The following is an 82,248-nucleotide window of genomic DNA, read 5'->3' as shown; positions in this document are numbered from 1 at the left end:
CGCCCGGTCCCATTCCGAACCCGGAAGCTAAGCCTGACAGCGCCGATGGTACTGCAACCGAAGGGTTGTGGGAGAGTAGGACACCGCCGAACTTACTTGAGGGAAGGGCCTGGGCCCGGTTGAGACGAAAGTCTCCCGGTCCAGGCCCTTTTCTCATGCCTCAAACCGGTCGAGCCGGCGGCCGGCGCCGCAACGGCGACGACAACACCAGCGACGTCGTCGTCTCCCCGTACCGCTGCACCTTCTCGACCAGCGCTTCCAGCTCCGCGGTATCCCGGCACAGCACCCGCAGCACCCAGCACTCGTCCCCCGTCACGTGGTCCGCCGCGACGACCTGGGGCAACGGCAGCACCGCCGTCCGGAACCGGGGCGTGTCCAGACTCCGCACCCGCGCCCGCACCAGTGCCTCGATCGGCAGCCCGAGCTTCGTCGTGTCCACACTCGCCGCGTAGCCGGTGATCACCCCGCGCTCCTCGAGGCGGCGCACTCGTTCCGTCACCGCCGATCCGGACAGCGACACCCGGCGCCCCAGCTCCGAAAAGCTCAGCCGGCCGTCGGCCTGCAGGAGCTCCAGCAGCTGCCAGTCGACGTCGTCGAGGGGATCCACCGGCACTCTCCCGGGTTCGCAGGGCCAGAACAGGGAAATCCCCGGCCGATCCGGGCTTCCACGCCGATTCTGCCCTGTCCGGAACCCGCTCGTCCCAGCAGGATTTACCCCATGACACGCACGCTCGCCTTCCCCGCCGCGGCCCCGGCGGCCGCCGTCGAGTACTTCGGTGCCGAACTCGGCTTCGAAGTCGACCCCGACGATCTCGTCCAGGACCTCGAAGCCGGGCGCACCGACGGCTACGTCGTCGTCGAGACCCGCGCGCCCGAAGCCTTCGCCCACGCCCGCATCCCCGGCGCGATCAACCTGCCGTACCGGGACATGACGGCCGAGAGCACGAAGAGCCTCGACCGCGACCTCGTGTACGTCTGCTACTGCGAAAGCGCCCAGTGCAACGCCGCCACGAAGGGTGCGCTCAAGCTCGCCCAGCTCGGCTTCCGGGTGAAACGGCTGTCCGGCGGCATCGCCAGCTGGATCGCCGCCGGCTACCCCGTCGAAGGCACCACGACCCCGGGGATCCGCTGCGCCTGCTGACCTACCCTGGACCACGTGACACGACTGCTGATCATCCAGCCGGACGAGTCGGACCCGGTCGGCCCCCTCGGCGACTGGCTCACCGGCGCCGGCGCCGAGCTCGACGTCCGGCTGCTGCCGGGGCAAGAACTGCCGGACCTCGACGGCTACCAGGGCGTCGTCTGCCTGGGCGGCAGCATGGCCGCGGAAGACGACGCCACCCACCCGTGGCTCGCCGACGTCCGGCGGCTGCTGGCCAAGGCGGCCTCGAAGAGCCTGCCCACGCTCGGGATCTGCCTCGGCGCGCAGCTGCTGGCCGTCGCGACCGGTGGCCGCGTCGAGGCCGGTCCCGACGGGCCCGAGGTCGGTCCGTACCTCGTCAGCAAGAAGGACGCGGCGTGGACCGACCCGCTCTTCGCCGACCTGCCGCTCGTGCAGGACGTCCTCCAGTTCCACACCGACGCGATCACCCGGCTCCCGCCCGGCGCCGAGCTGCTCGCGTCGTCCCCGCGCTACGCGCACCAGGCCTACCGGCTCGGCCGGTGCGTCTACGGCGTCCAGTTCCACATCGAGACGACCGCGGAAGTCGTCGAGAACTGGGCCGTCGAATGCCCTGACGAGGCGGAGTTCGCGCGGCCCGGCGCCCTCGACCACGACAAGCTGGTCACCGTGCACGCCGACATCGAGGAGACCTGGCGGCCCTTCGCGCAGCGGTTCGTCAGGCTGGCCGCCGGCGAGCTCGAACCGGCCGCGGCAAGTCAACGCACGTTACCGCTGGCTTAACGACAGAAGTCACAACCAGCAACACGCTGTTAACGCCGGGCGCACCCGTCAGGTACCTTGCGGAAAGAGTCCCCACAAGGGTGCGGAGGTCGGGTGCAACCCTCGTTGCTGGTCGTGGTCGTCGTCGTCACGGCCCTGGTTTTCGATTTCACGAACGGGTTCCACGACACCGCGAACTCGATGGCCACGTCGATCGCCACCGGGGCCCTCAGACCCCGCGTGGCCGTCGCGATCTCCGCGGTGCTGAACCTGGTCGGCGCGTTCCTGTCGGTCGAGGTCGCCAAGACGATCTCCAGCGGCCTGGTGGACGACACGAAGATCGGCCCGTCGATCGTCTTCGGCGGGCTGGTCGGCGCAATCGTCTGGAACCTCGTGACGTGGTTCGTCGGCCTGCCGTCGAGCTCGTCGCACGCGCTGTTCGGCGGCCTGATCGGCGCCACCTGGATCTCCGCCGGCACCGATTCGGTCCACTTCGGGAAGATCGTCGAGAAGGTCCTGGTCCCGGCGGCGGCCAGCCCGGTCATCGCCGGCCTGGTCGCGATGGCCGCCACCTACCTCGTCTACCGCTTCCTGGTGCGGGGGCGCCCGGCCACGCGCGGGTTCAAGGTCGGCCAGATCGTCTCGGCGTCGCTGGTCTCCCTCGCCCACGGCACCAACGACGCGCAGAAGACCATGGGCGTCATCACGCTCACCCTCGTCACCGCCGGCAGCCTCCCGCCGGGCGCCGCCCCGCCCGTCTGGGTGATCATCAGCGCCGCGTGCGCCCTCGCGGCCGGCACCTACCTCGGCGGCTGGCGCATCACCCACACCCTCGGCAAGGGCCTGACCGACATCGAGGGTCCGCAGGGCTTCGCCGCCCAGACGAGCTCGGCGCTGGTCATCCTCGTTTCGTCGCGGCTGGGGTTCCCGCTGTCGACGACGCACGTGTGCTCCGGCGGGATCATCGGCTCCGGCGTCGGCCGCCGCGAGGCGCCGGTCCGCTGGCGGATGGCCGGCCGGATGGTCGTCGCGTGGCTGTTCACGCTGCCCGCCGCCGCGATCGTCGGTGCGATCTCCGGCAAGGTCGCGTCCCTCGGCGCCGCCGGCACGATCGCCGTCGGCGTCGCCGGGATCAGCGTGGGCGCCGGCATCTACCTGCTTTCGCGCCGCCACCCCGTCACCGCGCACAGCTTCCACGTGCCCGAGCCGACGCCCGCCGGGACCGAGCCGGGCCGGCTCGCCGCCTGAGCCGTGTTCCCCGGCTACGGTGGTCGGTGATGGCAGATCGCGCGCGAACGACCGCTTCGGCGGCGAGGTACGGCTTCACCGACGCCCGTGCCGAGGGCCAGCTGCGCGCGGCCGGCTGGTGGGCCGACGCCGGCCCGGCCGCCGCGGCCGCCGACGTGCTCGCGGCGTTGTCGCGCGCCGCCGACCCCGACCTCGCACTGCGCGGCCTGGACCGGATCCGCGAGGCCGACGCCGGAGAATGGACTGCCCTCGAAGAACAGCTGCGCGCCCACCGGACGTTCCGCGGCCGGCTCCTCGGCGTCCTGGGCACGTCGAGCGCGCTCGCCGACTTCCTCGCCGCCAACCCCGGCCAGTGGCACGCGCTCACCGCCGACAAGTGCACCGATTCGGCCTGCTACCGCGAAGCCCTGCGCGCGGCGCTCGTGCGCGACGACGGCTCGGTGCTCACCGGCACCGAAGCCGAGCAGGCGCTGAAGGTCGCCTACCGCGGCCAGCTGCTCGGCATCGCCGCCGCCGACCTGGGTCACCTCGTGGAGGCCGGCCTCGAGCACCCGAGCTACGCCGAGGTCGCGGCGCAGCTGACCGAGCTCGCCGAAGCCGCGCTGGCCGCCGGGCTGGTCGTCGCCGAGGCCGAAGCGGGCGCGTCCGCCGAAGGCACGCTCGCGATCATCGCGATGGGCAAGTGCGGCGGCCGGGAGCTCAACTACGTCAGCGACGTCGACGTCATCTTCGTCGGCGAGGACGACCTCGGCCTCGCCACGCGCCTGGCGAGCACGATGATGCGCGTCGTCGGGAAGGCGTGCTTCGAGGTCGACGCGGCGCTGCGGCCCGAAGGCAAGGCCGGTGCACTCGTCCGGACACTCGACGGGCACCACAGCTACTACCAGAAGTGGGCGAAGACCTGGGAGTTCCAGGCCCTGCTCAAGGCCCGTCCGGTGGCGGGCGACGCCGAACTCGGCCGCCAGTACGCCGAGATGGTGGCGCCGCTGGTGTGGTCGGCCGCCGACCGCGAGAACTTCGTCGCCGAGGTGCAGCAGATGCGCCGCCGCGTCGAGGGGCACGTGCCGTCGGAGCACGCCGAACGCGAGCTGAAGCTGGGCCGCGGCGGTCTTCGGGACGTCGAATTCGCCGTGCAGCTGCTGCAGCTCGTGCACGGCCGGGTCGACGCGGACCTGCGCTCACCGTCCACAATGGACGCTCTGGCGGCGCTCGGTGAAGGCGGGTACGTCGGCCGTCAGGACGCTGCGGAGCTGGGGGCGTCGTACGAGTTCCTGCGGATGCTCGAACACCGGCTGCAGCTGCGGCGGCTGCGCCGGACGCACCTCTTCCCCGCGGCATCGGACACCGACGAGCTGCGGATCCTCGCCCGGGCCAGCGGGATCAAGGCGAGCGGCGGCAAGAGCCAGGGCGAGGCGCTGCTCGCGGAGTTCCGCAAGCACGGCAAGGGCATCCGGCGCCTGCACGAAAAGATCTTCTACCGGCCGCTGCTGCAGTCGGTCGCGAACGTGCCCACGGAGGCGCTGCGCCTGACGACCAAGCAGGCGGCCAGCCGCCTGGCCGCGCTCGGCTACACCGCACCCGACGGCGCGCTCCAGCACATCAAGGCCCTCACCTCGGGAGTTTCGCGGCGCGCGGCGATCCAGCAGGCGCTGCTGCCGGTGCTGCTCGACCTCTTCGCCGACACGCCCGACCCCGACGGCGGGCTCTTGTCGTACCGGAAGGTGTCCGAGGCGCTCGAAGACACCCCGTGGTACCTGCGGGTGCTGCGCGACGAGGGCACCGTCGTGGAGAACCTGGCGCTCCTGCTGGGGACGTCGAGGCTGGTGCCCGACCTGCTGGTCCGCGCACCGGAGGTGCTGCAGCTGCTCGGCGACCCGGCCCGCCTGGTGGGCCGCACGCCGGCCGAGGTGGCGACGTCGCTGCGGGCCGCCGTCCGCCGTCAGCCCGGGTTGAACGCGGCGGTCGCGGCGGCGCGATCCCTGCGGCGGCACGAACTCCTGCGTGTCGCGTGCGCGGACCTGCTGGGGTTGCTCGAAGTGCCCGCGGTTTGCGAAGCGCTGTCTTCGGTGTGGGTCGCGGTGCTGCAGGGCGCGCTGGCGGCGGCGTTCCGCCAGCGCCAAGCAGAGCTGGGGCGCACGCCGGCGCGCATCGCCGTCATCGGAATGGGCCGGCTCGGCGGCGCGGAACTCGGCTACGGCTCCGACGCCGACGTGCTCTTCGTGTGCGAGCCGTCCGAAGGGGTTTCGGACGCCGACGCGGTGAAGTTCGCTTCGTCGGTCGCGGAGACGGTCCGGAAGATGCTCGGCGCGCCGAGCCCGGATCCGGCCCTGGTGGTCGACGCCGACCTGCGGCCGGAGGGCCGAAGCGGGCCGCTGGTCCGCACCCTGGAGTCCTACCGCGCGTACTACGCCCGGTGGGGCGAGGTGTGGGAGGCTCAGGCCCTGCTGCGCGCACGGTTCATCGCCGGCGACGACGACCTCGGCGAGCGGTTCATCGCGATGATCGACCCGATCCGCTACCCCGAAGGCGGCCTGGACGCGACGAAGGCGCGAGAGATCCGCCGCATCAAGGCCCGCGTGGAGACCGAGCGCATGCCACGCGGCGCCGACCCGACCCGCCACACGAAGCTGGGCCGCGGCGGCCTCGCCGACGTCGAATGGACGGTGCAGCTCCTGCAGCTGCAGCACGCGTGTTCGGTCCCGGGCCTGCGGACGACGTCAACGCTGGACGCGCTGGAGTGCCTGCCGGACGCGGGGCTGGCTACGCAGTCCGAAGCGGATTCGTTGCGCGAAGCGTGGCTGCTGGCAACCCGGGTACGCAACGCGGGAATGCTGGTCCGCGGCAAGGCGGTCGACGAGGTCCCGGGGTCGGGCCGCGACCTGGCGGCGGTGGCCCGCGTGTTCGGCCGCAGCGCGGAGGACGACCCGGGCGAGTTCCTGGACACGTACCGCCGCATCACCCGCCGGGCGCACACGGTGGTGGAGCACCTGTTCTACGAAGCCTGACCTACAGTGGGCCGGTGACCGATCGCGAACCGTTCCGCACCCGGATCAAGGTCCGGCACTACGAGCTGGACACCCTGGGCCACCTCAACCACGCCGTGTACCACTCGTACGGCGAGGTCTCCCGCCTGGAGCTCCTCGAAGCAGCGGGCGCGCTGAAGGGCCTCCCGGGAGTGGCATCGGTGCTGCTGGAGACCCACGTGAAGTTCCGCCGCGAGCTCCGAGCAGGCGACGAGGTCGACGTGACGTGCGACGTCAAGTTCGGCACGGGCAAGACGTTCCGGATGGACTCGACGATCATCAAGCTGGACGGCACGGTGGCGGCGGAGATCACGTGCACGCTGGGGCTGATGGATTTGGAGCGCCGGAAGCTGGTGGAGGACCCGCGGGGCCGCTTCGAGGCGGCCGGTGCGGATTTGAAGGTCCTGTCGACGGCGGAATAAGAAACGCCGGTGGCGAGGGCTCTTCGCTCCTCGCCACCGGCGTGTCCAGGGCCGTACTACCGGATCACACGTCGTAGTACAGGGCGAACTCGTACGGGTGCGGGCGCAGGCGCAGCGGGTCGATCTCGTTCTCGCGCTTGTACGAGATCCACGTCTCGATCACGTCCGGGGTGAACACGCCGCCCTCGAGGAGGTACTCGTGGTCGGCTTCCAGCGTGTCGAGGACCGTGCCCAGGTCGCCCGGGACGAGCTTGACGTCCTTGGCCTCCTCCGGCGGGAGCTCGTACAGGTCCTTGTCGATCGGGTCCGGCGGCTCGATCTTGTTCCGGATGCCGTCGAGGCCGGCCATCATCATCGCCGAGAACGCCAGGTACGGGTTGCCCGACGAGTCCGGGCAGCGGAACTCGGCGCGCTTCGCCTTCGGGTTGTTGCCCGTGATCGGGATGCGCACGCAGGCCGAGCGGTTGCGCTGCGAGTACACCAGCGAAACCGGCGCCTCGAAGCCCGGGACCAGGCGGTGGTAGGAGTTCACCGTCGGGTTCGTGAAGGCCAGCAGGCTCGGGGCGTGCTTGAGCAGGCCGCCGATGTAGTGGCGCGCGGTGTCCGACAGGCCGGCGTAGCCCGACTCGTCGTGGAACAGCGGCTGGCCGTCCTTCCACAGCGACTGGTGGCAGTGCATGCCCGAGCCGTTGTCGCCGGCGAGGGGCTTCGGCATGAACGTCGCCGTCTTGCCCGCCGCGAACACCGTGTTCTTCACGATGTACTTGAACAGCTGCAGGTCGTCGGCCGCGTGCAGCAGCGTGTTGAACTTGTAGTTGATCTCTGTCTGGCCGGCGGTGCCCACCTCGTGGTGCGCGCGCTCGATCTCGAAACCGGTGTTCGTCAGGTTGCGGACGATGTCGTCGCGCAGGTCGGCGAAGTGGTCGACCGGCGGGACCGGGAAGTAGCCGCCCTTGAACTTCGTCTTGTAGCCCTGGTTGCCGCCGACCTCGTCGGCGCCGGTGTTCCACCAGCCCTCGATCGAGTCGATCTCGTGGAAGGAGGCGTGCTCGGCGGAGTCGAAGCGGACCGAGTCGAAGATGTAGAACTCGGCTTCGGGGCCGAAGTAGACGTTGTCGGCGACGCCGTACTCGGAGATGTACTGCTCGGCCTTGCGCGCGATGTTGCGCGGGTCGCGGCTGTACGCCTCACGGGTGAACGGGTCGTGCACGAAGAAGTTGAGGGCGAGCGTCTTCGCCTTGCGGAACGGGTCGATCCGCGCCGTCGCCGCGTCCGGCAGGAGCAGCATGTCGGACTCGTGGATGGACTGGAAGCCGCGCACCGAGGAGCCGTCGAACGCGAGACCCTCTTCGAAAGCCTCTTCGGTGAAGGCCTTCGCGGGGACCGTGAAGTGCTGCATCACGCCGGGCAGGTCGCAGAACTGGACGTCGATGACCTCGACGTCCTCGTCGGCGATGAGGCGCTGGATGTCGTCTGGAGTAGTGGGCACCCTCGGTGACTCCTTCTCGTTCGAGCTCGTACGGCAGTGCTCTCTTCGGCTCACGCTAAAAGTGCGGTGTTGCCCGACCGTCACCCGTATGTTTCGCCGGTGTTAACGGGTGGTCGATATCGGGTATCCGACCAGGTCGGATGTGCTCCACGCCACCGGCATACCCTAGACGGGTGGCGAGATGGACCGGTGAATGGCTACCCGGCACCGGCGACGGCGGCCAGGGCACTGATCAACACGGCGCGCGTTGGCCGGGCGAGAAGTTCGGTTTGCCCGAGTCCGGCGTCGGCGCGGCGGCGAGCGGGGGCGCGCGGCTGCTCGGGCTGATCGTCGACCTGGTGGTCGCGGCCCTGGTCACGGCGATCTTCCTGCACCCCAGCCTGCAGGACCCGGCGGCGATGCAGCGGTTCAACCTGTGGTCCGGCGGCGTGTGGGCGATCATCTCGGTCATCTCGGCCGGCTTCTTCGGCTTCACGCCCGGGATGGCCGCCGTCGGTATCCGCGTCGCCCGCCTCGACGGCGCCGCGATCGTCGGCCCGCTGCGCGCGCTGGTCCGGGCGGTCCTGACGTTCGTGATCATCCCGGCGGCGGTCCGCAACGCCGACGGCCGCAGCTGGCTCGACCGGCTGACCGGCACCGTCGTGATCCGGATGCGCTGACCCGGTCGACAGAAAAAGGCCCCCGTCCGAACCCGGACGGGGGCCTTTTCGCACGCGGGGTCAGCGGCGGCGGATCGTCCGCTGGACGTTGCGCATCTTCGCGCCAGCGGGCATCGGGCCCTTGGGGAGCGCCGCGCCGCGGTTGCCGAGGGCGGCCAGCTTCGCCTCGAGGGCGTCGACCTGGGCCGGCTTCAGGTTGCGGGGCAGCTTCATCAGGTAGCCCTGGAGCTTCTTCAGCGGGAGCTGGCCGTCTTCGTTGCCGATCGTCACGTCGTAGATCGGCGTGTCGCCGATCAGGCGGGAGACGCGCTTCTTCTCCTGGGCGAGCAGCGTCTTCACGCGGTGCGGCGCGCCTTCGGCGACGAGCACCACGCCGGGGCCGCCGAGGACCCGGTGCACCGCGTCGAGCTGGGTGGTCGCCGCGACCGTCGGCGTCACCTTCCAGCGGCCGCGCAGGTTCTCCAGCGCCCACGCCGCGGCGCCGGGCTGGCCGTCGGCCTTCGAGTAGACCGTGCGCTGGACGCGCCGGCCGAAGATGATCATGGCGAGGAGGCCGCCGAGGATCAGGCCCAGTGGCAGCAGCACCCACTGCGCGTTGAAGAAGAACCCGACCCCGAACAGGACGCCGGCGACGACCACGATCGCCCCGACCATCCACGGGATGAGCCACGGGTCTTCCTTGCGCTGCATCTTGAAGGCTTCGAAGAGCTGGCCACGGCGTGCCTTGCTCGCCGCGCGCTTCTCCTTCTTGGCCTGCTTGGCCGCTTCCTTGTCCTGCTGTCCCGCCATATGACCAGGATACGGCCGCGTGCCCCTGCCCCGATTCCCCGTCCCCCTCTGCGAGGATGCCGGACGTGACCGGCGTACTTTCCCCCAAGAGCCTGAACCGTTTGCTCGATGGTCTCGACCCCGAGCAGCGTGCTGCCGCCAGTGCCCCGCGGGGGCCGGTCTGCGTGCTCGCCGGCGCCGGCACGGGCAAGACCCGGACGATCACCCACCGCATCGCCCACCTCGTCCGATCGGGGCACGTTTCCGCCGGTCAGGTGCTTGCGGTCACGTTCACGACGCGGGCCGCGGGCGAGATGCGGACGCGGCTGCGCGGCCTCGGCGTCGAAGCGGCGCAGGCGCTGACCTTCCACGCCGCCGCCCGCCGCCAGCTGCGCTACTTCTGGCCGCGGGTGGTCGGCGACCGGCCGTGGGACCTGATGGAGAACAAGCTGCGGTTCGTCGGCCAGGCCGCGAACCGGGCCCGGATGGGCACCGAGGTCGAGGTCCTGCGCGACCTCGCGAGCGAGATCGAGTGGGCGAAGGCGTCGCTGATCAGCCCGGACGACTACCCGGCCGTCACCGCCCGCGCCCAGCGGGACATCCCGGCGCCGGCGGCGCAGGTCGCCGAGGTCTACCGCACGTACGAAGAACTGAAGACCGCCGCGCAGGTCCTCGACTTCGACGACCTGCTGCTGCACACGACGGCCGTGCTCGAGGAACACGGCGTCGTCGCCGAGGAGTTCCGCGACCGCTACCGCTGCTTCGTCGTCGACGAGTACCAGGACGTGACGCCGCTGCAGCAGCGCCTGCTCGACGCGTGGCTCGGCGGCCGCGACGACCTCACCGTCGTCGGCGACGCCAACCAGACCATCTACTCGTTCGGCGGTGCGTCGCCGCGGCCGTTGCTCGAGTTCACGCGCCGCTTCCCGGACGCCACGGTCGTCCGGCTCGAGCGCGACTACCGGTCGACGCCCGAGGTCGTCGCGCTGGCGAACCGGGTGATCGGCGCCGCGCGGGGCCGGCCGGCGGGCTCGCGGTTGAAGCTGATCGGGCAGCGGCCGCCGGGGCCGGAGCCGCGCTTCGCCGAGTTCGACGACGAGGCGGTCGAGGCCGAGGCCGCCGCCCGGCGGGTGCGCGAGCTGCTGGACGGCGGGGTCGCGGCGAGCGAGATCGCGATCCTCTACCGGGTCAACGCGCAGTCTGAGGCCTACGAGTCGGCGCTGGCCGACGCCGGCGTCCCGTACCTGGTCCGCGGCGGCGAACGGTTCTTCAACCGGACTGAGGTCCGCCAGGCGATGTCCGCGCTGCGGGCGGCGAGCGGCGACGGCAGCTCCGACCTGGTCACGACGGTGCGTTCGGTGCTCGCGCGGGTCGGCCTGACCGAGTCGCCGCCCGCGGGTGGCGCGGCGAAGGAGCGCTGGGACGCGCTCCTGGCGATCGTCGAACTGGCCGAGGAGCTCGCTTCGACGGTCGCGGACGCGGACCTGCCGCGCTTCTGCGCCGAGCTCGACCAGCGCGCCGCGGCCCAGCACCCGCCGACGGTCGAGGGCGTGACGCTCGCGTCGCTGCACGCGGCGAAGGGCCTGGAGTGGGACGCGGTGTTCCTGGTCGGTCTCGCCGAGGGCACGATGCCGATCCTGCACGCCGGCGACGACGAAGCGGCGATCGAGGAGGAGCGGCGGCTGTTCTACGTCGGCGTCACCCGGGCCCGCGAGCACCTGTGGCTGTCCTGGGCGCTGGCCCGGACGCCGGGCGGCCGCCGCAACCGGCGGCGCAGCCGGTTCTTGTACGGCCTGATCCCGGAGGACCACCCGGCCGCCCGGGTGGCGCGGTCGGCCCAGCAGAAGACGGCGGCGCCGGCGAAGACGACGCGCTGCCGCGTCTGCGGCGGGCCGCTGCTGGAGACCATCGACGTCAAGCTGGGCCGGTGCGGGCGGTGCCCGTCCACAGTGGATGAGGACCTGCTGGAGCGGCTGAAGACGTGGCGCGGCGACCGCGCGCGCGAGCTGAAGGTGCCGGCGTTCGTGGTGTTCACGGACGCGACGCTGATGGCGATCGCCGAGCAGCGCCCGGCCGACGAGGCGGCGCTGGTGTCGATCTCCGGCATCGGCGCGACGAAGCTCGAACGCTTCGGCGCGGAGATCCTCGGCGTCGTGCGGGCGTCGACGGGGTCTTGACCGCGTCCGGACCATGATCGACGCGGCGAACCCGCTGCTCAGGGGCGATCTTCGTAACTTCGAGGATTTTCCCGTTAATTGAGTTGCAGCGGTGTGGTGCGGGGCAATAACCTGCCAGTACCGAGCCCGAAGGGCTCGACTGGGGATCTACGGACAGCGCCGCTCGGCGGCCGTGTGTGCAGAGTACAGAAGGAGGTGCCGGTGAAATGACCATCAACATGACGCTCACGAACCCGGGCACCCGTCTGTCCTGTGCCGCGGAAGCCGCGGTCGCTTCGCGCCCGGGCACCGGTGTGTCCGTGAGCGCGCACGAGGTCCGTGGCATGCGGCGCGTCGAGCGTCGTTGGGCCACCGGTGTCGTCGTCTTCGGGACGCAGGGCGTTCTCGCCGCGTACCCGCAGGCCGATCTGCCGACCATCAAGAAGTTCCGTGTTCCGTTGTCGATACGGGAGCGAAGTTCCTGACCTAAGTCAGGACAGAGGCTCACGAAGGCCGCGGAACCGGAAAACCCGGATCCGCGGCCTTCGTGTTTTTGGCTGCACAACCCAAGAGGAACAGCGTTGCCCAGCTCCGTCACTCAACCGAAAACCCGTACGGCACAAGGAGGAACCACCATGTCTTCGGCCATCGCCTACACCTCTGGTGAGGCAATATTCGCCGACCTGCTCGACCCGATCGCGGTGCCCGACGTGGCACTGCCCTGCCGTTCCGGCGACGCGGACCTGTGGTTCGCCGAGTCCCCGGCCGAGCTCGAGCGGGCCAAGGCGCAGTGCGCCGACTGCCCGGTCCGCGAGGCCTGCCTCGCGGGTGCCCTGGCCCGGCGCGAGCCGTGGGGCGTCTGGGGCGGCGAGATCTTCGAGCGCGGCGTCGTGATCGCGCGCAAGCGGCCCCGCGGCCGCCCGCGCAAGAACGCAGCGGTCGAGCCCGCCGCGGCCAAGGCCGCCGGCGATCACCGGAGCGCCGCCGCATGAGCGTCGAACTGGTTACCGCGAAGGACTACGAAGCGCGGATGTGCCGTCCGCAGCTGCAGTTGACGAAGACCGAGATCGAGGAGATCAGCGAGATGTTGCTCTATGAAGAACTGTCCAGGGCCCGAATACGGGACCTGGAGGAGGGGGTCCGCGCCCAGCGGGCCCGAGGTCGCGCACGCGCGGTGCGTCGCTGGACGCGAGTAGCCCGATGGGCGTCTCGCCGAGCGGAGCGCCACGAGGACCAGAGCTGAGCAAGGGCCCCGCCGCCTTCGGGCGGCGGGGCCCTGCCTGGTGTTCAATGGGTCGATGCCGGGACACACCCACGACGACATCGACTGGGCGGACCGCCTGACCCAGCTGCGCATGGCGGACAAGCTGGATGAGCCGGCATTGACTCCCGTCGCGCAGCGGCTGGTATCCGGCCTGCCGGAGCACCCGACGATCGCCGACGTCGGTTGCGGCGCGGGCGGGATGAGCGTGCTGTTCGCACGCGAGCTGGCCCGCCGGGGCGGGGGCCGGGTGGTACTGGTCGACGCCACGCCGGAGCTGCTCGCCGAGGCAGAGCGAGCCGTGGCGGCGGCTGGTTCCGCTGGGGGCGCGGGGTCTGCTGTGGCGGAAGTGGCCACCGGCTCCGCTGAGGCTGGGCGGGTTCGTGGTGACGGGTCGGCTGCCGGCTCGGTTGAGGTCGTCGGGCTGCTTGGGGACCTTGCCGATCCCGGGCTGGCCGTGCCTGCCGCTGATCTCGTGTGGGCTTCCGGTGTTGTCCACCATGTCGGTGACCAGCAGGCCGCGCTGCGTACGCTCGCCGGGCTGTTGCGGCCGGGTGGGGTGCTGGCCATTGCCGAGGGTGGGCTTGAGCTGCGTTGCCTCCCGTGGGAGCTCGGGGTCGGACGGCCTGGGCTGGAGCAGCGGTTGCACGCCGCGCGGGCCGAGTGGTTCGCCCGGATGCGCGCCGGGCTGCCGGGCAGCGTCGCGATGCCCTACGGCTGGACGCGCGCCCTTCGCGAAGCCGGTCTCTCGGACGTCGAGTCCTTCGGTGCGCTCATCGACCACCCGATGCCGGGCTCGGACCTCCTGCGCGAGTACGTGGTGCACCGCATCGGCTGGCTCGCCGACTGGGCCGCGGAGTGGCTCGACGCCGACGACCGCGCCGCGGCCGCGGCCCTGACCGATCCGCATGGCCCGCATTTCCTGGGCCGCCGGGACGATCTGTACCTCTTCGGCGCCAAGGCAATCCACTGTGGACGGTCCCGGTGAGCGCGCCGGAGCCGCAGGTGTGCACCCGCTGCGGCCACACCCGCACAGCCGACGACGACCCGGTCACGGCCCTCGCCTGGGTCTCCACCCGCGAGCGTGGCGTGGTCCGGTGGCTGTGCCCGGACTGCGCACGGCAGCACGTGCGGGACATCGAGGGCAAGCTCCCGGACGAGTACTGGTGACCAAATCGCCCTCCTGAGTGGTTGAGGCGGCGGGTTTCGCCGCGGACGGGTGGAACGGCGGCCCGAGCCGGCCCCCTTCGAGCAGATGGCCAACCCCCTCGATTCGAGCAGCCGACCGCCTGGACCGCGAGCGGGCTGGCAGCCAGCCCGATTGCTCGGGCTGCGTGCCGACCCGCCCCGGCAGGCGCGCCGGACGCCCGGCTGCGCGCCAGTCCGCCTTCCAGGCGAACCGACCGCCCAGATCGCAAACCAACCCTCACGCGCGAACCTGCGTGGTCGGAACCTGCAACTCGCGTGGTCGGGCCCGGAACTCGCGTGGTCAGGGCCGTCACTCGCGTGATTGAAGGCGGAACTCGCGTGATTGGAGGGGCATCTCGTGTGATTGGGGAGGCATCACGCGTGACTGGAGGGGCATCTCGCGTACCCAGGTGGTCGGTTCGCGTACCTGGGGGGTCGGTTGGCGTACCTGGGGGTCGGTTGGTGTGGGTGGAGGGTGGGGTGGGTCAGGCTGCGTCTCCTTCTGGGGTTAGGGGGATTGCTCGGACTTTGGGGCGGGGGGTTCGGGATGCCTCGCCGAACGCGCGGGCCAGCTCCTGGGCCACCTCGTTCGGGACCTGGCGGAGCTGGCGGATCGTGCAGCGGACCAGGACTATGCCCGTCGCCGCCAGGGCGAGGTGGCTGAAGCCGCCTCCTGGGCCTGGGGTGCAGCGGTACTGCCAGGCCAGGCCGATCTCGTCCCACCAGGCGTCCGCCTCGCCGAGGCGGCGGCCGCGGCGGTCGCAGATCGTCTGGTCCCAGCTCGGTGGGGGCAGCGGGGCCAGTTCCAGGATGCGGGTGGCCAGGCCGTGGGCCTGGATCGGGGCCTCGTCGAGGTCGCGCAGCACCCTGCGGACCGCCGCGCTGCCGCGTTGGGGGCCTTCGTCCAGCTCCAGCAGCAGCTCCTGGCGGCTGCACAGGCCCCAGTACAGCGGCAACGTCACCAGGTGCCGGATGCGGGCCGGGTCCGGTTCGGTGCGGGCCAGGTCCAGCGTGGCGCGGGCAGGCGGGGCGAACGGGAGGCCGTCGACCACGACCGGGTCCGGCAAGCGGGCCGTCCGGGCCACCCGCACCCCTTCGCATGCCGCCACCCGGCAGTGGTCGGGTACCAGCAGGCGGATGTCGCCCGCCTCGCACTTGACGCCGTGGGCCTGCAGCGCGTCGGCGCCGGTGATCACCACCTTCGACCCGTACCGCACCAGCAGCGCGTGCAGCAGCTGCTGCCGCGTCGGCGCGGTGTTGCGCAGCAGGACGACACCGGGGTGCAGGCGGCGCCACGGCCCGCCGGGGCCGCAGAGCCGCCGGGTTCTTCGATCCGATACCCCGGCCCTTCGCAACTGTTCGAGGTTCATCACCTCGCCCGGGCCGGGATCACCGAGGGACAGCGGGTCGGTGCACTGAGTAGCAGTCATGCTCCGAGCATGGCGGCTCGGCCAACCGGGTGGAACCCCGTCCCGGCCGACTGTGGACAACTCGGCGGAATCCGTCCGTTCGCGGCCCCGCCTGTGGACAACTCAGGCGGCGAAGCCGGGCTGCCAGCGCTCCACGATGCCGCGGGCCGGGATCTCCGCGTCGAGCTGGCAGAGGATGCCCGTCGACCCCGCCGTCACCCGGTGGATCATCAGGTACTCGGGCGGCAGGTTGAGCATCCGGCCGACCCGGAAGTCGTTGCCGCGGCTGTCGCCGACCCGGCCGGCCTGCTTCTGCATCCACCGGCGGGTGAAGTGGAACGTCGGCGCGGCCAGCGGCTCGGTGAACGGCGCCAGGTACGCCAGCACCTCCTCCGCCGTCAGGTCGCTGTCCGGCCGGATGAACCGGTTCTCCCGCAGCAGCCGCATCAGCCCGGCGGACTCGCCGTCGAGGGCCAGCCGCGTCATCTCGCCCAGGTGGCGGGGGATGCCCTCGGGCAGCCGGGCGACGCCGCCGAAGTCGATGACGCACAGCCGGTCGTCGTCGGTGATCATGAAGTTGCCCGGGTGCGGGTCCGAGTGCAGCAGGTGGACGCGCTCGGGTGAGGAGTAGTGGAACTCCGTCAGCAGCCGGCCCGCCAGGTTGCGGGTCTCGCGGTCGCCGTCCGCGATCACCTTGGACAACGGGGTGCCGGTCACCCACTCGGTCACGACGACCTTCGGCGCGCTGGCCACCACCCGCGGCACCAGGATGCCGGGATCGCCGTCGAACGCCTTCGCGAAGGCCCGCTGGTGCTGGGCCTCGGACTGGTAGTCGAGCTCCTCGTTCATCCGCTCGGCGAGCTCGGCCAGCAGCGGCTTGACCTCGGTGCCGGGCACGAACGCCTGGAACAGCCTGCTGAACCGCTGCAGCTGCCGCAGGTCGCTGCGCAACGCCTCGTCGGCGCCCGGGTACTGCACCTTGACCGCGACCGTGCGGCCGTCGTGCCAGACCGCGCGGTGCACCTGGCCGATGCTCGCGGCCGCCGCGGGCTCGTCGTCGAACGACGCGAACCGGCTGGTCCAGGTGCGGCCCAGCTGCTCGGCGAGCACCCGGTGGGTCTGCCGGGCCGACATCGGCGGCGCCGCGGCCTGCAGCTTCGTCAGGGCTTCGCGATACGGCTTCGCCATGTCGTCCGGCACCGCCGCCTCGAACACACTCAGCGCCTGGCCGAACTTCATCGCCCCGCCCTTGAGCGTGCCGAGCACCTCGAACAGCTGCTCGGCGGCCTTGGCCGACAGCGTCGCGCTCACCTGCTCCGCGCTCTGGCCCGCGAGCCTCTTGCCCCAGCCGCCCACCGCCCGGCCGGCGATGCCGAGCGGAAGACTGGCGAGCTTGGCGGTGCGGGCGGCACCCTTGCGCGGCATCGCGGTGTCACGATCATCGCCCGGGTCGCGGAAGTCGGTCACACCGGCGATTCTGCCTTGCCGCCACGACGGCGCGCAGCCTGCGCGCGACGACTTAGTGGTCTACGTCTCCCGCGGTACCCCCTGGGCGCCACAGCCGCACCGCGGGTGCGGGGGCCAGCCGCGGTGGCGGATGCGGCCGTCGAAGGCGTCGATCTCGAGGGTCGCGTTCCACGCCGGTGGCGCCGGCGCAGCGGGGGAGAGCAGCCGCATGGCCTGCGCGACCGCCAGCGACGCGCAGGCGTGGACCGCGCCGAGGTCGGGCCGCTGGTGCCGGCCGGCGAGCTGCCCGGCGACGCGGGGCCAGCACGGGTCGCGGTCCGTGCGGTGCAGGTCGGCGCAGCGCAAGCAGGAGCTGCGGCCAGGCACCACCAGCGGCCCGACGATGCCCGTGCCGTCGCGGACGCGCGCCGCCAGGTGCGGGACGCCGTCCTCCATCAGCTCGGCGACGTGCTCGGGAGCGGGCACGACGGCGTCGGTGAGCAGGACCACGTCGGGGTACCGGTCGTGCAGCCGGGTGACCCGGACGCCGGGGTCGACGCGGCGCAGCAGGTCGGCGAGCGCCTGCCGCCGGGGCCGCCCCAGATCCGCGTCGGTGAGGCCCGAGCCGAGGTCGTGCTCGGTGACCGCGCCGGACGCGCGCAGCTCGACGTGCCCGACGCCGGCGTTGGCCAGCAGCACGGCCACGGCGACTGCCACCCGGCCGTCGCCGTGGACGGTGACCGCGGCAGCGCGCCTGCGGTCCGCCAGGGCGGCCTGGTGGTGGCGCGCCCGCAGCGACCAGAGCCCGCACTCGCCGCGAAGCCCCGGGCCGTCGGGCCGGCCGGCGTCGGTGACCAGGCCGAGCGCCGTCAGCTGCCGCAGCAGGGTCCGCAGCTGGTCGCGGTGTTCGCTCTCGGCGAGCAAGAGCCGCTCGACGGGCTTGCTGCCGTCGAGCGCGCGCACCCTCGCGATGAGGTCCGGGGTGAGGTTTTCGACGATCACGCCGTGGCGCGGGTCGAGGCCGATCTGGATCTCGCGCGGGCCGCGTTCCAGCACGGTGAGGCCCGGGAGCAGGGCGGGATGGGCCGGCAGGAGGACCGGGGGCATGTCCGCGGTGGAGAGGAGCATGTCCGCAGGATGGCACCCGGCGGCGACGGGGGAGCCCGGGAAGGCGCCGGATCGGCCGAGTTGTCCACAAGGGGAACCGGCTGTGGACAACTCGGGTCTGTGACCTCAAGGCGCTCGGAGTTGTCGGTGCCTGGCCTTACCGTTGTCGGGTGGTCGAAGCACGGACGCCCTCGCTGAGAGGCAGGGGGGAGACGAACCCCCCGTCGGACACACCAGGACACAAGGTCGAAGTGCGGCGCAGCCAGCGCCGGCACCGGACGGTCACCGCGTATTGGAAGGACGACACGCTCGTCGTGCTCATCCCCGCGCGGATGACCAGGGCGGAGGAGAAACACTGGGTCGCCGAGATGGAGCGCAAGCTGCAGCGCGCGGAACCCCGTCGGCCGGCGTCCCCGAAGACGTCGGACGAGGCCCTGCTGGCGCGTTGCGCCGTGCTGTCGTCCAAGTACCTGGACGGCAATGCGATGCCGGCGAGCGTGCGGTGGGTGCAGCCGATGCGCACGCGGTGGGCATCGTGCACGCCGGTCGACGCGACCATCCGGGTCAGCGACCGGCTGCGGAAGGTGCCTCCCTGGGTGCTCGACTACGTGCTGGTGCACGAGCTGGCGCACCTGCGGGAGCCGGGGCACGACGCGGCGTTCTGGGCCCTGGTGCAGCGGTACCCGAAGACGGAACGCGCGATGGGGTACCTGGAGGGGCTGGCGGCCGCTGCCGGGTGGGGGATCGATACGGAGTGTTGAGCGGGTGAGGTGACCGGGGCGGCTTGCGGGCCGCCCCGGTCGCGGAACTTGCGCAGGTCAGGCCCTGTCCGCGTCGAGCACCCGACAGAAAGGCCGGTGACCCGCGTCGCGGACCACCGGCCTCTCGAAGCACCCTCCCGGGCTACGCCGGGGTCTCGCCCTCCTCGGGCGGGGTCTCCTTGCTCTTCTCTTCGCGGCTCTTCTCGTCGCGCTCCGCCTGCTCCGTGCGCTCCAGCTCGGCGATCGGGTCGAGGCCGTCGAGCAGGTCGGACGAGCCCACGCGGTCCGCGAAGTCGATCGGCTCGTCCAGGTCCTCCGCCGTCGGCATCAGGTCCGGGTGGGACCAGAGGCCGTCGCGCTTCTCCGTGCCGTGGCGGTCGCCCACCAGCGACCACAGGTTCGAGGCGTCCCGCATGCGGCGGGGGCGCAGCTCCAGGCCGACCAGGGTGGCGAACGTCTGCTCGGCCGGACCGCCCGTCGCGCGGCGGCGGCGCAGCGTCTCGCGCAGGGCGTCCGCTCCCGGCAGGCGGTCTCCCACCGCTTCGGCCACCACCACGTCGACCCAGCCTTCGACCAGGGCCAGCAGGGTCTCCAAGCGCCTCAGCGCCGCCTTCTGCTCGTCCGTCGTCTGGGGTTCCAGCAGGCCCGAGGACATCGCTTCCTCGATGCTCGCCGGGTTCGCCGGGTCGATCTGGCCGGCCAGGGACTCCAGCGCTGACGTGTCCACCGAAATGCCGTGCGCGAACTCCTCGACCGTCGCCAGCAGGCGCTGCCGCAGCCACGGCACGTGCGTGAACAGGCGCTGGTGGGCCGCCTCGCGCGCCGCCAGGAACACCAGGATCTCGCTGTTCGGCAGCTCCAGGCCTTCGGCGAACTTTTCGATGTTCGCCGGCAGCAGGGCCGACGTGCCCGCCGGGGCCAGCGGCAGGCCGATCTCCGACGACGTCAGCATCTCCGAGGCGAGCTGGGCCAGCGCGTTGCCGAGCTGGGAGCCGAACGCCATCCCGCCCATCTGGCCCATCATCTGCAGCAGCGGGCCCGCGGCCTGCTTGGCCTCCTCGGGCAGCGCCTCCATCCAGGCGCCCGAGACCTGCCGCGCCACCGGGTCGCACAGCCGCTGCCACGTCGGGAGCGTCTTCTCCACCCAGGACCGCGGGGACCAGGCCACCGTCGACGTCGCGCCGGCCGGGAACACCGTCGCCGCGTCGAGCCACAGCTCGGCCAGGTGGGCCGCGTCACGCACCGCCGCGTTCGCGTCGTCACCACCCCGGAAGCCGAGCTTGCTCTCGCCGGTGTTGCCGGCACTGCCCAGGGTCTGCAGGGCGATCTGCTTGGCGAGGTCGTAGTTCACCGGCCCGCTGGAACTGCCCGCCTGGCTGAGCATCTGGCCGAGCTGGCTCAGCATCTGCCCGAGCTGGTTGAAGGCCTCGGCGCCGGACTGCTGCCCGCCTTCCGAGGGGTCGTTCTCACCTCGTTTGTCGGGATCGGAAGGTCCGAAGCCGAACGGGGGTTTGCTCATGTGTCCACCGTACGCGGGTCGAGGGCCGCCGAGCGCGTCAACCGGACCCATGTGCGTGGCCTTCACCGAGAAGCGAACGCGGTCACCGTACGCTGTCGGGCGTGACCAAGTCTTCCGAGGAGACCGCCCCCGCGAAGAGCGCTCCGGACCCGGCGGCGGAGCCGCCCGGCGAGGCCCGGCGGATGACCCGGCGCGGCTGGACTCTGGTGGTCAGCGGCGCGCTGTTCCTGATCTTCGTGGTGCTCGGCTCGGTCGTGCCGGTGCCGTTCGTGGCGATCAGCCCGGGCCCGACCTACGACACGCTCGGTCGCGACGCCGCGGGCAACCCGGTCATCCAGGTCACCGGTCACGAGACGCACCCGACCACCGGCGAGCTGCGGATGACGACCGTCTCCCTGCACGACGGCGTCACCCTCTTCCAGGGCCTGGGCTTCTGGGCCAGCGGCCGCTACGCGCTCGCGCCGCGCGAGGAGTACTTCAAGCCGGGCGAGACGAACGAGCAGGTCAAGCAGGAGAACATCCAGCAGCTGCAGGACTCGCAGACGAACGCCCAGGTCGCCGCCCTGCGCAAGCTCGGCTACCCGATCAAGGTGCTGGCGAAGCAGATCGTCTCCGGCAGCCCCGCCGACCACGTGCTCTCGCCCGGCGACAAGCTGATCACCGTCAACGGCAAGAAGATCGTCGAGGCCGCCGACGTGCGGGCCGCGCTCACCGGCACCCTGCCCGGCCAGACCGTGCAGATCACCTTCCAGTCCGACGGCCAGCCCGAGCGGACCGTGCCGCTCACCCTCGCCGCGCGCCCCGACCGCAAGGAAGGCTTCATCGGCCTCACCGCGGTCGACCGGGCCGACGCGCCGTTCACCGTCAACATCTCCCTGCAGGACGTCGGCGGCCCGTCGGCCGGCCTGATGTTCACCCTCGCGATCATCGACCGGCTGCAGCCCGGCGACCTCGCGGGCGGGCGGCACATCGCCGGCACCGGCGAGATCACCGAGACCGGCGAGGTCGACCCGATCGGGGGGATCTCGTTCAAGGTCGTCGGCGCCCGTGAGGCGGGCGCCACCGACTTCCTGGTGCCCGAGCACAACTGCGCCGAGGCCAAGTCCAACGTGCCCGCCGGGCTCAACCTCATCAAGGTGTCCACACTGGACGACGCGCTCACGCAGCTGGGCAACCTGAAGGCGGGCCGTCCGACGGCCTCCTGCTAGGGCAGCAGCGTGGCCTTCAACGCCTCGACCAGATTCGGGGCCAGGTCGGGGCTTTCCACGATCTCGTCGACCGATTCGTCCGTGCCGATCCCGCGCAGCCGCATCACGCAGGCGCCTTCGCCGTCGCGCAGGACCGCGGCCACCAGGCGGGCCTCCGTCCGCTGCGGGTGGTCGGCGGCCGCGCGGCGGAGGCTCTCCGCGTCCGCTTCGGCGACGTCCGGCAGCTCCGACTCCGAGCCCGGCGGCAGCACGATGATCTCCTGGGCCAGCGCGCAGCCGATGACCAGGTCCGGCCAGGCGATCCGGCCCAGCGCCTCGGCCAGGTCACCTTCGGGCAGCGCCTCCTGGGCCACCGGGGTCAGCGGGTTCGCCCGGTCCAGCTGGCCGGCCAGCTCCGGCTGCTCGTCCAGCAGCGCCGCCGTCGGCACCAGCGCGAACAGCTGCGGCGGCTGGTCCCAGCCACCCGCGGCCATGAAGTCCTCGATTTCACGGGCGAGCGCGGCCACGCCGGCCTGTCGCGCTTCGTTCGCTGCCATGCGCACATCGTGTCAGGTCGGCCGGTGCCGCGACGCCGCGAGTCCGGTTTGGGCGGGTCCCGGGAACTTCACCGGGCATCCGTAGAGTTAGGGAATCAGGGGGCGCACGCGCCCCTGCTCAAGTGTTGACGAAGACAGGAGCGTGTGCCGTGGCGACTCGGCCCCCGGTGAGCCTGCCGAAGCTGTCCCGGCGGAGCCGGATCCTCCTCATCATCGCCGCGGTGATCGTGCTGGCGCTGCTGCTCGGGGCCCGCCTCCTCGACACGTACGTCGACTGGCTGTGGTTCGGCGAGGTCGGGGCGCGGGAGGTGTTCACCACCCAGGTGATCACCCGGATCATCCTCTTCTTCGCCGTCGGGCTGCTCGTCGGCGGCGCGCTGGCGATCAGCCTGATGATCGCCTACCGGACGCGTCCGGTGTTCGTGCCGATCTCCGGCGCCGACGACCCGCTGGCGCGCTACCGCTCGGCGATCGTCGCCCGCATCCGCCTCTTCGGCGTCGGCATCCCGGTGCTCACCGGCCTGATCGCGGGCCTGTCCGCCCAGGGCGACTGGCAGGTCGTGCAGCTGTTCCTCAACGGCACCTCGTTCGGCCAGACCGACCCCGAGTTCGGCAACGACGTCGGCTTCTACGCCTTCGACCTCCCGTTCTTCAACTGGCTGCTCGGCTGGCTGTTCATCACCGTCGTCATCTCCTTCTTCGGCGCGCTGATCTCCCACTACGTCTTCGGCGGCATCCGGCTGGCCGGCAAGGGCGGCCAGCTCGCCGGCCCGACCCGCGCGCAGCTCGCCATCACCGTCGGGCTCTTCGTGCTGCTGAAGGCGGTCGAGTACTTCTTCGACCGCTACAACCTGCTGCTGTCCGACCGCGACATGCCGCTGTTCGTCGGTGCGACCTACACCGACCTCAACGCGGTGCTGCCGGCCAAGCTGATCCTGTTGTGCATCTCGGTGATCTGCGCGATCGCGTTCTTCGCCGGCGCGTTCCTGCGCAACCTGCAGCTCCCGGCCATCGCCCTGGTGCTGCTGATCCTGTCGAGCATCCTCGTCGGCGTCGCGTGGCCCGCCATCCTCGACCAGTTCTCGGTCAAGCCGAACGCGAACGAGAAGGAAGCGACGTCCATCCAGCGCAACATGGACGCCACCCGCCGCGCGTACGGCCTCACCGACGTCCAGTACCAGCCGTACTCCGGCAGCTCCTCCGCCACCCCGGAGCAGATCAAGTCCGACAACGGGACGATGTCGAACATCCGGCTGCTCGACCCGAACATCCTCTCCGACACGTTCACCCAGCGCGTCGGCCGCGAGAACTTCTACGGCTTCCCGGCCAAGCTCGACATCGACCGCTACACCGTCGGCGGCGTGACGCAGGACTACATCGTCGCCGCCAAGGAGATCAAGACCGAGGGCCTGACCGGCAACCAGACCAGCTGGATCAACAAGCACCTCGTCTACACCCACGGCAACGGCTTCGTCGTCGCGCCCGCCAACACCATCGACCGCGCGGTCAAGGACGCCAACTCCGACGGCGGCTACCCGATCGCCACCACCAGCGACACGCAGAACCCGGCCGGCGCCGGCTCCACCGGAGCGAACCAGCCCGGCATCGAGGTCAAGGAACCCCGCATCTACTACGGCGAGCTGTCCGCCGCGGAATCCGACTACGCCATCGTCGGCGGCACCTCCGGCAACGCGCCCGGCGAATACGACACCGCCACCGACCGCTACAAGTACACGGGCTCCGGCGGCGTCTCCGTCGACAACTGGTTCAACCGCCTCGCCTTCGCCGCCGAGTACGGCGAACGGAACATCCTGTTCTCCGACGCCATCGGCGACAACTCCAAGATCATGTACAACCGCGACCCGCGCGACCGCGTCAGCAAGGTCGCGCCGTGGCTGACCCTCGACGGCGACCCGTACCCGGCCGTCGTCGACGGCAAGATCCAGTGGATCATCGACGGCTACACCACGCTCAACAACTTCCCGTACGCCCAGCAGACCCAGCTCGGCGCGGCCACCAACGACTCCCTCAACGGCGTCGCCCGTCAGGCCAACAGCTCCATCAACTACATCCGCAACTCGGTCAAGGCCACCGTCGACGCCTTCAACGGCACCGTGACGCTGTACTCGATCGACGACAAGGAACCGGTCCTCAACGCCTGGGAGAAGGTATTCCCCGGGCTCGTGAAGCCCAGCTCCGAGATCTCCCCGGACCTGCGGGCCCACTTCCGCTACCCCGAGGACCTGTTCAAGATCCAGCGTGAACTGCTGTCGCGCTACCACGTCAGCAACCCGCAGGAGTTCTACTCGCAGCAGGCGTTCTGGAGCGTCCCGCAGGACCCGACGGCCGAAGGCGGCTCCAACCCGGCCGCGGCCGGCGCGGCCAACCAGCCCGGCTACTACGTCCTCGCCGACACCCCGGGCCAGGCCAAACCGACGTTCCAGCTCACCAGCTCCCTCACCGGCCTCCAGCGGCAGTACCTCGCGTCCTGGATGTCGGTGTCGTCCGACCCCGCCGACTACGGCAAGATCCGCGTCCTCCAGCTACCCAGCGCGGCCACCGGAGCGACCCAGGTCGACGGGCCCGTCCAGGTCCAGAACCGGTTCCAGAGCGACTCCCGCGTCGCCCAGGACCGGACGCTGTTCAACAACCCCAACGTCACCCCCATCTACGGCAACCTGATCACCCTGCCGGTCGCCGACGGCTTCCTCTACGTCGAACCCGTCTACATCCGGCAGCGCAACCAGAACAGCTACCCGCAGCTGGCCCGCGTCCTCGTCTCCTACGGACCCAAGGTCGGTTACGGCGCCACCCTCCAGGAAGCCCTCGACCAGGTCTTCGGCGCGGGCACCGGCGAAGCCACCACGACGCCGCCCCAGGCCGGCCAGCCGACCACGACACCGCCGTCGTCCACCAACCCGAACCCGACCACCACCCCGCCCGCCAACAACGGCGGCGGCAACGCGGCCCTCGACAAGGCCGTCACCGACATCCAAGCGGCCATCGCCAAGCTGAAGGCCGCCCAGCAATCCGGCAACTTCGCCGACCAGGGCGCGGCCCTCGCCGCCCTCGACGCGGCCGCCCGCGCCTACGAAGCCGCGAAGACCGCAGCCCCCGGCACCAGCGCTCCGCCGTCGAGCAGCCAACCCGGAGGGTGACGTCGGTAACGTCAAGGGCACCTGCTTTGCACCCGCCGGAAAGGCAGGCGTAAAGTAGGTGCCACGACGCGGGGTGGAGCAGCTCGGTAGCTCGCTGGGCTCATAACCCAGAGGTCGCAGGTTCAAATCCTGTCCCCGCTACAGAGGTTGGGAGGGGTGTGCGGACGGAAAGCGTCCGCCGCCCCTCCTTCGCATTTGTCCTGGGGGTCGAACCCCCAGACCCCCGCCAGGGGGGCTTCGCCGCCCCTGGACCCCCCTGCGGGTGGTTGCTTTTCTAACTTGGCCAGACTCCTGTTGTGTTTGCTACGTAGCCGTCTGGGCGGACCAGGACCTTCTCTACGTCTGGCCAGGGGAGTTCTGGAACCTGTGCTACGAGTACCGCTGTGTGGGGTGGGGGTACGGGGGTTTTTGTTAGGAGGACCCAGTTTCCTTTGTGGAATAAGGTGCTTGCGTGGCCTTGTGGCAGTGGGAAGTCTGGGAGGCGGGTTCCTGCTGCCGGGTGGGGATCTTCGGTTGCGTACTTGATGTTCAGGCCTGAGACCATTCCTGACAGGTGGTGCTGGACTTCGGGGATTGCTGTGAGGTCTCGGAAGAGGGCTCGTAGCGCCAACTGGTTGGGGTTGGTGGGGATCAGGGCGTTTTGGGCTGCCACGTTGTCCAGGACCTGTTGGGCTACCGGGCGGCGCTCCGATTCGTATGTTTCCAGGAGTCCGGCCGGGGCCTGGTTGTGGATTGTGGCTGCCAGTTTCCAGCCCAGGTTCATTGCGTCCTGGATTCCCAGGTTCAGGCCCTGGCCTCCGGCGGGGAAATGGGTGTGGGCTGCGTCGCCGGCCAGCAGGACTCTGCCCACCTTGTAGTTCGCTGCCAGGCGGCTGTCGTCCGAGAAGCGGCTTGCCCAGCGGATTTCGGCGATCTCGGCCTCGGGGCCGAAGCGCTCCGCGACCGCTGTGCGGACCTCGTCGGGGGTTACCTCGGCTCGGAGGTTTGGGGGTCGGTTCAGGCGGTCTCCGAAGCTGATTCGGTAGAGGTTCGGTTCGGCCAGGGGGATTACGCCGATGAACTTGCCCGGGGCTTGGGATGTCACCATGTTGGTCATCGAGCGCCACTCCGTGGGGGCTCCCGGTGGGGTTTTCGTGAACCGGACGTCTGCTGCCACGCCGTGCCCCTGGCCTTCGATGCCCTCGAACGGCATGTTCAGGGCCTTGCGGACCGTGCTGCGACCGCCGTCGCAGCCCACCAGGTACTGCGCCCTGATGCGCAGGTCGCCTGCCGTGACCGTGACGCCGTTCGCGTCCTGGGTGAAGGTCGTCAGTTCGTAGCCTCGCCTCACCTTGACGCCCTGCTCTGCCAGGCGTTCCTCCAGCGCCGCTTCGACCTCGGCCTGGGGGATACCCAGCTGGTATGGGTGGCGGGTGTTCCAGCCCGCGTAGCTCACCGGGATCACCGCGAAGTGTCCGTCCGCGACAGTCGCGAACGAGCGGTCCTCCGCCCGGCCCAGCAACCCCCGCAGATCCAGGACTTCCGCCGTGCGCGGCTGCAGGTTCAGGGCCTTCGACAGGCCCGTTCGCTCGTGCATCCGCTCAAGCACCACGGTGTCCACTCCGGCCAGTGCCAGCTCGTTCGCCAGCATCAGGCCCGTCGGGCCCGCGCCGGCGATCACCACCTCGGCCGTCAGCTCCGTCATCTCCCCAGCTCCTTAACAACGTTAAATTGACCTGCCCCGAGGATGCCCTTAACATCGTTAAGGTGTCAACCCTGAGGTGCGAGGAGACGGCAAAACATGGCCCTGACCAGGCAGGACATTGCTCGATCCGGGCTGAAGCTGCTCAACGACGTCGGGCTCAACGGGCTCACCCTGCGGCTGATCGCCGGTGATCTCGGCGTCAAGGCGCCCGCGTTGTACTGGCACATGAAGAACAAGCAGGAACTGCTCGACGAGATGGCCACGCAGATGTACCGGGATTCCGTGGCCGACCGCGAGCCGCCGGCGTCGCTGGGGGAGTGGGAAGGCGTCGCGCACAGCGCCCGCGCGCTGCGGCGGATGATGCTCGCCTATCGCGACGGCGGAAAGGTTTTCGCTGGTACGTACCTCGCCGACACCAGCCTCATCGGCCCGCACCCGCTGCGCCGGAGCATCGAAGGCGGGCTCGACGTCGGGCGGGCGAGCCGGGCCACTTTCACCGTCTACTGCTTCGTCATCGGCTACGTGATCGAGGAGCAGGCGGTCCGGCCCATGCCCGGCGAGTTCGACGAGCGGTATCGCGAGTCCGCCGGCGAGGCCGTGCTCGGGGACGGCGACGCCCGGTTCGAGGACGGGCTGGCGATGGTCCTCAGTGGAGCTCGCCAGTGGCTGGAAGGGACGTAAGGGCAGGTCAGGCGGGTTTCGAGACCCCCGTGTTCGGCCCTTGGCGACCCCGTGTAATCTATTCAAGTACCACAACGGCGCGGGGTGGAGCAGCTCGGTAGCTCGCTGGGCTCATAACCCAGAGGTCGCAGGTTCAAATCCTGTCCCCGCTACCACCAAGAGGCACGTTCTCGGGAAATCCGGGAACGTGCCTCTTTTTTCATGCTCACCCTGCTTTCGCTGCCGACTTTTCCGTGGAACGGGCCTAAAACTGCGGATCCCACGATGTGGACGGCGGGTTGGACCGGTTGCGGTGCGTGTCCGCGGTCCGCCAAGCCGGGGAGAGCCGCCCGGCGAACTCACCTGCCTGGAGGTTGCCGAGGCGGTCAACGTGCGTCTGGTTGGATCAAAAAACCCTGGGAGCGGTTGCAGAGCGTATTCAGGTCCACAGTGGACCGCGTCGCATTGGGCCGAACGAGGGGATCTCACTAGCCACAATGGACAGATCCGCTGACCACTGTGGACACAGCGGCCGATAAGTGGGAATCTAGGGGGCGTGTCCGAATTGAATGCAACAGCCGCCGCCCTGCTCGGTCTCCTCCACGACGGTCCCGCCACCGGCGGGCAGCTCGTCGCGGGAGCCGGTGAGCGGTTCGGTGCCTTCTTCAGCGTCACCCGCAGCCAGGTGTACCGGGAGCTCCCGGCGCTGTCCAAGGAAGGCCTCGTCCGGCTCGGCAAGCAGGGCCCGCGCTCCAGCCAGCAGTACCTGATCACCGCCGCCGGGAAGAAGGCCTTCAAGGCCTGGCTGACTTCCGAGGCCGGCCCCGACCACCTGCGCAGCCCGCTCATCCTGCGGCTCGTGCACGCCGGGTCGCTGACGGCGAAGCAGCGCCAGACGCTGCTCGAGTCGGCCCGGTCGAGCTACAGCCAGCAGCTCGACGACGCGCGGGCGGCCACCAAGGCGGCCGAGGGGCCGTACGAAAAGGCCGTCGCCGAGTTCGCCCAGGCTCAGGCCAAGGCCGCGCTCAAGCTGCTCGACGCCATCCCCGCGGCCTGAGGTTCGCGCGCCCACGACCGGTGCTCGCAACCGGTCGTGGGTTTTGCCGTAACCTTGACAAACGTGAGTGATGAGTTCGACGCGGCACTGAAGGACCTGGCCGGCAAGCTGACGCAGATCGAGTCGGTGATGGACCTGGATGCGCTGCGTGCCCAGGTGGCCGACCTGGAGCAGCAGGCCTCGAGCCCCACCCTCTGGGACGACCCGGAGGCGGCCCAGAAGGTCACCAGCCAGCTGTCCCACCGGCAGGGCGAGCTGCGCCGGGTCTCCGAGCTGCGCCAGCGGCTCGACGACCTCGGCGTGCTGTACGAGCTCGCCGAGGCCGAAGGCGACTCCGGCAGCATGGGCGAGGCCGAGACCGAGCTCGCCGACCTCGGCAAGGCCATCGACGGCCTCGAGGTCCGCACCCTGCTCTCGGGCGAGTACGACGACCGCAACGCCGTCGTCACGATCCGCTCCGAGGCCGGCGGCGTCGACGCGGCCGACTTCGCCGAGATGCTGCTGCGCATGTACCTGCGCTGGGCCGAGCGCCACGGCTACCCGACCGACGTCTTCGACACCTCCTACGCCGAAGAGGCGGGCATCAAGTCGGCGACGTTCAAGGTCAGCGCCCCCTACGTCTACGGCACCCTCTCGGTCGAGCAGGGCACCCACCGGCTCGTCCGGATCTCGCCGTTCGACAACCAGGGCCGCCGCCAGACGTCGTTCGCGCACGTCGAGGTGCTGCCCGAGGTCGAAGAGGTCGACCACGTCGACATCCCGGAAAAGGACATCCGGGTCGACGTCTACCGCTCGTCGGGCCCCGGCGGCCAGAGCGTCAACACGACCGACAGTGCGGTGCGCATCACGCACATCCCGACGAACATCGTCGTCTCCTGCCAGAACGAGAAGTCGCAGCTGCAGAACAAGGCGGCCGCGATGAAGGTCCTCCAGGCCCGGCTGCTGCAGCGCAAGAAGGAAGAAGAGCGCAAGGAGATGGACGCGCTCAAGGACGGCGGCTCGAGCTGGGGCAACCAGATGCGCTCCTACGTGCTGCACCCGTACCAGATGGTCAAGGACCTGCGGACCGAGTTCGAGGTCGGCAACCCGACCGCGGTGCTCGACGGCGACATCGACGGCTTCCTCGACGCGGGCATCCGCTGGCGCAAGCAGAGCGGCTGATCGGCGCAGCGGGTGGCTGGGCGACCGCTCACCGTACGCAAACGCCCCTTGCTCCACTCGGGTGGACCGGGCAACCGGGGCTTCACGAGACCGGTGGGTAGTATGCCGAATCGTGATCCGGCTCGAAGAGGTTTCCAAGGTCTACAAGACCTCGACGCGGCCCGCGCTCGAGCGGGTGTCCGTCGACATCGAAAAGGGTGAGTTCGTCTTCCTCATCGGTCCCTCGGGATCGGGGAAGTCGACCTTCCTCCGGCTGCTGCTGCGCGAAGAGACGCCGAGCAAGGGCCGCGTGATGGTGTCCAACTTCGACGTCGCCAAGCTGGCCCGCCGCAGGGTCCCGCGCCTGCGGCAGACCATCGGCTGCGTCTTCCAGGACTTCCGGTTGCTCGCGAACAAGACCGTCGCCGAAAACGTCGCGTTCGCCCTCGAGGTCATCGGCAAGCCCGGCCCGACCATCAAGAAGGTGGTCCCGGAGGTGCTGGAGCTCGTCGGCCTCGACGGCAAGGCGGACCGGCTCCCCAACGAGCTCTCCGGTGGTGAGCAGCAGCGCGTCGCGATCGCGCGCGCGTTCGTGAACCGGCCGCTGGTGCTGCTCGCCGACGAACCGACCGGGAACCTGGACCCCGACACCAGCCAGGACATCATGCTGCTGCTGGAGCGGATCAACCGCACCGGCACGACCGTCCTGATGGCGACCCACGATCACTCCATCGTGGACTCCATGCGGCGCCGCGTGGTCGAGCTGCAGCTCGGCCGGGTGATCCGCGACGACGCCCGCGGCGTCTACGGCATCGGTCGCTGACCTCCCCGCCCCAGCCCCCGACTCTCAAGGACCTGCACCCGCCATGCGCGCCAGTTTCGTCTTCAGTGAGGTAATCACCGGCCTGCGCCGGAACGTCACGATGACCATCGCGATGATCCTGACCACGGCCGTGTCGCTCGCCATGCTCGGCGGCGGCCTCCTGGCCGTGCGCACGATCGACAAGATGAAGTCCAACTTCCTCGCCGACGTCGAGGTTTCGGTCTACCTCACCGACGACATCAGCGCGGGCGACAAGAACTGCACGCAGGCGCTGTGCCAGTCGCTGCGGACGTCGTTGCAGAGCAACAACGGTGTCGAGTCGGTCGTGTTCGAGAACCGCGACCAGGCGTTCGACCGGTTCAAGAAGATCTTCGAAAGCCAGCCGGAGCTGATCGCGCTCACCGGTCCCGAGTCGCTGCCCGCGTCGCTGCACGTGAAGCTGAAGGACCCGGACCGCAGCGACGCGATCGTGCAGGAGTACGGGAACAAGCCGGGCGTGCGGAAGGTCGACGACCAGAAGAAGTTCCTCGACCGCGTGTTCAACGCCTTCAACGGCGTCCGCAACATGGCCTTCGGCGCCGCGCTCATCATGGCCATCGCCGCGCTGCTGCTGATCGCCAACACGATCCAGGTGTCCGCCTTCACCCGCCGCACCGAGGTCGGCATCATGCGGCTGGTCGGCGCGACGCGGTGGTACACGCAGCTGCCGTTCCTCCTGGAGGCGGTGGTCGCCGGCGCGGTCGGTGCGGTCCTCGGGATCATCATGCTGATCATCACGAAGGCCGGCTTCCTCGACTCGGTGTTCACCGGGGACGTGTTCCCGAAGATCACCATGCTGGAACTGCTGTTCCCGGTCGCGCCGATCCTGCTCGCGGTGTCCGTGGTGATCTCCGCGATCACCGGGTACGTCACGCTGCGCCTGTACGTCCGGCACTAGTTTTAACCGGCTGCTTGTCGCTCCCAGAATCACGTAGAGTGGTCGTATGCCCAAGGAACGTGGCCAGAAGGTGATCGTGTCGAACCGCAAGGCTCGGCACGACTACTCCATCCTCGACACCTACGAGTGCGGTCTCGTGCTCGTCGGCACCGAGGTCAAGAGCCTGCGCGAGGGCAAGGCGTCGCTGGCGGACGCGTTCGCGACGGTCGACGACGGCGAAGTGTGGCTGCGCAACGTGCACATCCCGGAGTACACGCAGGGCACGTGGACGAACCACATGCCCCGGCGGACCCGGAAGCTGCTGCTGCACCGGCGGGAGATCGAGAAGCTCATCGGCAAGACCAAGGAGAGCGGGCTCTCGCTGGTGCCGCTGTCGATGTACTTCAAGGACGGCAAGGTCAAGGTCGAGATCGCGCTGGCGCAGGGCAAGAAGGCCTACGACAAGCGGCAGGCGCTCGCCAAGCGCGACGCGGACCGCGACATCAGGAAGGCCATGGGCCGCGCGCTGAAGGGCCGGTTCACGGAGTGACGGCCGGCCCGGCTTCCGACGCCGACGTGGCTCGGTGGACGGCGTCGCTGGGCCTGCCGGGCCTGGTCGACCTGCACGTCCACTTCCTGCCGAAGCCGGTGATGGACAAGGTCTGGGCGTACTTCGACGCGGCCTCGACGCACTACGGCACCGAGTGGCCGGTGTTCTACCGGACGTCCGAAGAGGACAGGCTGGCCACGCTGCGTTCGCTGGGCGTGACGCGGTTCGCGCCGCTGGTCTACCCGCACAAGCCGGGGATGGCGGAGTGGCTGACCGGCTGGGCGCTGGACTTCGCCGCGCGGGTGCCGGACGCGGTCCCGACCGGCACGTTCTACCCCGAGCCCGGCGCCGGGTCCGCTGTGGACGGTGCGCTGCGGGCCGGCGCCCGGGTGTTCAAGGCGCACGTGCAGGTGGGGGCGTACGACCCGCGTGACGACCTGCTGAAGCCGGTCTGGGGTGCGCTGGCCGACGCCGGTGTCCCGGTCGTCGTCCACTGTGGACACGGTCCGTTGCGGGGCGACTTCACCGGGTTGTCGGTGTTCGAGGAGGTCCTGGCGCGGCACCCGAACCTGACGGCGGTGCTCGCGCACGCGGCGATGCCGGAGTTCGGGACGGCCTTCGAACTGCTGGCGAAGTACCCGCGGGTGCACCTGGACACGACGATGGTGGGCGTCCCGTTCGCGGAGGCGATGTCGCCGCTGCCGCCGGACTGGACGGCGCGGCTGGCGGAGTTCGCCGACCGGGTCGTGCTCGGCACGGACTTCCCGAACATCCCGTACTCCTACGCGACACAGCTGCAGGCGATCGCCGGCTGGGCGGCCGACGATCGCCTTGGCGAGCCGTTCCTGCGGGCGGTCCTGCACGACACCCCGCTGCGCCTGCTCAACGCATCGTGAGTGGTAAGGCGAGTTAGAACTCGCCTTACCACTCACGACCGGTCAGCGCCTGAGGGCGGCTCGTTCGGTCACGGTGACCGCGCGGCCGAGAAGGCGGGTGCCGATGACGGTGGCCGGGATCGGCTTGCCCGTCAGCAGGAACCCGGCCGTCGCCAGGACCACCCACGGCACCGGGCCGTGCGCGATGCCGTCCGACAGCGGGGCGAACCCGTGGGCCGCCAGGCCGAGCAGACCGCCGGAAATCATCAGGCCGGCGACGACCAGCTGCGGGGTCCGCGCGGTGATCCCGCCGGTGTCGCGCTGCATCTCGAAGTGCGCGAACAGGCGCAGCAGGCCGAGCAGCACCAGGCCGCACACCGCGAACCAGGCGGGCGCCATGACCAGCCAGAACACCGTGCCCGGCGCCGGGGTTTCGTAGCCGAGGCCGTAGACCGTCACGCCCGCCACGACGATCAGCGCCGGCATGTGCCAGAGGTAGACGCTCATGAACCGCGCGCCGAGCCAGCCGAGGGCGTGGCCGACGCCCGGCCGGGCCGCGAGCGCGTTGAGCTGCGGGCGGAAGGCGAGCAGGAGCCCGATCTGGCCGACGGCGAGGAAGGCGAGCAGCACGGTCGGCGGGCTCACGTTCGACACCGGCGCACCCGGCATGCCGATCATGCTGGCCGGGTACGGCCCGAAGGCGACCAGCAACGCGGTGACGCCGAACCCGGCGGCCGACAGCGTCAGCGCGGCGCGGCGGGTCAGCGAACCGAGGCGGCCTTCGACGTAGTGGAAGCCCAGCTGGTGCACTGCGACCCAGACGAAGACCGCGTTCGCGTAGCCGATGTAGCCGAAGTCGTTGAAGCGTGCGACGTCGACGAGAACGCCCGCGACGCCCATGACCAGCGGGACCTTCAGCCCCCAGCGCCGGTGCGCGGCGACCATGAGCGGCGTGAGCAGCACGACGAGCACGTACACGGCGAGGAACCACAGCAGTTGCGCGGCGATCGCGCTCGCCACCTGCAACGGCTGCGGCGGCACGCCGAGCCCGCGCAGGAAGTCCGGCATGACGAGCCAGACGGCCATCAGCGGCAGCACCGGCACCATCAGGCGCCTGAGGCGCGCGCCGAGCCACTGCCGCGTCGAGCTCGCGCGGCGGAAGGAGATCAGGTTCGCCGCACCGCCGGCGAAGAAGACCAAGGGCATGACCTGGCTGAGCCAGGTCACCACCCACCAGCCGGGCGTGGCCAGCGCGTTGCCGGTGGCGAGGTGCCCGTCGGCGTAGGACAGCACGGGCATGGTCCAGTGCTGGGCGATGACGGCGAGGATGGCCCCCGCCCGGACGACGTCGAGAAACCGGTCCCGGCTCGCGGCCACCTGGCTTGTCTGCATGCCGTTCAGCCTGGCCGTTCCGACCTGGCGAAACAGCGGTGCTGACCGGCCTTTCCGGGGTCCTGTTCACCCCCGGTCGATACGGGGGTTCTCCCTACCTCGAGCCGTCGGGCTCGGGTTCGTGCTGCGTCGCCGCGACCCGGTACTCCCAGCCGGTCTCGGTCAGGCCCAGCTCGTAGCGGGTCTCGATCTTCGGGCCGCCGTGCAGGTGGATGTGCCGGATGACGGTGCCGGGCACCGGCTCGGCGTCCCCGAGCTCCTGCACGCGGCCGTCGAGCGGGCCGCCGAAGAAGCGGACGCAGCGGATCTCGTCGGACATCTGCGCGCTCCTCTCGCCGTGGGTTCCGCTCATGGTAGGTGAGCGCTCAGCCGGATGCCGCCCGCGGAACGGGTGACCCGTTGTCCACCCTACGGAACTTCCGGTCACTGTCCGTCGCTCAGCGGCCCAGGTACGTCAACACCGCACGGACGCGGCGGTGTTCCTCCGCGCTGGCTTCGAGCCCGAGTTTCGAGAAGATGTTGCCGATGTGCTTCTCCACCGCGCCGTGCGAAACCACCAGCGAATTCGCGATCGCGGTGTTCGACAGGCCCTGCGCCATCAGGCCGAGGACCTCGGACTCGCGGGCGGTCAGCGCGTCCAGCGGGTTGCGGCGGCCGCGGGCCATCAGCTGGGCGATCACGTCCGGGTCGATCGCCGTGCCGCCGCCGGCCACCCGGCGGACCGCGTCCAGGAAGTCCCCGACGTCGGCCACGCGCTCCTTCAGCAGGTAGCCGACCCCGCCGGCGCCGCCGGAGAGCAGCTCGACGGCGTACGACTCCTCGACGTACTGCGACAGCACCAGCACCGGCAGCCCCGGCACCTCCTTGCGGGCCGCCAGCGCGGCGCGCAAGCCTTCGTCGGTGAATGTCGGCGGCATCCGGACGTCGACGATCGCGAGGTCGGGACGGTGCTCGGTGACCGCGCCGAGCAGGTCGTCCCCGTTGTCGACGGCCGCGACCGTCTCGATCCCCTCATCGGCGAGCAGGCGCGTGACCCCCGCCCGCAGCAGGACGGCGTCCTCGGCGATGACTACCCGCATCCGGCCCCCAGGTTCGTGGATGAACGGGGTCCAGAATATTCACCACTGGCAGGGGAGGTCAGCCCGGATCACGGTCGGCCCGCCCACCGGGCTGACCACGGTGATCACGCCGTCGATCGTCGCCGCGCGGTCGGCGAGCCCGGCCAGCCCGCCGCCCGGCCGCACTTCCGCGCCGCCGTGGCCGTTGTCGGTGATCTCGACGACGACGTGGTCGTCGGTCCGCCACACCTTCACGCCCGCTTCGGACGCTCCGGAGTGCTTCGCGATGTTCGTCAGGGTCTCGCCGACGATGAAGTACGCCGTCGTCTCGACGGCCGCCGGCGGCCGCGGCTCGACGTCCACCCGCACGTCGACCGGGATCGGAGACTTCGCCGCCTGCGCCGACAGCGCCGCGTCCAGCCCGCGGTCCCCGAGGACGGCGGGGTAGATGCCACGGGCGAGGTCCCGCAGCTCCGACACGGCCAGCTTCGCGTCCGCGTGGGCCTCGTCGATCAGCTCCCGCACCGACTCCGGGTCCTGGTCGAACTTCGACTTCGCCCGCCCGAGACTCATCGCGACCGCGACGAGCCGCTGCTGGGCGCCGTCGTGCAGGTCACGCTCGATGCGCCGCCGTTCGGCTTCGGCCGCGTCGACACCGCGGGCCCGCGACGCCTGCAGCCGCTCGGCCTTCTGCTCCAGCCGCTTGGTGCGGTCCGGGCCCAGCAGCGCCAGTGCCAGCTCACCGTGCAGCCAGCCCAGCCACGGCGTCACCCAGATCGCCATCGGCAGCAGCACGATCGACGCCAGCGCGATCCCGACCTCGAGGCACGCCAGCGGGAACGCCGCCATCAGGTAGGCGAGGTCACGCCAGGTGGTCGCATCACTCAGCCGGACCATCCACCGCCGCAGCAGCGGCTGCCCCTCTTCGTACGGCCGCCGCTGCACCGGCGGCAGCGGCACCCGCAGCATCTGCCCGGCCCAGCCCCGCTCGCGGTCACCCGACCAGCGGACGAAACTCGTCGTCGCCAGCAGGATCGGGAACCCGATCCAGATCACCGCGGTCGACACCCCCACCGCGATCCCGGTCACGATCAGCACGAACTGCAGGATCCGGAAGAAGAAGCTGACGATCATGTAGAGGATCGTGCGAGCCGGGTGCGGCCGCGGGTGGTCCAGTTCTCGTGCCTCGGTCATCCCGCCACCAGGTTCTTCTCTTCCGCGTCTTCCCACCAGCGCTCCATCCGGTGACGCTGCGCCACGGTCGGCCCCAGCAGCGCGTTCGCCAGCCGGGCGTGCGTCCCCGCCAGCGCCTTGGTCAACGCAACGGACAAGGCGACGAACAACACCCCCAGTGCTGCCCACGGTAGCGCTTCGACGGTGGAGTCCACGGTCAGCCACGGCACGTCCCACGCCGGGAAGTGGTAGGCCCCGCCCGGCAGCCACCGGAAGTAGACGGGCAGCCCGGCGAGCGCGAGGCTCGTCGACCAGAACGCCGTCACGAGCACGAACTCGACGAGACCGACGGGGAAGAGCAGCGCGAAGTAGGTGAAGTCCCGCCAGGTCGAGGGGTCCTTCAGCCGCGCCTTCCACCGCGCGGCCTGCTTCCCGGCGGGCAACGGCAGGTAGGGGAGATCGATGTACCGGTCGAGCAGCGCGTAGACCCGCGCCCGCTCCAGCCGCGCGGCCCCCCGCACGGCGAGCACGACGAGCGCGAGCAGCCCCACCCCGACCCAGACCACAGCGGTCCCGGCACCGGCCGAGACGAACGCGGTGAGGAAGACGAACGCCGCCACCCCCAGCGGCAGGTTCATCAGCAGAAACACCACCGAACCACCGAACGGCGGATCCCGCCTGTCACTCACCATGACCGCTCCCTTCATCGCGTACCAGCTTCGCGGGCCGGCGCGCCGGGCAACATGGTGCGAGCGGGCATCCCGCCGGTAGGGCTGGCCCCACCCCACCCGGACTAAACCGGTGGCGCCGCGCGTTATGATGGACAGGTTGTGTCCCGACAAGGGGGTGAACGGTTTCGACTTTGGACGTTGATTCAGGAGAAGCGTGCCGGTGCAGGCGAGAGACCACCGTAAGCGTCATCGCAACCAAATAAGCGCCGACTCCAGTCAGCGCGAGTTCGCCCTCGCCGCCTGAGCGAGTGCGACTCTGTCGGCCCGGGTTCGCCTCCGGCCCGGGTACCGGCATCAGCTAGGAGGCTCAGCGACTGTCCCGGCCACGGGGAACAGTCGTGAAGCAAACAGTGGCTGGGCTCGTCACCTCAGCTTGTTCGCGTGACTGAGGGAGTCAAGTAGAGACGTAGCGGACTGCGCACGGAGAAGCCCTGTTGATACGCCAGAGGACCCGGGTTCAATTCCCGGCACCTCCACTTCGAGAAGGCCCTCGCTCCTTCGGAGCTTGGGTCTTCTCTTCGTTTCGTTCGTGTTTTCTGGGGTTCGAACCCCCAGACCCCCGCCAGGCGGGCTTCGCCCCGGCCTGGCACGCGCCGCCCCGGCTCGCCTGCCCGGCGCCTTCGCCCCGCCCACCTGCCCGGACCCGAGCCAACTCCCGACCGCAGCCTGCCCCACCCTCCTAACGCGAGGGATCACGCAAACCGGCACCGACGAGCACCCAGACCCCCGCGCACCCCGATCCGAAGCCGAAACACCGTAGTCACAATGACAGCTTCGGGGTGCCGGAAGAGACAACGCGACAAGGGCAAAGCCACTACTCACAGCAACCACCACCCTGTGACAGGGCCCACTGAAGAGTGAAATTTCTGTCAATGTCATGCTGGTCTCCCGACCATGGCCCCGCACCCGTGGGGCCGGAAGTAGGTGGCCAGATGACCTGGGCCCGGCGTAGTGGCAGCTCGATCGCCAATGACGATGACAGCCGGATGGGGGTTATCCGGGCTGAAGAGGCCGTTCGGCTTGCCGAACAGAATGATCGGGCCGTTCTCACCGTTGCCGGGCACTCCTCGGATGTGCGGGAATGCGCCGAACTGCTCGCCATGCTCGGGCTCGATGCCGGGCGGCGGCACAAGACCGCCTGAGCTACACCAGGTCCGCCACGTGGACCACCTTGTTCCGGCCCGTCGCCTTCGCGTGGTACAGCGCCGTGTCCGCTGCGTCCAGTAGGCGCTGCAACGACGTGCCCGCCGTCGGGTAGACCGCTATGCCGATCGAGGCCGACAGGCCCGTGATCGACAGCTGGCCCGCCGGGACCTTCAGTGCGCTGATCGCCCTGCGGATCCGCTCGGCCACCGGGCCGATGTCCGGCTCGGTGATGCCCGGCAGCACCACCACGAACTCTTCGCCGCCGAAGCGGCCCACCGCGTCTCCGCGGCCGCGGACCGCTGAGATGATCGACTGGGCCACCGCCTTCAGCACCGCGTCGCCCGCCAGGTGGCCGTACGTGTCGTTCACCTGCTTGAAGTGGTCCAAGTCCAGCATCAGGAGGCCGAACGTGCCCCGCTGGCGCGCTGCCGCCGCCAGTGTTCGCTCCGCCAGCGCGTGCCAGCCGCTCGTGTTGTACAGGCCCGTTTTCTCGTCGCGGTGGGCCGCCACCTCCAGCTGCTTCACCAAGACCGTCCGGTGCAACAGCAGCAACGGCGGGAACACCAGCACCACCAGGCCCGGCAACGTCGCCAGGGCCAGGGCGTTCAGCGCGCCCAGGCAGAGCGTTGCCACCTCCAGGCCGTTGTCCGACCACGTGCCGAACAACGCCTCCGGGGTGCGGCCGACTTCGCGGCGGGCCGGGAGAACCAGGAGGGCGTTCACCACGAAGAACGTCACTCCCGCCGCCGCTATCCCGAGCGTTCCCGGCCAGCCGTGCGTTGTTGCCGTGCGGATGTCGCCCATGCCCGCCAGGCGCAGCACCGCCTGGGCCGCGTAGCACGACAGCAGGATGATGGCCGCGTTGCTGACCGTGCGGGAGGCCGGTACCCGCTGGAGGCGGTACCAGCTGCGGATCGCCAGGTGCGCGTACAGGCCGCCGACCAGCACCGCCAGCAGCAGCGGGGGCAGCAGCAGGACCCCCGCGAACGTCCAGACCGACGTCATGTTGATGTGCGGTGTCCCGGACACGCGACGGCGGATGCGCTCCACTCGCCGGCCCGTCTCCGACTGCACCACGCCGAGGACCAGCAGGACCACGAGGATCAGCCACGTGCGGCGGTCCACCGCGATCGGGGACGGGCGCAGCGTCAGCACCACCGCCACCCCCTCGCTGACCAGGCAGTACACGATCACCCGGGGGCTCTGGCGCCACAGCGCCCACCGTCGCGGTGCCACGACGACGTCACGAAAACGCGGTACAAAGCGCGGGATGCCGGCGCCGCTGCGCATACTCATGGTGTCCGGCCGGTGACGGAGCCGGTTCGGCCGGCGAAGGTGAAGGGAGGCGCGCCATGTGCGGACGCGACAACTGAGGTCATCGTTCCTCCCGCCTGACCCGGCGCCACGCCCTCGCGACCGGCACGGCCACCGCGGCACCCGCCGCCCCGGCCACCGCGATGGTGTGCGCCGGGTTCCCCACGTCGGCCAGCACGCCCGCCACGGCCGCGCCGATTCCCTGCACCGTGAGCAACCCCGCCGAGTTGACGCCGGCGCACTGCGCGCGGTGCCCGTCCGGCACCCGGCGCATGAACGACACCGTCCCTTGGATGTTGTAGCCGGTCGCCAGCAGCCCGGACGTCGCCAGCAACAGCACCGACACGACCAGCCCCGGCCGGAACGCGAACAGCACCAGCGGCAACCCCGCGGCGATCCCGAGCAGGCCGAGCACCCGCACCTGGACGTGCTCCGGGACCGCCTTGCCGAACACGAACCCGCCGAGCACGCTGCCCGCCGGGTCCGCCGCCATCAGCAGCCCCACCAGCGTCGCGCCCGCGCCGATGCCCGCCGCGTACGGCGCGGCCAGCGCCTCCGGGACGATGTAGAACCCCGCCAGCCAGTTCAGCGCCACCAGCGTCCGCAGCGCCGGGTCGCGCCAGATCAGCCGGATGCCCGCGCCGGTCGCCGACAGCCACGCCGGGCGGACGACCCGGTCGACCGCTTCCCGCCGTCGCACTCCCGTGACCAGGAAAAACGCCGAGAGGACGAACGTCACGGCGTCCAGCGCCAAGGCCGCCGACGGTGTCAGCGCGGCGATCAGCGCCCCGCCGCCGGCGAACCCGGCCAGCTGCGCGCCCTGGATCGTCACGTTCCGCAAGGCCATCCCGACGAGGTACCGCTCGCCCTCGAGCACCGTCGGCAGCAACGCCTGCTGGGCTGCCTTGAACGGCCCGCCGAGCGCGGTCAGCACCGCGACCAGCACGCACAGCACCCACAGCGGGACGCCGGGGATCGCGATCGCCGCGACCAGCGCGGCCCGGGCCAGGTCGGCGGCGATCATCACGTCGCGGCGCGGCCACCGGTCGCCCGCGCCGGCCAGCAGGACGCCGCCGAGCAGGGACGGCACGTACGTCAGGGCGTAGGTCAGGCCGGTCAGCGCGGCCGACGACGTGCGCTGGAAGACCAGGACCGCGAGCGCGACCCGGGCGAGCTGGTCACCGCAGACGGACAGCAGCTCGGCGGTCCACATCGCGCGGAACTCCGGGACGGCGAGCACCGCGCCGAAACCCACCCTCGTCACGCGTGCGTCATCCATCGCCGGCGCCCCTCGAGACCGCTACCCAGCTACGGTAATCACCCAGCGGAGTGGAATCGAGCCGTTCGGTGACAGTTGCCCCGATCGCAGCAGCGCGTCAGCCCGGGTGGCCGCCGATCCGGCTGGTCAGCTCGGCCGCCGTCGCCGCCACCTCCGCGGCCAGCGCGGGCCACGTCTCCGGGCACGGCTCGGCCGTGCAGTGGTGGCGGAGGGTCACGCTGATCGCCGCCATCGGCCGGGCGCCGTGGTCGAAGACCGGGCAGGCCACCGACGCGAAGCCGGCCGTGACGTGGCCGTCCTCGACCGACCAGCCGAGCCGGCGTTCCGCGGTGAGCGTGCGGCGCAGCTCGGCCAGCGTGCGCGGGCCGCGGCCGGTGCGCAGGACGAACGCCGTCGCCGACGGGAACAGCGCGCGGACGTGCGGAGCGGGCAGGTGCCGCAGGATCGCCCGGCCGGACGCGGTCAGCTGGCCCGGCAGCCGGACGCCGACCTCCGTCACCAGCGTTTCCGGCCGCACCGGGCGCTCCTTGATCAGGTACAGCGACTCGTTGCCGTGCAGGACGCCCAGGTGGGCGGTGTGCCCGACGCGGTCGACGAGCTTGCGCAGCAACGGCCCGGCCAGCCGCTCCAGCGGATCGTGGCGCAGGTAGGCCGAGCCCAGCTCGAACGCGGCGATGCCGAGGCCGTAGCGGCGTTCGGCGGGCAGGTGGACGACGAACCCGGCGGCTTCGAGCTCGCTGAGCAGGTGGTACGTGGTCGAGCGGGGCAGGCCGGCTTCCCGGGCGATCGCCGCCGCGGTGACCGGGCCCGGGCGCGTGGCCAGCAGACGCAGCACCGCCAGCCCGCGGCGCAGCGCCGGCACCTCGCTGCTCTCGCCCACGTGCCGAGCCTACGTCTGGGATACCAGACAGAACCACTCGGTGGGGCATCCCACCAGCGGTTCCGAAGGGGTGCAATGAGCCCATGCCGGAAAAAGTGCTCCTGGGGCCGGAACCGCTGACCGCCGCCCAGGTCGTCGACGTCGTCCGCGGCCACGCGCCGGTCGGGCTCACGGACGCCGCCGAGAAGAACCTCGCCGCGACCCGCCAGCACATCGAGAACCTCGCGCACGCCGTCACGCCCACCTACGGCGTCTCGACCGGCTTCGGCGCGCTCGCCACCCGTCACATCCCGGTCGAAAGCCGGACCGCGCTGCAGCGGAGCCTGATCCGCTCGCACGCCGCCGGGGCCGGGCCCGCCGTGGAGGCCGAGGTCGTCCGGGCGCTGATGCTGCTGCGGCTGCGGACCCTCGCCAGCGGGTACACCGGGGTCCGGCCGGGCACCGCGCAAACGCTTGCGGCCCTGCTCAACGCCGACATCACCCCGGTCGTCCACGAGTACGGCTCACTCGGCTGCTCCGGCGACCTCGCGCCCCTCGCCGCCGTCGCGCTCGCGCTCATGGGCGAAGGCGAAGTGGCGTATCGCGGCGAAGTCGTCGAAGCAGGCGAAGCGCTGAAGCACGCCGGCATCGAGCCGGTCGTCCTCGCCGAGAAGGAGGGCCTCGCGCTCACCAACGGCACCGACGGCATGCTCGGCATGCTCCTGCTCGCCGCCGCCGACCTGCACCGGCTCTTCGACATCGCCGACCTCACCGCCGCGATGAGCGTCGAGGCCCTGCTCGGCACCGATCGCGCCTTTGCCGCCGACCTCCAGGCCCTGCGCCCGCACCCCGGCCAGGCGACGTCCGCGGCGCGGATGTGGCAGGCGCTGCAGGGCTCGAAGATCGTCGAAAGCCACCGCGGTCCCGACTGCAACCGCGTCCAGGACGCCTACTCGCTGCGCTGCGCCCCGCAGGTCCACGGCGCCGCCCGCGACAGCCTCGCCCACGCCGAACTCGTCGGCGAGCGCGAGCTCATGTCCGCCGTGGACAATCCGGTCGTCCTCGCCGACGGCCGCGTCGAGTCCAACGGCAACTTCCACGGCGCGCCCGTCGCCTACGTCCTCGACTTCCTGGCCATCCCGATCGCCGACGTCGCCAGCATCGCCGAGCGCCGCACCGACCGGATGCTCGACAAGGCGCGTTCGCACGGCCTGCCGCCGTTCCTGGCCGACGACCCCGGCGTCGACTCCGGGCACATGATCGCCCAGTACACCCAGGCCGCCGTGGTCAGCGAGCTCAAGCGGCTCGCCGTGCCCGCGTCGGTCGACTCGATCCCGAGCAGCGCCATGCAGGAGGACCACGTCTCGATGGGCTGGTCGGCCGCGCGGAAGCTGCGCAAGGCCGTCGACGGCCTGACCACCGTGCTGGCCATCGAGCTTCTGACCGCAGCCCGCGCGCTGGACTTCCGCGCGCCGCTGGAGCCGTCGCCGGTCACCGGCCGGGTCCGGGATCTCCTGCGCACCAAGGTGAACGGCCCCGGTCCGGACCGCCACCTGGCGCCCGAGATCGCGGCCGCCGAAGAACTCGTCCGCTCCGGCGCCGTCCTCGACGCCGCCCGCCTGTCGTGAGTGCGTAACAGTGTTAGAACACCGTTACGCACTCACGACCGCCTACCTGGAGGTCTGATGTCCCGCGTCGTCCGTGCCGCCCGCGGCACCCAGCTCACCGCCAAGTCGTGGCAGACCGAAGCCGCGCTGCGGATGTTCCACAACAACCTCGACCCCGACGTGGCCGAGCGTCCCGAGGACCTGGTCGTCTACGGCGGCACCGGCAAGGCCGCCCGCAACTGGGCCAGCTTCGACGCGATCACCCGCGAACTGACCACTTTGGACGCCGACGAGACGCTGCTGGTGCAGTCGGGCAAGCCGGTCGGCGTGTTCCGCACGCACGAATGGGCGCCGCGGGTGCTGATCGCGAACTCGAACCTGGTCGGCGACTGGGCGACCTGGCCGGAGTTCCGCCGCCTGGAACAGCAGGGCCTGACCATGTACGGCCAGATGACCGCGGGTTCCTGGATCTACATCGGAACGCAGGGCATCCTGCAGGGCACGTACGAGACGTTCGCCGCCGTCGCGAAGAAGAAGTTCGGCGGCTCGCTGCGCGGGACTTTGACGGTGACGGCCGGTCTCGGCGGCATGGGCGGCGCGCAGCCCCTCGCCGTGACCATGAACGACGGTGTCGCGCTGGTGATCGAGTGCGACCCGCAGCGCGCGCACCGCCGCGTCGAAACCCGGTACCTCGACGAGGTTGCCGACGATCTCGACGACGCCATCGCCCGCGCCACCTTGGCCAAGCAGGAGAAGCGCGCGCTGTCGGTCGGCGTGGTCGGCAATGCCGCCGAGGTGCTGCCGGAGCTGTTGCGCCGCAACGTCGAGGTCGACATCGTCACCGACCAGACGTCGGCGCACGACCCGCTTTCGTACCTGCCCAAGGGTGTCAGCGTCGACGACTGGCACGACTACGCGAGCAAGAAACCGGACGAGTTCACCGACCGTTCGCGCGAGTCGATGGCCGACCACGTCGACGCCATGCTGGGTTTCCTGGACCGCGGGGCCGAGGTCTTCGACTACGGCAACTCCCTGCGCGGCGAGGCCAAGCTCGGCGGCTGCGAGCGGGCGTTCGACTTCCCCGGGTTCGTGCCCGCCTACATCCGCCCGCTGTTCTGCGAGGGCAACGGCCCGTTCCGCTGGGCCGCGCTTTCCGGTGATCCCGAGGACATCGCCGCGACCGACCGCGCGATGCTGGAACTGTTCCCGGAGAACGAATCCCTCGCCCGGTGGATCAAGCTGGCCGGCGAGCGCGTGGCGTTCCAGGGGCTGCCCGCGCGGATCTGCTGGCTCGGCTACGGTGAACGCCACCTGGCCGGCCTGCGGTTCAACGAGATGGTGGCCAGCGGCGAGCTGAAGGCGCCGGTCGTCATCGGCCGTGACCACCTCGACTCCGGCAGCGTCGCTTCGCCGTACCGCGAGACCGAAGGCATGGCCGACGGCTCCGACGCGATCGCCGACTGGCCGCTGCTGAACGCCCTGGTCAACACGGCGTCGGGCGCCAGCTGGGTGTCGATCCACCACGGCGGCGGCGTCGGCATGGGCCGGTCCATCCACGCCGGACAGGTCAGCGTCGCCGATGGGACGCTCCTGGCCGCGCAGAAGCTGGAACGGGTGCTCACCAACGACCCGGGCATGGGCGTCATCCGGCACGTCGACGCCGGTTACGACCGCGCGGCCGACGTCGCCGGCGAGCGGGGTGTGCGCGTCCCGATGCGGGAGGCCGAGTGAGCGCCTCCGCGCTGCTGGGCGAGATCGCCGACGTCGGGCGCGACCCGAAACGCGGCGGCTACTCGCGGCACGCCTTCGACCTGCCGGAGCAGGACCTGCGCGCGTGGTTCGGCGAGCGCGCGCTGGGTCTCGGGCTCGACGTCGACACCGACCACAACGGCAACATCTGGGCCTGGTGGGGCCCGCCGGGACCGGACGCCGTCGTCACCGGCAGCCACCTCGACTCGGTTCCCGGCGGTGGCGCCTTCGACGGACCCCTCGGCGTCGCGAGCGCCCTGGCCGCGGTGGAAACCCTGCAGGCGCGCGGGTTCCGGCCGGGCAAGCCGTTCGCCGTCGTCGTGTTCGCCGAAGAGGAGGGCGGCCGGTTCGGCGTCCCGTGCCTGGGTTCGCGGCTGCTCACCGGCACCATCGACGCCGACAAGGCGCGCGGGCTGCGGGACGCCGACGGCGTGACGTTCGCCGAAGCGGCCGCGAAGTCCGGGTTCGATCCGGAGCGGGTGGGGGCGGACCCGGACCGGCTCGGGCTGATCGGGAAGTTCCTGGAGCTGCACGTCGAGCAGGGCCGCGGGCTGATCGACCTCGGCTCGCCGGTGGCCGTCGGCAGCACCGTGATCGCCCACGGACGCTGGCGGTTCTCCTTTGCCGGACAGGGGAACCACGCGGGCGCGACGCTACTGGCGGATCGGGCCGACCCGATGCTGCCCGCCGCCGCGACGGTCACCGCCGTCCGGCGGCTGGCCTCGGGCGTCCCGGACGCGCGGGCGACGGTCGGCCGGCTGGTGCCGACGCCGGGCGGGACCAACGTCATTGCGTCCACTGTGGACTTGTGGCTGGACGCGCGGGTGCCGGGCACGGCCACCCCGGCGCTGGTCGAGGACATCGCCCGCGCGGCGGAAGCGGCCGCCGCGGAGGAGGGCTGCCGGGTGACGGTGACGCGGGAGTCCTATTCGGACGACGTCGTGTTCGACGACGGTCTCCGGCGCGACCTCGGCGGCTGGCTCGGCGGGCCGCCGGAGCTGCCGACCGGCGCCGGCCACGACGCGGCCGTCCTCGCCGGGTTCGTCCCGGCCGGGATGCTCTACGTGCGCAACCCGACCGGCATCAGCCACTCGCCGGAGGAGTTCGCCGAGGCCGGCGACGTCGAAGCCGGCGCCGCGGCGCTGGCCACGGTGCTGGAGCGGCTGGCGCGATGACCTCCGGCCCGCGGGGGCGCCCCCCGTTTCCAGTCTATCGTTCGGCACCGACAGTTTTCTGGTGCGCGCAGGCCTGGCTGCCGAGCGGGATCGCGTCCGCGGTGCGCATCGACGTCGACGGCGGCCGGATCACCGGCGTGACACCCGGCTCGCCGCGGTCCGGCACGGTGCTCGACGGGCTGACCCTGCCCGGGTTCGCGAACGGGCACTCGCACGCCTTCCACCGGGCGCTGCGGGGCCGGACGCACCACGAGCGCGGCACGTTCTGGACTTGGCGGGAGCGGATGTACGCGCTGGCGGCGCGGCTCGATCCCGACGCCTACTACCGGCTGGCCCGCGGGGTCTACGCCGAGATGGTGCTCGGCGGGTACACGAGCGTCGGCGAGTTCCACTACCTCCACCACGCGCCCGGCGGCAAGCCGTACGGCGATCCGAACGCGATGGGGGCGGCGCTGCGGCAGGCCGCGGCCGACGCCGGGATCCGGCTGACGCTCCTGGACACGTGCTACCTCGCGGGCGGCATCGGCGTCGAGCCGGACGAGGTCCAGCGGCGGTTCTCGGACGGCACGGCGTCGGCGTGGGCTTCCCGGGTGGCCGCACTGGCGGAAGACGAGCAGTTCCGGGTCGGCGGGGCGATCCACTCCGTCCGCGCGGTGCCGGCGGACCAGCTGTCCGAAGTGGACAACGGCGTGCCGGGACACCGGCCGCTGCACATCCACCTCTCCGAGCAGCGGGCGGAAAACGAGCAGTGCGAGGCGGCCACCGGGTTCACCCCGACCGGGCTGCTGGGCGACCACGGCGTGCTCGACGAGCGGCTCACCGTGGTCCACGCGACCCACCTCACCGACCGGGACGTGCGGTGGCTCGGCGAGTTCCGGGTCGGGGCGTGCTTCTGCCCGACCACCGAACGCGACCTCGGCGACGGCATCGGCCCGGCCCGCGCCCTGCGGGACGCCGGGGTGCGGCTGAGCGTCGGCAGCGACAGCAACGCCGTCGTCGACGCCTTCGAAGAGACCCGCGCGCTGGAGCTGGACGACCGGCTGGCCAGCGAGGAACGTGGCCGGTTCACCGCGGAGGAGCTCCTCGCCGCGGGCACGGACCACGCGACGATCGGGTGGGACGAGGTCGGCGCGCTCGCCGAGGGGGCGGGCGCGGACTTCGTCACGGTGACCCTCGATTCGGTGCGGACGGCCGGGATCGAGCCCTCGGGAGTCCTGTTCGCCGCGTCAGGGGCCGACGTCCGGCACGTCGTCGTGGCGGGCCGCGAGGTCGTGCGGGAAGGTGTGCACCAGCTGGTCGAACGACCGGAAACCGTTCTGGCGAAGGAGATCGAGGCACTGTGGCAGTCCTGATCACGGGCATCGGCGAACTCACAACCAACGACCCCGCGCTGGGCCGCCTTTCCGGCGCTGCCTTGGTGCTGGACGGCTCGCGTGTCGCCTGGGCGGGTCCGGCGGCGAGCGCGCCGGACGCCGACGAGCGCGTCGACGTCGAAGGGCGTGCCGTGCTGCCCGGCTGGGTCGACAGCCACACGCACCTCGTCTTCGCCGGTGACCGCACCGCCGAATTCGAAGCTCGGATGGCCGGAAAGCCCTACACCGCAGGCGGAATCGCGACCACCGTCGGTGCGACGCGGGAGGCGTCCGACGAGCAGCTGGCCGCGAACCTGCGCCGCCACGTCGGCGAGGCGGCCCGGCAGGGGACGACCTGCCTGGAAACGAAGACGGGCTACGGGCTGACCGTCGCGGACGAGGCGCGGTCCGCGCGGATCGCCGGCGAGGTGGCCGACGAGGTCACGTTCCTCGGCGCGCACCTGGTCCCGCCGGGCGCCGACGCGGAGTCCTATGTGGACCTCGTGTGCGGCGAGATGCTCGACGCCGTGGCGGAAAGCGTGCGCTGGGCGGACGTGTTCTGCGAAACCGGCGCGTTCGACGAAGCCCAGTCGGCGCGGGTGCTGAAGGCCGCGGCCGAGCGCGGGCTGGGGCTGCGGGTGCACGGCAACCAGCTCGGCGAGGGGCCCGGCGTCCGGCTGGCGGTCGAGCTGGGCGCGGCGAGCGTCGACCACTGCACGTACCCTTCGGACGCCGACGTCGAGGCGCTGGCCGCGTCCGAGACGGTCGCGACTCTGCTGCCGGCGTGCGACTTGTCGACCCGTCAGCCGCTGGCCCCGGCGCGGCGCCTGCTCGACGCGGGCGCGACGGTGGCGCTGGCCAGCAACGCCAATCCGGGCAGCTCGTACACGACGTCGATGGCGTTCTGCGTCGCGACGGCGGTGCTGCAGATGCGGATGACGATCGAGGAAGCGGTCTGGGCCGCGACGGCGGGCGGCGCGAAGGCCCTGCGGCGGACGGACGTGGGCGTCCTGCGCCCCGGCGCGCGGGCGGACGTCCACGTCCTCGACGCGCCTTCGGTGACGCACCTGGCGTACCGGCCGGGCGTGCCGCTGACGCACGCGGTGTGGCGTGCCGGAGAACGCGTACGCTGATCACCGTGCCGCCGCTGGTCGTGACCCTCGCCGTCGACGAGCGCGCGCAAACGGCGTGGAATGCGTTGCGGCGCCGCTGGTTCCCGCTGGAGCGGCAGCTCGTCGACGCCCACCTGACCCTGTTCCACGCGCTCCCGGGCGAGCACCTGGCGACCGTCCTCGCCGACTGCGCCGAGGTGGCGGACGGGCCGTTCGAGCTGACGGTGGCCCGGGTCCGGTCGCTCGGGCGCGGGGTCGCCCTCGACGTCGAGTCCACCGCGCTGCTCCGGCTGCACGCCGCGTTGCGGGCGCGCTGGTCGGCGTGGCTCACCCGCCAGGACGCGCAGCCGTTCAAGCCGCACGTGACGGTCCAGAGCAAGGTCGGCCCGGACGTCGCGGCCGCCACGCTCGAAGCCGTGCGCCGCGAGCCCGGCCCCGGCACGGCGACCGCGACCGGGCTCGACGTCTGGCACTACCGCGGCGGACCGTGGGAGCACGCCGCCGCGGTGCCGTTCACAGCGGCAGGGTGAACGGTGTGCACGACGGCGCGTGGCTCGCGTCGAGCGCGTGCAGGATCAGGCCCGTGACGTTCGGGTCGATCGCCTGGCCGAGGTGACCGGCGGCGTCGGACGGGCAGAAGTCCTGCAGCACGATGTCCGTCGCGCCCGGCTCGTTCAGGATGCCGCTCGTGTACGGCGTCACCACCTCGTCGTACTTGCTCACGATGCTCGTGTACGCCGGGCCGGCCACGTGGACGCCGCCGCGGGCGAGGTCGTCCAGGAAGGCCGAGGGGGCCAGGTATTCCGTGCAGGCGCCGCAGGCCGTCTTCAGGATCGCGCCCAGGCCCGGCACCGTCGTGAGCAGGGCTTCGGCGAGCGCGTCGAGGCCGCCCAGGGTGGTGCCGCGGTAGTTCGCGCCGAAGCCGACGAAGTGGGCCACTTTCGCTGCGCCGCCGCCGTACTTGAGGTAGTACGCGGGCATCGTGCTGCCTTCGGAGTGGCCGACGATGTCGACCTTCGCCGCGCCCGTCGCGGTCGTGACCCGGTCGACGAACCGGCCGAGTTGCGCCGCGCTGTCGCGCATCGACGCGAGGCCGCCGACGCCCGGGCCGAGGATGCCGGTGCCGTAGGTCAGCGAGAACACGCAGTACCCGGCGCCGGCGATCTTCGGCGCGTGGAAGAACCAGTTGACGGAGTCGTTCGCGCCGAGGCCGTGCACCAGCACGACGGGCTGGGGGTGCGCCGCCGTGGGCCGGCAGGCCCAGTCGTTCCAGCCGCTGCCCGTCGCCGCGTCGGCGACCGACGGCGCGACCGCGCCGAAGGTGAGCGCCGCGGCGAGCACGGCCAGGGTTCGCTTGACACCGCCGTTGGTGACCCGCATTCCGTTGCCTCCAGTTACCCGTCAGTACGTGACGCATATCATGATCGGTCACAGAACGGGGGAAGCGACCTGGGAAAACGCTCAGAGTTGTCCGGGGTTCGTTGTGACGGGTGACAATGGCGAGCGCCGATGCGGCCGTTGAAAAAGCGCTTTCACCGATGCCTCTTCCGGCTGATTGCGAAGGTACTGACACCGGTTCATCGAGAGTTCAGGGAGCCGTCACACGACAGGGATCGGAGTCCGTTCCGTTGATCAGTAGCGTTGCTAACGAACAGCAACGGAAGAGAGCCGCTCATGGACTTCTCCCTCATCGTGCTGGTGGTGATCGTCGCGGCGCTCGCCTTCGACTTCACCAACGGCTTCCACGACACCGCCAACGCGATGGCCACGTCCATCGCCACCGGGGCGCTCAAGCCGAAGGTCGCGGTCGGTGTGTCCGCCGTGCTGAACCTGGTCGGCGCCTTCCTTTCGGTCGAGGTCGCGAAGACGATCTCCGGCGGGATCGTCGACGACACGAAGGTGACGCCGGTGATCATCTTCGCCGGGCTCGTCGGCGCCATCGTCTGGAACTTGCTGACGTGGCTGATCGGGCTGCCGTCGAGCTCGTCGCACGCGCTGTTCGGCGGCCTGATCGGCGCCACCTGGATCGCGTCCGGCTCCGACGCCGTCCACTTCGGGAAGGTCGTCGAGAAGGTCCTGATCCCCGCGCTCGCCTCGCCGATCGTCGCCGGGATCGTCGCGACCCTGGGCACCTTCCTCGTCTACCGGATCACCGCCCGCGCGAAGCAGGACACGGTGGGCCGGACGTTCAAGGCGGGCCAGATCGCGTCGGCGTCCCTGGTGTCGCTGGCACACGGGACGAACGACGCGCAGAAGACCATGGGTGTCATCACGCTGACGCTGATCGCGTCCGGCTCGCTCGCGCCGAACTCCGGGCCGCCGCTGTGGGTGATCCTCACCGCCGGCACCGCGATCGCGCTCGGCACCTACCTCGGCGGCTGGCGGATCATCCAGACGATGGGCAAGAAGCTCACCGAAATCCAGACCCCGCAGGGCTTCGCGGCGGAAACCAGCGCGGCCGCGGTCATCCTGACGTCGGCGCACCTCGGGTTCGCACTGTCCACCACGCACGTCTGCTCCGGCGGCATCATCGGCTCCGGGCTCGGCCGCAGGCTCGCCGAAGTCCGCTGGGGCGTCGCCGGCCGGATGGTCCTCGCCTGGGCGCTGACGCTGCCGGCTGCCGCGATCGTCGGCGCGCTCGCAGCCGAGATCTCGACGCTCGGGACCTGGGGCACGGTGCTGGTCGGCCTGGCGGGGGTCGTCGTCGCGCTGGGTATCTACCTGGCGTCCCGGCGGAACCCGGTCAACGCGAACTCCATCCACGAGCCCGAGCCCGGCGTCACGCAGCCGGCCAACGCCTGAGGAGCACCGTGCACATCAATTGGGGTTCCCTCGGTCTCGTCTTCGTCGTCGCGCTGGCTTCGGTCGTCGTGCTGACGAGCCTCTTTTCCTTCGGCGTGGTCGGCCTCTCGCAACGCGAATCGGCACGCGAGGCGGGCAGCTCGGGCACCGGCCCACTGGCCGGCGCGGTGGTCTGCTTCACCGCGTGCGCGGCGATCGTCGGCTACGGGATCTACTTGATCGTCGCCTGAACGCGTTCCCGGAACCCGCCGGGCAGCCCGCCGAGCATCGGCACGAGGGTGGCCCGGCGGGCTTCGGTGAGGTGGGTCAGCAGATCCAGCGCGGGCACCCAGAGGTCTTCGTCGGCGGCCGCCGCGGTGACCAGCCGCCCGAGCCGGTGGGCTGGCAGCAGGCCGACGACGTGGTCGATGCGGTCCTTGTCATCGAGCACGAAGGCGATCCGCAGCAGCGCCGGGTCGTCGATCCCTTCGAGGGCGCGCCGCACGGTGAGGTCGGGCAGGTGACCGACGAACCGGCCGAGGGTGATCCAGTCCTCTTTGCTCGCCAGTTCGGCGGCGACGGCGAGAACGGTGTCGAGCGGAATGCGGCTGATGATGGCGCTGGCACGCCGCGGATCGAGCTCCGCGGCGACCTCGGCGAGGAACCGCGGGCTGAGCCGCTTGGCGACGTCGACCCCGCGCGAGACGTCGACCAGCCCGGCGATCCGCGCGCACAGCAGCGGGCCGAAGACTTTCTCGGCGATCTTGGCGAGCACGCCGACCGGGACCACTCGCGCGGCGAGAGCCATCCGCTGCAGTGCGGCGGCGTTGGCGTCGAACAGCGTGTCGGTGACCTGGTCCCGGAAGGCTCGCAGGTCGTCGGGATCGACGGTGGTGAGGTACTCGAGCCGCGCGGGCTCGACGTCGAGGACGCGGGCGAGTTTGAGGATCTCCGCCTCGGCCGCGTAGTTCGCCGCGGTCACCGGTCGTCCGCCTTGCGGTCGGTGCTGTGTGGGAGGGCGGTCGCAGGTCGGCCGCCCTGCGATCGTGCCGTGAAGGAGCGTGGTCGCTGGCCGATCGCCTTGCGGTCGGTGCTGTGTGGGAGGGCGGTCGCAGGTCGGCCGCCTTGCGATGGTGTCGTGAGGAGCGTGGTCATAGGCCGACCGCCTTCCGGACCGCGCCGCGCAGCAGTGCGGGGACGTACCGGAGGCCCTCTTCGCCCGCCTCGGCGAGCGCTTTCGCCTGCCGTCTGCGCGCGTCGCGCAGGGCGTCGGCGAGGTCCTGCCGCTCGTGCTCTTCGAGGGCCTCGATGCCTTCGGGGAGGTAGCCGCCCAACTGGTCGGCGAGTGTGCGCTCGGCCATGATGGATCATCATGCAACACCGCGGGCGCTCCCGTGCGGATATGCGCAGGGAGAGGTCCGTCGGCCGTGTCGGCGCTCTCGGCCCACCTGCCCCGCCCGGCCCGGCCCGCGGCAGGGCGCCAGGGCTTCTTTGTGAGCACTGCTCTCGCCTGGCTGAGGGCGGTGCTCGGCTTCGAGAGCACTGCTCACAAAGACTGGTGAGCGCTGCTTGCTTTCGAGAGCACTGCTCACGCATGTTTGGCGAGCGGTGCTTGCTTTAGAGAGCGCTGCTCACGGTCGGCGGCGTCCGGGTGGGCGTGGGGCGCATCGCTCTGCGTCGAGAGCACTGCTCACGGCCGCCTGTGCCTGGTGCTCCAAAGTGAGAGCACTGCTCTCTGTGAGCGGCGCTCTAGGTCGAGGGCACTGCTCACGAGCGCGCCGGAACTCGGCCACCGTGGGTCGTAACTCGATGAACCGTCGCCAAACCGGCGGGTTCGCGCTGTCCTGGCCGCGGACGGTGAAGTCGCCGGGCCGCCTGAACCCTTGACTTCCGGCAGTGGTCGGCCGCGGTCACGGGCTTGTAGCTTCGAACCCGTGCGGGAGGTCACGAAGCGCCGGTGGCGCGTGGTGTTCGACGTGCTGCTCGGGCTGTTCCTCGCGTTCGTCGTCGTCGCCGACACCGTCAACATCCGGTCGCCCTGGGAGATCGTCGGCGGGCTCGCCGTCGTCGTGGGCTCGGTGGCCACCGCGCGGCGGTACCCGGTCGTCTCGCTCGGCATCGCGCTGGCCGGGGCGCTCGCCGTGCCGTTCCCGTTCGGCGACCACGTGCCGGTGTGGGTGGTGTTCGTGCTGGTCGCGATGAGCTACCAAGCCGGGCTGCGGATGGAGCGGGCCCGGCCGGGCGTGCTGATCGGGGTTGCCGTCACGGTCCTCGGCCTGCCGCTGGCGCTGCTCGTCGGGCCCGATGGCCTCGGTGACTGGGCGGCGATGGTGGCGATCCTCGTGTTCGCCGGGCTGTCGCCGTGGTTGCTCGGCCGGTACGTCCGGGTCCGCGGCGAACTCGCCCGCACCGGCTGGCGCCGGGCCGAGGAGATGGAAAGCCGGCAGCGGCTGATCGCCGAGCAGGCGCGGCTGCGCGAGCGCGCGCGGATCGCCGGCGACATGCACGACTCGCTGGGTCACGAGCTGAGCCTGATCGCCGTCCGCGCCGCCGCGCTGGAGGTCGCGGGCGGGCTCGACGACACCCAGCGCGACGCGGCCGGGCAGCTGCGGACCAGCGCCGCGGCGGCGACCGAGCGGCTGCGGGAAATCATCGGCGTGCTGCGCGAGGACGCCGCCCCGGTGGAGCCGGTGCAGGGCGACCTCGGCGAGCTGATCGCGCGGGCGCGGGCGTCCGGCCTGGCCATCGAGTCCACAGTGGACGTCGATGCGGCGCCGCCGATGGTCGCCCGGGCCGCCTACCGCGTGGTCCAGGAAGCACTGACGAACGTGGCGAAGCACGCGCCGGGTGCCGCCGTGACGGTGCGGGTGACCAGCGCCGGCGCGCGGACCGACGTCAGCGTCGTCAACGCGCGGCCGCCCGCCGGGCCGTTGCCCGGGGCCGCGTCCGGGCAGGTCGGGCTGATCGGCCTGCGCGAACGTGCCCGGCTCGTCGGCGGCACGTTGCGGGCCGGTCCACTCGAAGGCGGCTTCGCCGTCACCGCGCGGCTGCCGCACGATGCGGCGCCGGCCGAACGGGAGGTCGACGACGACGAGCCCGGGCAATCGACTTCGGCCCGGGCTTTGGAGCTGGCCCGCCGGGATGTGCGGCGCAGCCTGGTCCAGGCGATCGCCGTGCCGTGCGGGCTGTTCGGCGTGGTGCTCGCGGTGAGCGGCGTCGTCTTCCTGTACCAGTGGAACTCCTCGGAGCTGCCCGGGCCGGTTTACGACGGGCTGCGGATCGGGCAGTCCCGGGCCGAGGTGGCGCCGCGGCTGCCCGAGCACCAGCGTTCGGCTCGCCCCGTGCACGGCGAGCCACCGGTGCCGGTGGTGGCCGGCGTCGCGTGCGAGTACTACGGCACGGGCCGATCGTGGCTCGACAACGACTACGCCGCCTACCGGCTGTGCTTCGCCGATGGGAAACTGATTGCCAAGGACAAGTTCGCCGAGGGGGCATCGTGATCAGGGTCGTGCTGGCCGACGACGAAGCGCTGATGCGGGCGGGAGTGGCGGCGATCCTCGCCGCCGACGCGGAGATCGAGGTCGTCGCCGAGGCCGCCGATGGCCGTTCGGCGGTCTCGCAGGTCCTCGCCACGCACCCCGACGTCGTGCTGCTGGACATCCGGATGCCGGGCCTGGACGGCCTCGGCGCGGCCGCCGAGATCCGGCGGCTGTTGCCGGCCACCGGCGTGATCATGCTGACCACGTTCGGCGAGGACGACTACATCGAGCGCGCACTGGCCCTGGGCGCGGGCGGCTTCCTGCTGAAGTCGGGAGACCCGCGCGAACTGCTGGCCGGCATCCACGCGGTCGCCGGCGGGGCCGCGTTCCTCTCGCCGAAGGTGGCGCAGCGCGTGATCGCCCGCTTGTCGGGCGGCCAGCTGGCTCGCGCGGCGGCGGCCCGTGAGCGGATCGCCGTGCTGACTCCGCGCGAGCGGGAAGTGCTGACACTGCTGGGATCCGGACTGTCCAATGCGGACATAGCGGCGAAGATGTTCGTCGTCGAGGGCACGGTGAAGGCACACGTGAGCACGATCCTGACCCGCCTCGGCGTGAAGAACCGGGTCCAGGCGGCGATCACGGCTTACGAGGCGGGCTTGGTGGGGGGAGACGCGGCGGTCGCCGGGCCGTGACCCCGCGTTGATGCGACCCGAGGCCGGCGAAGCCTGTTTGCTGGACGGCCCCACCAACCGCGACACCGACGATCCCATCTCGGCTGTGATCGCCGTGGATGGCGAATTGCTGCGCGGCACCCTTCGTCGGCACTGGGGGTGCGCCTGCTCGCGGTGATCAGCCGCCAAATGGCAACAGCGCTCGGGCGACCGCCGGATTTCGCGCAACGGTCGCCGTGACGTCGACTGGCGCGGCCCGGTTGTCCACACCCCCGTCGTGATGTGGACAACCGGTCGGAGAACGAGGGATTTTGCCGGCTGTGTCGGGCGGTGCCGATAAACTGGACTGGGGACGCCCCCCGGAGAGGGTGGGGGAGCGGTGGAGGCTGGTTGGGGTGGGTAGTGACCTGCTGGCAACCGGCTCCTGTGAGGCCGCCCGGCTTTGGCGCCGCCCCGACCAAAAAGGCCGGGTCAGGCGTCTCGGCGGCGCAGCACCGCCGCGCCCGCCAAGAGTGCCGCCGCTGCCCAGGCTACGTCGATCGCCAAGCCCGTCCAAGGTGCGTACGGTGCCACCGTCATCGTCACCGGGTTGGGTTTGCCCGCCTCCACCATCGCGTTGATGCCCGCGATGCCCGGGAAATACGGTATCGCCTCCGGCCATCCCAACGACGCCACGATCAGCGGCAACGGCACCAGCAGCACGATCACCGACACCAACGTCCCCGCCGCGCTGCGCAATGCCCAGCCGATTCCCGTGCACAGCAACCCGAGCAGGGCGAAGTAGCCGCCCATGCCCGATGCCGTTGTGAACCCTGCCGCGAATGACATCGGCAGGCCGTGGCCGTCCTTCGCCAGCTCCGTCAACGCCATGGCCGCGCACGAAAGCGCCACTCCGTACGCGAACAGCACCGGCAGCAGCACCGCCGCCTTCGCGAGGACCACCCTTGAGCGGACCGGGGTCCACAGCAGGGTCGATCGGATGCCGCCGCCGGTGTACTCGCTTGTCACGAACAGCGTTGCCAGGGCTATCACCGCGAACTGCGTCAGGTACACCGCGCCGCCCAGGGTGATCGTCGGGGCGCTCTGCGGGTCTGTCTCGTAGTGCTGGGCTATGGCCGACAACGTTCCGTAGCCCAGCATCAAAGCAGTCCCAGTGGCCAGGCACCACCACGTCGCCCGGACCGACCAGAGCTTCGTCCACTCCGCGGCCACCGCTCCCGTGAGACGCACCGAAGTCGTCATGCCGACACCCCGTATTCCACCGAAGAAGCCGTCAGCTCCATGTACGCCTGCTCGAGCGATGCCCGTCGCTCGGCGAGCCCGTGTACCCGGATGCCGAGCTCGTGCGCCAGGTCGCCCACCCTTGTGACGTCCAGGCCGTCCACCACCAGCTCGGTCGGGTCGCCCGGGTGCGTGAGGCCGCCTTCGGTGCGCAACCGGGCGTCCAGCGCTGCGCGTTCTGCGTCGGCCGGGATGTGGACCGAGACCGTTGTTCGGGAATTGCTCGCGATGAACTCCGCGATCGGGCTGTTCGCCAGGAGGCAGCCCTTGCCGATCACCACCAGGTGGTCGGCCGTCAGCTGCATCTCGCTCATCAGGTGGCTCGAGACGAACACCGTCCGGCCCTCCGCCGCCAAGGACCGCATCAACTGCCGGACCCAGCGGACGCCGTCCGGGTCCAGGCCGTTGACGGGCTCGTCGAACAACAGGATCGCCGGGTCGCCGAGGAGCGCGCCCGCGATGCCCAGGCGCTGGCCCATGCCCAGCGAGAACTGGCCTGCCCGCTTGCCGGCGACGTCTGAGAGGCCGACGGTCGCCAGGACTTCTTCGACGCGGCTTGCCGCTATGCCGTTGCTGCGCGCCATGGCCAGCAGGTGCTTTCCGGCGCTGCGGCCGGGGTGCAGGGCCTTCGCGTCGAGCAGTGCGCCGACCTCGCGCAGCGGGTGCCGTAGCTCCGCGTAGCGCCGGCCGGCGACCAGGACTTCGCCCGACTGGGGGTGGTCGAGGCCGACCGTCATCCGCATCGTCGTCGACTTGCCGGCGCCGTTCGGGCCGAGGAAGCCGGTCACCTGGCCCGGGGCGACGTCGCAGGTGAGCGCGTCGACGACGGTCTTCTCCCCGTAGCGTTTCGTCAGGTTTCTGAGGGTGATCATGCGGTGGAGTCTGCTGGCCGCGGAGGTGCGCGGGCATCGGCCGACGGTCGCGGGGCGCCCCCGACTTTCGTCACGTGCGGCGGCGGGTGTGGCGGGTCGGGACGGCGCTCGCCGGGTCCTCCGGCCAGGGGTGCTTCGGGTAGCGGCCGCGCAGGTCGGCGCGCACCGCCGGATAGCCAGTGGTCCAGAAGCCCGCGAGGTCGGCGGTGATCGCCGCTGGACGGCCGGCGGGGGATAGCAGGTGCAGCACCACCGGGACGCCGGCGATCGCCGGTGTTTCCGTCCAGCCGAACGTTTCCTGCAGCTTCACCGCGAGCACCGGCTGGTCGCCGCGGTAGTCCACGCGGATGTGCGATCCCGACGGCACTTCCAGGCGGTCCGGGGCGAGGTCGTCGAGCTTCGCCGCTTCCGGCCAGGGGAGCAGGGCCTTCAGGGCGGTGCCCGCGTTGATGTTCGCCAGGTCGGCCTTCCGGCGGGCGGTGCCGAGGTCGAGCCAGCTGTCCACATCGGACAGCAGTGCCGGGTCGTCGACCGCGGGCCACGGCGGGCCGAGGACGCGGTGCAGGAAGGCCATCCGCTCACGCAGGCGGGTTGCGTCCTGGCTCCACTTCAGGAGGTCCAGTCCTTCGGCGCGCAGACCGGCGACGAGCGCGTCGTGGACGTCGGCGTTCTTCAGGGGTCTTTCGGAAAGGGTGATGGCGCCGAGCTTGCGGACGCGCCGGGCGACGACATCGCCGTCCCAAGTGATCTCGTCCACTTCGGACACTGGGCCGACCTGGACGGCGAGGGATTCGTCGGCCGCCGCGGCGAGGCGGATGGTGCCGTGGACGCGGCCGGGGTCGCGGGTGGCTTCGGCGATCGCCAGCCACTCGGCGTCGAGGCCGCTGCCGGGTGGGAGTTCGGCTGCGGTGCCGCCGGCCATGAGGTAGACGGGCGCGCCGCCGGGACGTCGCCGGGCGAGTCGTTCGGGATGCGCGAGGGCGACGACCAGCGCGGGATCCGGGCGGCCGGTGGCCGGTGCGGACGGGATCAGGGCCGCCAGCCGCTGGGCGTCCCGCTTCCAGCGCCGCGCTCCTTCGTCCCCGGCCGAGCGCAGGCGGCGCAGCTCCGCCTCGACGTCCGTCAGCGTGGCGCCCGCGTCCAGCAGCGCCACCACCTCGGCCGCGTTGCGGGGGCCGACCGCCGAAGCCCCGTCCAGCAGCGCGCGGGCCAGCCGCGGGTGCAGGCCCAGCTCCGCCATCCGGCGCCCGCGCGGGGTCACCGTGCCGTCCTCGGACGTCGCGCCCAGCGTCACCAGCAACGCCCGGCCGGCCGCCAGCGCGCCTTCGCCCGGCGGGTCCCACCACGCGAGCCCGCTGCCGTCCGGGGTCGACCAGCACGCCAGCTCCAGCGCCAGCCGGGCCAGCTCGGCCGTGCGGATCTCCGGCTCCGGGTACGCCGGGAGCGTCGCCTGCTCGTGCTCGGCCCAGCAGCGGTACGCCCGCCCGGGCGCCTCGCGGCCCGCGCGGCCGGAACGCTGCGCCGCCACCGCCGCCGAAACCCGGACCGTCGCCAGGCCCGGCAGGCCACGCCGGTGGTCGACCCGCGGTACGCGTGCCAGGCCGGAGTCCACCACCGCGCGCACGCCCGGCACCGTCAGGCTCGACTCCGCCACCGCCGTCGCCAGCACCACCCGCCGCCGGTCACGCGGCCGCAGCGCCTCGTCCTGGTGCGCCGCCGACAACCGGCCGTGCAGCGGGAGAACGTCTACATCGGACAGAGACAGCAGGCCCGACGTCCGTGCTATCTCGCCCGCTCCGGGCAGGAACGCGAGCACGTCGCCCTCGCCCGAGGACAACGCCGTCCGCACCGCCCGCGCGACACACGCCTCGACGCGCTCGCCGCGGGACGGCGGGACGTACGAGAACTCCACCGGGTAGGTCCGCGCCGTGGCCGTGACCACCGGGGCGTCGCCGAGCAGGGCCGCGAGCCGTCCGGACGCGACCGTCGCCGACGTCGCCAGCAGGCGCAGGTCGTCGCGCAGCCCCGCGCGGACGTCCAGGAGCAGCGCCAGCAGCAGGTCCGCGTCCAGGTGCCGCTCGTGGCACTCGTCGAGCAGCACCGTCGACACGCCGGGCAGCTCCGGGTCGCCCTGCACCCGCCGCACCAGCAGCCCCGACGTCACGACCTCGATCCGGGTCCGCGCCGACACCTTCCGGTCGCCGCGCACCGCGTACCCGACCGTCTCGCCGACCGGCTCCCCGAGGATCGCCGCCATCCGCGCGGCCGCCGCGCGCGCCGCCAGCCGCCGCGGCTCGGCCACCACGACCCGGCCTGGGGCGGCCTCGGCCAGTGCGAGCGGCACCAGCGTCGTCTTGCCGGTGCCCGGTGGCGCCACCAGCACTGCGGTGCCGTGCTCGCCGAGCGCGGCGACGACGTCGGGCAGCACGGACCGGACCGGCAGGTCGGGCAGCTTCACTTCGACGTGACCTCGGGGGGCGCGGGCAGCTGGTAACCGGACGGGCCGATGTTCGCGTTGAGCGAGCGCAGCCATTCGCCCGAGGAGATCATCTTCCGAATCGCGTCGTCGACCGCCGCCACCCCCTGCGTGTCGCCCTTGCGCAGGCCGACGCCGTAGTCCTCCTTCGAGAACGGCTTCCCGACGAGCTTCAGCAGCTCCGGGTCGCGGGCGACGTACCCGGCCAGGATCACCGCGTCCGTGGTCACCGCGTCGATCTGCCCGGCCAGCAGCGCGGTCACGCAGTCGGAGTACCGCGGGTACTCGACCAGCTGGACGGCCTGGGCGAACTTGTCCTTCACCTGCTGCGCCGGGGTCGAGCCGGTGACCGAGCACAGCCGCCGCCCGTTGAGCGCCTCGGGCCCGGCGATGTCGGCCGACGTCCGGCGCACCAGCAGGTCCTGGCCGGTGCTGAAGTACGGGCCGGCGAACGACACGACCTGCTTGCGCTTGTCGGTGATCGAATAGGTGGCCACGACCAGGTCGACCGCGCCGGACGTGAGGTCCGTCTCGCGCGTCGCCGACGTCGTCTCGCGCCAGGTGATGTCCTTCGCGGCGACGCCCAGTTCCGAGGCGACGAAAGTCGCGACATCGACGTCGAACCCGACGAACCGGCCGTCGATGGTGTGCTCCGAAAGCCCCGGCGCGTCGAACCGGATGCCGATGGTCAGGTGATCCGTGGCACTCGCCCGGGTGACCAGCGAGTCGGTCGGCGAGACTTTGCCCGGACCGCACGCCGACGCGGTGACCAGGAGCAACGCCGCGCCCAGGAGCATGCGCCACCGCATCCGGCCGCTCCCTCCGCCTCACGTGGTTCTCAGGTCCCCCCGTTAGCCTAAGTGCGTGGTGCGACCGTCCCAACCCGTGCTGAACACCGTCGGCACGCTCGCCCGGCTCGGGCTGGCGGCCGTCTGGCTCGTTTCCGGTGCGCTGAAACTGGCGGATCCCGGCCAGACGCTGATCGCCGTGCAGGCGTACGACGTGCTGCCGGGCGCGCTCGAGAACGTGGTGGCCGTCGCGCTGCCGCTCGTCGAACTCGTGCTCGGGCTGTTCCTGCTCGCCGGCCTGGCGACCCGGTGGGCCGCCGGCGTCGCGCTGGGGCTGCTCGTCGTGCTCATCGCCGGGATCGCCCAGTCGTGGGCCCGCGGGCTGAGCATCGACTGCGGGTGCTTCGGCGGCGGCGGCCAGGTAGCGGCGGGGCAGACGGAGTACCCCCAGGAGATCCTCCGCGACACGGGATTCGCGCTGCTCGCCGCCTGGCTGCTGGCGCGTCCCCGCACCTGGCTGTCCCTCGACGGCTGGCTGGCGCGAGGTCGCGGGAACTCGGACGAACCCGGACCCGACTACTCGGGTATCGCGGAAGGGAACTGATACACGGTGGGTGGAGCTGAGCGGACCGCTCGGAAGCGTCGTCAGGCGGCGCAGGCCGGTCCGAAGGTGGTCGCGCAGGCCCGGGGGACCTCGGGCGACCGGCGGAAGTGGATCATCGGGATCGGGGCGGTGGTCGTCGTGGCCGCGCTCGTGATCGGCGGGGTGATCTGGACGATCGCGGACCGGAACAAGACCGAGGGCCAGGTGATCGACCCCGGGCAGACGACCAGCGCGCTGACGGGCGATGTCACCCAGAAGCGTGACGGCGTGGTCGTCACCGTCGGGAAGACCGGCGCCAAGGCCTCGATCGACGTCTACGCCGACTTCCTCTGCCCGATCTGCGGTCAGTTCGAGAAGACGTACAAGAGCGACATCGAGCAGGCCGTCAACGACGGCAAGCTGCAGGTCCGCTACCACATGGTGCCGCTGCTCAACGACCGTTCGAGCCCGCCGGGCTACTCGCTGGACTCGGCGAACGCGGCGCTGGCCGCGGCCGACGCCGGCAAGTTCGTCCAGTTCCACGACGCGCTGTTCGCGAACCAGCCCGAGGAGGGCAAGCGCGGCTACGACAAGGCGCAGCTGATCGACCTCGGCCGGAACGTCGGGATCACCGATCCGGCGTTCGCCCAGACCGTCAACGCCGGCACCTACGAGCAGCAGCTCAACAGCGCGTTCCAGCAGATCGAGAACGACCCGAAGCTGGCGCAGGACTTCGGTGGCGGTCAGCGCGGGTTCGGCACGCCGACGGTCACCGCGAACGGCTCGATCGTCTCCTGGCAGGACCCGGACTGGCTCAAGAAGGTCACCGGCTGATCCGGGGCAATTCGCCCACCCGGGCACGGATCCTCGACTAGGCTGGCTCGCGCGAGGAGGGAACCGGGGGTGCCGAGCGCACGTCGCACCTCCGGTGACAGGGAGGGCCAGTGGACGGTTCGGGGTTTCACGTCGATGAGGGCGCGTACACGCGGTACGCGCGCGAAGTCGACCCGCTCGGCGAAGACGTCAAAGGCGCGGCCGAGAAGCACGTCGGGCCGCACGTGACGCTCGGCGGCCACGGCTTCTCGGAGATGGGCGGCGAATCCGGGTTTTCCGGGGCCTACAGCGGCCGGATGCGGGCGCTGCAGGAGCGCCTGCACCGCGTCGGCGGCAGCTGGCAGCAGGTCGGCGCGGCCGCCCGGCAGACCGACCGCAACTACACGGCGGTCGAGGCCGAGCACGGCGACGTCGTCCGGCGGCTCGGCGGCGACGCGTGACCGAGCACGCCGACCTGCTCGTCCGGCACGGCCTGGACACGACGAACCAGTTCGCGCAGAAGCTGCGCCACGACCCGGCCGCCATCGGCGGTGCCCGTGACGCGCACGTCGCGCTCCGGACGTCGGTGGGCCGCACCCGCGACACCGCGTCGGAGCAGCGCGTTTCGCTCGCCTCCGCCAGTTCCGGCGCCACGGCCGACCGCGCCACGGCGACGTCGCAGAGCCTGGAGAAGGAGGTCCAGGACCTCCTCGACGAGAGCGCCGAGATCGAGAAAGCCGTCGCCGAGGCGGCCGAGACGCTGCACGTCGGCGAGATCAAGAACGACCAGGTGCGCGACCAGATCATCAAAGAGATCTCGGCGTCGATGAAGGCGCTCGAAGCGGTCAAGACGATCCAGCCGCCGGAGAGCCGCGGTGCCGCGTCGCGCGACATCCTGATGAAGCTGCAGACGAAGATCAGCCAGCTGACCGGGCAGGCCGCGACGTTCAGCGAGCAGACGATCAACGACCTGACCGCGATCGGCACCCGGCTCGGCGGCGGAGACCAGTCGACGTCGGCGTCTTCGGCGTCCTCGACGAAGGTCGGGTCGTCGTTCAACAGCAACAGCGGCTACTCCGGCGGCTCGGACGGCGGCGGGGGCGGTGGCGGCGGTGGCGCCGTGCACAAGCCGCGGCTGCCGGTGGCGATCCCGCCGCAGCCCGGCACCGGCGTCGCGATCAACCTGCCCGGCGGCAAGCAGGTCATGGCGCCGAACGAGACCGCGGCGAAGGCCGTGCGCAACGCGCTTTCGCAGCTCGGCGTGCCGTACGTCTGGGGCGGGACGGCGCGGGGCGTTGGGCTCGACTGCAGCGGGCTGACCATGACGTCGTACCAGGACGCGGGCCTGCAGCTGCCGCGGACGGCGGCGCAGCAGACGGTCGGGGCCGAGGTGCCGTCGATCGACCAGCTGCTGCCGGGCGACCTGGTCGTCTGGTCCGGTCACGTGGCGATGGTGATCGGCGACGGCCAGATGATCGAGGCCGGCGACCCGGTGCAGATCAGCAAGATCCGCACCACGAACGCGGGACAGTCGTTCATCGGCTTCTACCGGCCCACGGGGTGATTTCTTTGGCTGACTTCGACGTCGAGCTGGCTTCATCGCGGATCGCCGAGCAGGCGGCGCGCGCGGGCGAGGAGGTGTCGGCGCGGCTTGCGCGCTCGGGACCGGTGGTGGGCAAGGCGTCGGCCGGCGGCATCGAGGTCCAGGTGGCGCCGGGCGGGCTGCTGACCGGCGTCACGATCCACCGGTCGGAGCTGCGCCACGGGTCCGCGGTGCTCGCCGACCGGATCTTCGAGCTGGCTCAGCGCGCGACCCGCCGGGCGGGCGACCGGATGTACCACGCGTTGTCGTCCGCGGTGGACGCGTCCCAGCTGGAAACCCTGGGCTACGAACCGATCCCGGACGACGACCCGGACGCCGAGACGTTTTCGTACGGGGAGGGACCGCGGTGATCACGACCCGTGAGCTGATCGCCCAGGCCCGGGCGCGCGAGGAGGCGATGGCGCGGGTCGAGGAGCTGCTCGCCTCGGCGTCGGGCACGGCCCACGACCGGGACGGCCAGGTCGAGGTGACGGTCGACGCGCGCGGCAAGCTGCTGCGGCTGTGGCTGGCCCCTTCGGCGGTGGAGCTGGGCGAGGGGTTGGGGCCGCTGGTGGTGGAGATCGCCCAGGCGGCGATGCGCGAGGCGACCCAGGACGGGTACAACAAGGTCGCGCTGCTGCTGGGTGAGGACATGACGTTCGTGATCGAGCGGATGACCGGGGTTCCGGCGCCGGCGCGCGCGGAGGACGATGATCCGGGGATGACCGTGGAGGAGTTCCAGCGGTTGCGGGACTTGCGGTTGGGGTCTGGGTCTGCTCCGCCGGAGCCTGCTCCTGCGGCGAGCGTCGAGGACGAGGACGCTTATTGGGAGTCCTTCGATCCGGCTTCGCTGCGTTCGGATCGCTGAGCAGCCCCCGTTTTCCACGCTACCGGAGGGCACCGACAAGTCGTGAGCGCGAGCAGAGTGGTGTCCTGGCCGGGGTTCTTCAACACCCGGGATCTGGGCGGGCTGCCGACGACGTCCGGGAGGACGACCAGGTTCGGCGCCTGCTACCGGTCGGCGGATCCGCGGTTCGTCACCGAGGCGGGGTGGGCGCAGGCGCGGGACGCGGGTGTCCGCACGATCGTCGACCTCCGGAACCCGGACGAGATCCGGCCCGGCGCGGGCGCCCTGACCGCGCTGGCGGGGTCGGGGCAGTTCGCCGCGGACCGCGCGGGGCCGGTCACCCCGGCCGGTCTCGACCGGCTCGAAGTCCCGCTCGACGACATCGCCGACACCGCGTTCTGGCAGGACGTCAACCGGGCCGGGCTCAACGGCACCCCGCTCTACTACCCGGTCTTCCTCCGCCGGAAGGCCGGCCGCTGCGCCGCGGTCGTCAAAGCGATCGCCCACGCCGGTGCCGGGGGTGTCCTGTTCCACTGCGCCTCGGGCCGGGACCGGGCGGGCCTGATCTCGCTCCTGCTGCTCGCGCTGGCCGGCGTCGAACCCGGCGCGATCGCCGCGGACTACGCCATGTCGGCCGAAGCGCTCGGACCGCTCCACGCCGCGATGGGCACCGACGACCAGGCGCCGATCATCCAGGCCGTTCTCGCGAAGCACGGCACCACGACCGAAGACGCCGTGCTGGCCACCCTCGACGGGTTGGATGTCGAGCGGTACCTGCTGGACGCCGGCGTCACCGACGGCGAACTCGGCGCGGTGCGCGACCGGCTCGGTCAGGCCAGCTGAGCCGTGGAGTTCGCGCCGTCCAGTGACTCGCGGATGATGTCCGCGTGGCCTGCGTGCTGGGCCGTCTCGTGGATCAGGTGCAGCACTATCCTGCGGGCCGACCAGAACTGGGGTTGCGGGGGTGACCACGGGGTTGCCGGCAGCTGGACCTCGATGTCCAGTGACGGCAGCGAAGCGACGTACTCGTCCGTCTCGGCGGCCGCCTTTTCGTACGCCGACAGCCAGTGCGTGAGCGTCTCGCTCATCGCGTACTGGTCCGTGTCCAGCATGCCCTCCGGGAGGGAGCCGTCGGCTGTCTTCAAGATCTGCAACCACAGGCGCTCGCCCGTGGCCAGGTGGCGGACCAAGCCACCCAGCGTCAGTTCGCTGACCGTTGTGCGGCGGGCCGCGTCGGCGTCCGAGAGGCCGTGGGCCGGGATCAGCAAGCGCTTGCGGACTTCGGCCAGCATGCCCAGGAGGTCTTCGTGTTCGCGCGTCATGCCCTCACGGTAGGACCCAATTAGGTCAGCTTCTGGCCGGAATGTGCAGTCCCGCTGACCGGCACCCGAGTTCGCTCAGAGGTCTGGACCAGCCGCCTATCGCTGTGTCTTAATCCAAGGCGTGAATTTTGGTCTCTCGACGAGGAGGACCCGGATGCGCCTCGGACGCAAGCTGAGCATCGGCGCGCTGGCTCTCGCGCTGCTGACTTCCGGAACGCCCGCGCTCGCCGGGAACGGCCCGGCCTACAAGGATTCCTGGCGGCCCGTCAAGGTCCGGGTGGCCGATCTGCTCTCGCGGATGTCCCTCGACGACAAGCTCGGCCAGATGATGCAGGCCGAACGCCTCGGGGTGAAATCGCCGCAGGACGTCACCACCGGACGGCTCGGGTCGCTGCTCTCCGGCGGGAGCTCGCAGCCCACCCCGAACACGCCCGTCACCTGGGCCGACATGTACGACGGCTTCCAGCAGGCCGCGCTCGCCACGCCGCTCGGCATTCCGCTGATCTACGGCGTCGACGCCGTCCACGGGCACAACGGCCTCTACGGCGCCACCGTCTTCCCGCACAACATCGGCCTCGGCGCGACCCGCGATCCGCGGCTGGTCGAGAAGATCGGCCGCGCCACCGCCGAAGAGGTCTCCGGCACCGGCATCGACTGGGACTTCGCGCCCTGCCTGTGCGTCGCCCGCAACGACCGGTGGGGCCGCACCTACGAGTCCTTCGGCGAGGTCCCGCAGCTCGCCACCCAGATGACGTCGATCATCACCGGCCTGCAGGGAACCCGGCTGGACCGGCCCGGCTCGGTCATGGCCACCGCCAAGCACTACGTCGGCGACGGCGGGACCACCGGCGGCGTCAACGAAGGCAACACCGAGCTCGGCGAACAGGAACTGCGCGCGATCCACCTGCCGCCGTTCAAGGCCGCCGTCCAGCGCGGGGTCGGCTCGGTGATGATCTCCTACAGCAGCTGGAACGGCGTCAAGATGCACGCCGGTTCCTACCTGATCAACGACGTCCTCAAGAAGGAACTCGGCTTCACCGGGATCGTCGTTTCGGACTACAACGGTGTCGACAAGATCGACGGCAAGAGCGGGTTCACCCCCGACGAGGTCGAAGCCGCCATCAACGCCGGCATCGACATGGTGATGGTGCCTTACGAGTGGCAGAAGTTCATCGACACCCTGCGCTCGCTGGTGGACCAGGGTCGCGTGCCGATGTCCCGGATCGACGACGCCAACCGCCGCATCCTCACCAAGAAGTTCGAGCTCGGCCTGTTCGAGCACCCGCTGACCGACCGGCGGTTCCTGAGCACCATCGGCAGCAAACCCCACCGCGACCTCGCGCGCCAGGCCGTGCGGGAATCCCAGGTGCTGCTGAAGAACGAGAACCACGTGCTGCCGCTTTCCCGGCACGAGAAGGTCTTCGTGGCCGGCAAGAACGCCGACGACCTCGGCAACCAGTCCGGCGGCTGGACGGTCGGCTGGCAGGGCACCAGCGGCCCGGTCATCCCGGGCACGACGATCCTGCAGGGCCTGCAGCAGAAGTCCGCGAAGGTGACCTACGCCAAGGACGGCACGGGAATCGACCGCAGCTACGACGTCGCCGTCGCGGTCGTGGGGGAGACGCCGTACGCCGAAGGCAAGGGCGACCGGCCACAGGGGATGGGGCTGGACGCCACCGACCTCGCCACGCTGCAGAAGCTGAAGGACTCCGGCGTCCCGACGGTGGTCGTGCTGGTGTCGGGCCGCCCGCTGGACATCGCCGCGCAGCTGCCGGACTGGGCCGGGCTCGTCGAGTCGTGGCTGCCGGGCAGCGAAGGGCAGGGCGTGGCCGACGTCCTCTTCGGCGACTACAACCCGACCGGCAAGCTGCCGGTCACCTGGATGCGCAGCGCCGACCAGCAGCCGATCAACGTCGGCGACGGCAAGCCCGCGCTGTTCCCGTTCGGCTACGGCCTGCGCTACCCGCGCCACTGGTGATCCCTCCTCCCCACCGGAAAGGTCCGCCCATGAAATCCCGCCGTCCCCTGATCCGGATACTGGCGTTCTTCGCCGCCTGCCTGGGGCTTTCGCTCGGCGCCCCGGCGGTGCAGGCCGCGACGCCGTTCAAGGTCCTGGCCTTCTACAGCGGCACGTACGACGCCGCGCACATCAGTTTCGAGAAGGAAGCCAACGTCTGGTTCCCGCAGCAGGCGGCGGCCAACGGCTTCACCTACTCCTCGACGACCGACTGGAACCGGCTCACCAGCCTCACCAAGTCCACCGCCGACGTCGTGCTGTTCCTCGACGACCAGCCGCAGTCGGCCGCCCAGTTCCAGGGCTTCCAGACCTACATGCAGAACGGCGGCGGGTTCTTCGGCTTCCACGTCACGGCCTACAACGACAGCTCGACGCCGTCGTACGCGAACTGGTTCCACAACGACTTCCTCGGCACCGGCCGGTTCACGTCGAACACGTGGGGCCCGACGCCGGAGACGCTGAAGATCGAGAACCGCACGCACCCGTCGACGGCGAACCTGCCGGCGACGATCCGGTCGTCGACGTCGGAGTGGTACGCCTGGCAGAACGACCTGCGGCAGAACGGCAACATCACCATCCTGGCGTCGATGGACTCCTCGACGTTCCCGATCGGCACCGACCCGAACCAGACCTGGTACAGCGGCTACTACCCGATCGCGTGGACGAACAAGAACTACAAGATGCTGTACGCGAACTTCGGCCACAACGCGATGAACTACGACACGAACACGGCGCTGTCGTCGACGTTCGAGAGCGCCGACCAGAACCGGTTCGTGCTCGACGGCCTGAAGTGGCTCGGCGGCGGCTCGACCGGCCCGACCGACCCGGGCACGATCGACCCGGCGGCCTGGTACGCGGTGACGAACAAGGCGTCCGGCAAGTGCGTCGACGCCCGCGCGGCGGGGAGCGCGAACGGCACGGTGATCCAGCAGTACACGTGCAACGGCACGACGGCCCAGCAGTACCAGTTCGCCCCGACGAGCGGCGGCTACGACCGGATCAACAACCGCACGAACGCGGCGGAGGTCATCGACGTCACGGACGTCTCGACGGCGGACAACGCGGGCCTGCAGCTGTGGTCCTACAGCGGCGGCGGCAACCAGCAGTGGCAGCCGGTTTCCGAGGGCGGGGGTTACTACCACTTCGTCGCCCGGCACAGCGGCAAGTGCCTGACCGTGCCGGGATCGTCCACTGCGGACAGTGTGCAGCTGGTCCAGGCGGCCTGTAGCGGCAGCGCCGCTCAGTCGTTCAAGGTCGCCTAGCGGGTCGTGAGTGTTTGGGCGAGTTAGAACTCGCCCAAACACTCACGAGGCGTCAGTCGCGCTCGATGAGGTGGCCCACCACGTCCGGGCCTGGGTGGGCGTGGCCCGAACCGTCGCGGCGGACGTCGATCTCCGGCAGCTCCACCGGGTCGCCGTTGCGGGCTGCGCCGGCCGGGCGCGGGCCGATCCAGGCCACTCGCAGGGCCGTCTCGCCCTTGAGAAAGCGCTGGGCCCGGACGCCGCCCGTGGCGCGGCCCTTCGGCGGGTACTCGCTGAACGGGGTCACCTTCACGCTCTGGCCCGTCGACGTGATCACCAGGGGCTCGCCGTGCTCGTCGTCGTCCGTGCGGACCGCGCCGAAGAACACCACCGAGCCCGCACCCACGTTCATGCCCGCCATGCCGCCGCCCTTCAGGCCCTGCGGGCGGACCAGCGACGCCGCGTACTTCAGCAGCGATGCCTCCGAGGACACGAACGCCAGCGTCTCCGAACCGTCCGTCAGCCACGTTGCGCCGACGACCTCGTCGCCGTCCTTGAGGCTGATCACCTCGAACTCGTCCGAGCGGACCGGCCACTCCGGCGCGCAGATCTTCACCACACCCGCCCGGGTGCCCAGGGCCAGGCCCGGCGAACCCGCCGCCTGCTCGCCCAGTGGCGCGATCCCGACGACCGTTTCGCCCTTCTCGAGCGGCACCAGCTCCTTCGCCGCCATGCCACCGCGCAGTGACACGGTGCCCGCCTGCTCGGGCAGCACCGGCAGCGGCAGCACGTCCGTCTTGAACGCCCGGCCGCGGCTGGTCACCAGCAGCACCTGCCCGCGCGCGGTCGTGTGGACCAGGGCCGCCACCGCGTCGTGCTTCACGCGGCCGTTGCGGCGGCGCGTCTCCGTCGACTCCTCGGACTCCGCCGCCGTGCGGGCCACCAGGCCGGTCGCCGAGAGGATCACCTGGCACGGGTCGTCCTCGACTTCGAGGGGGCCCGACGGCTTCGACGCGGCCAGGACCTCCTTCAGGTCGCCGTCGATCAGCGCGGTGCGGCGCTCGGTCGGGAAGTCCTTCGCGATCTTCGCCAGCTCCGACGAGACGAGCTTCTTCAGCACCGACTCGTCGTCGAGGATCTTGCTCAGCTCGGCGATCTCTTCGCGCAGCCGCTCCTGCTCCGCCTCGAGTTCGAGGCGGTCGTACTTGGTCAGCCGGCGCAGCGGCGTGTCCAGGATGTAGGTCGCCTGGATCTCCGACAGCTTGAAGCGCGTCATCAGGCCGTCCTTGGCCGCCTGCGCGTTCTCGCTCTCACGGATCAGCCGGATCACCTTGTCGATGTTCAGCAAGGCGATCAGCAGGCCGTCGACCAGGTGCAGCCGCTCTTCACGCTTGCGGCGGCGGTACTTCGTGCGCCGCGTGACGACGTCGTAGCGGTGGCGCAGGAAGACCTCGAGGAGTTCCTTGAGGCCCAGCGTCTGCGGCTGGCCGTCGACGAGGACCAGGTTGTTGATGCCGAACGACTGCTCCAGCGGCGTGAGCCGGTACAGGTCGGCCAGCAGCGCCTGCGGGTTGACGCCGACCTTGCACTCGATGACCAGCCGCGTGCCGTTCTCGCGGTCGGTGAGGTCCTTGACGTCGGCGATGCCGGTGAGCCGCTTGGACTTGTTGACCTCGTCGGTGATCTTCTCGATCACCTTCTCCGGCCCGACGCCGTAGGGCAGTTCGGTGACCGTGATGGCCTGCCGCCCGCGGCTGCCTTCGAGGGGCCCGGTCTCGCAGTTGGCCCGCATCCGGACCACGCCGCGGCCGGTCTCGTACGCGCGGCGGACCTCGTCGAGGCCGAGCAGGCTGCCGCCGGTCGGCAGGTCGGGGCCGGGGACGAACTCCATCAGCTTGTCGAGCGTCGCGGACGGGTGGGTGATCAGCCACCGCGCCGCGGCGATGACCTCGCCGAGGTTGTGCGGGATCATGTTGGTCGCCATCCCGACCGCGATCCCGGAAGTGCCGTTGACCAGCAGGTTCGGGAACGCGGCGGGGAGAACCGACGGCTCTTCGAGGGAACCGTCGTAGTTGGGGCGGAAGTCGACGGTGTCCTCGCCGAGCTCGCCGACCAGCTGCATCGCCTCGGGCGACATGCGGGCTTCGGTGTATCGCGAGGCAGCCGGGCCGTCGTCCGGGCTGCCGAAGTTGCCGTGCCCGTCGATGAGCGGGACGTTCAGCGAGAAGTCCTGCGCCAGCCGGACCATCGCGTCGTAGATCGCGACGTCGCCGTGCGGGTGGTACTTGCCCATCACGTCGCCGACCACGCGCGACGACTTCACGTACGCGTGCGTCGGGCGGTAGCCGTTCTCGTTCATCGAGTACAGGATCCGGCGGTGGACCGGCTTCAGCCCGTCACGCGCGTCCGGCAGGGCGCGCGAGTGGATGACCGAGTACGCGTACTCCAGGTAGGAGTCTTCGATCTCGGTCTTCAGCGAGTTGTCGAAGACGTGCGCACCGGGGGAGTCGAACGCGCTGGGATCGACCTTGGTGGTGGTGCCCTTGCGGCGTGCCACGGCAGAACTCCTTGGTAGCTACGAAAATTAAGCGTCGATGGCTTCGCGGTCGATCCGGTCCGACGAGGCGACCAGCCAGTTCCGCCGGGGCTCGACCTTCTCGCCCATCAGCAGCTCCAGCGCGCCTTCGGCGGCTTCGACGTCGTCCATGGTGATGCGGCGGACCGAGCGGGTGGCCGGGTTCATCGTGGTCTCCCACAGCTCGTCGGCGTCCATCTCGCCGAGACCCTTGAACCGGGGCACCGGGGTGACGATGTTCTTGCCCGCCCGTTCCAGCTCGGCGAACTTCGTCTCCATCTCCTGCTGCGTGTACGTGAAGTGGGTTTCCGGGTTGCGGCCCTTCGTGACGAGCTTGTGCAGCGGCGGCATCGCCGCGTACAGCCGGCCGTCTTCGATCACCGGGCGCATGTACTTCGCGAACAGCGTGATCAGCAGCGTGCGGATGTGCGAGCCGTCGACGTCCGCGTCCGCCATCAGGATCACGCGGCCGTAGCGCATGGTCGTCAGGTCGAACGTGCGGCCGGTGCCCGCGCCCAGGACCTGGACGATCGACGCGATCTCGGCGTTCTTCAGCGTGTCGCCCAGCGACGCCTTCTGCACGTTCAGGATCTTGCCGCGCAGCGGCAGCAGCGCCTGGTACTCCGACACGCGCGCCATCCGCGCCGACCCGAGCGCGCTGTCGCCCTCGACCAGGAACAGCTCGGAACGGGAGACGCCGGTGGTGCGGCAGTCGACCAGCTTCGGCGGCATCGCCGCGCCCTCCAGCGCGGTCTTGCGCCGGGCCGCGTCCTTCTGCTGCTTCTGGGTGAGCCGCACGCGCGAGGCGTCGACCACCTTCTGCAGCACGACCTTGGCCTCGGACTTCGTCTTGCGGTCCTCGGTCCACGCCTTGACGTGCTTGTCGACGATGCCCTGCAGCACGCGGGTGATCCCGGCGGTGGACAGCTCGTCCTTCGTCTGCGACGTGAACTGCGGCTCGGGCAGCCGGACGTGGATCACGGCCGTCATGCCCTCGAGGACGTCCTCGATCGTCGGCATGTCCTCCTTGGGCTTGAGCAGCCCGCGGGTCTTGGAGATCGCGTCCTGCAGCGCCTTCGCCATCGCGCGGTCGAAGCCGCGGCGGTGGGTGCCGCCGTGGACGTTGCGGATCGTGTTGGTGAAGCATTCGACCGTGCGCTCGTAGCCGGTGCCCCAGCGCAGCGCCACCTCGACCTCGGCGTGGCGCTCCACATTGGACTGCATGACGCCTGCCGCGTCGGCCGCGTTCTCCTTGTACGTGCCTTCGCCGGTGATCAGCAGTGTGCCGCAGACCGGCTTCTCGCCCGAGGGCGTCAGGAAGTCGACCATGTCGGCCAGGCCGTGCGGGAAGTGGAACGTCTCCTCGTTGATCGTGTCTTCGATCGCCGTGCGCAGCACGTACGTGACGCCCGGGACGAGGAACGCGGTGTTGCGCAGCTTCGACCGGGCGCCTTCGACGTCGAGCGCCGCGCCGGACTCGAAGTAGCGCGAGTCGTACCAGTAGCGGATGGACGTGCCGCTGCGCTCGCCGCGCTTCATCTTGCCGGTGACGTTCAGCCCGGACCGGCGGGTGAACTTCGCCTTCGGGCCCGGCGCGTCGAACGTGCCCGGCACGCCGTGCTTGAACGACATCTGGTGGACCTTGCCGTCCTGCTTCACCGTGACGTCGAAGCGGTGCGACAGCGCGTTGACCGCCGAAGCGCCGACGCCGTGCAGGCCGCCGGAGGTCTTGTAGCCGGAGCCGCCGAACTTGCCGCCCGCGTGCAGGCGCGTGAGGACCAGCTCGACGCCGGACAAACCGGACTTGGCGTGGGTGCCGGTCGGGATGCCGCGGCCGTCGTCGTCCACCTGGACGCTGCCGTCGGCGTGCAGCGTGACGACGATCTTCGTCGCGTAGCCCGCGACGCCCTCGTCCGTCGAGTTGTCCACCACCTCGGAGAAGAGGTGGTTGATGCCGCGGCTGTCGGTGGAACCGATGTACATCCCGGGGCGTTTGCGGACGGCTTCGAGACCCTCGAGATGCGTCAGGTCGTCGGCCCCGTACAAGGTCTCGGCAGTCACAGGGTCGTTCTCCCGGATCGTGGCTCGCGAAAGTGCTGGTGGCGGTGCGGACTCGCCTGCACCGTAGTGCAGGATATCCGCCGACCCCGACAACTTTCGCGCGCTGCCCTCTCCGGAGTGGCGTGCGCCGCGTCCTAGCGGGGGTCGTAGCCCAGGTCGGGCCACAGGCCCAGCAGGGCTTCGATCTTCCGCGGGACCTGGAAGCTGTTCCGGAAGTTCGGCTTCTCGCCGATCGCGGCGAGGGCCTTGCGGAGGTCGCCGAAGGCCGGTTGGGCGGCCGACTGCCGGGTCAGCACGTAGCAGTACGTGCGCCGCGGGTAGGCGAACTCGTCGATGTGCGCCTGCAGGACGAGGCCGGGCGCCTCGATCCGGGACCCGACGAGCGGACGGCCCTGCTTCTGGCTGTAGACGGGGATCACGTGCACGCCCGCGCGGAGCGTGCGCGGCGGGTCCTGGCCCTGGCCGTCGTCGGCCCAGAACAGTTCGACCCGGAACGGTGATTCGCCGTTCTCGCCCGGGTGGGTGTACTCGCGGGCCAGCTCTTCCAGCCGGTATTCGGCCTCGGCGGACGGTTCGCCGCCTTCGACGAGGCTGACCAGGTACAGCTCGGCCGGGCGCGGCCAGGACGGCCGGGGCACGTCGGTGGCTTCGGGGGTTTCGGCGGCTTCAGGGGCTTCGGTGGTCGCCGCGGCTTCCGGCTCGGCCGCAACCGGTTCCGGGGTCACGGCGGCTTCCGGGGCGGGCTCGTCGGGCCGCTCGACGGCCGGGGGAGCGGCGGCCGCGGGCTCGGCGGGCGGAGCCGGGCGGACCGGGGACACCGGCGGCGTGGCCGGGCGGACCGGCGACGGCGCGGGCGCGGCCGGGCGGACCGGCGAGGGCGGCGGCGTCACGGCCGCGGGCCGGACCGGGGTGGCCGGGCGGCTGGTCACCACCGGCCGGGCGGGCGCGGCGGCGGGCCGGGCCGGTGCCGGGCGGGCCGTGACCGGCTTGCCGGCGCCGTACTGCTCCAGTAGCGGCTCCAGGTCGCCGGCGGTCAGGGACGGGCCCGCGAGGTCGCACCACTCGAGCCAGGCTTCCTGGGCCTCTTCGACGGTGTGCCGCTCGTGGGACAGCGTGACGGCCTCGAACAGCTGCCGCGGGCCGGCGGCGGTGACGTCGGCCGAGCCGACCACCACGAACGACGGGTCGTCCTCGGCGATCACCAGCTTCGCGTTCAGGCCGCGCAGCGAGTGCACGATCACGCCGGCCTTCACCCAGTGCAGCAGTGCGTGCGGGCTCGTCGCCCCGGACAGCACGGTGTCCAGGCTCGCGTCCGTGATCAGCGTGTCGCCGGGTTCCAGCGGCAGCAGTGCGGCCGCGCCGGGACCGACGTGGCCGAAGGCGGCCACCAGGTTCCGGCGCGGGGCGAGCAGGGGGGTGATCGAGGCCCAGATGTCGCGACCGGCGAGTAGTCGTACCGAACGTTCTGCCAAACCCAGCCGAGCGAGCTCCGCGTCCATGTCCTTGACCTTAGCCGGTGCCTCCCGGGGGCCTGACGGCCGGAATATCTCTTGCTTGGAAGTAGTTGAACGCGCATGTAAGATGGTGCTCGCGAAGGGAGCAGGTCATGCAGTTCGGAATCTTCACGGTGGGCGACGTCACGACCGATCCCACGAACGGCGTCACGCCGACGGAACACGAGCGGATCAAGGCGATGGTCCGGATCGCGCTCAAGGCCGAAGAGGTCGGCCTCGACGTCTTCGCGACCGGCGAGCACCACAACCCGCCGTTCGTCCCGTCCTCGCCCACGACGATGCTGGGCCACATCGCGGCGCAGACGTCCAAGCTGATCCTGTCGACGTCGACGACGCTGATCACCACGAACGACCCGGTGAAGATCGCCGAGGACTTCGCGATGCTGCAGCACCTCGCCGACGGCCGCGTCGACCTGATGATGGGCCGCGGCAACACCGGCCCGGTCTACCCGTGGTTCGGCCAGGACATCCGCCAGGGCATCCCGCTCGCCATCGAGAACTACGCGCTGCTGCGCAAGCTGTGGCGCGAGGACGTCGTCGACTGGGAAGGCAAGTTCCGCACGCCGTTGCAGGGCTTCACGTCGACGCCGCGGCCCTTGGACGGCGTCCCGCCGTTCGTCTGGCACGGCTCCATCCGCAGCCCGGAGATCGCCGAGCAGGCCGCGTACTACGGCGACGGCTTCTTCGCCAACCACATCTTCTGGCCCAAGGAGCACTTCCAGCAGCTGATCGCCTTCTACCGCCAGCGGTTCGAGCACTACGGACACGGCTCCGCCGACCAGGCGATCGTCGGCCTCGGCGGGCAGGCGTTCATCCGGCCGAAGTCGCAGGACGCGTGGAACGAGTTCCGGCCGTACTTCGACAACGCGCCGGTGTACGGGCACGGCCCGTCGCTGGAGGAGTTCACCGACCAGACCCCGCTCACCGTCGGCAGCCCGCAGGAGGTCATCGACAAGACGCTGACCTTCCGCGAGCACTTCGGCGACTACCAGCGCCAGCTGTTCCTGATGGACCACGCGGGCCTGCCGCTCAAGACGGTGCTGGAGCAGCTCGACCTGCTCGGTGAGCACGTGATCCCGGTGCTGCGCAAGGAACTCGACGCGCTGCGCCCGGCCCACGTGCCGGACGCGCCGACCCACGAATCCCTGAAGGCGGCGGCGCGAGTGGAGGCTTCGGTATGAAGATCGCGGTGGTGACGGCGGGTCTGTCGGTGCCTTCGTCGACCCGCCTGCTGGCCGACCGGCTGGCCGCGGCGACCGTCGCCGCGGCCGGGTCGCCGGCCGAGGTGTCCGTGGTGGAGCTGCGGGACATCGCCCTGGACATCACGAAGAACCTGCTGACCGGCTTCCCGAGCCCGGAACTGCGCACGGCCATCGAGACGGTGACCGGCGCGGACGCGCTGATCGCGGTGACCCCGGTGTTCACCGCCGGCTACAGCGGGCTGTTCAAGTCGTTCTTCGACGTGCTGGACACGGATTCGCTGACGGGCAAGCCGGTGCTGCTGGCGGCCACCGGTGGCACGGAACGGCATTCGCTGGTCCTCGACTACCAGCTGCGGCCGTTGTTCGGGTACCTGAAGGCGGATCCGGTCGCGACGGGCGTGTACGCGGCGTCGTCGGACTGGGGCAGCGGTGAGGCGTCGGGGGCGTTGCAGCGGCGGATCGAGAAGGCCGGCGCGGAGCTGGCTTCGGCAGCCGAGGGTCGAGTTGCGCCTTCGGGAGAGCCGGCGTTCGTGCCGTTCGAGCAGCTGCTGGCGCAGTAGCGGGTAGCCGAACCCGGGCTGGCAGTCGAGAAGGTGCCGAAAGTAGGGGGCCGGGCCCGCCGTCCGGCAGCGGCCGCCGGGGTTGCCCGCCGCCTACCTTCACCGGCATGACCAGGCTCTTCCTCCTGCTCGCGGCCCTGCTGCTCGCCACCGCGACCCCGGCGGCCGCGGCGGCGCCGCCGCGGGACATCGACGGCTACGTCCGCGCCTACCTCGACCACACCGGCCTGCCCGGCGCGGTGGTCGCCGTCACCCACGGCACCGACGTCGTCCGCGTGGCCGGCTACGGCCACGACGCGGCGGGCGCGCCCCTCGGCGCGTCGGCCCGGCTGCCGATCGCGTCGCTGAGCAAGTCCATGACCGCCTTCGCCGTGCTGCAGCTGGCCGAGGCCGGGCGGGTCGGGCTCGACGAGCCGGTGACGCGGTACCTGCCGGGCTTCCGGCTCGCCGATCCCCGCGGCGGCCGGATCACCGTCCGGATGCTGCTGGACCAGACGTCCGGGATGGCCGACTCGGCGTTCCCCGACCTCAAGCTGGCGCAGCCGCACACGCTCGCCGAGGCCGTCACGCGCCTGGCCGATGCGCCGCTGGCGAGCGAGCCCGGCGCGGAGTTCCACTACCACAACCCGAACTACCAGGTGGCCGCCCGGATCGTCGAGGTGGTGGCCGGGCAGCCGTTCGCGGACTACCTGGCCGCGCACGTCTTCCGGCCGCTGGGCATGACCGCCAGCACTTCGGTGGACTCGCCGCCGTCCGGGACCGAGGGGTACGTCCGGGCCTTCGGGATCGCGGTCCCGGTGTCCGAACCGGACTGGTTCACCGGCGGCAGCCACGGTGTGCTGAGCACCGCGGCCGACCTCGCGCGCTGGCTGATCGCGCAGCGGGACGGCGGTGGAGTGGTCTCGCCGTCGGCCGCCGCGCTGGCCCACACGCCTGCGCCCGGACGCGGCTACGCGCTGGGCTGGACCGTCCGGGACGGCCGGGTGTCCCACACCGGCGACTGGTTCTCCCACACCGCCGCGCAGGTGCTGCTGCCCGGCGGGTACGGCATCGCCGTGGTGGCGAACACCGGGATGGCCCTGGACAACGAGGCCGAGCTGCTGGCCAACGGCCTGGCGAGCCTGCTCGAGGGCGGCGCGCCGGAGCCCGCGCTGCCCGCCGGGGTGGTCGCCGACCGGGTGCTCGGCGCGCTGGCCCTGGTCGCGGTGGGGCTCGCGATCATCGGTGTCCGGCGCGCCGGCCGGAAGCCGCGGTGGTGGCGGACCGTGCCGCCGCTGCTGCCGCTCGTGCCCCTGGTGTTCCTGCCGCAGCTGCTCGGGTGGGTATTCGCCGGGCGGCGGGGTACCTACGCGCAGGTGCTCTACGTCTGGCCGGGGCTCGTGGCCGCGCTCGGCGTGGCCGCGCTGGCGGGCGTGATCGTGGCCGCGGCCAGGGCGCGGGCCGTCGTGAGTGGCACGCGAGGCCGTCACCAGGAAGAATCGGGCGAAACGAGGGGAGACGACCGGTGGGCCTCGGCAAGCAGGCGAAGCGGATCCTGATCACGGTGGCCGGTGCCATCCTGCTGGTGGTCGGGGTGCTGCTGCTCGTCCTGCCCGGCCCCGGGCTGCTGCTGGTGCTCGCCGGGTTGCTGCTGCTGGCGTCGGAGTTCCCGGCGCTCGAGAAGTACGTCGACCCGGTGCGCGACCGCGCGATGAAGGCGGCCGAGGAGAGCGTTTCGTCACCGCTGCGGATCGCCGGTTCGGTGCTGGCCGGGCTGGCGCTGCTGGCGGCGGGAATCGTCTGGGGGACGGTGAAGTCGCTGCCGTTCAGCGGCTGGAGCACCGGGTCGAGCCTGATCCTGTCGTCGGTGATCCTCTTCGCGCTGCTGATCTGGAGTTATCAGCGGGTCAAGGCGAAGCGGAAGACGAAGGCTTCGACCGACCGCTAGTCCCCTGTAGACAGTGGTGACGGCCACCACGGCAAGCCGTGGTGGCCGTCACCGGTGACTCAGACCGCCAGCGCCGTGCCGCGCGCCGACGTGCTCGTGTTCACGTACACGTAGAAGCTCGTGCCCGTCTCGTCCGACTTCGTGCCTGCCGTGTTCGTGCTCCACGCCCGCAGCTGGACGTACGAGCCGCTCTGCCGGTCGGCCGGCACGTCGAAGCCGAACGTCGCCGTGCCGTCGGCTCCGGGGGCCAGCGTGACCTGCGGGCCGGAGTCCACCTGGTAGCCGTAGCTCGCCAGGTTCGCCTGGACCGGTGACAGGGTGCACTGGATGTGCTGCCCCGGCGCCACCGACCAGCCGGTCGCGTCACAGGTCAGGCGCGGGGACGAGTACGCCACGTAGAAGTAGTACCCGCCCTGTTCGGACACCGTGCCGTCGGCGAACTTCGTCGTCACCCAGATGCTGTTGGTGTAGCTCTGCGTCGGGGTGAACACCACGCTCGCCGTGCCGTCCGGGCCCGCCGCGACCGTGCTCTGCGGGCCGCCGCTGAACTGGTAGGTGTAGCTGACCGCGCCCGGGACCGGCGACGAGAACACGAACGTGCCGGGCGTGCCCACCGCGCCGCTGGTCTGGCTCTCCGGGTACTCCGCGCTCGTCACCTTCGGCTTGTTCGACGCGACCATGACGCTGCCCTGGCCCCAGCCGGAACGGATGCCCGAGGCGAGGCTCGTGTACACGTACAGCGAGTTCCACGACGACGTCGCCGGCGTGACCGTGACGGTGGCGGTGCCGTCCGCGTCGAGCGGGACCGTGACCGGGTCGCCCGACTCGAGGTGGTAGGTCGCCGACACCGAGCCGGGCAGGGTGGCGTGCACCCGGAACTGCACCGGCAAGCCCTGGACCGGGTTCGCGGTGAGCGTTTCGACCTCGGGCTCGCCCGCCTCGCTCAGCAGCTGGCCGTCGGTCGCCGCGGTCAGGTACCCGGTGGACAGCCGGGCCCGGGCGGAGACCTGGATCGTGTACAGCTCCGGGTCGGTCGGCGTGACCGTCACCGTCGCCGTGCCGTCCGGTCCGGCCGGCACCGTGCGGTCGTCCTGGTTGGTCAGGTGGTACACGTACGCGGTGACCGGGGTGCTGCCGTACGGCGTGAAGGTGCACGTCCGCTCGGTGCCGACGTAGGCGTCGAACGGCGTGCAGGTCACCCCGGGCTTGTTGTCCGCGACCCAGAACCGGTAGGAGGCGGTCGGGCCCTGGTTGCCCGCCGCGTCGACGGCCGTCGCGCTGATGCTCACCGGGCCTTCCCAGTCCGGCGCGTACCGCACGGTCGCCTTCCCGCCGCGGCGGTCCGCGGCCGCGTAGCCGCCGTCCCACTTGAAGCCGACGACGTCGGTGTCACCCTTGGCGTCGAAGACGAACGTCCCCGGCACGCCGGTGCCCCCGGATCCGGGCGGCGCTTCGGCGTTGTAGTCGGGCGAGGTGATGACCGGCGCGGCCGCGGGCGCGGTGAAGTCGGTGGTGAACTTGCAGGTCGCGCTCCACGGTCCGAAGAGGCCGCTGTCGTCCTTGCCCCGCACCTGCCAGGCGTAGGTGACGCCTTCGCTGACGCGTGACGTGATCTCGACCCACGTCCGGCCCGTGCCGCCCAGGGTGGTGCGCTGGTCGGGGTGGTCGGCGGGCCAGAACGCGAACTCCGTGCCGGGGTAGTCGTCGTCCGGGTCCGTGGCGTCGGCGCCCAGCACCACCTGGCGGGACACCACGAGCGGCTTAGCCGTGCACGGCTGGTAGGTGACGGTGAGCCCGGTCGGCTTGGCCGGTGGCTTGTCGTAGTTGAGGAAGAGCTTCGCCTTCGGGTCGTACTCGCGGCCGAACTTCGGGTCGTTCAGCTGGTTGTCCGGCAGCCGCAGGACGAACGTCGCCGTCGTGCGCCCGGCGTCGAGCGCGTTCTGGATCGCCGCGGTGGCCGTCCAGGTCAGCCGGTCCGACGGGCACGACGAGTCGAGGTACGGCCCGTTGACCTTGAGCAGCTCGGCCGGCTGGGTGTTCCACGTCGGCTTCTTCGCCGGGGCGGTCAGCCAGAGCTCCGTCGAGCGCGCGTTGGCGCAGTCGGTGACGGCGGTTTCGCCGGTGCTCACGTACGCCGACTGCAGGCGGTTCCCGCGCAGCGCCGAGAGGTCGAAGGTGACGTAGGACTTGGACACGTGGTTCGTGCCGCCGGCGTAGGTGTGCGCGCCGACCGGCGCGTCCCCGGCCTGGTCGACGAAGCTGGCCTTCGGCACGGCCGAGTCGATGTAGGCCCACGAAGAGGCCGCGATCTCGGTGGTCGATTCCGCCGCGGCCGGGACCGCGGTGAGGACCGCGGCGACCGCCGTGACGAGTGTGAGAACGCCCGCTCTCGCGGGCAGCTTGGATCTTGCGGAGCCCAAAACGGCTCACCCCCTGTGCGTGTGCACCCGATGGCCGTGGAGTACGGCCATACTGCTATCGCACACGCACAGGGGGCGTTACCGGTTGCCTTCCCTACTTGCCGCTGGTGAACAGGGCATTCACGTCCGAATCGGACAGTGCCCGGTCGTAGACGTGCACCTGGTCGACCGCCCCGTTCAGGAAGTCGACCGGGCCGCCGCCGTACTTGCCGCGGCCGATCACCGTGTGCCCGGTGGACGCGTCGCCGAGGCAGACGCTCTTCGTGGCCGCCAGCTGGCCGTCCACGTAGAGCTTGAGCGTTCCCGCGGCCGCGTCGCGGACGCCGACCACGTGGTACCAGCGG

The 82,248-nt window shown here is 71.1% G+C and carries 76 protein-coding genes, 2 tRNA genes, 1 rRNA gene and 1 other RNA gene (1 of these 80 only partly in view); 50 read left to right on the top strand and 30 right to left on the bottom strand.

Features of this window, described 5'->3' with window-relative positions; translation table 11 throughout:
* Positions 1–92 (top strand): 5S ribosomal RNA (rrf, locus tag OO60_RS45195); the annotation flags it as partial.
* Positions 93–160: 68 nt separating this feature from the next.
* On the opposite strand, the gene OO60_RS36390 is transcribed toward rrf, so the two are convergent.
* On the bottom strand, positions 161–607 hold the full coding sequence (locus OO60_RS36390; RefSeq protein WP_033263054.1) for an Lrp/AsnC family transcriptional regulator: 447 nt from the start codon (positions 605–607) through the stop codon (positions 161–163).
* 111 nt (positions 608–718) lie between these two features.
* Here OO60_RS36390 and OO60_RS36385 point away from each other — a divergent pair, with 111 nt between their 5' ends.
* The 5 genes from OO60_RS36385 to OO60_RS36365 all read left to right on the top strand — a co-directional run bounded on the left by OO60_RS36385 (position 719) and on the right by OO60_RS36365 (position 6,575).
* Positions 719–1,141 carry a rhodanese-like domain-containing protein gene (locus OO60_RS36385; RefSeq protein ID WP_033263053.1) on the top strand — a complete coding sequence of 141 codons (423 nt, stop codon included), beginning with the start codon at positions 719–721 and terminating at the stop codon, positions 1,139–1,141.
* A 15-nt stretch (positions 1,142–1,156) separates the two neighbouring features.
* On the top strand, positions 1,157–1,903 hold the full coding sequence (locus tag OO60_RS36380; protein WP_033263052.1) for a type 1 glutamine amidotransferase: 747 nt from the start codon (positions 1,157–1,159) through the stop codon (positions 1,901–1,903).
* Positions 1,904–1,996: 93 nt separating this feature from the next.
* Positions 1,997–3,130: an inorganic phosphate transporter gene (locus OO60_RS36375; RefSeq protein ID WP_162186959.1), complete on the top strand. Its 1,134-nt coding sequence runs from the start codon at positions 1,997–1,999 to the stop codon at positions 3,128–3,130.
* A 29-nt stretch (positions 3,131–3,159) separates the two neighbouring features.
* Entirely contained in the window at positions 3,160–6,135 is a 2,976-nt protein-coding gene (locus tag OO60_RS36370) for a bifunctional [glutamine synthetase] adenylyltransferase/[glutamine synthetase]-adenylyl-L-tyrosine phosphorylase (protein ID WP_033263050.1), read from the top strand.
* A 14-nt stretch (positions 6,136–6,149) separates the two neighbouring features.
* Positions 6,150–6,575, top strand: coding sequence for an acyl-CoA thioesterase (locus OO60_RS36365; RefSeq protein ID WP_004561195.1), 426 nt, complete (start codon positions 6,150–6,152; stop codon positions 6,573–6,575).
* Between the two features lie 64 nt (positions 6,576–6,639).
* On the opposite strand, the gene glnA is transcribed toward OO60_RS36365, so the two are convergent.
* On the bottom strand, positions 6,640–8,064 hold the full coding sequence (gene glnA, locus OO60_RS36360; RefSeq protein WP_004561194.1) for a type I glutamate--ammonia ligase: 1,425 nt from the start codon (positions 8,062–8,064) through the stop codon (positions 6,640–6,642).
* Between the two features lie 269 nt (positions 8,065–8,333).
* Here glnA and OO60_RS36355 point away from each other — a divergent pair, with 269 nt between their 5' ends.
* Positions 8,334–8,723, top strand: a complete 390-nt coding sequence (locus tag OO60_RS36355; RefSeq protein ID WP_004561193.1) for an RDD family protein — start codon at positions 8,334–8,336, stop codon at positions 8,721–8,723.
* Positions 8,724–8,783: 60 nt separating this feature from the next.
* Here the strand turns inward: OO60_RS36355 and OO60_RS36350 are convergent, their stop codons facing one another.
* Positions 8,784–9,512, bottom strand: coding sequence for a DUF4191 domain-containing protein (locus tag OO60_RS36350; protein ID WP_004561192.1), 729 nt, complete (start codon positions 9,510–9,512; stop codon positions 8,784–8,786).
* Between the two features lie 65 nt (positions 9,513–9,577).
* Between OO60_RS36350 and OO60_RS36345 the strand changes: the two genes are divergently transcribed.
* The 6 genes from OO60_RS36345 to OO60_RS36320 all read left to right on the top strand — a co-directional run bounded on the left by OO60_RS36345 (position 9,578) and on the right by OO60_RS36320 (position 14,078).
* The gene (locus tag OO60_RS36345) at positions 9,578–11,668 is read left to right on the top strand and encodes an ATP-dependent DNA helicase UvrD2 (protein ID WP_033263049.1); all 2,091 of its coding nucleotides are present in this window, start codon (positions 9,578–9,580) and stop codon (positions 11,666–11,668) included.
* A 206-nt stretch (positions 11,669–11,874) separates the two neighbouring features.
* The gene (locus OO60_RS36340) at positions 11,875–12,132 is read left to right on the top strand and encodes a hypothetical protein (RefSeq protein WP_004561190.1); all 258 of its coding nucleotides are present in this window, start codon (positions 11,875–11,877) and stop codon (positions 12,130–12,132) included.
* A 150-nt stretch (positions 12,133–12,282) separates the two neighbouring features.
* Positions 12,283–12,639 (top strand): WhiB family transcriptional regulator, encoded by a 357-nt coding sequence (locus tag OO60_RS36335; RefSeq protein WP_004561189.1) that lies wholly within the window; start codon positions 12,283–12,285, stop codon positions 12,637–12,639.
* Positions 12,636–12,890, top strand: coding sequence for a hypothetical protein (locus OO60_RS36330; RefSeq protein WP_004561188.1), 255 nt, complete (start codon positions 12,636–12,638; stop codon positions 12,888–12,890). Before OO60_RS36335 ends, OO60_RS36330 begins: the two co-directional genes overlap by 4 nt.
* Before the next feature lie 55 nt (positions 12,891–12,945).
* Complete coding sequence (locus OO60_RS36325) at positions 12,946–13,896, top strand: class I SAM-dependent methyltransferase (RefSeq protein ID WP_004561187.1); 951 nt, start codon at positions 12,946–12,948, stop codon at positions 13,894–13,896.
* Positions 13,893–14,078 (top strand): hypothetical protein, encoded by a 186-nt coding sequence (locus OO60_RS36320; RefSeq protein WP_004561186.1) that lies wholly within the window; start codon positions 13,893–13,895, stop codon positions 14,076–14,078. Before OO60_RS36325 ends, OO60_RS36320 begins: the two co-directional genes overlap by 4 nt.
* A 503-nt stretch (positions 14,079–14,581) precedes the next feature.
* Here the strand turns inward: OO60_RS36320 and OO60_RS36315 are convergent.
* From OO60_RS36315 to OO60_RS36305, 3 genes are all read right to left on the bottom strand, one after another.
* Positions 14,582–15,466 carry a hypothetical protein gene (locus OO60_RS36315; protein ID WP_004561185.1) on the bottom strand — a complete coding sequence of 295 codons (885 nt, stop codon included), beginning with the start codon at positions 15,464–15,466 and terminating at the stop codon, positions 14,582–14,584.
* Between the two features lie 162 nt (positions 15,467–15,628).
* Positions 15,629–16,972, bottom strand: coding sequence for an ABC1 kinase family protein (locus OO60_RS36310; RefSeq protein ID WP_033263048.1), 1,344 nt, complete (start codon positions 16,970–16,972; stop codon positions 15,629–15,631).
* A 60-nt stretch (positions 16,973–17,032) separates the two neighbouring features.
* Positions 17,033–18,079, bottom strand: coding sequence for a ThiF family adenylyltransferase (locus tag OO60_RS36305; RefSeq protein WP_033263047.1), 1,047 nt, complete (start codon positions 18,077–18,079; stop codon positions 17,033–17,035).
* A gap of 230 nt (positions 18,080–18,309) precedes the next feature.
* Here OO60_RS36305 and OO60_RS36300 point away from each other — a divergent pair, with 230 nt between their 5' ends.
* A complete protein-coding gene (locus OO60_RS36300; RefSeq protein ID WP_003082128.1) occupies positions 18,310–18,819 on the top strand; it encodes a M48 metallopeptidase family protein in 510 nt (169 codons plus the stop codon).
* 142 nt (positions 18,820–18,961) lie between these two features.
* Here OO60_RS36300 and OO60_RS36295 read toward each other — a convergent pair whose 3' ends face one another.
* Entirely contained in the window at positions 18,962–20,338 is a 1,377-nt protein-coding gene (locus OO60_RS36295; RefSeq protein WP_003082124.1) for a zinc-dependent metalloprotease, read from the bottom strand.
* 203 nt (positions 20,339–20,541) lie between these two features.
* Here OO60_RS36295 and OO60_RS36290 point away from each other — a divergent pair, with 203 nt between their 5' ends.
* The gene (locus OO60_RS36290; RefSeq protein ID WP_205624161.1) at positions 20,542–21,546 is read left to right on the top strand and encodes a YlbL family protein; all 1,005 of its coding nucleotides are present in this window, start codon (positions 20,542–20,544) and stop codon (positions 21,544–21,546) included.
* Here OO60_RS36290 and OO60_RS36285 read toward each other — a convergent pair.
* Complete coding sequence (locus OO60_RS36285; protein ID WP_003082120.1) at positions 21,543–22,082, bottom strand: PPA1309 family protein; 540 nt, start codon at positions 22,080–22,082, stop codon at positions 21,543–21,545. The two genes, OO60_RS36290 and OO60_RS36285, sit on opposite strands and share 4 nt — an antisense overlap.
* Before the next feature lie 149 nt (positions 22,083–22,231).
* Here OO60_RS36285 and OO60_RS36280 point away from each other — a divergent pair, with 149 nt between their 5' ends.
* Positions 22,232–25,240, top strand: a complete 3,009-nt coding sequence (locus OO60_RS36280; protein WP_033263046.1) for a UPF0182 family protein — start codon at positions 22,232–22,234, stop codon at positions 25,238–25,240.
* 67 nt (positions 25,241–25,307) lie between these two features.
* Positions 25,308–25,381 (top strand) — tRNA-Met (locus OO60_RS36275).
* Positions 25,382–25,514: 133 nt separating this feature from the next.
* Here the strand turns inward: OO60_RS36275 and OO60_RS36270 are convergent.
* The gene (locus OO60_RS36270; protein WP_003082115.1) at positions 25,515–26,924 is read right to left on the bottom strand and encodes an FAD-dependent monooxygenase; all 1,410 of its coding nucleotides are present in this window, start codon (positions 26,922–26,924) and stop codon (positions 25,515–25,517) included.
* Between the two features lie 96 nt (positions 26,925–27,020).
* Between OO60_RS36270 and OO60_RS36265 the strand changes: the two genes are divergently transcribed.
* The 8 genes from OO60_RS36265 to OO60_RS36230 all read left to right on the top strand — a co-directional run bounded on the left by OO60_RS36265 (position 27,021) and on the right by OO60_RS36230 (position 32,966).
* The gene (locus OO60_RS36265) at positions 27,021–27,605 is read left to right on the top strand and encodes a TetR/AcrR family transcriptional regulator C-terminal domain-containing protein (RefSeq protein WP_003082112.1); all 585 of its coding nucleotides are present in this window, start codon (positions 27,021–27,023) and stop codon (positions 27,603–27,605) included.
* A 78-nt stretch (positions 27,606–27,683) separates the two neighbouring features.
* Positions 27,684–27,760, top strand: a tRNA-Met gene (locus OO60_RS36260).
* Positions 27,761–28,140: 380 nt separating this feature from the next.
* Positions 28,141–28,641 carry a PadR family transcriptional regulator gene (locus tag OO60_RS36255; protein WP_003082108.1) on the top strand — a complete coding sequence of 167 codons (501 nt, stop codon included), beginning with the start codon at positions 28,141–28,143 and terminating at the stop codon, positions 28,639–28,641.
* 63 nt (positions 28,642–28,704) lie between these two features.
* Positions 28,705–29,802, top strand: coding sequence for a peptide chain release factor 2 (gene prfB / locus OO60_RS36250; RefSeq protein WP_003082106.1), 1,098 nt, complete (start codon positions 28,705–28,707; stop codon positions 29,800–29,802).
* Between the two features lie 112 nt (positions 29,803–29,914).
* Positions 29,915–30,604 (top strand): cell division ATP-binding protein FtsE, encoded by a 690-nt coding sequence (ftsE, locus tag OO60_RS36245; RefSeq protein ID WP_003082104.1) that lies wholly within the window; start codon positions 29,915–29,917, stop codon positions 30,602–30,604.
* A 43-nt stretch (positions 30,605–30,647) separates the two neighbouring features.
* Entirely contained in the window at positions 30,648–31,541 is an 894-nt protein-coding gene (gene ftsX, locus OO60_RS36240; protein WP_003082095.1) for a permease-like cell division protein FtsX, read from the top strand.
* A gap of 46 nt (positions 31,542–31,587) precedes the next feature.
* Positions 31,588–32,070 carry an SsrA-binding protein SmpB gene (gene smpB, locus OO60_RS36235; RefSeq protein ID WP_003082092.1) on the top strand — a complete coding sequence of 161 codons (483 nt, stop codon included), beginning with the start codon at positions 31,588–31,590 and terminating at the stop codon, positions 32,068–32,070.
* Complete coding sequence (locus OO60_RS36230; protein ID WP_003082090.1) at positions 32,067–32,966, top strand: amidohydrolase family protein; 900 nt, start codon at positions 32,067–32,069, stop codon at positions 32,964–32,966. Before smpB ends, OO60_RS36230 begins: the two co-directional genes overlap by 4 nt.
* 42 nt (positions 32,967–33,008) lie before the next feature.
* Here OO60_RS36230 and OO60_RS36225 read toward each other — a convergent pair whose 3' ends face one another.
* The 5 genes from OO60_RS36225 to OO60_RS36205 all read right to left on the bottom strand — a co-directional run bounded on the left by OO60_RS36225 (position 33,009) and on the right by OO60_RS36205 (position 37,260).
* Positions 33,009–34,337 carry an acyltransferase family protein gene (locus tag OO60_RS36225; protein ID WP_033263045.1) on the bottom strand — a complete coding sequence of 443 codons (1,329 nt, stop codon included), beginning with the start codon at positions 34,335–34,337 and terminating at the stop codon, positions 33,009–33,011.
* A gap of 94 nt (positions 34,338–34,431) precedes the next feature.
* On the bottom strand, positions 34,432–34,656 hold the full coding sequence (locus OO60_RS36220) for a hypothetical protein (RefSeq protein ID WP_003082085.1): 225 nt from the start codon (positions 34,654–34,656) through the stop codon (positions 34,432–34,434).
* 118 nt (positions 34,657–34,774) lie between these two features.
* The gene (locus OO60_RS36215) at positions 34,775–35,416 is read right to left on the bottom strand and encodes a response regulator transcription factor (protein WP_003082082.1); all 642 of its coding nucleotides are present in this window, start codon (positions 35,414–35,416) and stop codon (positions 34,775–34,777) included.
* A gap of 39 nt (positions 35,417–35,455) precedes the next feature.
* Positions 35,456–36,589 carry a sensor histidine kinase gene (locus OO60_RS36210; RefSeq protein ID WP_003082081.1) on the bottom strand — a complete coding sequence of 378 codons (1,134 nt, stop codon included), beginning with the start codon at positions 36,587–36,589 and terminating at the stop codon, positions 35,456–35,458.
* Positions 36,586–37,260 (bottom strand): sensor domain-containing protein, encoded by a 675-nt coding sequence (locus tag OO60_RS36205; protein WP_003082078.1) that lies wholly within the window; start codon positions 37,258–37,260, stop codon positions 36,586–36,588. The genes OO60_RS36210 and OO60_RS36205 overlap by 4 nt, the downstream gene beginning before the upstream one ends.
* Positions 37,261–37,410: 150 nt before the next feature.
* Here OO60_RS36205 and ssrA point away from each other — a divergent pair.
* Positions 37,411–37,778, top strand: a transfer-messenger RNA (tmRNA) gene (ssrA, locus tag OO60_RS45590).
* Between the two features lie 453 nt (positions 37,779–38,231).
* Positions 38,232–38,441 (top strand): hypothetical protein, encoded by a 210-nt coding sequence (locus OO60_RS36200; protein ID WP_003082076.1) that lies wholly within the window; start codon positions 38,232–38,234, stop codon positions 38,439–38,441.
* 1 nt (position 38,442) lies between these two features.
* Here OO60_RS36200 and OO60_RS36195 read toward each other — a convergent pair whose 3' ends face one another.
* The 3 genes from OO60_RS36195 to OO60_RS36185 form a co-directional block, all read right to left on the bottom strand.
* The gene (locus tag OO60_RS36195; RefSeq protein WP_033263044.1) at positions 38,443–39,681 is read right to left on the bottom strand and encodes a GGDEF domain-containing protein; all 1,239 of its coding nucleotides are present in this window, start codon (positions 39,679–39,681) and stop codon (positions 38,443–38,445) included.
* 139 nt (positions 39,682–39,820) lie between these two features.
* The gene (locus OO60_RS36190) at positions 39,821–41,038 is read right to left on the bottom strand and encodes an MFS transporter (RefSeq protein WP_033263043.1); all 1,218 of its coding nucleotides are present in this window, start codon (positions 41,036–41,038) and stop codon (positions 39,821–39,823) included.
* 97 nt (positions 41,039–41,135) lie between these two features.
* Positions 41,136–41,918 (bottom strand): IclR family transcriptional regulator, encoded by a 783-nt coding sequence (locus OO60_RS36185; RefSeq protein ID WP_003082066.1) that lies wholly within the window; start codon positions 41,916–41,918, stop codon positions 41,136–41,138.
* A gap of 83 nt (positions 41,919–42,001) precedes the next feature.
* Between OO60_RS36185 and hutH the strand changes: the two genes are divergently transcribed.
* The 6 genes from hutH (at position 42,002) to OO60_RS36155 (ending at position 49,422) form a co-directional block, all read left to right on the top strand.
* Positions 42,002–43,525: a histidine ammonia-lyase gene (hutH, locus tag OO60_RS36180; RefSeq protein WP_003082064.1), complete on the top strand. Its 1,524-nt coding sequence runs from the start codon at positions 42,002–42,004 to the stop codon at positions 43,523–43,525.
* Between the two features lie 57 nt (positions 43,526–43,582).
* Complete coding sequence (hutU, locus tag OO60_RS36175; protein WP_003082062.1) at positions 43,583–45,235, top strand: urocanate hydratase; 1,653 nt, start codon at positions 43,583–43,585, stop codon at positions 45,233–45,235.
* On the top strand, positions 45,232–46,428 hold the full coding sequence (locus OO60_RS36170) for an allantoate amidohydrolase (RefSeq protein WP_003082060.1): 1,197 nt from the start codon (positions 45,232–45,234) through the stop codon (positions 46,426–46,428). Before hutU ends, OO60_RS36170 begins: the two co-directional genes overlap by 4 nt.
* 101 nt (positions 46,429–46,529) lie before the next feature.
* A complete protein-coding gene (locus OO60_RS36165; RefSeq protein WP_003082057.1) occupies positions 46,530–47,780 on the top strand; it encodes a formimidoylglutamate deiminase in 1,251 nt (416 codons plus the stop codon).
* Positions 47,768–48,913, top strand: a complete 1,146-nt coding sequence (gene hutI, locus OO60_RS36160) for an imidazolonepropionase (RefSeq protein ID WP_003082055.1) — start codon at positions 47,768–47,770, stop codon at positions 48,911–48,913. The genes OO60_RS36165 and hutI overlap by 13 nt, the downstream gene beginning before the upstream one ends.
* 5 nt (positions 48,914–48,918) lie before the next feature.
* Positions 48,919–49,422, top strand: a complete 504-nt coding sequence (locus tag OO60_RS36155) for a 2'-5' RNA ligase family protein (RefSeq protein WP_003082050.1) — start codon at positions 48,919–48,921, stop codon at positions 49,420–49,422.
* On the opposite strand, the gene OO60_RS36150 is transcribed toward OO60_RS36155, so the two are convergent.
* Positions 49,406–50,272 carry an alpha/beta hydrolase family protein gene (locus OO60_RS36150; RefSeq protein ID WP_003082047.1) on the bottom strand — a complete coding sequence of 289 codons (867 nt, stop codon included), beginning with the start codon at positions 50,270–50,272 and terminating at the stop codon, positions 49,406–49,408. The genes OO60_RS36155 and OO60_RS36150 overlap by 17 nt on opposite strands.
* 294 nt (positions 50,273–50,566) lie before the next feature.
* Between OO60_RS36150 and OO60_RS36145 the strand changes: the two genes are divergently transcribed.
* Both OO60_RS36145 and OO60_RS36140 read left to right on the top strand, forming a co-directional pair.
* Positions 50,567–51,694, top strand: a complete 1,128-nt coding sequence (locus OO60_RS36145; RefSeq protein WP_003082044.1) for an inorganic phosphate transporter — start codon at positions 50,567–50,569, stop codon at positions 51,692–51,694.
* A gap of 8 nt (positions 51,695–51,702) precedes the next feature.
* Positions 51,703–51,924 (top strand): hypothetical protein, encoded by a 222-nt coding sequence (locus OO60_RS36140; RefSeq protein WP_003082042.1) that lies wholly within the window; start codon positions 51,703–51,705, stop codon positions 51,922–51,924.
* Here OO60_RS36140 and OO60_RS36135 read toward each other — a convergent pair.
* Positions 51,906–52,655: a hypothetical protein gene (locus OO60_RS36135; RefSeq protein WP_003082040.1), complete on the bottom strand. Its 750-nt coding sequence runs from the start codon at positions 52,653–52,655 to the stop codon at positions 51,906–51,908. The two genes, OO60_RS36140 and OO60_RS36135, sit on opposite strands and share 19 nt — an antisense overlap.
* A 169-nt stretch (positions 52,656–52,824) precedes the next feature.
* A complete protein-coding gene (locus OO60_RS36130) occupies positions 52,825–53,034 on the bottom strand; it encodes a hypothetical protein (RefSeq protein WP_003082038.1) in 210 nt (69 codons plus the stop codon).
* A gap of 573 nt (positions 53,035–53,607) precedes the next feature.
* Between OO60_RS36130 and OO60_RS36125 the strand changes: the two genes are divergently transcribed.
* A complete protein-coding gene (locus OO60_RS36125; protein WP_033263042.1) occupies positions 53,608–55,173 on the top strand; it encodes a sensor histidine kinase in 1,566 nt (521 codons plus the stop codon).
* Complete coding sequence (locus OO60_RS36120; RefSeq protein ID WP_003082032.1) at positions 55,170–55,844, top strand: response regulator; 675 nt, start codon at positions 55,170–55,172, stop codon at positions 55,842–55,844. Before OO60_RS36125 ends, OO60_RS36120 begins: the two co-directional genes overlap by 4 nt.
* A gap of 450 nt (positions 55,845–56,294) precedes the next feature.
* Here the strand turns inward: OO60_RS36120 and OO60_RS36115 are convergent, their stop codons facing one another.
* From OO60_RS36115 to OO60_RS36100, 4 genes are all read right to left on the bottom strand, one after another.
* The gene (locus OO60_RS36115; RefSeq protein WP_003082027.1) at positions 56,295–57,065 is read right to left on the bottom strand and encodes an ABC transporter permease; all 771 of its coding nucleotides are present in this window, start codon (positions 57,063–57,065) and stop codon (positions 56,295–56,297) included.
* Positions 57,062–57,976: an ATP-binding cassette domain-containing protein gene (locus OO60_RS36110; RefSeq protein WP_003082025.1), complete on the bottom strand. Its 915-nt coding sequence runs from the start codon at positions 57,974–57,976 to the stop codon at positions 57,062–57,064. The genes OO60_RS36115 and OO60_RS36110 overlap by 4 nt, the downstream gene beginning before the upstream one ends.
* Before the next feature lie 70 nt (positions 57,977–58,046).
* The gene (gene hrpB, locus OO60_RS36105) at positions 58,047–60,434 is read right to left on the bottom strand and encodes an ATP-dependent helicase HrpB (protein WP_003082022.1); all 2,388 of its coding nucleotides are present in this window, start codon (positions 60,432–60,434) and stop codon (positions 58,047–58,049) included.
* On the bottom strand, positions 60,431–61,261 hold the full coding sequence (locus tag OO60_RS36100) for a glutamate ABC transporter substrate-binding protein (protein WP_003082019.1): 831 nt from the start codon (positions 61,259–61,261) through the stop codon (positions 60,431–60,433). The genes hrpB and OO60_RS36100 overlap by 4 nt, the downstream gene beginning before the upstream one ends.
* A gap of 76 nt (positions 61,262–61,337) precedes the next feature.
* On the opposite strand from OO60_RS36100, the gene OO60_RS36095 reads away from it, so the two are divergent.
* The 7 genes from OO60_RS36095 to OO60_RS36065 all read left to right on the top strand — a co-directional run bounded on the left by OO60_RS36095 (position 61,338) and on the right by OO60_RS36065 (position 65,908).
* The gene (locus OO60_RS36095) at positions 61,338–61,844 is read left to right on the top strand and encodes a MauE/DoxX family redox-associated membrane protein (protein WP_003082016.1); all 507 of its coding nucleotides are present in this window, start codon (positions 61,338–61,340) and stop codon (positions 61,842–61,844) included.
* A gap of 66 nt (positions 61,845–61,910) precedes the next feature.
* Positions 61,911–62,657, top strand: coding sequence for a DsbA family protein (locus tag OO60_RS36090; RefSeq protein ID WP_003082014.1), 747 nt, complete (start codon positions 61,911–61,913; stop codon positions 62,655–62,657).
* A 110-nt stretch (positions 62,658–62,767) separates the two neighbouring features.
* Positions 62,768–63,097 carry a hypothetical protein gene (locus OO60_RS36085; protein ID WP_003082013.1) on the top strand — a complete coding sequence of 110 codons (330 nt, stop codon included), beginning with the start codon at positions 62,768–62,770 and terminating at the stop codon, positions 63,095–63,097.
* Positions 63,094–64,200: a C40 family peptidase gene (locus tag OO60_RS36080; RefSeq protein ID WP_003082012.1), complete on the top strand. Its 1,107-nt coding sequence runs from the start codon at positions 63,094–63,096 to the stop codon at positions 64,198–64,200. Before OO60_RS36085 ends, OO60_RS36080 begins: the two co-directional genes overlap by 4 nt.
* 5 nt (positions 64,201–64,205) lie before the next feature.
* Complete coding sequence (locus tag OO60_RS36075) at positions 64,206–64,589, top strand: hypothetical protein (protein ID WP_003082011.1); 384 nt, start codon at positions 64,206–64,208, stop codon at positions 64,587–64,589.
* Entirely contained in the window at positions 64,586–65,086 is a 501-nt protein-coding gene (locus tag OO60_RS36070; protein ID WP_003082009.1) for a YbaB/EbfC family nucleoid-associated protein, read from the top strand. Before OO60_RS36075 ends, OO60_RS36070 begins: the two co-directional genes overlap by 4 nt.
* Before the next feature lie 42 nt (positions 65,087–65,128).
* Positions 65,129–65,908: a tyrosine-protein phosphatase gene (locus tag OO60_RS36065; protein ID WP_033263041.1), complete on the top strand. Its 780-nt coding sequence runs from the start codon at positions 65,129–65,131 to the stop codon at positions 65,906–65,908.
* Here the strand turns inward: OO60_RS36065 and OO60_RS36060 are convergent.
* Positions 65,896–66,387 carry a DinB family protein gene (locus OO60_RS36060; RefSeq protein ID WP_003082005.1) on the bottom strand — a complete coding sequence of 164 codons (492 nt, stop codon included), beginning with the start codon at positions 66,385–66,387 and terminating at the stop codon, positions 65,896–65,898. The two genes, OO60_RS36065 and OO60_RS36060, sit on opposite strands and share 13 nt — an antisense overlap.
* 154 nt (positions 66,388–66,541) lie before the next feature.
* On the opposite strand from OO60_RS36060, the gene OO60_RS36055 reads away from it, so the two are divergent.
* Together OO60_RS36055 and OO60_RS36050 are read left to right on the top strand one after the other, a co-directional pair.
* Positions 66,542–68,365 carry a glycoside hydrolase family 3 protein gene (locus tag OO60_RS36055; protein WP_003082002.1) on the top strand — a complete coding sequence of 608 codons (1,824 nt, stop codon included), beginning with the start codon at positions 66,542–66,544 and terminating at the stop codon, positions 68,363–68,365.
* Between the two features lie 29 nt (positions 68,366–68,394).
* The gene (locus tag OO60_RS36050; RefSeq protein ID WP_003081998.1) at positions 68,395–69,666 is read left to right on the top strand and encodes an RICIN domain-containing protein; all 1,272 of its coding nucleotides are present in this window, start codon (positions 68,395–68,397) and stop codon (positions 69,664–69,666) included.
* A 52-nt stretch (positions 69,667–69,718) separates the two neighbouring features.
* On the opposite strand, the gene OO60_RS36045 is transcribed toward OO60_RS36050, so the two are convergent.
* From OO60_RS36045 to OO60_RS36035, 3 genes are all read right to left on the bottom strand, one after another.
* The gene (locus OO60_RS36045; protein WP_033263040.1) at positions 69,719–72,202 is read right to left on the bottom strand and encodes a DNA gyrase/topoisomerase IV subunit A; all 2,484 of its coding nucleotides are present in this window, start codon (positions 72,200–72,202) and stop codon (positions 69,719–69,721) included.
* 27 nt (positions 72,203–72,229) lie between these two features.
* Entirely contained in the window at positions 72,230–74,281 is a 2,052-nt protein-coding gene (locus OO60_RS36040) for a DNA gyrase/topoisomerase IV subunit B (RefSeq protein WP_003081993.1), read from the bottom strand.
* A 134-nt stretch (positions 74,282–74,415) separates the two neighbouring features.
* Entirely contained in the window at positions 74,416–75,780 is a 1,365-nt protein-coding gene (locus OO60_RS36035; protein WP_033263039.1) for a phospholipase D-like domain-containing protein, read from the bottom strand.
* Positions 75,781–75,887: 107 nt separating this feature from the next.
* On the opposite strand from OO60_RS36035, the gene OO60_RS36030 reads away from it, so the two are divergent.
* The 4 genes from OO60_RS36030 (at position 75,888) to OO60_RS36015 (ending at position 79,484) form a co-directional block, all read left to right on the top strand.
* The gene (locus OO60_RS36030) at positions 75,888–76,976 is read left to right on the top strand and encodes an LLM class flavin-dependent oxidoreductase (protein WP_033263038.1); all 1,089 of its coding nucleotides are present in this window, start codon (positions 75,888–75,890) and stop codon (positions 76,974–76,976) included.
* A complete protein-coding gene (locus tag OO60_RS36025; RefSeq protein WP_004559695.1) occupies positions 76,973–77,557 on the top strand; it encodes an FMN reductase in 585 nt (194 codons plus the stop codon). The genes OO60_RS36030 and OO60_RS36025 overlap by 4 nt, the downstream gene beginning before the upstream one ends.
* Before the next feature lie 107 nt (positions 77,558–77,664).
* Positions 77,665–79,095 (top strand): serine hydrolase domain-containing protein, encoded by a 1,431-nt coding sequence (locus tag OO60_RS36020; RefSeq protein WP_244885630.1) that lies wholly within the window; start codon positions 77,665–77,667, stop codon positions 79,093–79,095.
* Complete coding sequence (locus OO60_RS36015) at positions 79,062–79,484, top strand: PGPGW domain-containing protein (RefSeq protein WP_003061555.1); 423 nt, start codon at positions 79,062–79,064, stop codon at positions 79,482–79,484. The genes OO60_RS36020 and OO60_RS36015 overlap by 34 nt, the downstream gene beginning before the upstream one ends.
* A gap of 59 nt (positions 79,485–79,543) precedes the next feature.
* Here the strand turns inward: OO60_RS36015 and OO60_RS36010 are convergent, their stop codons facing one another.
* Both OO60_RS36010 and OO60_RS36005 read right to left on the bottom strand, forming a co-directional pair.
* Positions 79,544–81,904 carry a hypothetical protein gene (locus OO60_RS36010; RefSeq protein ID WP_003061557.1) on the bottom strand — a complete coding sequence of 787 codons (2,361 nt, stop codon included), beginning with the start codon at positions 81,902–81,904 and terminating at the stop codon, positions 79,544–79,546.
* 94 nt (positions 81,905–81,998) lie between these two features.
* A protein-coding gene (locus OO60_RS36005; protein ID WP_003061560.1) for a glycoside hydrolase family 2 crosses the window boundary here: on the bottom strand, positions 81,999–82,248 show its 3' end. The gene runs 2,222 nt beyond the window's last position; the window shows 250 of its 2,472 coding nt (coding positions 2,223–2,472); its start codon lies off the right edge, out of view — the gene reads right to left on this strand; its stop codon occupies positions 81,999–82,001.

The sequence above is a fragment of the Amycolatopsis vancoresmycina genome (assembly GCF_000716785.1).
Classification (GTDB): Bacteria; Actinomycetota; Actinomycetes; order Mycobacteriales; family Pseudonocardiaceae; genus Amycolatopsis; species Amycolatopsis vancoresmycina.
Note: the sequence above shows the minus strand (reverse complement) of the source record. Positions and strands in the feature narration are given on the sequence as shown.

What these genes read in the sequence shown, in the direction of transcription:
- OO60_RS36145 (WP_003082044.1), top strand. Translation starts at nt 50,567, where the DNA reads ATGGACTTCTCCCTCATCGTGCTGGTGGTGATCGTCGCGGCGCTCGCC.
- OO60_RS36340 (WP_004561190.1), top strand. Translation starts at nt 11,875, where the DNA reads ATGACCATCAACATGACGCTCACGAACCCGGGCACCCGTCTGTCCTGT.
- OO60_RS36370 (WP_033263050.1), top strand. Translation starts at nt 3,160, where the DNA reads ATGGCAGATCGCGCGCGAACGACCGCTTCGGCGGCGAGGTACGGCTTC.
- OO60_RS36325 (WP_004561187.1), top strand. Translation starts at nt 12,946, where the DNA reads ATGCCGGGACACACCCACGACGACATCGACTGGGCGGACCGCCTGACC.
- OO60_RS36225 (WP_033263045.1), bottom strand. Translation starts at nt 34,337, where the DNA reads ATGCAGACAAGCCAGGTGGCCGCGAGCCGGGACCGGTTTCTCGACGTC.
- OO60_RS36305 (WP_033263047.1), bottom strand. Translation starts at nt 18,079, where the DNA reads ATGCTCCTCTCCACCGCGGACATGCCCCCGGTCCTCCTGCCGGCCCAT.
- OO60_RS36295 (WP_003082124.1), bottom strand. Translation starts at nt 20,338, where the DNA reads ATGAGCAAACCCCCGTTCGGCTTCGGACCTTCCGATCCCGACAAACGA.
- OO60_RS36330 (WP_004561188.1), top strand. Translation starts at nt 12,636, where the DNA reads ATGAGCGTCGAACTGGTTACCGCGAAGGACTACGAAGCGCGGATGTGC.
- OO60_RS36055 (WP_003082002.1), top strand. Translation starts at nt 66,542, where the DNA reads ATGCGCCTCGGACGCAAGCTGAGCATCGGCGCGCTGGCTCTCGCGCTG.
- OO60_RS36110 (WP_003082025.1), bottom strand. Translation starts at nt 57,976, where the DNA reads ATGATCACCCTCAGAAACCTGACGAAACGCTACGGGGAGAAGACCGTC.
- OO60_RS36335 (WP_004561189.1), top strand. Translation starts at nt 12,283, where the DNA reads ATGTCTTCGGCCATCGCCTACACCTCTGGTGAGGCAATATTCGCCGAC.
- hutU (WP_003082062.1), top strand. Translation starts at nt 43,583, where the DNA reads ATGTCCCGCGTCGTCCGTGCCGCCCGCGGCACCCAGCTCACCGCCAAG.
- hutH (WP_003082064.1), top strand. Translation starts at nt 42,002, where the DNA reads ATGCCGGAAAAAGTGCTCCTGGGGCCGGAACCGCTGACCGCCGCCCAG.
- OO60_RS36020 (WP_244885630.1), top strand. Translation starts at nt 77,665, where the DNA reads ATGACCAGGCTCTTCCTCCTGCTCGCGGCCCTGCTGCTCGCCACCGCG.
- OO60_RS36270 (WP_003082115.1), bottom strand. Translation starts at nt 26,924, where the DNA reads ATGACGGAGCTGACGGCCGAGGTGGTGATCGCCGGCGCGGGCCCGACG.
- ftsX (WP_003082095.1), top strand. Translation starts at nt 30,648, where the DNA reads ATGCGCGCCAGTTTCGTCTTCAGTGAGGTAATCACCGGCCTGCGCCGG.
- OO60_RS36315 (WP_004561185.1), bottom strand. Translation starts at nt 15,466, where the DNA reads ATGAACCTCGAACAGTTGCGAAGGGCCGGGGTATCGGATCGAAGAACC.
- OO60_RS36215 (WP_003082082.1), bottom strand. Translation starts at nt 35,416, where the DNA reads ATGCGGGTAGTCATCGCCGAGGACGCCGTCCTGCTGCGGGCGGGGGTC.
- OO60_RS36385 (WP_033263053.1), top strand. Translation starts at nt 719, where the DNA reads ATGACACGCACGCTCGCCTTCCCCGCCGCGGCCCCGGCGGCCGCCGTC.
- OO60_RS36150 (WP_003082047.1), bottom strand. Translation starts at nt 50,272, where the DNA reads ATGCGGGTCACCAACGGCGGTGTCAAGCGAACCCTGGCCGTGCTCGCC.
- OO60_RS36050 (WP_003081998.1), top strand. Translation starts at nt 68,395, where the DNA reads ATGAAATCCCGCCGTCCCCTGATCCGGATACTGGCGTTCTTCGCCGCC.
- OO60_RS36030 (WP_033263038.1), top strand. Translation starts at nt 75,888, where the DNA reads ATGCAGTTCGGAATCTTCACGGTGGGCGACGTCACGACCGATCCCACG.
- OO60_RS36190 (WP_033263043.1), bottom strand. Translation starts at nt 41,038, where the DNA reads ATGGATGACGCACGCGTGACGAGGGTGGGTTTCGGCGCGGTGCTCGCC.
- OO60_RS36025 (WP_004559695.1), top strand. Translation starts at nt 76,973, where the DNA reads ATGAAGATCGCGGTGGTGACGGCGGGTCTGTCGGTGCCTTCGTCGACC.
- OO60_RS36350 (WP_004561192.1), bottom strand. Translation starts at nt 9,512, where the DNA reads ATGGCGGGACAGCAGGACAAGGAAGCGGCCAAGCAGGCCAAGAAGGAG.
- OO60_RS36130 (WP_003082038.1), bottom strand. Translation starts at nt 53,034, where the DNA reads ATGGCCGAGCGCACACTCGCCGACCAGTTGGGCGGCTACCTCCCCGAA.
- OO60_RS36220 (WP_003082085.1), bottom strand. Translation starts at nt 34,656, where the DNA reads ATGTCCGACGAGATCCGCTGCGTCCGCTTCTTCGGCGGCCCGCTCGAC.
- smpB (WP_003082092.1), top strand. Translation starts at nt 31,588, where the DNA reads ATGCCCAAGGAACGTGGCCAGAAGGTGATCGTGTCGAACCGCAAGGCT.
- OO60_RS36265 (WP_003082112.1), top strand. Translation starts at nt 27,021, where the DNA reads ATGGCCCTGACCAGGCAGGACATTGCTCGATCCGGGCTGAAGCTGCTC.
- OO60_RS36115 (WP_003082027.1), bottom strand. Translation starts at nt 57,065, where the DNA reads ATGACGACTTCGGTGCGTCTCACGGGAGCGGTGGCCGCGGAGTGGACG.
- OO60_RS36205 (WP_003082078.1), bottom strand. Translation starts at nt 37,260, where the DNA reads ATGGTGAGTGACAGGCGGGATCCGCCGTTCGGTGGTTCGGTGGTGTTT.
- OO60_RS36200 (WP_003082076.1), top strand. Translation starts at nt 38,232, where the DNA reads ATGACCTGGGCCCGGCGTAGTGGCAGCTCGATCGCCAATGACGATGAC.
- OO60_RS36060 (WP_003082005.1), bottom strand. Translation starts at nt 66,387, where the DNA reads ATGACGCGCGAACACGAAGACCTCCTGGGCATGCTGGCCGAAGTCCGC.
- OO60_RS36035 (WP_033263039.1), bottom strand. Translation starts at nt 75,780, where the DNA reads ATGGACGCGGAGCTCGCTCGGCTGGGTTTGGCAGAACGTTCGGTACGA.
- OO60_RS36285 (WP_003082120.1), bottom strand. Translation starts at nt 22,082, where the DNA reads ATGGCAGCGAACGAAGCGCGACAGGCCGGCGTGGCCGCGCTCGCCCGT.
- OO60_RS36210 (WP_003082081.1), bottom strand. Translation starts at nt 36,589, where the DNA reads ATGACCGAGGCACGAGAACTGGACCACCCGCGGCCGCACCCGGCTCGC.
- OO60_RS36100 (WP_003082019.1), bottom strand. Translation starts at nt 61,261, where the DNA reads ATGCGGTGGCGCATGCTCCTGGGCGCGGCGTTGCTCCTGGTCACCGCG.